Source organism: Delftia sp. NA_296.1 (assembly GCF_052692095.1).
In genome coordinates, this window is the sequence record NZ_JBQZGF010000003.1 from 1 (window position 1) to 112843 (window position 112843).

The window sequence follows — 112843 nt, forward strand, 5'->3', positions numbered from 1 at the left end:
CCAGAACCAGCAGTACCTGATCACGGGCCTGAGCTACCACCTCAAGGAGAACCCCCGCGTCAGCGCCATCAGTCCCATCAGTGCCGTGGCCCCGGGCGCCAAGGGCAGCGCCGCGGAAGACGGCTCCTTCCAGCGCTACGAGTTGCAGGCCCAGCCCACGAGTCTTGCCTACACGCCACAGCGCACCACGCCCAAGCCGCGCACCACGGGCCCGCAGACCGCCGTCGTCGTGGGCCCGGCCGGAGAAGAAATCTGGACCGACGAATACGGCCGCATCAAGGTGCAGTTCCACTGGGACCGGCTGGGCGGCATGAACGAGAACTCCAGCTGCTGGATCCGCGTGGCCACGAACTGGGCAGGCCCGGGGTTCGGGGCCATCTCCATTCCCCGCATAGGGCATGAAGTCGTCGTCGACTTCCTCAACGGCGACCCGGACTACCCGCTGGTCACGGGCTGCGTCTACAACGCAGCCAACATGCCGCCCTGGGCGCTGCCGGCCAACGCCACGCAATCGGGCATCAAGACAAGATCGAGCAAGGGCGGTGCCGCAGGCGCGGGCATGAAGAACAGACCGGGCGACGCCAACGCCATCCGCTTCGAGGACAAGGCAGGCGCCGAACAGCTGTGGCTGCACGCGCAAAAGGACCAGCTCACCGAAGTCGAGAACGATGAGGACAAATGGGTGGGCAATGACCGGCGCAAGACCGTGGACCGGGACGAGACCAACGTCATCCACCGGGACCGCACCGAGACCGTGGACCGCGACGAGACCATCACCGTGCACAACAACCGCACGGAGCGGGTGGACCACAACGAGAAGATCAGCATCGGCGACAACCGCAACGAGGATGTCGGCATCGACGAGAACATCTCCATCGGCAAGAACCGCAGCAAGACCGTTGGCAAGACCGAGACCGACAAGATAGGCCAGAACTGGCACGTCACGGTGGGCCTGCTCAAGACCCAGACCATAGGCATGGCCTACATGCAGAACGTGGGTGTGATGAAGATGATGAACATCGGCGTCAACTACATGGAGAACATCGGTGTGGCCATGCAGACCACGGTCGGCATGAGCCAGAACCTCACCGTGGGGCAGGAGCGCCAGGTCAAGGTCGGCAGCAAGCAAAGCACGGAAGTGGGCTCGCAGTACTCGCTGACCGTGGGCGGTGGTGGCGGTGGCGGTGGCGGTGGCGGTGGCGGTGGCGGTGGCGGTGGCGCGGGAGCCGGTGGCGGCATGGCCATGAACATCACGGCGCCCGGTAGTGGTGGCAGCGGCAGCGGCGGGGGCGGAGGTGGCAAGGCCTCCCAGCTCACCATGGATGGGCAAAGCATTGAGCTCAACGCCGCCAAGATCCGGCTCGAAGCCCAGCAGGAAATCCTGCTGACCTGCGGCAAAAGCACCATCCGCATCACGCCCGGCGACATCCAGATTCTCTCGCCCACGGACCGGCTCAACTGCTGAAGGCAGACAGCCCGTACCGCGTTCCCCGTATCCGCATTCCCGTTCTCCCCCATCTCTCCAGGAGCAGCCTCGCATGAGTGGCAAACCCGCAGCCCGCATCACCGACAGCGTCGTCAAGGGCAAGATCGTCACCGGCTCGCTCACCGTGCTCATCGGCAGCCAGGGCGGCCTGGCCTGCTCCGTCTGCCCGGACGGCATCACCGTCGGATCCCCTGTGAACCCCCAGCTCGGCGCCAAGGTCCTGCGGGGCGCACAAGACCTGGACTTCGCCCTGCCGTCGGCTGCGCTGCCTGTGGCCTGGCAGCGCCAGTACAGCAGCTACGTCAACCCCGAGCACGGCGCGGCCTGCGGCCTGCTGGGCCATGGCTGGCACCTGCTGCAGGAGCTCAGCATCCGCCTGCAGGAAGAGTCCACCTTGCTGCTGGACGCCAGCGGCCGCGTCATCACCTTCGACCAGCCTCTGGTGCCGGGCGGCCAGCTGCACAGTGCCAGCGAAGACATCTGGCTGCTGCGCGGCGGCAGCCCGGAGCCCGAAGGCGGCACAGCGCCTTGGGCGGCGAACCCACGCTGGAGCCATGTGGAACAGGCACTGGTGCGCAACCCGCAAGCCATCCTTGCGGTCAGCGGCGATGGCGACACGCTCTGGGGCTTTGGTCCTGCGCCCGGTGAACCTGCCCGGGATTGTGCACAGAGCCCCTGGCGCCTCATGGCCCAGATCGACCGCTTCGGGCGCCGCCAGCTCTACCACTACAGCGACGGCACCACGCCCGAGGCCGGCCACAGCGCGAGCAAGGACCCCATCCCCGCAGGCCGCCTGGTCTCGCTGAGCGACGGCACAGGCCGGCGCTACCGCCTGCTGCACCAGCGCATCCATGGCGGCAGGGATGCGCAGGGACTGAACGGACTGTGGGGCGCCGACGACGGCTGGCGGGTCACAGGCGTGGACCTCACACAGGACCCGTTGAACCCCCTGTCCACCCCCATCGCCCTCGTGCGCTACGGCTACAGCAGCGCAGGCGACCTCATCACCGTCCACGACCGCGCAGGCCAGCTCGTGCGCGAATTCGAATGGGACCACCACCGCATCAGCGCCCACCGCCATGCCAGCGGACCCTGGCACAGCTACCGCTACGAGAGCGCCCAGCCCGGCGCCCGCGTCATCGAGCACAGCAACCAGGAAGGGCTCAGCTACCGCTTCGACTACCTGGCCCAGCCCCCGGGCCCGGACGGCCAGCCGCGTGCCGCCACCCGCGTCAGCGACAGCCTGGATCGCATCGAGACCTACTACTTCGAAGGCGCAGCGGGCCTGTCGCGCCTCATCGCCCACCACAAGGCCGATGGCAGCCGCTGGCTGCAGGCCTACGACAGCTTCGGCCGCCTGGCCTCGCGCACCGACCCGCTGGGGCGCAGCGTCCACCTCAGGCGTGATGGCCAGGGCCGGCTCATCGGCGTGCAACTGCCCGACGGGCGCAGCACCCAGCAGGAACACGACAAAGCCACCGGCCGCCTGCTGCAAAGCACTGACACCGCAGGGGCCACCACCGGCTACGAATACGACGCCTGGGGCCGCCTCACCCAGATCACCCAGGCCGACGGCAGCACCGAGCGCTACCACTACCCCGATCCCCAGGAGGCGCCGCTCACCTGCGACAGCCCCCGGCGCATCGAAGACGCCCAGGGCGGCAGCAAACAGCTGGCCTGGAGCGACGCGGGCCAACTGCTCAGCTACACCGACTGCTCGGGCCACAGCACGCACTACCACTACGACCGCTGGGGAGCGCTCATCGAAGTGGACAACGCTCTGGGCCAGCGCCAACGCCACCAGCGCGACGGCCAGGGCCGCATCGTGGCCAGCGAACTGCCCAACGGCCAGATCGAGCGCTACCACTACGACAGCGCAGGCCACCTCACGCGCATCGATCCAGCCCAGCCTGCCGGCACCTCCAGCGAAACCCAGGCCGCCGACCCCAGCATCCACCTGCGCTACGACCTCTGGGGCAGGCTGGTCCAGCGAACACATGGCGGCCTCACCCTGGCCTTCGAATACGACAGCGCAGGCCGCCTCCTGCGCCTCGTCAACGAAAACGGAGCGCAAAGCCGCTTTGCCTGGGACGCGCTGGACCGGCTCGTGCAGGAAGAAGGGTTTGACCAACGGCTGCAGCGCTACCGCTGGGACGCGGCAGGCCAGCTCATGGAAGCCACGGATGGCAACGCCGCGCAGCAAAGCAGCAGCCACTACCGCTGGGACGAAGGCGGGCGATTGGTCGAACGGCAGTTGCCCGCCACACCCCATGCGCCCGCACAAACCCACCGCTACGAATGGGATGCCGCCGGGCGCCTCACGGCTGCCAGCGTCTGGCAGCACACCGGCGAGAACACCGCAGAGAACACCGCAGAGAACACCATCCAACTGCAAAGCCGCATAGCACTGGAGCGCGACGCCCTGGGTCGCATCACTGCAGAAGTGCAGCAGCTGTACCGCCCCGGCAAGGACGGGGGCGGCAACGGGGGCACAGAGCAGATCGAATACGAACACCGCATCGCCCACACCCTGGACCCCCTGGGCGCACGCCAGCACAGCCAGCTGCAAGGCCTGGGAGAGATCGCCTGGCTCACCTACGGCTCAGGCCATGTGCACGGACTGCAGCTCAACGGAGCCAGCCTCATCGACTTCGAACGCGACAACCTGCACCGCGAAGTCCGCCGCAGCCTGCACCCACCCACCTCTGCAGCAGACGCAGACAACCCCCTGCAGGTGCAACGCCAATGGGACAGCCTGGGCCGCCTCACGGCCCTGGGCACCACGGGCCTGCAAAGCAAGGAAGGCAGGGACCACCTGGTCCAGCCGCTCATCGGCCAGATCCTCGGCCGTCGCTACCACTACGACAGCCTGGGCCAGCTCGTCGCCATCGAACAGGCCGGCGCCCCGGGCCAGGCCGCGCAGCTGCTGCGCTACGGCTACGACAGCGCCGGGCGCCTGAGAGCGGCCACCGACAGCCAGGACCCCCAGATCACCACCCGCTGGCAGATCGACCCTGCAGGCAACCGCCTGCCAGCACCCGGTGCAGCCGGTGCATCGGGCCAGACAAACACCCAGGACAACTGGGCTGCCCAGGTCCACGCCCATTGGCGGCACACCGACTTCAACCTCATGGGCCTGGGCCACCTTGCAGGCCAGCGGCAAGGCCCCGTGCAGCGCTGGGAAGACAACAGCATCGGCTTCACCGAAGACCGCGTCTGGCGCTACGACCCCTGCGGCAACCGCATCGCGCAAATGCAGGCGGACCACAGCCAGCAGCAACTGCACTACGACGGAGCCCACCAGCTCATAGCGGTGCGCAGCAGCCAGCTCCAGGGCAACGCAGAGCAGTTGCGCCACCACAGCCGCTACACCTACGACGCCCTGGGCAGGCGCCTGAAGCAGCAAGTGGAAAGCACGGACTCCACAGGATCCAGCCGCACCCACTACTACGGCTGGGACGGCGACCGCCTCATCCACACCGAACGCCTGCTGCATGGCGATGACACGCGCCACATAGAGCACACCATCTACGAACCGGGCAGCTTCACGCCCCTGGTGCGCCTGAGCACCACGGCCAGCGGCGACCCCCAAGACCAACCCCACCTGCTGGTGCAGGCCATCACCGCAGGCCTGCCCGACCAGGACGACCCCAACCACAGGCCGGCCCTGGCCCTCATGCAAACCATGCTCAGCGCCATGCCGAGGGACATGCAGCAAGACGCCGCCCGCCACCTGCGCCACACCCTGGAGCACGGCCTGCCGCCCAGCGCCCAGGCCATGCTGGGCGAACAGGCAGACAGCACTACACGCCTGCTCAGCGGCATGCAGGCCAAGCTGCAGGCACAGGAAAAAGAACAGCACGCCCGCATCGCCATCCACCACTACCACTGCGACCACCTGGGCACGCCAATGGCGCTGACGGACCAGACAGGCCAGGTGGCCTGGGCCGCCAAGCTGGACCCTTGGGGCAATGTGCTGCGGGAGTACAACCCGCAGGGCCTGCACCAGGCGATCCGGCTGCCGGGGCAGCACCATGACAGGGAAACGGGGCTGTATTACAACCGGCATCGGTATTACGATCCGGTGGTGGGGAGTTATGTGAATCAGGATCCGATTGGGTTGAATGGAGGCGTTAATTATTACAATTACCCCAAAAATCCAAATATTGGCATAGATCCATGGGGGCTGGTCGATTTAAATCTCTTTCCGGAGTCTGAAAATATTCGAGGTTTTGCAAACAAGGTTCCACCTAAGTCAGGGGTTTATCAAGTAGGAGCACATGGCAACCCTAGCTTGATCGTTGATGACAAGGGGAAAATTCTGTCCCCCTCAGACTTGGCGAAGAAAATCAAGAGCGACCCAAACTATAAAAGTGGAACACCTGTGGAATTACTTTCTTGCAACACTGGAAAAGGAAATGATCCATATGCGAAAAAACTAGCAAACGAATTGGGCGCAAAAGTAAGTGCACCGGATCAATACATGTGGTATTCCAGTGATGGAAGCACTACGCCGATGGGAATGACATCGGCAGGAGCTCAAGATAAGACCGCCCCTGGAAAGATGATAGATTTCAACCCTTCGTCAAAGGGGAAATGATGCGGTACATTTTTATACTATTCATGCTCATAACAATGACCAACATAGCCAATTCAGATCAATCATCCGGGTCAATTTATCATTTAAATCCAAATGAAATCCTTAATCTTAAAAAGAAGGCCGAAATTGATTCCAAGGCTTCTTATAGGCTTTACGAGTACTATACACTTTCTGAATATAATGAAGAAGAGTCCATGACTTGGCTGGAAAAAGCTGCCTTGTTGGGGCATGAACTGGCGCAATTCAACTATGTAAAGCATTTTTATGACAACGGAAACAAAAAGAAAGCAAATTCGCTAGCTAAGAAATGGAAAGACAATGTTGAGATAAATAAATTATTTCTTGAAAAAAATCCCTCAAATAAAAAATAACAACTTCATTAGGTTTGATAGACTGTTTTTCTATAGACATTTCCCGCAAAATATATAAGCTGAAATATGACATAAACTCGGAAAATATGGGGCACCCAGCGCACCCGCCCCGAGCGAACAGACCGGAAGCACCGCGCGCATGCCGAGTGGTGTACAGGCACAATGGTAGTAATAGCGCAGCATTGCCATCCTCCACTGCAACTGCGTACTCTGGGCAGCGCACTGCAGGCCCTGACGGACTGGGTTAGATATGTGATACGGACTGCAAAACTTGGCCCTTGAGGCAATTCTTTCCAGAAATACAATCCGAAAGAGATCCACCAGGCCTTCTGGCTACGAGGGCAGCACCATGACAGGGAGACGGGCTGTATTAAGCGCGACTTTCATAGACATGGCCCATTCCCAAAATCAATAGAAAACGATCCTGGGCAAAGCTAGGTAGAATCTGCTGTAGATAAAATTATTGATTTCAAAAATGGAATAAGATTTGACTGCTGTTGTTTCGATTAGAGAATTTTATTTCCTGAAATTGATAGCAAATAAACATGAAAAAATTGGCATTAACTATAAGTCTATTTATTTTAACTTTTGCTCAAAATTCCATGGCTGCAGATGAAAAAGAATGGATGTTGCTGAGTAGATCCGATGGATGCATATCATTGGGGGAGTTGTATTTTGAGTATCAATATCTGAATAAAAAGAAAACTCCTAGTGAAATATTTAGTGAGGTGAAGAAAAAATATAAAACAACAACCATTAAACCATTTCTTGATTATATAAAAGAAGAAAAAATAGATGGAGAGAAGATTGGATTAAATGAGAGATCATTTTTTAAGAATTTCAATAGAAAAAATGCGATAATCATTGAAAGCAAAGAAGATAATATTGAAATAATTCTGGTCACGAAATTATTGTGCGAAAAGATTTTTAAAAAATAAAATACTTATTCACAGTAGCATGAAAAAGCCACCAAGGATGATTTTCTCTAGGACGCATGATGAATTTCTCGCCTAAGCTCAGCACCTGAGTGACTGTCGGCAGCATGCGTATCACGCATATAGTACTAAACATATCCATTACTACGACAGGGATGGCAGCTGCCTCACCCACGCCGAACGCATGCAGCACGGCAGGGACACCCGCCAAGTCACGGTGCTTTTGGTGGCGGACGTAGATTGGTTAGGCTGTAAGGGATAAAGGCTCCACAGGAATTTTTTGATTTTCATTTTTGGATTTTGCGAAATAAGCGCTTGTTTTATGAGTATTGAGTATATATGTCCATGAAGAAGATAATAAAAGTATCTTTCGGATCATTCGTTGTGGTTGCACTTTTGGGATTTATTTTTCTTATTTCTTCAGTCGAGAATGAAAAGGAGAGCTTCTTCTCTTCCTATGATCTATTGGATGAAGATGGGCAAAGATATATCTCTTGGGTTCCCGTTTTTTTACCAAAAACTGCCTTTAATATCAGAATATATGCTGATGTGGAAACTAATCATTTTTATATGTTCTTTCAGCTGGAAAAAATTCAATCTATTGATTTTCAGAAAAAGATGAATATGAAAGCATCAAAAAATGGAGTGGCGCTGCTTCAAAAGGGCGTTGAGAAAATAAAATCAGGGTGGTGCGCTTTTCAGGACATTTCGAATGGATTTGGTGAAAATCTATATCTGGTGGGAAAAGTAAGCTCTAGTGAAGAAATTTATTATGTGACGAAGGCGACAACGGCTAATAATTTGAATTCGACTGAATACACTTCGGAAATGGCGAAGAAATATTGTGAGCATGGCGATTTCAAGCCTGAAATGCAATATCTGGACATCAGGTAATTGACGCGGGTGAATCTCTAGGATGTGATTTTTGCCGTCAGAAGACCGCCTCAGCCTTGCATCGCTCCTATAAAAAAGCGCTTGAATACGCACCCAATCCTCGCTACCAAAGCACAGCACAGGCCTCATCGTGAATCAAATTCACAGATGGTGTTCCAGCAGACCGTCTAGTCCCGCACAGCCCTTGAATCCATGATCCCGCCATCGACAGACATCGGATTCCTTGCATGCGGCAACTTTTTCCATCGCTTTCCAAGGCCTCGGGCGCGGCCCTTCTGGCGCTTGTGATTTCCACGCCTGCCATGGCGGGTTCGACGGTGCCGGCGGGTTCGGCTGAAGCCTCCAACTGGGCTGCCACGTGGCAGGCCAGCCCGCAGCCGGTCTGGGGGGCGGACTTCCTCTTTCCCACCAACCTGCCCGCCGTTCTGCAGGACCAGACCGTGCGCCAGGTGGCGCGCATCAGCCTGGGCGGGCCGCGCCTGCGCATCGTGCTGTCCAACGCCTACAGCGGCCAGCCTGTGACCGTGGGCAGGGCCACCGTGGCAAAGTCGTTGCCGGAGGGCGCCATTGACGCTGGCAGCCTGCAGGCCGTGACCTTTGGTGGCAGCGCGCAAGCCACCATTGCCGCAGGCGCATCCCTGGTCAGCGACCCGGTGGCCTTGCCGCTGTCCTCGCTGTCGCAGGTGGCCGTGAGCCTGTACCTGCCCGGCGCCATGCCTGTGCAGAGTTTTCACTGGGATGGGCGCCAGACCGGCTGGATCGTGGCGGGCGATCAGTCCGCTGCTGCGGCGCTGCGGACTTCGGACCCTGGCGCAATCAGCAGCACGGCCCGCCCGCTGTTGGCGGGTATTCAGGTCGAGGCCAACCCCGCGTCGCCCGCGGCGCCCGTGGTAGCGGTGATGGGCGATTCCATCACCGACGGCGCCACGGCCAGCCTGGACCGGGACAGCCGCTGGCCGGATTTCCTGGCCGCGCGCCTTGCGCCGCACGGCGCGGCAGTGGTCAATGCCGGCATTTCGGGCGCGCGCCTGCTGTCGGATGGCATGGGCGAGCATGCGCTGGCGCGGCTGGAGCGTGATGTGTTGGCCCAGCCCGGTGTGCGCAGCCTCATCGTGCTGCTGGGCATCAACGATATTTCCTGGCCCGGCACGGCCTTTGCGCGGCAGGCGCCGCGTCCCACGCTGCAGGACATGGCAGAGGGCTATAGCCAGCTGGTTGCCAGGGCGCGCAGCCACGGCCTGCGCGTGATCGGCGCCACCTTGCCGCCCTTCGAGGGCGCCTTGCCAGGCACGCCGCTGGACGACTACTACCAGGCCGAAAAGGACGACCTGCGACGGCAGGTGAATGCATGGATACGCCTGGGAGGCGCCTTCGATGCGGTGATCGACTTCGATGCCGTGCTGCGCGATGGCACCCATCCTTCCCGCATGGCGGCGCGCTTCGACTCGGGCGATCGCCTGCATCCTGGCGACGAAGGCAATCGCGCCATGGCCGATGCGGTGGATCTGAACGCCATACTGCCGGGCCTGCTGCCGCGCTAGCCGCGCCTGCACGCGGTGGCGTTGATGGTGGCGTTGGCGGCGGCGGGGCTGTCTCCCTATAAAATGCAAATGGTTCTCATTTGTCATTCGTCCCTGGCCTGCCTGCGCCCTGGGATACAGGGAGGGGTATCGTGGCCGCCGCCGAGTTTGCGCTTCAGCAACAAGTCGAAATTCTCTACACCGATCACCACGGCTGGCTACGCGGCCTGCTGCGCCGCAAGCTGGGCAATGCCTTTGATGCGGCCGATCTGGCGCACGACGTTTACCTGCAACTGCTGCGCACCGGCCGTGTTCCGCCGGCCGACGAGCACCGCCGCCATCTCACCCAGATCGCCAACGGCCTGGTGATCGACCTGTACCGGCGCCGCCGCGTGGAGGCGGCCTATCTTGAAGCGCTGGCCCTGCTGCCCGAGCAGATGGCGCCCTCCGAAGAAACACGTGCCCTGGCGCTGGAGGCGCTGGTGGAGATCGATGCCGCGCTGAACGGCCTGCCGCCCAAGGCGCGCAAGGCCTTGCTGCTGTGCAAGCTCGACGGCATGGCCTACCGCGACATCGCGGCCGAGCTGGGCGTGTCCGTGTCTTCGGTGGAGAAATACATCGCCGCCGGCCTGCTGGCCTGCTACCAGGCGCTGCACGGCCCGGTGTGCTGAACGACCGGCCCGCCCGCATGTCCTCATCATCGACATCGCCCGACGCCTCCAGCGAGCTGCTGGAGCCGGCCATTGTCCAGCGCGCCGCCGAATGGATGGCCCGGCTGTGGGCCGATGACGCCAGCGACGAAGACCGCGCCGCCTGCGCCCGCTGGCGTGCCGAGCATCCGCGGCACGAACTGGCCTGGAGCCGCCTGCAGGCCTTTGACGACAAGCTGCGCAGCGTGCCCGGCGGCATTGCGCAGCATGCGCTGGCGGACACCTCCGCTGCGTCGCCGGCGCCACGCCGTGGCCGCCGCCGCGCCATGCAGTTGCTGGGCTTCATGGCCATGGCCGGTGGCATTGCCCATGTGGTGCGCGGCACCGATGCCTGGCAAATCGCCGCTGCCAGCCATGGCACGGCGCGCGGTGAAGTCCGAGAGATCACGCTGCCGGATGGCACGCAGGTGGTGCTGGCCTCGGCCTCGGCCATCGACCTGCGCTTTGACGGGGCCGAACGCCTGATCCTGCTGCGCGCAGGCGAAATCCTCGTGACCACTGCGCCTGATCCGCAACGCGTGCCGCGCCCGCTGCGCGTGCGCTCGCGCCACGGCACGGTGCAGGCCCTGGGCACGCGCTTCACGCTGCGCCAGGAAGATGAGCAGTCCCGCGTGGCCGTGTTCGAGGGCGCGGTGGAAGTGCGTCCCGCCCGGGCGCCGGGCCAGGTGGTGCGGGTGGAGGCAGGGCAGGGCGCCGTCTTCTCCGGCGATCTGGCCCAGCCCCCAGTGGCCGCGCAGGAAAGCGCCGCCGCCTGGGCGCGCGGCGTGCTGGTGGCCGACAACATGCCGCTGGGCGAGCTGGTGGCCGAACTGGCGCGCTACCGCACGGGCCTGCTGCGCTGCGACCCGCAGGTGGCCGGCCTGCGTGTCACGGGCGTGTTCTCGCTGAGCGACACCGACCGAGCCCTGCACAACCTGGCGCTGGGCCTGCCCGTGCAGGTGGTCGTGCGCACGCGCTACTGGGTTACGGTGCAGGCGGCGGGCTGAGGCGCCTTTCATCGCGGCGTCTTCCCCATCTCTCGAAACCCGTTACCGGCTGATTCAACTTCCTGCCCCTGCGGATTGAGGGTTTGGCGTTCTCGTTCGGAAGACAGGCAAGAGCCCTTGTTTTCTGTCCCGCCATGCCTTCCAGGAAATCCCATGCACTCCACCGATGCCGATGACCCCCAGGCCGGCCTCGGCCCCATTGCGCAGACGCTGCAGCCCATCCGCGCGCAGCTTGTTCTTGCCGCGCTGCTGTCGTTTGCGGGCGCCGTGCTGGCGCTGGCGCCGCTGGCGGGCATTGCCCACATCGCGCGGCTGGCGCTGGCCGATGGCGGCATGGTGGCGGCCGATGCCTGGCGCGTCATCGCGCTGTGCCTTGTCTGCCTGTTCGCGGGTATGGCCCTGGTGTCGGCGGGCGAGCTGGTTGCCCATCTGGCCGACAACCGCCTCACCCACGGGCTGCGCCTGTCGGCCATGCAGCGGCTGGCGCGCGTGCCGCTGGGCTGGTTTACCGAGCGGGCCTCGGGCCAGGTCAAGCAGGCCATGCAGGACGACGTGGCCACCCTGCACGAACTGACTGCGCACTTCTACACCACGGTGGGGCGCGGCGCGGGCACGGTGGCCGCTTCTACGGTCTACCTGGTGGCCATGGACTGGCGCATGGCCCTGGTCTCGGCCCTGCCGTTCGGCATCTTCTTTCTGGTGATGCGCCATGCCATGCAGGCCAGCGGCGCCCACATGCCGGCCTTTGGCGCGGGGCTGGCGCGCATCAACAACGCCGTGGTGGAGTTCGTAAACGGCATTCCCGTGGTCAAGGCCTTTGGTGCCAGCGGGCGCGCACATGGCAGCTACCGCGAGGCCGTCGATGGCTTTACCGACGCCTTCCTCGGCTTTGCGCGCCCGCTGGTGTCGGCGCGCGCCAATGCCAATGCGTTGATCGCGCCCGTGGCCGTGCTGGGCGTGGTGCTGGCCTTCGGCACGCTGTTCACGGCCCTGGACTGGATGGCGCCCGTGGACGTGCTGCCCTTTGCCCTGGTGGCGCCGGGCATCAGCGCGCCGCTGCAGCTGCTCAGCTTCAACCTGCATGCGCTCAACCACGCCACGGGCGCCGCCCAGCGCGTGCAGGCGCTGCTGCGCACGCCCGTGCTGGAGCAACCGGCCGCCGATCAATGCAGGCTGCCCCAAGGCTGCGAAGTCCGCTTCGAAGGCGTTGGCCATGCCTACGAGGCGGGGCATGACGTGCTCAAGGGCATGGATTTCACGCTCAGGCCCGGCACGGTGACCGCCGTGGTCGGAGCCTCGGGCGCGGGCAAGTCCACGCTCGCCCGGCTGTTGCTGCGTTTCTTCGACCCGAACGAAGGGCGCATCACGCTGGGCGGGGTGGACCTGCGGCAGATCGAGACCCGGCAGCTGTACCGCCACCTGGCCTTTGTGCTGCAGGACGTGCGCCTGGTGCACGCCAGCGTGCGCGAGAACATCGCGCTGGGCCGGCCCTCGGCCAGCGCGCAGGAGGTGGAAGAGGCGGCGCGCGCCGCCCACATCCATGAACGCATCGTGGCGCTGCCGCGCGGCTATGACTCCGTGATCGGCGAAGACGCCCAGTTGTCCGGCGGCGAGCAGCAGCGCGTGAGCATTGCGCGCGCCGTGCTGCTGGATGCGCCCGTGCTGGTGCTGGACGAGCCCACGGCCGCTGCCGATGCCGAGAGCGAGGCCGCCATCCAGGAAGCCCTGTCGCGCCTGGCCGCCGGACGCACCCTGCTGGTCATCGCCCACCGGCTGGACACCGTCATGCATGCGGACCAGATCCTGGTGGTGGAGGGCGGAGCCATCCGCGAGCGCGGCCGCCATGCCGAGCTGCTGGCGCTGGGCGGACGCTACGCGCGGCTGTGGGCGCTGGGCGGGTATGCACCACCGCCCACGCAAGCCCAGCCTTCCTCCCCCGCCCTGGCCCCGGAGCTGCCCCCATGCTGAAGGCCCTGATGCAACTGCTGGGCGACGATGCCCGGCTTTTCCGCCGCTATGCCTGGATGGCCGTGCTGCATGGCCTGCTCAGCGGCCTGGTCGTCACCGCTCTTGTGCCCGTGCTGTCGCGCCTGCTGGCAGGCGATGTGCGCGGCGCCGCGGCCTGGCTGGCCGTGCTGCTGGCGGGCGTGGTGCTGTGCTGGACCTGGCAGCGCCAGGTGGAAAAAGCCGGCCTGGGCCTGGGCGCCGCCGTGCTGCGCGTGGCGCGCCACCGGCTTGGCGACCATGTGGCCCGCCTGCCCGTGGGATGGTTCACCCCCGAGAACACGGCCCGGCTCAACCACGTGGTCTCGCAGGGAATGATGGAAGTGGCCCAGCTGCCGGCCCATGTGTTCACCCCCGTGTTCAGCGGCGCCGTGGCGCCCGTTGCCGTGGTGGCTGCGCTGTTTGCCATGGACTGGCGCATGGGCCTGATTGCACTGCTGGCGCTGCCGCTGCTGGCAGGCGTGCTGCTGGTCACCGCGCACCTGGGCCGCCGTGCCGACGAGCGCCTGCAGCGCAGCATGGCCGGCGCCAGCCAGCGCATGGTGGAGTTTGCGCAGGCGCAGTCGGTGTTGCGCGCCTTCAATGGCGAAGGCGGCGGCACGCGCTGGCTGGAGCAGGCCCTGGGCCGGCAGCGCGCATCGGGCGCGCAATCCATCCGCCTGGCGGCGCTGTCGGGCGTGCTCAATGGCTGGGCCGTGCAGGCCGTGTTTGCAGCCCTGCTGGTGGCCGGCGCGCTGTGGTTGGACGAGCGCCTGGGCGGCGTTGCAGCACAGGGCATGGGAATGGAAGCCACCATCCCGGTGATCGTGGCCCTGCTGCTGGCCTGCCGCCATGTCGATCCGCTGCTGGAGGTGGCCGGCTACGCCGACTCGCTGCGCGCTGCGCGCGTGCAGCTCGATGCCGTGAGCGACATCCTCGCGGTCCAGCCGCTGCCCGAGCCTGCCATACCCCACGCGCCGCGCGATGCCTCGGTGGAACTGCGCGATGTGGTGTTCCGCTACGCGCCGGGCCAGCCCGAGGTGCTGCGCGGCCTGAGCCTGCGTGTGGAGCCGGGCTCGATGACGGCGCTGGTGGGCGCCTCCGGCTCGGGCAAGTCGTCCGTGCTGCGGCTGATCGCGCGCTTTTTCGATGTGCAGCAGGGCAGCGTGCTGGTGGGCGGCATGGATGTGCGCCAGATCGCGGGCGAGCGGCTGGCCGGGCAGATCAGCCAGATCTTTCAGGACAGCTACCTTTTTCAGGGCTCCATTGCCGACAACATCCGCATGGGCCGCCCGCAGGCCAGCGATGCCGATGTGATGGAGGCCGCGCGCCAGGCCGGCGTGGCCGAGATCATCGAGCGCCTGCCGCAGGGCCTGGACACGCCGGTGGGCGAGGGCGGGGCGCGCCTGTCGGGCGGCGAGCGCCAGCGCATCGCCATTGCCCGCGCGCTCATCAAGGATGCGCCCATTTTGCTGATCGATGAGGCCACGGCCGCGCTGGATGCCGAGAACCAGGCGGCCATCGCCCAGGCGCTGGCGCGGCTGCGCGGCCGGCGCACGCTGATCGTGATTGCCCACCAACTGTCCACCGTGGCCATGGCCGACCAGATCATCGTGCTGGACCAGGGCTGCGTGAGCGAGCAGGGTACGCCGCAGCAGCTGGCGCAGGCGCAAGGCCTGTATGCGCGCTTTCTGGCGCGGCGGCGCGCCGCCAAGGGCTGGCGCATTGCGGGAACGCGCACGGGAACGGCCACAGGCACGGGCGAGGACCTCCGTTGAGCGAGCTTGCGAAGCCAAAGACAGGGACGCAGGCCCCGCGCCTGGCGCCGTGGCTGCTGCCCTTTGCCGCGCTGTGCTGCGCGTCCGTGCTCATCGGCGCGCGGCAGGTGGACTGGGGGCAGCTGCTGTCGCTGTCGGGCGATGCCTGGCTCACCCTTACGGCCAGCCGCCTGCCGCGCCTGGCAGCGCTGGTACTCACGGGCGTAGGTCTGTCGGTGTGCGGCGTGGTGCTGCAGCAGATCGTGCAGAACCGCTTTGTGGAGCCTGCTACCTGCGGCGGGCTGGATGCGGCCAAGCTGGGCATTCTGGTGTCGCTGACGGTGGCGCCCGCCTCGGCCTTCACCTCGGGCGCGTGGGGCGTGGCCTGGCGCATGGTGTTCGCGCTGGTGTTCTGCCTGGGCGCCAGCCTGCTGTACGTGGCCATCATCCGCCGCATGCGCCTGCGCAACCTGGTGCTGGTGCCCGTGGTGGGCCTGATGTACGGCAGCGTGCTCAGCGCCATCGCCGAGTTCTGGGCCTTTCGCCACAACCTGCTGCAAAGCATGCAGGGCTGGCTGCTGGGCGACTTCTCGCGCATCGTGCAGGGGCACTACGAAATCATCTACCTCATCGTGCCCATCGTGGTGCTGACCTATGCGTTTGCGCACCGTTTCACCGTGCTGGGCATGGGCGAGGGCATGGCCACCAGCCTGGGCCTGAGCTATCCGGCCCTGGCCACACTGGGCCTGGTGCTGGTGGCCGTCACCGTCTCGGCCACGGTCATCACCGTGGGCGCCATTCCCTTCGTGGGCCTGGTCATTCCCAACCTGGTGGCCATGCGCTGCGGCGAGAACCTGGGCCGCACCCTGCCCATCGTCGCGCTCAGCGGCGCCTCGCTGCTGCTGGCCTGCGACATCGTGGGCCGGCTGATCATGCACCCCTTCGAGGTGCCGATCGGCCTGACGGCGGGTAGCGTGGGCGGCGTGCTGTTCCTCGTGCTCATCCTGCGCAGGAGGCCGTGATGCGCAAGGCCTTGCCTCAGACAACTGCATGGATTGCGGCTGCCGTGGTTGCCGTCGCGCTGGCGGCCTGCTTCGTGCTGCTGGGCTCGGGGCTGGACTTCGGCTACGTCATTGCACGGCGGCTGACGCGGCTGTCGGCCATCGTCATCGGCGGCATCTGCATTGCGCTGTCGTCCATCGTCTTCCAGACACTTGCGGGCAACCGCATCCTCACCCCCGCCATCATGGGTTACGAGGCGGTCTACCTGCTGCTGCAGGCGCTGCTGGTGCTGGCCATGGGCGTGCAAAGCCTGGTGGTGCTGGGCCCCAGCGGCAACTTCTGGCTGTCGGTGGCCTGCATGCTGGGCTACTCCTGGGCGCTGCACCGCTGGCTGCTGGGTGGGGGCCGGGACAACGTGTACTTCCTGCTGCTGCTGGGCCTGGTGCTGGGCATGGTGATAGGCACCTTCACGCAGTTCGTGCAGCTGCGCATCAGCCCCGGAGAGTTCTCTGTGCTGCAGGGCTACAGCTACACCTCGTTCAACCGCGCCCGGCCCGCGCAGCTGCTGTGGTCGGCGCTGATCGTGGCCTTGGCCTGCGTGATCGTGCGGCGCAGCCTGCCCGTGCTGGATGTGCTGGCCCTGGGGCGCGAGCAGGCCATCTCGCTGGGCGTGCACTACCAGCGCCAGCTGCGCCTGCAGCTGGCGCTGATTGCCGCGCTGGTGGCGGTGTCCACCAGCCTGCTGGGGCCCACGGCCTTCATGGGCATCTTCGTGGCCCACATCAGCTATGCGCTGGCGGGCACGGCGCGCCACCGCGTCACGCTGCCGCTGGGCTGTGCCGTGGCCGTGTCCATCTTCCTCGCGGCGCAGCTGGCGGTGGAGCATGTCTTCAACTACCGCACCTCGGTGGGCATCCTCGTCAACCTGGTGTGCGGCAGCTACTTCCTCGCGCTCATGGTGCGCGGGCGCGGCCGGGCCTGAGCCGGCCCCCGGCCTCCCAAAAACACCCAACGCAATGCATCCCATTTTTCAGGAGAGAAAGCCCGTGACCCGTCTGTTCCGCGTTCCCCATCACGCTCCCATGTTGGCCCTGGCTGCTGCCCTGGCCCTGTCGGCCTGCGACCGGCCCGCCAACCCGTCGACCCAGGCCGCAGCGCCGCAGGCGGCGGGCGCCGGCGAGTTCAAGCCCGTCACGGTGCAGCACCAGCTGGGCACGACGGTGGTGGAGCGCCCGCCGCAGCGCGTGGCCGCGCTGGACATGAACGAGGCCGACTTCCTCGACCAGCTCGGCGTGCCCATTGCCGGCATGCCCAAGGACTTCGTGCCCCACTTCCTGGCCCGGTACAAGGACGATGCCAACGTGCAGGACCTGGGCTCCATCGTCCAGCCCAACCTGGAGCGCGTGCATGCGCTCAAGCCCGACCTGGTACTGATCTCGCCTATCCAGGCCAGCGCCTACCAGGAGCTTTCGGGCTTTGCGCCCACCGTGCATTTCGACGTGGACTTCAGGAACAGCGGCACCCGGCACCTGGACACCGTGCGCGATCACCTGCTGACCCTGGGCCGCATCTTCGGCAAGCAGGACCTGGCGCGCGCCAAGGCGGCCGAGATGGACGACAAGGTGGCCCAGGCCCGGCGCGCCACCGAAGGGCGCAAGGAGACGGCCCTCATCGTCATGCACAACAACGGCGCCTTCACCTCGTTCGGGCCGCAGTCGCGCTACGGCTTTGTCTTCAACGCGCTGGGCGTCAGGCCCGCCAGCACGGCGGCCGAGGCCGACCTGCACGGCCAGCCCATCTCCAGCGAATTCATCCAGCAGGCCAACCCGGACATCCTCTACGTGATCGACCGCACGGCCATCATGCAGCGCCGCCCCGGCATGGACGCCGCAGGCATGGACAACCCGCTGCTGCGCCAGACCAGCGCCTGGAAGAACAACCGCGTGGTCTTCGTCGATTCAGAGGCCTGGTACGTCACGGCGGCCAGCGTGACCTCGGTGAAGCTCATGGTCGATGACGTGCTCAAGGGCTACGGCGATGCGCCGGCAGCGGGCGCGGGCCCGGTGGCAACTGCGGTTGCAAATTGATCGCATTCTCGATTGAGGGTTTGGCTTTCTCATTCGGAAGACAAGGTGAAACACCCAACGCCTACCCGAACCGAAAGGAGTCCCGCATGGCACTACGCCATCCATCCCGCCCCGCACAGAACGGCGCATCGCGCGCCCTGCCGCACCCGGCCTTTGCCTCCAGGCACACGGCCATCGCCGTGCAAATGCTCTGCATGGCGGGCCTGGCACTGGGCGGCCTGGCCGTGGCCATGCCGTCCGCGCTGGCGCAGGCGGCTGCCCAGGGGGCCGCATCTGGAGCAGCCTCCGGGGCGGCACCCGGCGAGGTCCGCCGCGCCTTCAACATCCCCGCCGGTCCGCTGGGCCAGGCGCTCAACGCCTTTGCCGCAGCGGCCGGCGTGGAACTGACGGTGGATTCCAGCCTGCTGCAAGGCCGCAGCAGCTCAGGCCTGTCGGGCAGCTACAGCGTGGCCGAAGGCTTTGCCGAGCTGCTGCGCGGCCAGGGCCTGCGCGCGCTGCGCGAAGCCAACGGCAGCTACACCCTGGGCCGTGACCGCAACGCCGCAGCGCCCGTGGAGGGCGGCGTGCTCCTGCCCGCCGTCACCGTGCGCGCACAGGCTCAGCAGGCGCCCGAAGCCTATGCCGGCGGCCAGGTATCCACAGGCGGCCGCATGGGCCTGCTGGGCGACAAGGACTTCATGGAGACGCCCTTCAACACCATCAGCTACACCGAGAAATTCATCGCCGACCGCCAGGCCCGCGACATCACCGACGTGATCTCCGCCGCCGACCCCACCGTGTTCAGCACGGGCATGACCGGCATCATCAGCGAGAACTATTCCATTCGCGGCTTCAGCTCCAGCATCGGCGATGTCACCTTTGGCGGGTTGTTCGGCGTGGCGCCGTTCTACCGCGCATCGCCAGAAATGTTCGAGCGCGTGGACGTGCTCAAGGGCCCATCGGCCCTGCTCAACGGCATGCCGCCCGGCGGCTCGGTGGGCGGCACGGTCAACCTCGTGCCCAAGCGCGCGGGCGATGAGCCGCTCACGCGGCTGACCACCTCCTTCATGTCCGATGCGCAACTGGGCGCCCACGTCGACCTGGGCCGCCGCTTTGGCGAGCGCAAGCAGTTCGGCATCCGCTTCAACGGCGTGCTGCGCGACGGCGACGGCGCCGTGAACCACCAGGAAAAGGAAACCCGGCTGGCTTCGCTGGGCCTGGACTGGCGCGGCGACCGTGCCCGCCTGTCGGCCGACCTGTACAGCAGCGATGACCGTACCGACGGCCTGAACCGCGGCATCAACCTGGCCGCAGGCCTGCCCGTGCCCAGGCCGCCCAAGGCCGACACCCTGCTCAACCCGAGCTGGGCCTTCTACGACACCAAGGACAAGGGCGCCATGGTGCGCGGCGAGCTTGACCTGGGCGACCGCGTCACCGCCTATGCCGCCGTGGGCACCAGCAAGACCCGGTACCGCTCCACGGGCGCCTACCTGATCCAGGTCTTCAACACGGCCGGCGACTACCGCACCAACCTGGCCGACCTGGGATTCGAGATGGACAAGAAGTCGGCCGAGGCCGGCCTCAAGGGCAAGTTCCAGACGGCCGGCGTGGGCCACCAGTGGGCGCTCAACGCCACCTACTACACGCATACCGACAAGCAGTTCGGCCGCCGCAACGTGCTGGCCCAGGACTGGATCACCAACATCTACAACCCCATCTGGGGCCCGGCCACCAGCTTCAACGCGCCCCCGATCTCGCGCACCGAACTGCGGCTGACCAGCATCGGCGTGGCCGACACCCTGTCTTTTGCGCAGGACCGCGTGCAGCTCACCCTGGGCCTGCGCCGCCAGCAGGTGCTCAGCGACACCTTCAACGTGGCCACGGGCGCGCGCACCTCGCGCTATGACCAGGGCGCCACCACGCCGGCCGCCGCGCTGCTGGTGAAGGCCAGCGAGCGTGTCTCTGTCTACGCCAACTACATCGAAGGCCTGAGCCAGGGCGCCACCGCACCCATGACGGCGGCCAACGCGGGCGAAGTGTTCGCTCCCTACAAGTCCCGGCAAAAGGAGCTGGGCCTGAAGCTGGACCTGGGCGACTTCGCCCACACCTTCAGCCTCTACGAGATCCAGCGCCCCAACGGCTACACCGATCCTGTCTCCAACGTCTTCTCCTTCGGCGGCGAGCAACGCAACCGGGGCGTGGAATGGGGCTTCTTCGGCAACGTGGCCACGGGCGTGCGCCTGATGGGCGGCATTGCCTACGTACAGCCCAAGCTCACCCGCACGGCAGGCGGCGTGAACCAGGGCAAGCTGGCGGCGGGCGTGCCCAGGCTGCAGGGCAAGCTGGGCGTGGAGTGGGACGTGCCTGCCCTGCAGGGCCTGACGCTGACGGCCAATGCCACCACGGCATCCAGGCAGTACATCAATGCCGACAACTCGCTGTCCGTGCCGGGCCGCACCGTGTTCGACGTTGGCGCGCGCTATGTGACCACGGCGGCCGGCCACCCGCTCACGCTGCGCGGCAGCATCACCAACGTGGCCAACAAGGCCTACTGGGCCACGCCGCTGTGGACCAGCCTGGGTCTGGGCGCACCGCGCACTTTCATGCTGTCGGCCACGGTTGATTTCTGAGCGATGACACGGCGCCTTGCCGTAGATCAAGCCGAACCCGAGCCGGGCCGAGCCTGCGCTGCCGCCCTGCGGGCTATAAACTAGCCCGATGGGGCGGCGAGCATGCCGGCCCGCTCACCCGCCCACCCTCCATTACCAGGATGACAGACGCCTATGGACAGCCGCAATGACAGCATGGACCTGAGCGACGACAGCGTGTTCGAGAGCGCTGCGGAGCTGTTCCGTGCCATGGCGGCGCCCGTGCGCCTGAAGATCATCAGCGTGTTGTGCCATGGCGAGAAGAACGTGACCGAACTGCTCGCCGACATCACCACCACGCAGCCCAACATGTCCCAGCACCTGAACACGCTGTACCAGGCCGGCGTGCTGGGCCGGCGTCGCGAAGGCGTCAGCATCTACTACTTCATCGCCAACGCGCAGGCGGCGCAGATGTGCCGCGCCATCTGCGCCCAGGTCGCCATCGCGCAGGGCTGAGCGCGGCAGACCCGCAGGCGGCAAAAAGGGATCTCAAGGGGACCCAAGGCGACTCGGCTAGGATGCCATCCATGCCGCCCACACCCACCCTGGTCCAGCCCCTGCCGCTCGATGCCGACGGCATCCTCGCGCTGGCAGCGCGCTCCATGTTCCAGCTGTTCTCCACCATGAGCCAGGGCATGTTCCTGGCCGACAGGGCAGGGCGCATCGTCTGGGTCAACGAGGGCTACCAGCGCTTCCTGCCCGACCTGGGCGTGGCCTCGGTGGACGACTTCCTGGGCCACATGGTCGAGGACGTCATCCCCAACACCCGCATGCGCCGCGTGCTGGAAACCGGCGAGCCCGTACTCATCGACCTGCTCACCAACCGCGCCGGCACCTTCGTGGTCAGCCGCATCCCGCTCAAGGACGATGCGGGCGCGGTCATCGGTGCCATCGGCATCGTGCTCTTCGACCAGCCGGAGACCACGCTGCAGCCCCTCATCAGCAAGTTCGCCGTTCTGCAGCGCGACCTGGACGAGGCCCGGCGCGAGCTGGCCGCCCAGCGCAACCGCAGCCTGCGCGTGGCCGTGCAGGGCGAGCGCCGCGCCAAGTACAGCTTTGCCAGCTTTGTAGGCAGCAGCCCGGCGGCCGTGGAGGTCAAGCGCCAGGCGCGCCGCGCGGCCCAGTCGCTCAGCCCCGTGCTGCTGCTGGGCGAAACCGGCACCGGCAAGGAACTGCTGGCCCATGCCATCCACGCGGCATCGGCCCGCACCGGCGGCCCCTTCGTCACCGTCAACATCGCCGCCGTGCCGGATGCCTTGCTGGAGGCCGAATTCTTCGGCGTTGCCCCCGGCGCCTACACCGGCGCCGACCGCAAGCCGCGCGACGGCAAATTCAGGCTGGCCGACGGCGGCACGCTGTTCCTCGACGAAATCGGCGACATGCCCCTGAACCTGCAGGCCAAGCTGCTGCGCGCGCTGCAGGAGGGCGAGATCGAACCGCTGGGCTCCAACCAGCTCGTGCGCTTTGACGTGCGCGTGGTCGCCGCCACCTCGCGCGACCTGCCGCAGATGGTGCGCGACGGCCGCTTCAGGGAAGACCTTTTCTACCGCCTGCACGTGCTGCCCATCCGCGTGCCGCCGCTGCGCGAACGCAGGCGCGACATCCCGGCCCTGGTCGAAGTCCTCTCCGAAGAACTGGCCCTGCGCAACGACATGCCCCCGCCCGAACTGCTGCCCGACGCCCTGGCCCTGCTGGCCGGCCAGACCTGGCGCGGCAACATCCGCGAGCTGCGCAACGTGCTGGAGCAGGCCGCCATGCGCAGCGAAGACACCGCCATCAACGCAGAGCAACTGCGCGAAGTGCTGCGCTCATCCGGCGTGGAACCCGCCGCCCCCGCGCCGGGCCCCGAGACTGCACCCGCCCCGTCCCCTGCCCACAACAGCCCCGCCGACACCGACCTGCTGCGCCCCCTGGCCCAGCAGGTGGCCGAGCTGGAACGCAAGGCCATCACCGCCACCCTGGCCGCCAACAGCGGCAACAAACTGGCCACGGCGCGCCAGCTGGGCATCTCGCGGGCCACGCTGTATGACCGGATGGCGGTGCTGGAGCTGCAGGGCTGAGTCACCCGCCGCCTGCAGGCCGTACTGTGGCCAAGAGGCGGGGTGATTCCTCCCGCTCCCAATCCCGGAACCAAGCCCGTGAACATGAAAAACCTCCTCACCCGCCTCAAGACCGCATTCAGCAAGCCCGCCCCCGAGCCCGCTCGCCAACAGGAACGCCAGCAAACCCAGTACCAGCCGCACGAAACCCAGTCGGATGCCGCAGAAGACGAAGTACTCATCAACGCCTACTGCACCGTCTGGGACCTTCCCGCGCTTGACTTTGCGCACACGCTGGCCGGGCGCCGCGATCTTGCGGACCCTGAGCTGGCGCCCCATCTTTCCGGCTTTGTCGGCTATGTGCTGGGGCGCGGCGATGGGCAGATGACGCGCAACCGCTACCACGCCATGCGCCACATCCAGCGCGTGCAGCAGCACCTGAGCCTGGGCATTGCGCCGGCCCAGCTCGATGCCTTTGCCGGCTGGGCGCAGCGCGCCAACGCCATCGCCTTTCTGACGGACGGCAGCATTCGCGATCCGCAAGGCCGCATCCTGCTGGATGCCAACGGCGCCGAGCCTGATGACCAGGCTGCGCTGCCCTATCCGCAGCAGGCCTGGCAGCGCAAGCAGCGCAGCGAGCAGGCGCTGGCGCAGCGCGGCTTCACGCCAGCGGCCAGCCTGCCGCCGCTGATCTCCGAGCCCGAACTGCGCATGCGCGCACCTGATGAGATCGCCGCCCGTGCCTTTGCCCTGCTGGCCGTGGCCGTGCGCGCCGAATCACTGAACGAAGCACTGAACGAAACACTGAACAGTGGCGAACCGCTCACGCCCGAGCAGCTGTTCCAACGCCTGCCGGCCGCCCAGGCCGCGCTCACCCCCAACGAGCGCGAATTCATGGCCACTGCCCAGCCCTCCGAAGAGGCCATCGCCAAGTTCGGCTGGCGCTACGAAGCCGCGTACTTGCTGGAATGGGCGCTGGGCCTGGTCGATACGCTGCCGTTCCCCGACGCCATCTGCGACGTGCCGCTTACCTCGCGCACCCTGCTGCAGGCGGGCGACCTAAAGGGCGCCCTGCATGCCGCACGCATGCGGCCCGACAGCGAAATCCTCGACGCCCTGGACCAGCACTACCGCCTGCACTGGATCGTGCGCCAGGCCCAGGTGCAACAGCAGCCCGCGCCCGCCGGGCTGAGCGCCGACGTGCTCATGGAACGCCACCATGCGCTGAACTGGCTGGTGCGCTTCGAAGGCAATGACTGGGATGACGTGGATACGCCGACCTGAGGCGTGCTGCGCAGGGCGCCTGGCTGCCGCGGCCACAGCTCAACCCCCGCCCAACTGCTCCAGCGTGATGCACGCCAGCCACCTGCATCCATCCAATGGCCAGGCGGCGTCATCCGAGATGCAGCGCCCGGCGGCGTCCATCTGGATGCGGGTGACGTGGCGGTTGGCGCCGGGCCTTGAGCGGCGGGCGGGCATGGCCAGCAAGGTTTCGGGCAGCGGCTGCGCTGGTGGATGGGGTTCGAGGCGCGTGAGATTTTTTGCAGAGCGCAGGCGCAGCGGTGATCGCTCCATGCCGATCACCCAGGTCCAGAAGAGCGCGGGGTGGCGAAATCTGTGACCTGGCATTTCCAGCAGCAGCATGGCGCTGCCGCCCCGCTGCATGGCTTGGGCACAACGCAGCGGAGCGAGGGCGGGGAAATTCTCAAGCTGCGCTTTCCAGCCGGGCAGCAGCAAAGCCAGAACCTGCGCCAGCTCTTGCGGGCCGGGCTGTGGCGTCAACTGCAGCGGCAATTGCACCTGCAGCCATGCCCGTTGCCGCAGCACGGCAGCGCATCGCCGTGCACACCACCAGGCGCCCAGCGGATCGGGCAGGCACTGGGCATCGGGAACCGTGGGCAGTGTGGCCCAGCGCGTCTTGCGCGTCTGCGTACCCACCTCGTAGCGCCATTGCGTATCGAAGCGCAGGCCGGGCATGAAGGTACGAATGGGAGACCTGGGCATGTGCATTGCGGCTGCAGATCCACCACCGTCAGGCCGGTGCGGGCCTGGCTGCAAGCGTGACCGTGCCAAGCCACTGGCATGGGTGCCAGGGGCCGCCCGCATCATGCAGGAGGCAGGTCCCGTCGGCTTGCACCTGGATCCGGGTGGCGTACCCGCTGGACCAGGGCAGGGTCGAGCCAAAGGGCAGGGCAAGCAAAGCCTTGGGAGGCGCCATGGCCTGCGTACCTAGTGACGGCAACGTGTCGGACGCAACGCAATCGTCGGTGCACGACAACGGCAGCTCCGGCTCGTACCCCACCACCCAGGCCCAGAAAATGCCCGGCTTGGGCCCTTTGCATTCCGGTGACTCCAGCATCAGCAAGGCACTGCCTCCCTGCTCGATTGCCTGGGCGCACAGCAACGGCGTCCGGGCGCATTCCGCAGGTGCCTGCACGTCCCAATCGGGCAGCAGCACATCAAGGATCTGCGCCAGCTCCTCCACGCCGGGAAGCGGGGGCAGGTGAACGGGCAGCCGCAGGAACAACCAGTGGTGCTGCTCCAGAACCACGGCGCACCGGCGAACGCACCACCAGGTGCCATAAGGGTCGGCCGGGCCAGCAAGGTCGGAGGCCATCGGCAGTTGTGTCCAACTGGTCTTGCCGGCTTCCGCACGCCTTCTGTATTGCCAGTGACCATCAAAGAGCAGGCCGCTGATGAGGCGTTGACCGGGACTACTTGGCTCCAGCGGTATTTCCCGCTCGTACTGCTCTGGCGTGAGATTGGAGTTCTGCATTTCTTCGGGTCAGGAAAAGCCGGTCAGGAAAAGCCGGTCAGGAGAAGCCGCCGTTGATGGCAATGTCGTTGCTCAGTGGCTCCAGCGTGATGGCCGCCGTGCAGCGGTACCGGCTTGCGCGCGCATCCAGGCCATCCACATCACACAGCCCCTCGCCATCCACCGTCACCCTCAAGGCGTGGTTCCATGCCAGGGGCGAGCCGAAGGGCCAGATCAGCAGCGCGCCAGGGCGCCCGGGCATGTCAAAGGCTGAAATGCGCTTGGCACGCTGGAATCTCTCGTGCATTTCCACGCCGATCACCCAGGCCCAGAAAACGGCTTGCACGCCATCGCTCGAATCCTCGGTCTGCAGTTGCAGCAAAGAGCAGCCACCGGCAAGCAGCGCATCGGTGCTGCGCAGCAGCGGCGCCTGTGTCGAGGGGTCATCCAGCACCTTCACGTTCCAGTCCGCAAGCATTGCGCCCAGGGCCAGCGCCACATCGCCACATTCCGGCTGCGCAGGCAGGCCCGAGGGCAGATGCGCGGAACGCCAGGGCCTGCGATTGAGCACTGCAACGCATTGGCGCACGCACCACCAGGCCCGCTGTGGATCTGCTGCAGCCATGCCGCCTGCCCGGGTTGCCGGCAGCCGTGCCCAATAGGCTCGGCCTGAAGGCGTGAGCGCCGAGTAGGTCCACAGTCCGTCAAAGCGAAGCCCTCGGGTGAAGCGGTGGGTGAGGTGCGTGGTCTCAGCCATGTGGGACCTTGTCGTGGTGGACTTCAACACGGTGCGTGCCTCGTCAATGGCCCTGCATTGCCGCGTTGCGCGGGCGACAGCGTGATCGCGGCCAGGCAGCGGCACTCGCGCCACTGCCCGTCAATGCCATCCACATCGCAATGCCCGTCGCGGTTCACCTGCACCCGCGCCGCATAGCCGCAGGCCCAGGGCATGCTCCAGCCAAAGGGAATGGTCAGCAGCGCGGCAGGGCGGGGCGCACGGCATGAGGGCCATGGCTTCACCGGCGCGGGCAGCATTCTCTGATGCATCTCCACACCAATCACCCAGGCCCAGAAAGTGCTCTGCGGGCACCGGTGCAGCGCCTCTGACTGCAGTTGCAGCACGGCCCCGCCGCCCGCCAACAGCGCCCTGGTGCAGGACTGCAGCGGACTGTGCCCGGCCCCCGCGCTGAGCTGCACCTGCCAACGCGGCATCAGCGCGTGCAGAGCCAGCGCCACATCTTCCGGCCCCGGCCGCAAGGGCATGCCTGGCGGCAGATCCACCGACTGCCACATCTCCCGCCGCAGCACGGCAGCGCAGCGCCTCACGCACCACCAGGCGCCATGCGGATCGGCCCTTCCCGCATCCGGCTGCCCCAGCGGCAGCCGCGACCAACAGGCCCGGCCCGATGGCGCGCGGGCGGCGTACTTCCAGCGCGCAGCGAAGTGCAGGCCGGGGGTGAAGTGGTGGGTGATGTGCATCGCTTCACTCATCGGTTCTGCGACTTTGGCCTGGGTGAACCGAACCGAAGGGTGTCTCGATACCGCAGCGGGCACCGATGCGCATGAGCGCCATACCCAAAGATGTTCGTGGTTCCTTGGTCTTGCCCAGTGCGAGGTCAGAAATCGTTGCTTGACCGCAGCCCACTTCGCGGGCGATCTGGCTTTGACTGACACCCTTCGTTGCAAGCTTGGCGAGGTAGTCTTTCCATTGCATGCACGCAGTCTAACGTTTAATCGTTAAAAGACAAACGATATATCGTTATCGGTTTTCCGTAAGCTTCGGCGCTATGTCCACAGATTTCGCCAAGCGTCTTAAAGCAGCTCGTGCTCATGCAGGTCTTACTCAAGAGGAGCTCGCCGCAAAGGCGGGGTTGAAGCAGTCCTCCATTGGGGATCTTGAGTCGAAGGGACATGGTTCCAAGCGGACTGCCACGATGGCAGCAGCGTGCGGAGTGAGCGCTCTTTGGCTGGAAAGCGGCGAGGGGGTGATGACGCCTGACGAGGCGGCGATGCTTGCTCAGCTTCCCCGCGGAATTCGGCGATACCCGGTGCTTACTTCCAGCCAGGCCGTTGCCCGAAGTGAAGCCGTCGAGGGCTTGGAGAGTCTGGGCACGGAAGTCTCTGCCAACGATGCGTCAGTTCATGCGTTCTTCCTCCAGTTGGCTGGCAACTCCATGACTCCGGAGTTCCGTGAAGGAGACCGTGTGCTGATCGATCCAGGTGTCAAACCTCAGCCTGGAGACTACGTGGCCGCCCAGGCGGGAAAGACCGAAGCCCTGTTTCGGAAATACCGGCTACACGGAAACGATAGGCTTGGTAATGAGGTGTTTGAGCTGATCCCGCTCAATCCAGACCATCCCGTCATGCGCAGTGACGAACATGGGCTTTCTGTGATCGGAACCATGCTGGAGTTGCGGCGGAAGTTTCCGCGACCTTTAGCCTAGGATCTGCCAGTATCCGCAGCTCCGTGAACGCCACCTTGGAAAGCAATGCGACACGGAGCATCTCCTCCGGACTGGACAACCGGCTTGGCTGGTGGTCCAGCTTCTCGTCTGATATCTACCCATTTGGTGACGCTCATCTGCTGCCTGCAGGTGTCGGCTTTGCAGCGGTTGCAGCCGCTTATTGCAGCTGGGCGAACTACCGCTCACCTAGTCATAGCGCTCTTTCAGAGCGCTAAAACAGTCACTTCCCCAATGACTGTTTTCAGGTCCGCAGCAGCCCCTCGCTAACAGGCAGTCACTGGGGATTCAGGAAGTCCGCTATCTCGGCCCGCGAATGAGTGCTGTCGCCCCTTTCCTGACAAACGCTCTTGCCCAAAGCGGTCATTGGCGTCGCTCGTTAGCGGTCGTTCGACGTAAAGAGCGTTCAATCCTTCATCTTCTGAACACAATGTCTGCTGTTGGCCGAATTCTGCCTCACGCGTCGGGGGGGCTACGCGCCCGGACCGGCCATCGATGTCCGTTCTTTGAACGTCGGCAACCGCTGCAAAGCAGACATTGCTCATCGAGACTCGAACGTCAGCATAGGGGCGATCTGTGACAGTTGAAGATCAGCCATCCTGCAGACATTGAAGCTAGCTGTGGTCAATTTTGACGATCCGCCAAGCATCCTGTACGCTGTAAAGAGCCAAAACTAGAGGGCGCAACATGAGCGACTGGGACTTTCTACATGACATGCATAGCCAAGGCTACTCTGCAGATGAAATTGCAGAGGCTGCAGCAGTTGGATACGCGCCATGGCAGGTCAAGTACATCGATTTCGGGGATCAGCCAAGGAAGTCATCTTCAGAGAAAAAAGCTGTAGTACAACCTTCCCAAGCATCACCTGCCGCTCAGACAGCCAAAGCAATACAAGCCATGGAAATGCTTAGGCAGGCTGGAATCCTCACTCGGCCTCAGTTCCTAGCTTGCAAAGCTGCCATTCTCAAGTGACAAAAAGATGCCCTCAGAGCACCTTTATGCTTCATGTTAGTACCGAAGCAATCTGGGGGTGCGTGGAAATCAACAATCCGGCCGTATTGAATCGGCTAAGTCAGCTTACTCCTTGTCAGCTGCCCCTTTTCACCTCGGTCCTCGAGCGTTAGTTCCTCAAGCCCTTGCGCGCGCGAGATTTGCGGCTGGTAGCCCAGTTCGCGTCGAGCCTTGTCGATGTTCAACGTCACCTCAACGGCCGAGGGCGCCAGTGCCTGCCGGGTGACCGGCGGGCGCCACCGTCCGCCGGTCAGTGACGACAGACGTTCGCAGACGCTGGCCACGGCCCGTACCACCCAGCCCGGCACCTCCTTGGTCGGGACAGAGCGTCCTTGGCTTTGTAGCAATGCGCTGATGAACGCACGAAACTCCACGATGTCGTCATCTGTGATGAAGTAGCAGGCGCCCGTCTCGCCAGCGATCAGCGCGCGCTCGATACCGTGCACCAGATTACCGATGTGCGTCGTTGACGTGCGATAGCGGCCACCATCGATCCAGGCGAACTTCCCAGCATCCACAGCCTGCAGCAGTTGCGGAAGCGCGGTCGTGTCGTCGCGTCCCCAGATGAAGCGCGGGCGGACGATGACGACGTCTAGTCCGTGCCGCGCAGCGGCAATCGCCTCGCGTTCCGCCAGAGCTTTCGTGGCGGAGTAGCCGCCGACCGGTCTGGTGGGGATGGATCGGCTTTCTTCGGCGTCCACCAGTGGGCTTCCGTCTAGGAGCACTGACTCCGTGCTCAGGTGCACAGCCCGCCGCACGCCTGCTCGCGCAGCAGCTGCGAACACGTGGCGCGTACCTATGACGTTCGTCTGAAACTGTGCGTCCGTGGAGAGACCGTGGTCCGTATCCGCTGCGGCGTGAATCAGGGCATCGCAGCCAGCCATGCCGGTGGCTAGATTCTCCGACAGCAGATCTCCCTCGAACGGATTCGCCCCTGACGCGCGAATCGTGTCCTGTGCAGCGGGGCTGCGCGCCAGCGCGATGACTTCGACACCTTGCGAGACGAAGTGGCGGATCAGGTTGCGACCGACATAGCCGCTTCCCCCCGTCAGGAACAGGCGGGCTGGCAATCGTGCGGGATGCGATTCAGGCAATTTAGAGACAACAGCGTTCATGACTCGATACGTACTGACGTGGTTAGTCCGCGGGCCGTCTTGTCGGCCCGGGCGGGATGGGAATTGATATGGGGTAGAGCGCCTCAGCGGGGCCGCTGAGGTCTCACGAATGAATCAAGTGCGACAGGCCGGTCGACCAGCCCTTCGATCTCGCGCAGCAAGCGATCTCGCTCCGCCTTCGGGAATGTGTGGAAGTCCAAGCTCTCCAACAGCTTGAGCCCTTCCAGCGCCAAGTAGGCAAGCAGCGCGCCCCTTGGTTGCGCCGCGTCACTCTGTACTGCGTCGATGACGGCAGCCTGATTCGCCTGCATCGACTCGCGCAGACTTGCGTCCTGCACCAGCGCGGCGCTGAGGCTCAGGGCAACGGCACGTTGTGCTGTTGGCAGCGGAGCGGCGGCCGCGGCAATCCGCCCGCGGACAGTCCGGGAATCGATCTCGCCGAGACGCTCCGCCGCTTCGGAGTTGAAGGCGTTGTCCCGGACCAGTGCCCGCTGAACGAGCGCCTGGATCAGAGCCTGCTTGGACCGGTGGTCGTACAGCACGCTCGCCTTGCTAACGCCAGCTTCGGTGGCGACGGACTCCAGCGTCAGCTTCGCAGGCCCGTCCCGAGCCACAACGACTTCTGCCGCGTCCAGCAGCTTGTCCTGATCTATTACACGCGTGCGTCCCATAAGCAATCAATTTATTTCCGACTGGACGGATATTAATTGATTTTGGGGTGCAGCGTCAAAATGTGCGGCAGGCCGCCATGCTCAGAGCGAAACGCCCTGAACTGCCGCCGCCAGCGGCTCGATGGCCGACATCTCCTGCTCATCCAATGCTACGGAGGCAGCCGCCACGTTCTCGGTGAGGCGCGCTCTACGGCGCGTGCCGGGAATAGGCACGACTGTCACGTCGAACTGCCTGGCGCGAGTCTGCAGCCAGGCGAGCGCCAATTGCGCCGTCGAGATGCCACGGGCTTTGGCAAGCGCTTCCAACCTCGCCACCAGCCTCGAATTCGACGCCTGGTTGTCTGACTGGAAGCGCGGGAAGTGTCGGCGGAAATCGTCTGCTGCCAACTGCTTGCCGAACGTAGCGCCGGTCAGGATACCCCGCCCCAATGGGGCGAATGGCACGATCGCGACACCCAGCGATGCTGCCAGCGGTGCGATCTCTTGCTCGATCTGGCGGCTGAACACCGACCATTCAGACTGCATCGCGGCGATGGGGTGGACGGCATGTGCTGCACGCAACTCTTTAGCACTGACCTCGCACAAGCCGAGCGCCCGAACCTTACCGGCCTTCACCAGATCCGCCATCGCGCCCACCGAATCTTCCATGGGCACGTCAGGTGTGCGGCGGTGCATGTAGTAGAGGTCGATGGTGTCAATACCAAGACGCCGCAGCGATTGATCGACCGCATGCCGGATGTAGTCTGGGCGATTGCTGAGGCTCCAGTCATCGGGCCTCTCGACCGTACGCGTGTAGCCGAACTTGGTGGCGATCACCACGCGCTGCCGGTTGGCCTTCACAAACGGCGCGAGGAACGATTCGTTGGCGCCCAGACCGTACATGTCTGCGGTATCGAACAGCGTCACACCCAAGGCGAGCGCCCGTTCCAGTGTTGCTCGTGCCTCTTCGGTGTCAGTGGCGCCATAAAATTCGCTCATACCCATGCAGCCTAGACCCTGGATGCCCACGAGTGGGCCGTCTATGCCGAGATGAACGCAAGGGAGTTTTGTGGGAGGAGATTGCATGGCGTTGGATCCAGGTGGAAAAATCATTGTTATAAGCACGTAGTTAACTACGTGGTCAAGGAGACGGCATGCTGTTGTCGGAGTTTGCTAAGGAGGTGGGGTTGTCGCCCGAGACGGTCCGCTTCTATGTGGGGAAGGGCCTGCTGAAGCCGCGTCGCGGCGTGCTGGGTGGCAGCAACCCGTACCAAGTGTTCTCTGCCGATGACGTGACCGCGGTGCGGATGATTCAGCTGCAGAAATCGCTGGGCTATACGTTGAGCGAGATCTCGGCGCTCAACCGCGAGTACCGGCAGGGTGCAAAGTCCGCCGCACGCACGGGGCAGGTCCTGCGGCACCAGATAGACAAGTTGCAATCGCAGCGCGCAGCACTCGATGCAGCTCTCACCTTCTTGACCGAGAAGCTGGCATGGGTCGAAGCCGGCAAGCCTGGCGATGCGCCCCATTTCCCGTGCTGAGCCTCCTTGGTTTGGGGCCAGCACCATCTATTTCGGCATCAACGCGAGTTCAGCGGCGAAGCTGCTGCTTGGGAAGCACGACAGGGGTATCCGCTGTTCAAGACCCTCTCCGTGTCCATCCGGCTAAATGCCAACTGAAAGCAAGACTGTGGCTCCGCAGGCAGAAGGCACCAGTCTGGCAAATGCGCTCTTAACGAGCTCAGCCCACTTTTTGGCACTTACCAATGTCCGCTGTGGGTCGAGAACCGTCGTCTGATTGTTTCCGCTGAACGTCGGCAATCAGCCTGAAGCCATCGCTCGAAAGTCTTCGCGCGACAACTACAAAAAGGGCAGTTGATGAAAAACATACTGCGAAGGGGCGCGATCATGGCTTTGCTGGCAACTCTGGGATGCAGCCAGTCGCCGAGTGGGCGGTGGGAAGCGACGCAAAGCGTCGATGTTCTGCTGAAGAAAGGCGATCCACAGACGGTGGCATTTGTCCTCAACGCAGGGGACGTTTGCGCACTCGGCCAGCAGTGGAGCTTTGAAAAGGAGCTGCGCTACAAGGAAGTGATCTGCCCCCAAGGCAACGGCTGGATCACTTCCGACACGCCGTTCAAAAAGCTGGGCGGCTGAGTTGGCAATGGGGCGAGTGCTCGCAGCGCCCCTCAGAAGCTATGCATCAACCCCGCAGTCACCCCCGTAGCCACATCCTTGTTCTGCCCGCCCTGAAACCCTCCACTCCAATGCGTGCGGTCCAGCTCCGCATACAGCTTGCTGCGGCGTGACAGCTTGTATTCCGAAAACAGCAGGGCGCGGGTGTAGCCGTCTGCGGCGCGGCCGCTGCGTTCGCGTTCCACGCGGTACAGGGCGGCGGTCAGGTCCAGCGTGCTGCGGGCGGACCAGGTGGCGCCCAGCGAGTGCACGCGCTGCACGGTGCGGCTGGTGGTGGCGTTGGTCTGGCCGTCGCTGCGCGCGGTGTTCAGTGCAAGGCGCAGGTTGTCCCATTTGTAGCTGGCGCCCAGGGTGGCGGCTTTCAGCTCCCACTGGTCTGCGGTCTTGAAGCGTTGGTAGGCGCCGGAGACGGTCCATGTCTGCGTGCCATAGGCCAGGCCTGCGCCGGCCGATGAGCGGGCGGAGCCGCCTTGCGCCGTCTCGCCAAAGCTGTACATGGCGCGGGCGGTGAGGCCGCCGAAGCGGCCGGTGTACTTGACCGAGTTGTCCAGCCGGTAGGAGCCCGTGGTGGCGCCCGTGCTGCCGTATTCCACGCCCAGGCCGTGGCTGCTGAGCGCGGCGGTGGCGATGTTGGGGTTGAAGGCGGCGAAGCGCATGCCCACGGGGTCCACGGGGCTGATGGCATCTGCCAGCAGGTTGGTCTGGCGGCCGGCCGTGACCTGGCCCCAGCCGCCGCCCAGGCCCACGATGGCTGCGCGGTCGAAGAATTTGCTGGAGTTGGCGGTGGTGCCGGTGTCCAGGTTCAGGCCGGTTTCCAGGTTGAACAGGGCGTACATGCCGCCACCCAGGTCTTCGCGGCCCCGAAACCCGAAGCGGCTGGTGGTGTTGACGCCGCTGGACAGCGCGGCGCCCGAGGTGTTGCTGGCCGCATTGGCGGCGGTAAGGCCGCTGGTGTAGCGCACGCCGGTATCGGCAATGCCGTAGAGCGTGATGCTGGATTGCGCAAGGGCCGACAGCGGTGCAGCGGCGAGGGTGATCAGCGCCAGGGTTTTGGTGTTCATGGGTGTGGCGAGGGTGATAGGGCTGGGCAGCGGCATACCGCAGCAGTGCCGTTGCAGCGTCGCTGAATGGAGGTCGAACCGGGGAGGGGTGAAGGCCCCCTGTGTGTCGAGGGCCTTGAGTGCCTTGAGTGCCTAGTGGGCCTTGAGGGCTCGGGGGGGCCTGCCGTCAGGGCTTGGCCGCCGGCTCCATGCCCGTGCTGCGCACGATGGGTGCGGCGGCGGGGGCTGCCAGGAAGCGGATCAGGTGGCGCGCCGTGTCAGGGCTCTTGGCGCCGGTGGCCACGCCTGCGGAGAAGAAGACGCGCTGCTGCACTTCATCGGGCAGGGGGCCGACGAATTCCAGTTCCTTGAACGGCAGCAGTTCGCTGACCTGCTGGAAGCCGATGTCCGCATCGCCACGCAGCACCACGGCGCCCACGCGCTCGCTGAGGATGCGGGTGGCCTTGCCCTTCATCTGCTCGGCCACGCCCAGGCGGGGAAACAGTTCGTTGGCCAGATAGGTGCCGCTGGCGCTGGCCGAGTAGGCAATGGTCTTGGCATCCAGCAGGGTCTGCTTGAGCGCGTCCACGGTGCTGATGTCGGGCTTGGGCGTGCCCTTGCGCACGCTCATGCCGATCATGGAGCGCGCCAGATCCACGCGGCTGCCCGCTTCCACCTTGCCTTGGGCGGCCAGATTGTCCAAGGCTCCATCCGCGAGGATGACGATATCGAACTGCTCGCCCCGCGCCAGGCGGCTGGGAATGGAGTCCTGCGCATTGCCCATGGAGGCGCCGCGCGAGGTGACGACCTTGTGGCCCGTTGCCTGCTCGTACAGGGGAATCAACTGGTCATAGGCGGCAGAGAAGCCGCCCGAGGTGACCACGCGGATTTCATCTGCGCTGGCCGTGGAGGGCGTGGCAGCGCCCAGGGCCAGGCCCAGGCTGAGGGCGCCGCCCAGCAGCGCGCCCAGGGCGCGGCGGCGCAGGGTGGATGGCACGGAGGACTGCAGAGAGGACTGCTGGGGGGTGGAACGGATGGCGGTCATGGTTTGTCTCCTGGTTTTTTATGGTTGGGGAACGGCTAACGGCTGCCGAGGGAATCAATCGGCGGTGATTTTTCGCTCGCGGATGATGCGGCCCCACTTGGCGTGCTCGGCGGCGATGAACTGGCCGAGTTCCTCGCGGGTGCCCGGGGCGGCGGTCTGGCCGTGCTTGAGCAGGTTGTCGCGCACTTCGGGGGTGTTCAGCACCTTGACCAGCTCGGTGTTCCAGCGGTCCAGCAAGGGCTTGGGCGTCTTGGCGGATGCCACGAAGGCATACCAGTTGGTGGCGTTGAAGCCGGGGAAGCTCTCGGCCACGGTGGGTACGTTGGGCAGGTAGGCCGGGCGCGTGAGGCCCGTGGTGGCCAGCGGGATCAGCTTGCCCGATTCGATGTGGGGCAGGGCCGTGGGCGGGGCTGCGTAGAAAGAGGTCACGCGGTTGCCCAGCACGTCCTGCAGGGCGGGCGCGCCGCCCTTGTAGGGCACGTGCAGGGTATCGATCTTGGCGACATCGTTGAGCAATTCACCGGCCAGGTGCGATGCGGAGCCGGGGCCGGTGGAGGCGAAGTCCAGCTTGCCGGGTTCGCGCCTGGCCTTGGCCACGTATTCGCCCAGGGTCTTGATGCCGGTGGCGGCAGGCACGACGAGCACGTTGGGGAAGTTCACGCCCATGGTGATGGGGGCCAGGTCCTTGAGCGGGTCGTAGCCGATCTTCATGAAGTGCGGCGCAATGGCCAGCGGGCCGATGGAGCCGAAGAGCAGCACCGAGCCGTCGGACGGGCCATTGGCCACCTGCGTGTGGGCCAGGTTGCCGCCTGCGCCGGGCTTGTTTTCCACGACCACGCTCTGGCCGATGTTCTCGCCCAGCTTCTTGGCGATGATGCGCGCGGCAATGTCGGCCGAGCCGCCTGCGGCGAAGCCGACCACCATGACCACGGGTTTCTTGGGGGGGAAGTCCTGGGCCTGGGCGGTGCCCACGGCCAGGGAAAGAAGGGCGGCCAGGGCGCCGCCTGCGATCAGTCTGCGTTGGTGCATGTCGTCTCCGTTTGTTGGTCTTGCCTGCCCGCAGGGGGCAGCGTTATCAAGGGCGCCATCCTATGCAGCGGGTGTTATTCTGTGAATTGCAACTTTTGGAAGGACTGTTGCGTGCAGCGCATCAAATTCGACATGGGGGAATTGATCGCCTTCGTGACCACGGCCGAGAAAGCCAGCTTTCGCCTGGCCGCAGAAGCGCTTTTCCTGTCGCCGCCTGCCTTGAGCCGGCGGGTGGAGCGGCTGGAGTCCGTGCTGGGCGCGCGGCTGCTGGAGCGCACCACGCGGCGTGTGGAACTGACCGAGGTGGGCCATGAATTCCTGCAGGAGGCGCGCAGGGCCCTGGCCGGCCTGGACGAGGCCGTGCAGCGCGTGGATGACCAGCTGAAGCTGCGCCGTGGCCGGGTGACGGTTGCCTGCGTGCCTTCGGTGGCCACCAATCTGCTGCCGCCCGTGCTGAAGACCTTTGCCGTGGAGCAGCCCGATGTGCAGGTGCACGTCATCGACGAGAGCGCACAGCAGGTGGTGGAGGCCGTGCTGCGCGGGGATGCGGACTTTGGCCTGAGCTTCACGGGCAGCCAGGAGCCGTCGCTGCGATTTGAGGCGCTCACGCGCGAGCGCTATGTGCTGGCCATGCCGCGCAGCCACGCCTGGGCCGCGCGCAGCCAGGTGGAGTGGGCCGAGCTGGCGGGCAAGCGCCTGGTGTCCGTCTCCCACAAGAGCGGCAACCGGCTGTTGCTGGACCAGGTGATGGCCGGCCTGCCCGAGCAGCCCGTGGCCTGGCACGAGTGCAACCACGTCACAGGCGCCCTGGCCCTGGTGGAAGCCGGCCTGGGCCTGGCCGCCGTGCCCCAGCTGGCCCTGCGGCAGGACCACGCCCAGGTCTGCGGCGTGCCCCTGACCGCGCCCGATGTGTGGCGCACGCTGGGCCTGCTGCAAAGGCGTGACCGCGTGCTGGGGCCGGTGGCGCAGGCGTTGCGGGAGTGCCTGGTGCAGGCACACATCCTTCAAGGCTGAGCTGCACCACGCTTTGCATATGCGGCATATGCGGCATATCGGGCCTGCAATGCCGCCTCGTTCCTGGCTTCATTTGGCTGAATCAAGGGCGGCAAGCGCCTGTATGCCGGGATTTGCTGCGCCTATGGTGCTGGCCGTGGCAATTTTTTGCACTTTGGCGCATGAGATTTGACTGTGTGCGCAACGGCATCGCGTACGGCCCCTGCAAACGCCCACATAACCTGAAAAATCCACAGGCGAGGCGTACGCCGGTCTACCGCGCACAGTTGCCACTCCCATGGCAATTGCGCAAGCCCGGTGCGCCGCGTTTTCGCACGCAGGCCAGGGACTTTCTTTTCAGCAACAGCCCGTCATTGGAAATAGCCACCGAAGGCAAGCCAGGCAGCGCTTTTTTTCAGATTGCACCAATGACAACACTGCCATGAGCGAATTCACAGATAGCTCCCGTCCTTATATCGACTACACCAAGGCCTTCAACCGGCAAATGGCCAATGCCATGAACAGCCGACAGGCAGATGTACTGGTGCTCACGCCCCAGGAGTACGTGGGCATCCTGCAGGACAAGGCCCGCCGCGACCCGCGGCTGGCCGAGCGGTTGCATGGCATCCTGGCGCAAAGTGCACTGGGGCGGTACTGGCGCCAGACAGTCAGCCCCGGTGCCGAAAAGCCCGTAACCCTTCCTGCGGCATTGGCTGCAACCGACAGCTATCTGATCGCCAAGACACTGATCGCACTGGGTATTGCCGGGGCAGGTACCTACATCAAGACAACGGCCAAGGGCTCCTACATCATCATCAAAGGTCGAGCAGGCTTTCGGCATCAGTTGCTGCAGGGCACACGCTTTTTGGCCACGCACCCACGCATGATCCAGATGGGCCTGGGAATGCGTGGCCTGCAGAACGTGGCCAAGGGCGGCTTCATCCTGAGCATCGTTGTTTCCACTGCCGTCGAGACGCTGGACTTCATCTTCAATGACGAGAAGACCATGCATGATCTGGTGGGCGGGATTGGGGTGGAAGCGGTGAAGGCAGGGCTGGCGACCTCGATAGGACTTATAGCTGGATTCATGGTGCCGATAGTCACGGCTGTCGCAGTCGCTCCTTTGTTTACCATGGCTGTGGTTGTATTTGTTTCTGGAATTGCCTTGAATATGATGGACAGAAAATTCAAAATAAAGGAAAGAGTTATTGATTCCCTGAAAAGTATTCCTGGGGGAACTGATGTCGGGCTGTATTTGTTGAAATCCGATGAGTGCAAGCCGCTCGGAGCGCCTGACTTAAATTTGAACATGGTTTCTTATAGAATCAAATGAATGATAAAAAATGCATGATTTAAAAAGAATTCGTGGGATGATCATTTGGGTAATACCGTTTTGCATCGGTCTCTTGTTGATGGGGTTGTGGGTTTTGGATGTTGGTTTGATTTCTGCAATAGAGGAAATTTCGGAGAGATCGGCGATGGTAAGAATAACTCCCGGAGCACCTCTGTCAATTTACATCATCATCATTTCAATTATTGTGGCTATTGGTTCAGTGCTTAAAGCCATTCCATGCGGTGCTTCGGTGGCGAAAATTATTGACCGCATTTTTTGCATGAGCAATATATTTGGAGCCTCCTTGGTTGCTGTTTGTATTTTCGTGCTTACTCCGCTGCAATACTACGCTATGCCAAAAATGGGTTATGTGCGGTGCAATATTTTGGAAGATCACCCCAATATGTATTTCACTGATTGGGTCAAAAAACCAGAATGGTGCGTGCGTGGAAAAAGTAGGGAGTGGGTCAGGGAGCAGGCCGCGGTTGGCAGATAAGAAGAGGCTCTGAGCAAGCACTCAGTACTGGCCCAGCAAGACGGGTGCGCTGGAGGCCTATGGCAAGCAGACCCAGGCCGGGTTGCTGATGGGGCTGGAGTACGCCACGGGCGGCAGCATGGCGGTGAGTGGTCGGAAGCTGGTGGTGATCGAGAAGGACGACCAGAGCAAGCTCGACTTGGGCAAGAGCCTGCTGGCCACGGCGTATTCCGATGACAAGGCCGATGGGTAAGAGGGGCGGGATCAAGCCTGAGCATGAGTGTGGCTCATGCATATGTGAATTAAAACCATTTTACTTCATCGATTTGCATCCATACCATTCGCTCCCATTGTTCGTTTGCATTTGGGAAGCAGTCATGGTCATCACCACACCCTCGGATCGCATGGAGGCCAGAGCCGGCTCCCGCGTTGAACTTGGCCATCTCGCGTGAAAGCAGCCATGTCACGTCCGCTCCGTCTGGTCGCCGTTTCCGGTGGACTGCAACGCCCCTCCAAATCTGCCGCCCTGGCAGAGCATCTGTCTGATCTGATCGCCGACGAAGTTCCGTGCGAACAACGCCTGGTGGAACTGGGCCAGCTCGCGCCGCAGCTTGCCGGCGCGGTGTGGCGCTCGCAGTTGCCCGAGAGGGTGGAGCGTGAGCTTGCGGCGGTGGAGCAGGCGGATGTGCTGGTGGTGGCCACCCCGGTCTTTCGTGGCGCCTACACCGGGTTGTTCAAGCACTTCTTCGACTTCGTCCGCCAGGACGCCTTGATCGACAAGCCCGTGCTGCTGGCGGCCACCGGTGGCAGCGAGCGCCATGCCCTGGTGATCGACCACCAGCTGCGGCCGCTGTTCAGCTTCTTCCAGGCGCGCACGCTGCCGCTGGGCGTCTACGCGACCGACAAGGATTTCGTGGACTACCGCCTGCACGACGAGGCCCTGATACAGCGGGCCGCACTGGCGGTGCAACGGGCATTGCCGCTGGTCGAGCTGGTGCACCGCGCCAGGCCCTGCCTGGCCGAGGAAATGGCTGCGGCCTGAGTCAACCCACTTTTTTATTTCTAAATCAGGTCATTGGATCACCATGAACGCAGAACTGCACTTCAGCCTCAAGAGCATCCGTTTCGATGAGAACTATCACCCATCGGACAGCACGCGCATTACGACCAACTTTGCCAATCTGGCCCGGGGAGCAAGCCGGCAGCAGAACCTGCGCCATACGCTGAGGATGATTGACAACCGCTTCAATGACCTGGCGCATTGGGACAATCCGACGGGAGACCGCTATTCAGTCGAGCTGGACATCATCTCCGTAGAGATGGGCATGGGTGCGCAGATGGGAAGTGGCGTATTTCCGTTGATCGAGATATTGAAGACCAGCATTCTCGACAGAAAATCGAACAAGCGCATAGCCGGCATTGCAGGGAATAATTTTTCATCCTACGTGCGTGACTATGACTTCAGTGTTCTGCTGCCGGAATACAACATCAACCGCCAGGAGTTCAGCACGCCAGACGATTTTGGCGACCTGCATGGCAAGCTGTTCAAGCAATTCGCCCGTTCGAGCACGTACAGGGAGCACTTCAACAAGCCTCCGGTCATCTGCATCAGCGCCTCTACCAGCAAGACCTATCAGCGCACCGGAAACCAGCATCCCGTACTCGGTGCCGAGTATCAGCAAAATGAGTTGTCATCGACGGACCGGTATTTTGGGAAGATGGGAATGCAGGTTCGATTTTTCATGCCGCCCAATAGCGTTGCACCCCTGGCTTTCTATTTTCAGGGCGACCTGCTGGCCGACTACACGAATCTTGAGTTGATCGGCACCATCAGCACCATGGAAACCTTCCAGAAGATTTACCGCCCCGAGATCTACAACGCCAATTGCGCGGCAGGAAAAATCTATCAGCCGAGCCTGAAGAACCATGATTACTCGTTGACGCAGATTGTCTATGACCGCGAAGAGCGCAGCCAGCTGGCCGTCAAGCAGGGCAGGTTTGCGCAGGAGCATTTCATCAAGCCGTACAGGAATGTTCTTGAGCAATGGGCTGCCGATTGCGCGCTCTGACCGGCCAGACAGACAGACAGACAGACAGACAGACAGACAGACAGACAGACCATTTTTCATTGATTGCGCAGCGGCTTGGGACAACGGTCCTGAAGTACGCTGGCACCACCCATTTTTGCCTTGAAGGAATTCTCCGATGTTTGAAACCTCTATCGCCGGCAGCCTGCCCAAGCCAGCCTGGCTGGCCGAAACCAACAAGCTCTGGCCCCAGTGGCGGGCCGAGGGCGATGCGCTTCGCCAGGCCAAGGCCGATGCAACCCTGCTGTGGATCAAGGCCCAGGAAGATGCAGGCCTGGACATCGTGTGCGACGGCGAGCAGTCGCGCCAGCACTTCGTGCATGGCTTTCTGGAGCAGGTGGAGGGCATCGACTTCGACAACAAGGTGAAGATGGGCATCCGCGACAACCGCTACGACGCGATGGTGCCGCAGGTGGTTGCCGCCCTGCGCCTGAAGGGCCGCGTGCATGCCTTCGAGGCGCAGCTGGCGCGTGCGCACACCAGGAAGAAGCTGAAGTTCACGCTGCCCGGCCCGATGACCATCGTCGATACCGTGGCGGACCGCTTCTATGGAGACAAGGTCAAGATGGCCTTCGCCTTTGCCGAGCTGCTCAACCAGGAGGCCCTGGCGCTGCAGGCCGACGGCGTGGACATCATCCAGTTCGACGAGCCCGCCTTCAATGTCTACATGAAGGACGCCGCCGATTGGGGCGTGCAGGCGTTGGAGCGCGCAGCGCAGGGCCTGACCTGCACGACGGCCGTGCATATCTGCTACGGCTACGGGATCAAGGCCAATACGGATTGGAAGAGCACGCTGGGCGAGGAATGGCGTCAGTACGAGACGGTGTTTCCCGCGCTGGCCAGGAGCCGCATCGACCAGGTGAGCTTGGAATGCATCCACTCCCATGTGCCGCCCGACCTGATGAGGCTGCTGGCCGGCAAGGACGTGATGGTCGGCGTGATCGACGTGGCCAGCGACGTGGTGGAGACACCCGAAGAAGTGGCGGACACCATCGGCCGGGCGCTGGAGTTCGTGCCGAAGGAGCGGCTGTTCCCCTGCACGAACTGCGGCCTGGCGCCCATGGGGCGGGACGTGGCATGGCGCAAGCTGAAGGCGCTGGCAGAAGGCACGAAGCTGGCAAAGGAGCGGCTCGCCAAGGCCTGATGCCCTGCGTGGCCACGCGCAGGGGAAGATGCCAGGGGTGCCAGGGGTGCCAGGGGTGCCAGGGGTTCATGGTTTGCCCTGTATCGGATTCAGGCAACTGTCTGAAGTCAAGACACTGAATCTGTTCAATAGTCGGGCACTCGCTGCCCGTGCTCTGCCCGCGCCCGCCATTGCGCCTGCTTGGCCCGCCTGGGCCTGCCTGGCACAAAGCATGCATGGTCCCTCCCCACAAAAGCAGCGGGCGCCAGCCCAGCCGCCAACCCAAGGAGACAAACCATGCAACGCCGCCCCTTCCTGCATTCCGCCCTCGCACTCTCCGCCATGGCCACCGTGGCCGCTGCGGCTCCTGCCGCCATGGCCCAGCAGGGCGAGATCCGCATTGCCCACGTCTACAGCAAGACCGGCGCGCTGGAGGCCTATGGCAAGCAGACCCAGGCCGGGTTGCTGATGGGGCTGGAGTACGCCACGGGCGGCAGCATGGCGGTGAATGGCAAAAAGCTGGTGGTGATCGAGAAGGACGACCAGGGCAAGCCCGACCTGGGCAAGAGCCTGCTGGCCACGGCGTATTCCGATGACAAGGCCGATCTGGCCGTGGGGCCCACGTCGTCCGGCGTGGCGCTGGCTATGCTGCCGGTGGCCGAGGAGTACAAGAAGATTTTGCTGGTGGAGCCGGCCGTGGCCGATTCGATCACGGGCGACAAGTGGAACAAGTACATCTTCCGCACGGGCCGCAATTCCAGCCAGGACGCCATCAGCAATGCGGTGGCCATCGACAAGGCGGGCGTGACGATTGCCACGCTGGCCCAGGACAACGCCTTCGGCCGCGACGGGGTGAAGGCCTTCAAGGACGCCATCAAGAAGGGCAAGCTGGCGCATGAGGAGTACCTGCCTGCCGCCACCACGGATTTCACGGCAGGAGCGCAGCGGCTGATCGACAAGCTCAAGGACCAGCCGGGCAGGAAGATCATCTGGATCGTGTGGGCCGGGGCGGGCAATCCGTTCAAGATCGCGGACATGGATCTCAAGCGCTACGGGATCGAGATCGCCACGGGCGGCAACATCCTGCCCGCCATGGCGGCCTACAAGAATCTGCCGGGCATGGAGGGTGCCACGTACTACTACTACGGCATTCCCAAGAACCCGGTGAACGAGGCGCTGGTGTCCATGCACTACAAGCAGTACAAGACGCCGCCGGATTTCTTCACGGCGGGCGGTTTCTCAGCGGCCATGGCCATCGTGACGGCGCTCAAGAAGACAGGTGGAGACACCAAGACCAACGGTCTGATCAAGGCCATGGAGGGCATGAGCTTCGACACGCCCAAAGGCCAGATGACCTTCCGCAAGGAAGACCACCAGGCCCTGCAGAGCATGTACCACTTCAAGATCCGCGTGGACCCGGCGCGGGCCTGGGGCGTGCCCGAGCTGGTGCGCGAGATCAAGCCCGAGGAGATGCAGGTTCCCATCCGCAACGGCCGCTGAGCAATGTTGCGCACAGAGGATCTCACCATCCGCTTCGGGGGCCATGTGGCCGTCAACGGCGTGAGCTGCGCTTTCGAGCCGGGCACGCTGACGGCCATCGTGGGGCCTAACGGGGCGGGCAAGACCACGTATTTCAACCTGATCTCGGGGCAGCTCAAGGCCACTGCCGGGCGCGTGCTGCTGGGCGGGTGCGAGCTGACGGGGCTGGCCCCTTCGGCGCGCACGCGGGCCGGGCTGGGGCGGGCGTTCCAGCTCACCAATCTGTTCCCGCACCTGAGCGTGCTGGAGAACGTGCGCCTGGCCGTGCAGGCGCGCGACGAGGGGCCGCACCGGCGCGGCCTGAACCTGTGGAGCATCTGGAGCGACCACCGCGCGCTCACGCAGCGAGCGCTGCACATCCTCGACCAGGTGGCCCTGTCCGCCCGGCGCGACGAGGCCGTGGCCGCGCTGCCGCATGGCGACCAGCGCAAGCTGGAGGTGGCCTTGCTGATGGCGCTGGAACCCCAGGTCTATATGTTCGACGAGCCCACGGCGGGCATGAGCCATGACGAGGCGCCGGTGATCCTGGACCTGATACGCAAGCTCAAGCAGGACCGCAGCAAGATCATCCTGCTGGTGGAGCACAAGATGGATGTGGTGCGCGAGCTGGCCGACCGCATCATCGTGCTGACCAATGGCACGCTGGTGGCCGATGGGCCGCCGGCCGAGGTGATTGCCTCGCCTGTGGTGCAGCAGGCCTACCTGGGTGTGATGCCGGAGCAGGGCGCCGTGACGGAGGCCGCATGAGCGCTGCCGCCAACCTCAACCCAAACCCCAACCTGCTCGAACTGTCGGGCGTGCACACGCATATCGGGGCCTATCACATCCTGCATGGCGTGGACCTGGCCGTGCCGCGCGGTCAGCTGACCATGCTGCTGGGGCGCAATGGCGCGGGCAAGACGACCACGCTGCGCACCATCATGGGTCTGTGGCGGGCCAGCCAGGGGCGCATCGCCTTTGGCGGGGCCGACATCACGGCCCTGCCCACGCCGGCGATCGCGCGGCTGAACATTGCCTATGTGCCCGAGAACATGGGCATCTTCGCGGACCTGACGGTGCAGGAAAACCTGCTGCTGGCCGCGCGCGGCGCCTCGCGCGCCGACCGCATGGACGCGCAGCGGCTGCAGTGGATCTTCGGCATGTTCCCGGCCGTGGAGAAGTTCTGGAACCACCCGGCCGGCAAGCTGTCGGGCGGGCAAAAGCAGATGGTGGCGGTGGCGCGCGCCATCGTGGAGCCGCGTGATCTGCTGATCGTGGACGAGCCCAGCAAGGGCCTGGCACCGGCCATCATCGAGAACATGATCGCGGCCTTCGCCCAGCTCAAGGCGGGCGGCACGACGATTGTGCTGGTGGAGCAGAACCTGGGCTTTGCGCGCCGCCTGGGCGACCGCGTGGCGGTGATGGACAACGGCCGCGTGGTGCATGCGGGCGGCATGGCCGAGTTCTCGGCAGACGCGGCGTTGCAGCAGTCGCTGCTGGGGCTTTCGCTATGAACAAGCTGAACAGGCTGGATGTGGATTTCAAGCCGTTGCTGCTGGTGCCCGTGCTGGCCCTGGTGGCGCTGCCGCTGGTGGGCTCGGCCTCGACCTGGCTGACGCTGACGGTGGCGGGGCTGGCCATGGGGATGATCGTGTTCATCATCGCCTCGGGGCTGACGCTGGTGTTCGGGCTGATGGATGTGCTGAACTTCGGCCACGGCGTGTTCATCGCGCTGGGTGCCTTCGTGGCTACCAGCGTGCTGGGTGCCATGGGCGACTGGACGGGGTCCGAGCAGCTGTGGCGCAACCTGCTGGCCGTGCTGCCGGCCATGGTGGTGGCCATGCTGGTGGCGGGCGCCATCGGGCTGGCGTTCGAGCGCTTCATCGTGCGGCCCGTGTACGGCCAGCATCTCAAGCAGATCCTGATCACCATGGGCGGCATGATCATCGGCGAGGAGCTGATCAAGCTCATCTGGGGCCCGCAGCAGATTCCGCTGCCGCTGCCCCAAGGCATGAAGGGCGCCTGGCTGCTGGGCGATGCCGCCGTGGAGAAGTACCGCGTGGTGGCCGTGCTGGTGGGGCTGGCGGTGTTTGCCCTGCTGGCCTGGACGCTGTCGCGCACCAAGATCGGCCTGCTGATCCGCGCAGGCGTGCAGGACCGCGAGATGGTGGAGGCCCTGGGCTACCGCGTGCGCCGCCTGTTCGTGGGCGTGTTCGTGGCGGGCTCGGCCCTGGCCGGGCTGGGCGGGGTGATGTGGGGCATGTACCAGCAGAGCGTGGTGCCTCAGATGGGGGCGCAGGTGAATGTGCTGATCTTCATCGTGATCATCATCGGCGGGCTGGGCAGCACGGGCGGGGCGCTGATCGGCGCGCTGCTGGTGGGGCTGATGGCCAACTACACGGGGTTCCTGGTGCCCAAGGTGGCGCTGTTTTCCAACATTGCGTTGATGGTGGCCATCCTCTTGTGGCGGCCTCAGGGCGTCTATCCCGTAGCGAACCGCTGAAGGAGTGATCGACATGCTCAACCGATTGCTTTCCGGCGACCTGCCGCGCAGCCGCGTGCTGGCGGTGCTGCTGCTGTTGATCTTCCTGGGGCTGGCGGCGGCGCCCTTCGTGTTCCCTGGCGTGAAGGCGCTGAACGTGGCGGCCAAGGTGCTGATCTTCGTGGTGCTGGTGGCCAGCTTCGATCTGCTGCTGGGCTACACCGGCATCGTGAGCTTTGCGCACACCATGTTCTTCGGCATTGGCGCCTATGGCGTGGCGATTGCATCGTCGCGCATGGGCGCGGGCTGGGGTGCGCTGGCGCTGGGCCTGGGCGCGGCGCTGCTGGTGTCGCTGCTGCTGTCGCTGGCCATCGGCCTGTTCTCGCTGCGGGTGCGGGCCATCTTCTTTGCCATGATCACGCTGGCCGTGGCGGCGGCGTTCCAGACGCTGGCCTCCCAACTGTCGGAATGGACGGGCGGGGAGGACGGCTTGAGCTTCAAGTTGCCCGAGTGGCTGTCGCCCAGCTTCGAGCCCTTCGAGAACGAGGTGCTGGGCGTGCTGATCGACGGGCGCATCATCACCTACTACCTGCTGTTCGTGCTGGCTGTGGTGCTGGTGCTGGCGCTGCTGCGCATCGTCAATTCCCCGTTCGGCCGCGTGCTGCAGGCCATCCGCGAGAACGAGTTCCGTGCCGAGGCCATCGGCTACCGCGTGGTGGTGTACCGCACGCTGTCCAGCGTGCTGTCGGCCCTGTTCGCATGCGTGGCCGGGGCCATGCTGGCGCTGTGGCTGCGTTATAACGGGCCAGATACCTCGCTGTCGTTCGAGATCATGATGGACTGCCTGCTGATCGTGGTGATCGGCGGCATGGGCACCATCTATGGCGCGGCGATCGGCTCGGTGCTGTTCCTCATCGCCCAGAGCTATCTGCAGGACCTGCTGCGCGTGGCCAGCGAGGCCGCGCACAGCCTGCCCTGGCTGGCCGCGCTGCTGTCGCCCGACCGCTGGCTGCTGTGGCTGGGCGTGCTGTTCGTGTTGTCGGTCTACTATTTCCCCACGGGCGTCGTGGGGCGTCTGCGTTCTTCCCGCGCCGGAGCCTGACCAGGGCCCCTGGCGCATTCGTGCATCAGAGAACTACCACAAGGAGATGGGCATGTTGAAGCGTGAAGAGATGGTGTCGTCGATTCCTGCAACCCCCTGGCGCTGGGCCTTCACGGCGCTGGCGGCGGCCGCGCTTGCGGCCTGCGGCAGCGGCGAGCATGAACCCAGCAACGATCTGCCCAAGGGCTTTACCGAGCTGGGCGCCACGGTGTATCCGGCCACGGCCACCGGCACGGGCGCCACGGCGGCCACGCAGGACTTGCTGACGGGCGGCCTGGGCAAGACGGGCCTGGGCGCCGCAGCCGCGCCCCTGTATGCGGACCCTGCCAATCCCACGGCGGCGGAGCTGCGGCGCAATGCGCTGTACTCCAACTACCGTGGCATCCTGGACCCCACGGCGGGCGGCGGCTACGGCACGCTGTACGGCCCCAACATCACGGCCGATGGGCAAGTGACTGCGGGCGAAGGGCTGATCCCCGGGCGCGAGTACCTGGCCGTGCTGGACGACGGCACGGGCCGCAAGCAGACCATGGTGGCCGTGCAGGTGCCGGACAGTTTTGACCGCAACCGGCCCTGCATCGTGCTGGGCCCGTCCTCTGGCTCGCGCGGCGTGTATGGCGCCATCGGCACGGCGGGCGAGTGGGGCCTGAAGAAGGGCTGCGCCGTGGCGCTGACCGATGCGGGCAAGGGCGTGGGCCTGCACAACCTGAGCGACGACACCGTCAATAAGCTGGACGGCACGCGCGCCACGCGCACGGACGCGGGCAGCCTGTCCTTCTTTGCCGCACGGCTGACCGATGCGGCGCGCGCCGCCTACAACGCGGCGTTTCCCAACCGCATTGCCATCAAGCACGCGCATTCCCAGCAGAACCCTGAAAAGGACTGGGGCAACGACACGCTGGCCGCGGCCCGCTATGCGCTGTACGTGCTCAATGCCCGCTATGGCACCACGCAGGACCCCGTGCCCTTCGGCAAGGACAACACGCTGGTGCTGGCGGGCTCGGCTTCCAACGGCGGCGCGGCCGTGCTGCGTGCGGCCGAGCTGGATGCGGACGGCCTGATCGACGGCGTGGTGGCCTCCGAACCCGTGACCGAGATGCCCACGCGCCAGGGCTACACCATTGCCGTGGGCAATGCGACCATGCCCAACCCGGGCCGCACGCTGGCCGAGTACACCACCTACGGCAACATCTACCAGCCCTGCGCGGCGCTGGCGCCCGATGCGGCGCTGACCGAGACATCCATCTTCAACTACATAGGCCTCACCGCCATGACGGCGCGGGCCGAGGCACGCTGCACCAGCCTGGCCGCCAAGGGCCTGGTCATTGGCAGCACCACGGCCGACCGCGCCGCCAATGCGCTGAGCAAGCTGCGCCTGTACGGCTGGACGCGCGACCATGACGCCATGCACAACGCCCACTACGCGCTGGGCAACGGCCCCATCCTGTCGGCCATGTACACCATGGCCTATGGCCGGTTTGGCGTGGATGCCAACCTGTGCCGCACCAGCTTTGCGGCCGCCAATGCCACGGGCGACGTGGTGCCCGCCACGGGGGCTGCGCTGGCCCAGAGCTTTGCCACGGCCAATGGCACGGCCAACGGCACGCCCGCCACGGTGGTCTACAACGACTCGGTGGGCGGGGCCAAGGCCTGGCAGTTTGCCGTGTCGCCCTCCACGCGCGTGGCCGACCTGGGCCTGGACAACGCGCTGTGCCAGCACGCGCTGGTGACGGGCTTCGATCCGGTGACCGGCTTCAATCTCTCCGAAAGCAGCGTGCCCACGCGTGCCCAGAGCGACGCCGTGCGCGCCGGCATCAACGAGGTGCTGCACACCGCCAAGCTGCGCGGCAAGCCCACCATCATCGTGGCGGGCCGCAGCGATGCGCTGGTGCCGGTCAACCACAATGCGCGCGCCTACACGGTGCTCAACCGGGGGCTGGACGGCAGCAACACGCGGCTGCGCTATATCGAGGTGGTGAATGCCCAGCACTTCGATGCCTTCCTGCCGTTCTCCGGCTTCGACACGCGCTTCGTGCCGCTGCATCCGTACTTCAACCAGGCCATGGATGCCGTGTGGGCCAACCTGCGCAGCAGCACCGCGCTGCCCGCCAGCCAGGTGGTGCGCACCACGCCGCGCGGCGGCCAGCCGGGCGCGGCGCCCGCCATCACGGCGGCCCAGGTGCCGCCCTTCGTGGCGCGGCCCAGCACGGCCAACACCATCGAGGTCAGCGACGGGCTGATCCGCATTCCTGAGTGAGCCAGGCCCTGGAGCGGCCGGCTGCCCCACGGTGGCCGGCGGCTCCTGCACAGCAAAGATTTCTCCCATGGCTTCCAAAGCATCTTCCTCATCCGCGCCCGTACCCGCTTCCTGCTACACGCAATGCGCGGGCTACGAGATCCACTACATGGACTGGCAGCCCGCGCCCGATGTGTCGCCAGCGGGCACCGTCGTCGCCTGGCACGGGCTGGCACGTACGGGGCGTGACATGGATGCACTGGCCCAGTTCCTGGCAGGCCAGGGCTGGCGCGTGATCTGCCCCGACACGCCGGGCCGGGGCCTGAGCCAGTGGAGCCGCGCGCCGCGCGAGGAATACCGGCTGGGCTTCTACGCCCGCATTGCGCGCGGGCTGTTCGATGCGCTGGGGCTGGAGCGCGCGCATTGGGTGGGCACGTCCATGGGCGGGGCGATCGGCACGGTCTGCGCCTCGGGCCTGTTCGAGCCGTCGCTGCGCGCACGCATTGCGACGCTGGTGCTCAATGACAATGCGCCGCAGCTGGCCGAGTCGGCGCTGGCGCGCATCAAGGCCTATGCGGGCGAGCCGCCGGCCTTCGACACCGTGGGCGAGCTGGAGGCCTTCTTTCGCCAGGCCTACCGGCCCTACGGCTGGCTCAGCGACTCCGAGTGGCGCAAGCTCACCGAGACCAGCGTGCGCCGCCTGCCCGATGGGCGCGTCACGCCGCACTACGACCCGGCCATGATCGAGCAGTTCACGGCCCATGACGACGACTACGGCATCTGGCCGCACTACGACGCGCTGCAGATTCCCGTGCTGCTGCTGCGGGGCGTGGACTCGGACCTGGTGCTGCCCGAGGTGGCCCGGGAAATGACCACGCGCGGCCCCGGCGCGCGCGGCCTGCTGCACTGGCAGGAGGTGCCCGGCTGCGGCCATGCGCCGGCGCTGAACGTGCCCGCGCACTGGCAATGGGTGCTGGAGCATCTGCAGCGCGGCTGAGCATCAACCCGGGCCGGGCGCGGATGTTGCTGCCGCGCTAGCATTTGCGATGGGTGCAGCCTCGCCTTCTTTTCGGGCGCGGGCACCGTCTGGGCAAGAGAGGCCTGACATGGGTTTTCTGGTGGAGCTGATCCGCGAGTACGGCTTCGGCATCGTCTTTCTCAATGTGTTCGTCGAGCAGCTGGGTGCGCCGATTCCGGCCTACCCGGTGCTGGTCGTGACCGGCGCGCTGGAAGGCGCCGACTGGGTGCGCCTGCTGTGGCTGGTGGCCGTGGCCGTGAGCGCGGCGCTGATTGCCGACCTGTTCTGGTACCAGGCCGGCAAGGCCTACGGCCACCGGGTGCTGGGCCGCATCTGCCGCATCTCGCTGTCGCCCGATGCCTGCATCCGCCAGACCGAGACCGTCTACGGCCGCTGGGGCGCAAGGTCGCTGCTGGTGGCCAAGTTCGTGCCGGGCTTCGCCTCCATCGCCAGCGCGCTGGCTGGCGTGATGGGCACACCGCTGCGCAGCTTCGTGCTGTATGACGGGCTGGGCGCGCTGATCTGGGTGGGCTCGGCCGTGTACCTGGGCTCGCTGTTCAGCTCCACGGTGGAAGACCTGCTGGGCGTGCTCACGGCGCTGGGCCAGTGGGGCCTGTTGCTGCTGGGCGTGGCGCTGGGGCTGTTCATCGTGCGCAAGTGGTGGCAGCGCCATCGCATGGTGCGCTCATTGCGCATGCCGCGCATGTCGGTGCGCGAACTGGCGGGCCTGCATGCCCAGGGCATGGAGCCCACGGTGATCGATGTGCGCGCCCTGCCGCAGTACCGCCAGGGCCATATCCCCGGCGCCCAGTCCTGGGAACTGCGCCCGCGCGATGGCGGCGAGTCGCATGCGCACCTGCTGCCCCAGCACGACCATCCCCACGGGCTGGTGATCTACTGCGACTGCCCCAACGAGATATCCGCCGCCCGCCTGGCGCGCCAGCTGCAGCGCGCCGGCTTTGCCAACGTGCGCCCGCTGGTGGGCGGCCTCAAGGCCTGGCAGGCGGCTGGCTTCGACGTGGAAACCGCGCCGCTGCCCGTGACGGCCAGTGCGGACGAGGGGCCGGCGCCCAGCGTGCCCTGACCTTGACCTTGGCCTTGCCTTGACCTATTTGCCCGCCGGCATCGAGCAGTGCCCGCCTTGCGTTGCCTTGCCCGAGCCGGCCGCGATCAGCGGCGCCTCGAAGCGCAGGTCCACGGGCGGCGAGTGCAGGTAGTCCCAGGCCAGGAAGAGGACGAGCACGGCCCAGGAGACCGCGCGCAGGGTGTTTTGCTGTGTCATGGCGGGTCCTCTCAGAAATTGAAGTGGCGGCGGATGCGCAGGCCGAAGATGGTGCCGGCAAAGGCCAGCGGCACCCAGATCCAGCCGTGGATGCTGCCCGTGGAGATGCCCGAGAGCATGGCGCCCACGTTGCAGCCGAAGGCCAGGCGCGAGCTGTAGCCCAGCACCAGGCCGGCCACCAGGGCCACCATCCATTGCGTGCCCGTGAGCGGCTTGGCATTGACGGGCTTGGCGGCAGCCACCCACAGGGCGCCGCCCAGGATGCCGATGTTGGTGATGCTGGTCACGTCCAGCAGCACGGTCTCGTGCAGGCGCGCGGCGTTGCCGGGCTGGCTCCAGAACCAGTTGCCGGCCAGGTCCACGGCGCCTGTGGCGTTGGCGATCTTGGCGGCCCACAGGCCGAAGCCGTAGACCACGCCCCAGGGCTGGCCCGCAATGACGAGGTTGAGCGTGGCCAGCACGGCCAGCAGCACCGCGCCCACCACCCACTTGCGCACGAACAGCGGCTTGGCCGGGCGCTTGAGCGCCACATTGGCGCCACGCACATACCAGGCCACGCCCAGCGCAACCACGGCCAGCGCCGCCAGCGTGGCCAGCAGGGCAGGGGCCCAGCCCCAGGCCGTGACTAGGCCCACGGGCTGGGTGTTGCCCAGGTCCAGCCACCAGCCCAGGTGCAGGCTGCCCAGGAAGCTGCCGATGGCAAACACGGGCAGGATGGCCGCATTCATGGGAATGCCCATGCCGGCCTTGTACAGCGTGCCGCTGCCGCAGCCGTCTGCAATCTGCATGCACAGGCCGAAGACGAAGGCGCCCACCAGCAGGCTTATGCTGGGCGGGCCCAGGGCGGCCGTGAGTTCGGGATAGTGGCCCAGCAGCGGCATGGCCAGCGCGGCGGCCAGCGCCAGCAGCAGCAACTGGCCGAAGACGCCGCTGGCGTCCTTGTCCTCGATCAGCATGCGCCAGCCCGTGGTGAAGCCGAAGCGCTTGCCGGCCAGCACCCCGCCCAGGCCCAGGCCCACGGCGAACAGCGCGGCCTGGCGCACCGAGACGCTCCACAGCAGCCAGCCAAAGAAAACGGCCAGGATGGCCGCAAGAGGAAGTCGTTTCATATGATTTTTCTCCATGCAGTCGCCCTCCCCCGCGAAGCGGGTAGAGAGGCGCCGTGCCACGGCGGGAAGGCGCGCAAGCGCCTCAGGGGGTGTTTATTTGAACTTTTTTTCCCACCACTGCTTGGCGTCGTAGGCCAGGGATTCGGCGCGGCCGGGCTGGTTGGCCATGGGCGGCGCATCGGCCTGCTGCGTCCAGTCCACCATGGAGCCCGCATACAGCTTGACGCCCGGCAGGCCCGCGACTTCGGACAGGCCGAACCAGTCGGTGGCTGCCCAGTGGCCGGTGTTGCAGAAGGCCACCATGTCCTGGCCCTGCTCGCGCTTGACCTTGGCCGCGATCTGCTTGGCCGTGGCCGTATCGACAAAGGTGGAGGTGCCGGGCACGAACCACTGGTTGAAGTCCAGCTGCTGCGCGCCGGGCAGGGTGCCCGAGATTTTGGCGGCAGGCGCGCGCGTCTTGCCCTGGTAGAAGGCGTCGGGGCGCGAGTCCACCAGGGCCGCGTTGCTGAGCTTGACGTGCTGGCCCACGTCCTCGCGCGTGGCGATCAGGCTGGTGTCGAGCTGGGGCTGGTAGCTGCTGCGGGCCACTTTGACGGCCTCGTTGTCCTGCGGGAGCTTTTGCTCGTTCCAGGCCTTCATGCCGCCGTTGAGCACGGACAGCTCCTTGAGGCCCAGCAGCTTGAGCGTCCAGTACACGCGCGCTGCCGCGCCGAAGTCGGTGGCGTCCGCGCCCGACGAGACAACGATGGCGTGGGTGGCGGGCGTCAGCCCCAGGGACTGCACGAGTTCGGTGAGCTTGGGCAGCTCCGGCAGTTCGCCGGGATTGGTGGCGGGGCCGCGCCATTTGCCGTAGGGGGCGTTGAGCGCGCCTGGGATATGGCGCTCGCCATAGGCCTTGGGGTCGCGGATGTCGATGATGCGCACGGCGTCCTGGCCGGCGGCGGCCTGCACGCCGGCAGGGGTGAGCAGGGGTTCGGCGGCGTGGGCCGTGCCGAAGGCGGTGCAGGCGAGGCCCAGCGCCAGCAGCGGGGCCGCCAGGCGCAGAGCGGGGGAAAAGGTCTTGGTCATGATGGCTGGGGCCGGTCATGGAAGACCGGCGGAACAAGCAACTGGAGTGCAATTGTCCCGCTTGCAGCATCTATATACAAAGACGCTTATGCATTCTGCTCATGAGGCAGGGTTATATGGCGCAGTGCAGAAGATGCAGAACGGCCTCAGCGCTGTGCGCCCACGGCCTTGGCGCGCTCCAGGCTGGCGTCGAGTTCGGCCTGCGGCGCCTTCTGCGTGGGCCAGCCCTGCATATGCTGCTGGGCGATGCGGCTCAGCGCCGTGATCCAGGGCGCGCTGTCGTTGAGGCAGGCAATGAACTCGAACTGCTCGCCACCGGCATGCATGAAGGCCTCGCGCGCTTCCTGGCTGATTTCCTCCAGCGTTTCCAGGCAGTCGCTGGTGAATCCGGGGCAGACCACGTCCACGCGCTTGGTGCCGCTGCGTGCCAGCTCGATCAGCGAGGGCTCGGTATAGGGCTCCAGCCATTTGGCCTTGCCAAAGCGCGACTGGAAGGTCACCAGGTATTGCGAGGGCGACAGGCCCAGGCGCTCAGCCAGCAGGCGCGCGGTCTTGCGCGATTCGCAGTGGTAGGGGTCGCCCAGGTGCAGCGTGCGCTCGGGCACGCCATGAAAGCTCATGACCAGTTTCTCGCCACGGCCGTTGCTGCGCCAGTGGGCCTCGATGCGCTGGGCCAGCGCGTCGATGTAGGAAGCGTCGTCGTGGTAGCGGTTGACGAAGCGCAGCTCGGGAATATGGCGCTGGGTGCGGGCCCAGTCATAGACCGCGTCGAACACGCTGGCCGTGGTCGTGCCCGAGTACTGCGGGTACAGCGGCAGGATGAGGATGCGCGTGGCGCCTTCGGCCTTGAGGGCATCGAGCACGCTGGGGATGGACGGGTTGCCGTAGCGCATGGCATGGCGCACCAGCACGTTGTGCCCGGCCTCGCCCAGCCAGCCGCGCAGCAGCAGGGCCTGGCGCGCGCTCCAGTGCTGCAGGGGGGAGCCGTCCTTCTCATGCCAGACGGTGGCGTACTTGGCCGCCGACTTGGCCGGCCGCGTGCGCAGGATGATGCCGTGCAGGATGGGCAGCCAGGCAATCCTGGGGATCTCGACCACGCGGTCGTCGCCCAGGAACTGCGCCAGGTAGCGGCGCACGGCCGGAGCCGTGGGCGCATCGGGCGTTCCAAGGTTGCACAGCAGCACGGCGGTGCGCTGGGGTTGGTCGTGGCGGAATGGAGGTTCTGGCGCGAAGCGGGAAGGCATGGGCCGATTGTGGCAGGACGGAGCCGCCTGCCACGCGAGTCGGATGACCCGGCTGCTGCCGGCAACGGCTGCCTTCGCTATGCTCGAACCATGTCCCAAGCCACCATCGCCCCCCTCGCCGAATCCTCTCTTGACCCTGCATTGGCCGCCTTGCAGCAGCTGCGCCGCAGCGGCCGCATCCGCGCCATTTCCATCGACCTGGACGACACGCTGTGGCCCGTATGGCCAGCCATCTCGCGCGCCGAACAGGTACTGCTGGACTGGCTGCACGCCCATGCGCCCACCACGGCCGCAGCGCTGCGCGACGTGGCCACCCTGCGCGCCATCCGCGTGCAGATCGAGCGTGACCGCCCGGACCTTGCCCACGACCTGAGCGGCCTGCGCCGCGAGTCCATCCGCCTGGCGCTGCAGCGCAATGGCGACGATGGCGGCCTGGCGGAAACGGCCTTCGATATCTTCTTTGCCGAGCGCCAGCGCGTGGACCTGTACGAGGACGCGCTGCCCGCCCTGCAGTTCCTGGCCGCGCGCTGGCCCGTGGTGGCGCTGAGCAACGGCAACGCCAGCGTGCACGTGGTGGGCATTGGCGAGCATTTCCATGCCGCGCTGAGCGCGACCAAGGCCGGCATGGCCAAGCCGGATGTGCGCTTTTTCCACGCGGCAGCGGCGGCGGCAGGCGTGGCGCCTGACGAGGTGCTGCACATTGGCGACGACGCGCGGCTCGATGCGCTGGGCGCCATGGATGCGGGTATGCACGCAGTCTGGCTCAACCGCACGGGCGTAGCATGGCCTCACGAGGGGTCCACGCCCCACGTCACGGTGGCCAGCCTTGCGCAGTTGTGCCAGGGGCTGGCTGACAGCTGACCCTGCCTGCCCGCGAAGCCGCGCCATGCCATGCCCACCAGCCACAGCACCGCTTTCTTCCACCCCCCCGTCCTCCCCGCCGTGCGCAGCATCGGCTGGAAACACCCCCTGAGCTGGCTGGCGCGTGGCGCGCGCGACATGGCCAGGGCGCCCTGGCTGAGCTTGGCACATGGCCTGGTCTTGACCTTGATCGGGTTTTTGATCTTGACGCTGGGGCACAATCGCTTTTGGCTGATGGCCGGGGCCCTGTCGGGGTTCCTGATCGTCGGCCCTGTCGTGGCAACCAGCCTCTACGCCATCAGCCGTGCGCTGGAGCGTGGCGAGGTTGCCGATCTGTCCCTGGTGCGGCGCACCTGGACGCGCTGGCAAAACTGCCATGTCGCCAAGGCCGATGGGCAGGGCGGCTACTGGTGCCTGGTGCAGTTCGGGCTGCTGCTGTCGCTGGCGGCCACGGGCTGGGTGCTGGTGTCGGCCTCGCTGATCACCGTGCTCTCACCCGTGCGCATCGCCACCCCGGCGGATTTCGTGCAGCACGTGGTGCTGGCCCGCGACGGGCAGTTGTTTGCGATATGGCTGGCGCTGGGCAGTTTTCTGGCAGCGCCTATTTTTGCGTCCAGCGTGGTGGCCATGCCGCTGATGCTGGACAGGCGGGTGACGGTGCGCCAGGCCGTGCTGACCAGTTGGTTGGCCGTGCTGGCCAACCCTGTGCCTCTGGCACTGTGGGCCGCCCTCATTGTGTTGTTGACCCTGCTGGGCCTGGGCAGCTGGCTGCTGGGACTGGTGGCCGTGATGCCCCTGCTGGGGCACGCGAGCTGGCACGCGTACCGCGATCTGGTCGATTCGTCGGCCTTCCCGGCGCGTTGAGCCGGGCGGGCCCGGACCGGCCGGGCCTGCAGGGGAGGATGTAGGACGGTGTTGTCGTGATATTCGGGTATACAGAAGAACAGATCGCCCATTTCTTCCTCACCTATGGCGTGGGGGCCTTCATCCTCTTCATGGTGTTCATCATCCTGCAGCTGGCGCGCCAGTCCAAGGCAGGAAAGTTCGGCACCTTCGTGATCTTCCTGGGCCTGGGCGTGGGCTTTGTGGGCTACATCGCCAAGATCGTCATCCAGTGGTGGATGGAGAGATGACGCCGCAGGCGTCACACCCATGAGCTGGACGGACTACTACCGCTTTACCGAGGGACGCAAGATATCTCCCCTGCTGGTGCAGGCGCTTGACGCGTTGGCGGGTGATACGGCAGATAGAGCGGCCATCGATCTGGGCTGTGGCGCGGGCCATGAGTGCCGCGTGCTGCTCAATACCGGCTGGCGCATCCACGCCATCGACAGCGAACCTGCGGCCATCGAGGGCTTGCGCCCCCTGGCATCGCAGGCGTCCGGCGCTTTGACGCTGCAGGCTTGCCGTTTCGAGGATCTTTCCTCCTTGCCTGCAGCGCATCTGATCCACGCTGGACTGAGCCTGCCCTTTTGCCATCCTGAGTACTTCGATGCGTTTTGGTCGCTGGTGCGTTCTGCGCTGCGTCCGGACGGTGTGTTCGCCGGTCATTTTTTCGGACCGCGCGACGCCTGGGCCGATTCGCAGTCCATGAGCTTTCATTCGCGTGATCAGGTCTTGCGCCTTTTGGATGGCATGGAGCTGTTGGCCTTCAATGAGTTCGATGGCATGGCCCCCAGCATGCGAGGCCCCAAGCACTGGCATCGCTTTGATGTCGTGGCCCGCAAGCCGGTGTCGTCGTAGTGCGGCGTTACTCGGCCTTGGCCCCCGCAGCCTTGATCACCGGGTCCCAGCGCTTGATTTCTGCGGCGGTGTGCTGGCGCAGGGCGTCGGGGGTGAGGCGGTCTGCGGGCGGGATGATGACGCTCATGTCCGTGAAGCGCTTGACCAGGGCGGGCTCGGCCAGGGCGGTGCGCAGCGATTTGTTGAGGCGCTCGATGACGGCCTGGGGCGTGCCTCGCGGAGCGTACAGGCCGTGCCATACGGCAAGCTCGAAGCCGGGTTGGCCAGCTTGCGCGAAGGTGGGCACATCGGGCAGGGAGGGCAGGCGTTCGCGCGTGGCGACGGCGTAGCCCTTGAGCATGCCCGCCTGTATGTGCGGGCCGGTGGCCACGGGCTGGTCGCAGATGACATCGACATTGCCTGCCACCAGGTCCTGCAGGGCCGGGCCCGTGCCACGGTAGGGCACCAGGGTGGCTTCGGTGCCGGTAGTCTGCAGCAGCAGCATGGCGCACAGGTGGGAGGTGGCGCCTACGCCGGCATGCGAGAAGCGCACTTCGCCCGGTTTGGCCTTCATGTGGGCGATGAAATCCGCCAGCGTGGCGGGCGCAAAGCCTTTGCTGCGCACCAGGATCATGGGTACGTCGCCTGCCAGCGCGATGGGTTCCAGGTCGCGCCTCACATCGAAAGCGAGCTTGCTGTAGAGCGCGGGCGCCGTGGCAATGCCCATGTTGTGCAGCAGCAGGGTGTGGCCGTCGGCCTGGGCACGTGTGACGCGGCTGGTGCCGATGGTGCCACCGGCGCCGCCCAGGTTCTCGACGATGACCTGCTGGCCCAGGTCGCGCGTCATGGCCTCGGCCAGTACACGGGCCAGCACGTCGGTGGAGCCTCCGGCCGCGTAGGGAACGACGATGGTGACGGGCTTGTTGGGGAAGGCCAGGGCGGCAAGGCTGGCCGCTGACAGCGCGGCGGCGAGAAGGGTCTGGGCAAAGGGATTGCGGATGAGGGGGCGCATGGGTTTGTCTCCTGGAGGCGCGTGCAGGGGCCGCCGGCTCTGTGCGGCCGGTTGTCGGTGGCGTGTTTGGTGGCGTGAGGCAGGAAGGCAAGGGCCGCGTGCGGCCCTTGACGACGGCGAGACGGCGCAGGCTCAGGCCGGGGCCACGTACCTGTACAGCTCGGTGTGGTCGGCGGCGGGTCCCAGGGACCTGGAGGCGTCGGCCGCCATGGCGCTGACCTGTTCGGCCAGTGCCATGGGCGTGTGCATGGCCTGGCCCAGCGACAGGGCAATGCCCACGTCCTTGGCCTGCAGCGCCAGCGAGAAGCCCGAGTTGAAGGCGCCGTTCAACATGAACTGGTGCGCCTTGTTTTCGGTGGTGTTGTTCTTGCCGGTGGAGGCATTGATCACGTCCACGATGGTGGCCGGCGCAATGCCGAAGGCCGCGCCCGCATGGATGGCCTCGGCCGTGGCGATCAGGGCCGCTGCCGAGACATAGTTGTTCAGCGCCTTGAGCGCATGGCCCGCGCCCACGGGGCCGACATGGGTGATGGCCTGGCCCATGCGCTGCAGCAGCGGCAGGTGCTGGGCTAGCAGGTCCGCATCGCCCCCGACCATGATGGACAGCGTGCCCGCAATGGCGCGCTTGACGCCGCCGGAGACCGGCGCATCCAGCAGCCCGATGCCGCGCTCGCCCAGCAGGCCGGCCAGCGCACGCGTGCGGTTGGGGTCGGCAGAGCTCATGTCGATGATGCAGGCGCCGGGCGGCAGGTGCGGTGCCAGTTCGCCGACCACGGCATCGACGATGCGGGAGTCGGGCAGCATGGTGAAGACCACGCTGCAGCCGGCAAAGTCGGCCGCGCCGGATGCCACGGCCACGCCCGCATGCTCCTGCGCGAATCGTGCGGTGGCGGCGGGCACGGCGTCCCGGATGACCAGGGCGTGCCCTGCGGCGTGCAGCAGGTGGGCCATGGGCTGGCCCATCATTCCGAGGCCGATGAATCCTATGGTGGTCATGCTGCGTGCCTCAGATGTCCATCTCTTTGAAGACTTCCGAAGCCACGCGGAAGGAGTCGATGGCGGCCGGCACGCCGCAGTAGATGGCGGTCTGCAGGAAGACCTCCTTGACCTCTTCCTTGGTCAGGCCGTTGTTGATGGCGCCGCGCACATGCAGCTTGAGTTCATGCGGGCGGTTCAGCGCCGTGATCATGGCCAGGTTCAGGAAGGAGCGCGTCCTGCGGTCCAGGCCGGGGCGGTTCCAGACATCGCCCCAGCAGTACTGGGTGACCAGCTCCTGCATGTCGATGTTGAAGTCCGTGGCGTTCTGGATGGACGCATCGACATACTCGGCGCCCAGCACCTCACGGCGGGTGGACAGGCCCTGGTCGAAGAGGGCGGGGTTCTTGGGTGCATAGGCTCGGGTCATGAAAACTCCTGATGGAAGGCAGTGAGGGTGTCTTTCGGTGGAGTGGATTTAATCAGATTGTCAGACAATCCTACTTGATGAAAATCGGGATTGCCTGCCGCGCCAGGTGTGTGTATGACAATCCGTCAGTCCGTCCGGCCCCTGGATTGGCGGGTAGGATTCGTCCCATGAACCAGATGCTGCGTGTCCCCCGCGAAGAAACGTCGCTGCGCCTGCGCACGACGCAGACCCTGCGCACGGCCATCCTCGATGGCGTGTTTGCGCCGGGCCAGAAGCTGTCCGAGCGCGAACTGTGCGAGAGCCTTGATGTGAGCCGTTCGTGCCTGCGCGAGTCGCTGCAGCACCTGCAGGCCGAGGGGTTGATCACCATCGTTCCGCACCGTGGCCCCGAGGTCACGGACATCTCGGTGCAGGAGGTGCGCGATATCTACGAGGTGCGGGCCAGCCTGGAGGGCCTGGCCAGCCGGGGCTTTGCGCTGCATGCCTCGGCAGGCCAGCGCGCCGCGCTGCGCGCCAAGCTGGGCGAGCTGGCCGTGCCCGCCGTGGCCAGCGACAAGGTGGCCCTGCTGGCGATCAAGAACCAGTTCTACGACATCCTGATCGAGGGCTGCGGCAATCTGGTGGCCGGCCAGATGCTGCGGCAGCTGAACAACCGCGTGACAGTGCTGCGGCGCATCTCCATGTCCCAGCCCGGGCGCCTGCCGCAGACGCTGGCCGAGCTGGATGCCATCGTGGCGGCGATAGAGCAGGGCGACGCGGACCAGGCCGCGCGCCTGAGCGCCGAGCATGTGCAAAAGGCCGGCCAGGGCGTGTTGCGCGCCATGGCCGAGAAGGCTGGCCCGGCCAGCTGATGCCGGGGCCTGTGCCTGGGGGTGTCAGTCCGTGTGCGCTCAGTCCGGCTTGACCTGGGCGCGCTTGAGCACCTTTTGCCAGCGTGCCTGCTCGGTGGCAATGAACTGCGCGAACTGCTGGGGCGTGCTGCCGATGGGCTCGGCCGCATCGCCCTGCAGGCGCTTGAGCGCGTCGGGCGCCTTGACGGCCTTGGCGCATTCGGCAGCCAGCTTGTCCACGTGGGCTCGGGTCATGCTGGAGGGGGCGAGCATGCCGTACCACTGCGTCATCTCGAAGCCCGGGAAGCCCTGCTCGGCCACGGTGGGCACATCGGGCAACTGGGGCAGGCGCTGGGTCGATCCCGTGGCGATGCAGCGCACCTTGCCCGCCTTGATGAAGGGCAGCAGGGCGGCAGCGCCGACCGAGGCAGCGTCCAGCCGGCCTGACATCAGGTCCGTCATCATCGGCCCCGTTCCGCGATAGGGCACGTGCAGCATGAAGATCTCGGCCGTCATCTTCAGGTACTCGAAGGCCAGGTGCCCGGCACTGCCATTGCCGGCCGAGCCGTAGCTGAGCTGGCCGGGCTTCTTCTTGGCGTAGGCGATGAGTTCGCGCAGGTTCTTGACCGGCACATCGGGGTGGACCACGTACAGGCTGGGCACCTTGGCCAGCAGGCTGACGGGCTGGAAGTCCTTGTTCGCGTCGTAGGGCAGCTTGTCGAAGATGTAGGGATTGACGGCCAGCGTGCCGATGTGGCCCAGGATGACCGTGCTCTGGTCATCGGCGCGCGCCACTTCCTGCATGGCGATGTTGCCGGCCGCGCCGGGCTTGTTGTCCACGAAGACGTTCTGGCCCAGGGTCTTGGACAGCTCGGCCGCCGTGGAGCGCGCCACGATTTCCGAGCTGCCGCCCGGCGCAAAGGGCACGACAAAGCGGATGGGACGCGTGGGCCAGGCGTCCTGCGCCAGCGCGGCCGCAGGCAGCAGGCCCGACAGGGCCATGGCGCCCGTGCCGGCCAGCAGTTGGCGGCGGCCGAGCGGGGGCAGGTCTGCGTGGTGAAGAAAGTCGCGCGAAGGCATGTCTGGTCTCCTGGCTATCGTTGTAGTGAATGGGCAGCGGATGCGGCGCCAGCGATGGTGGCGCCGGCGGCTGTCAATCTGCTGTCAAACCAGGGTCTGCAGGCTACGGAGATACCCGGGGGATCAGGCTTTTCCCTCGGCACCCAGGGCCTGGCCGATGGCCTCGGCCGCCTGCAGGCCGCTGCGCACGGCGCCCTCGATGGTGGCCGGGTACGGTCCATCCACATGGTCGCCGCAGGCCCACAGGCCGTGGCCCAACTCCATGCCGGGGCGCTGCAGCTGCGGCAGGCAGGCGAAGGTGGCGCGCTTGTCGATCACGGTGCGCAGCGCAACCAGTCCATGCCAGCCCAACTGCGCCTGGGCCTGGGCCAGCACCTGGGCCTGCAGGGTTTCGCGGTCCGATGCGCTGTCGCTGATGACGAAGGCCATCAGGCCCTGAGGGCCGCCGAGTTGCCCACGGTCGAAAACGAATTGCGCAGGCGCATCGGGCGTGGAGCGCAGCGCCAGCCAGGGCGCGCCCGGGGGCAGTGTGTGTGAGGCGTCAAAGGCCTGCGCATAGACGGTGGCAATGGGGCGGTGCTGCAGGTCCTGGGCCAGTTGCGCCCAGCGCTGCAGGGCTATGCCGTCGCGCGCAGGCAGGCTGTCGTGCTCGGCGGCGGTGAGTGCCAGGCGCGCCGCCTCGGGCGCGGGGCAGGCCAGCAGCACGGCGTCGAAGGGCGCATCTTCGGCCTGGGCTGCGCCCAGCGTCCAGTGCGGTCCCTGGGGCTGCAGTTCGGCCACGCGGCTGCCAAGGCGCACGGCGTGGCCGCGCTCTTGCAGCCACTGCGCGGCCGGCGCCGGGAACAGGCTGCCCAGGTCACGGCGCGGCACCAGGAAGTGCGAGCCGCCACGGCCGCTGAACAGCGCATCGCGCAGCACGCGAAGGAACACCGTGCCGCTGGCCAGGTGAATGGGCGTGTTGAGCGCCGAGATGCACAGCGGGTCGATGAACTCGCTGACCAGGCGCTGCGGCAGCCCGGCGCACAGGTCGGCCACGGTGGCCTGCGGCGCGCAGCGAAAGCCCGCCAGCCGCCAGCGCACGGCACGCGCCAGCAGGGCTGCACGCTCGCCCAGGCTCCAGCCGCGTGCGGTGGCAATGCCGGCCAGCGCATCCAGCGGCGCAGGCCAGTCGGGAAAGCGCAGGCCGCTGCCATCGGCATAGGGCAAGGCCATGGGCTGGCGGTGCAGGGCCTGTTCAGGGTCCACGCCCACCTCGCGCATGAGGCGCAGGCTTTCGGTGTACGCACCGATGAGGATGTGCTGGCCGTTGTCCACGCGCAGCGGGCCCTGTGGCGTGTCAAGGTCCATGCCGCGCGCACGGCCGCCGGGCTCGCGTGCGGCCTCGTGCAATGTGATGTGCCATCCGCTGCGCGCCAGCGTGAGGGCGGCCGCGAAGCCGGCCCAGCCGCCGCCGAGGATGGCTGCGCGCGGCTGAGCGGCGCGCGGCACAGAGGTGCGCGGCTTGTCCTTGGCGCTGTCTCTGCTCACCGCGCCATGCGCCCCAGCGCCTGCATCTTCCAGGCCAGCCACAGCTTGCGCAGCGGCGGCAGGCTGATGCGCTGGTGCAGCACGCGGAAGTCGTCGGCCTCGATCTCGCGCAGCAGGGTGCGGTAGATGCTGGCCATCATCAGGCCGGGCTTTTGCGTGCGGCGGTCGGCGGCGGGCAGCAGGGCCAGGGCCTCGTCGTAGAGGCGGTGGGCGCGCTCGGCCTGAAAGCGCATCAGCGCGGTGAAGCGGTCCGAGTATTCGCGCTTGGTGATTTCATGCGCCTTGACGTCGAACTGCTGCAGCTCGCTGATGGGCAGGTAGATGCGTCCGCGCATGGCGTCCTCGCCCACGTCGCGGATGATGTTGGTCAGCTGGAAGGCCAGGCCCATCCTGTGGGCGTAGGCCGTGGTTTCTTCCTGTGTCTGGCCAAAGATGCGCGCGGCCACTTCGCCGACCACGCCTGCGACCAGGTGGCAGTAGCGCGCCAGGCCCTGGAAGTCCAGGTAGCGGGTCTGCTCCAGGTCCATGCGGCAGCCGTCGATGACCGCCTGCAGGTGGCGCTCCTCGATGGCGTAGACCGGGGCGTGCGGCATGAGCGCCCGCATCACGGGATGGGAGGGCTTGCCTGCAAAGGCCTGGTGCACTTCGTTTTGCCACCAGCCGAGCTTGGTGGCCGCCACGCCGGGGTCGGAGACTTCGTCCACCACGTCGTCCACTTCGCGGCAGAAGGCATAGAAGGCTGTGATGGCGGCACGGCGCTCGCGCGGCAGGAAGAGGAAGGCGTAATAAAAGCTGCTGCCCGAGGCGGCAGCCTTGTCTTGGACGTACTGATCCGGATTCATATGGGGCGGGATTGTCCCATGGACGGCTTGGGGCCAAAGCCTGGGTGTCGCAACGGCCTGCCCGCCATCACATGCGCAGGGCGCGCCACAGCAGCAGCGGGGCATCGGCCTTGCCGACGGTGGGGCGGCGGTAGAGGCTGGCGCCCTGCAGCGCATCGACCTTGTCGAGAATGCGCAGCCCGCCCTGCACGACCAGGCGCAGTTCCCAGCCGATGCGGCCCGGCAGGCGGTGCACCAGCGGTGCGCCGGACTGCATCAGGGCGCGCGCCCATGCCGACTGCTCGGCCAGCAGCGCGCGCACGGCAGGGGTCAATGCAGCGGGCTCGGCGCGCAGGTCATCACGCTGCACGCCGTGGGTGGCGCAGTCGGCATCGGTCAGATAGTGGCGCCCGCGTGGCAGGTCCACGCTGAAGTCCTGCCAGAAATTGATCAACTGCAGGGCGGTGCAGATGGCGTCGCTTCGGGTGAGCGATTCGGCATCGTCCACTCCGTACAGATGCAGCAGCAGCCGGCCCACGGGGTTGGCCGAGCGGCGGCAGTAGTCAAGCAGCTCGGCGCGGTCGGCGTAGGTGGTGCCGGATTCGGTCTTGCGCACGTCCTGCGCGAAGGCGCTGAGCAGGTCGTCCATCAGCGCCAGCGGCAGCTGGTGGGCGCGTACTTGCGGTGCCAGCCCTGCAAAGACAAGAGGCCAGGCCGTGCGGGCGAGCGTGGAGGCCTCGCCTTCGGTGCCCAGCGCCATCAGGTCGGCACGGTAGGCGGCCAGCGCGGCCAAGCGCTCTGGCGGCGTGGCATCGCCCTCGTCGGCCAGATCGTCTGCAGTGCGTGCGAAGTGGTAGAGCGCGGCAATCGGCGGGCGCAAGCGGGGCGGGCACAGCCAGGACGCCACGGGAAAGTTCTCGTAGTGCGTGACCGGGGCGGGGGAGGCGGGCAGGGTGGGAGCGGTGGACTTCACGGTGGCCGATTGTCGATGCTGCGCGCAAGGCCATGCATTTCACTTGACGGGCTCAAGGGCTTCTTCTAAATTACTAACCCGTCAGTCAGTAAACGGCGCCAGCCAGCTGCCGCGGCATGTTGCCCGGATCTTGCAGCCCGCAGCCGCTTTTCGCACCAGCCCTCCCGGATCCACATGCCCGACTTGCCATCGAACCCTGCCGCGCCCGCTTTGCCGCGCCATCTTCTTCTTGCCCCTCTGTGCCTGGCCGCCGCGCTGGCGCTGGGCGCCTGCTCCAAGGCCGAGCCGCCGCCCGAGCCGGTGCGCGCCGTCAAGCTGCTCACTGTAGGCGTGGGCGCGCTGGACACGCAACTGGAGTACGCGGGCGAGGTGCGCGCGCGCATAGAGTCGCGCCTGGGCTTTCGCGTGGCCGGCAAGCTCGTTCGCCGCGAGGTGGAGCTGGGCCAGCACGTGCAGGCAGGCCAGTTGCTGGCGCGGCTCGATGCCAGCGACTACCGGCTGGGAGCTGACGCCGCGCGCGCCCAGGTTGCGGCCGCGACCACGCAGCGCGATCTTGCCGCCGCCGATGTGAGGCGTTACTCGCAGCTGAAGGCACAGAACTTCATCAGCGGTGCGGAGCTGGAGCGGCGCGAGGCCACGCTCAAGTCTGCCCAGGCCACGCTGGACCAGGCCAAGTCGCAGCTGGCATCGCAGAGCAATCAGGAGTCCTATGCCCAACTGCTGGCCGATGTGCCCGGCGTGGTGACCGGCATAGATGCCGAACCCGGCCAGGTGGTGTCGGCCGGATCGCCCGTGGTGCGCATTGCCCAGGACGGCCCGCGCGACGTGGTGTTCGTGGTGCCCGAGGACAAGCGCGGCGCCATCCGCGTGGGCCAGAAGGTGAATGTGCGCCCCTGGTCGGCCGGCATGCAGCCGCTGCAGGGCCAGGTGCGCGAGGTGGCGGCCAGTGCCGATCCGGTCACGCGCACCTACCAGGTGAAGGTGGCACTGCCCACTTCGGACGCAGCCGCCGTGCCGCCGCTGGGCGCCACGGTCCACGCATTGCCCGAGGGCATGGGTCCCACGGGCCAGCCCGTGATCAAGCTGCCCACCACCGCGCTGCGCCAGGAAGGCGGCGGTGGCCAGGGCACGGCCGTGTGGGTGTTCGACGCCGCCAGCAGCACGGTAAAGCTGCAGCCCGTGCAACTGGCCACGGCCGATGGCAACGAGGCCGTGATTGCCGCTGGCCTGACGCCCGGCATGCAGGTGGTGGCCGCCGGTGTGCATGTGCTCACGCCAGGCCAGAAGGTCACGGTCTATCAGGACCGTTATGACAAGGCCCCGCAGCCGGCACAGCAGCGACCGCAACAGACACTGCCTGCACAGGCGCCTGCCGCCGCAGGCGCTGCGCCCAGCGGAGCGGCCCAATGAGCGGGCCCAAGCACAAGGCGCCGCAGGGCGGGCATTTCAATCTTTCGCGCTGGGCGCTGGACCATGTGGCGCTGACGCGCTATTTCATCGTCGTGCTGCTGCTGCTGGGCTTTGCCTCTTACTTCCAGCTGGGGCAGGACGAGGACCCGCCCTTCACCTTCCGCGCCATGGTGGTGCGCACCAACTGGCCCGGCGCCACGGCGCAGCAGATGGCCGAGCAGGTCACCGACAAGATCGAGCGCACGCTGCAGGAGGTGCCCTACGCCGACAAGATCAGCAGCTACTCCAAGCCCGGCGAGTCGATGATCATCTTCCAGCTCAAGGACAACTCGCGCCCCGGCGATGTCCAGCAGCTGTGGTACACGGTGCGCAAGAAGATTGGCGACATGCGCTACACCCTGCCGCAGGGCGTGCAGGGGCCGTTCTTCAATGACGAGTTCGGCGATGTCTATGGCGTGATCTACGCCCTGCAGGCCGACGGCTTCAGCTACGCCGAGCTCAAGACCATGGCCGACGATGTGCGCCAGCGCCTGCTGCGCGTGCCCGATGTGGCCAAGGTCGAGCTGTTCGGCGTGCAGGACGAGAAGGTCTACATCGAGCTGTCGCAGCGCCGCCTGTCGCAGCTGGGCCTGGACATGAACCAGGTGCTGGGCCAGCTGGGCCAGCAAAACGCCATCGAGGGCGCAGGCGTGCTGCAGACGCCGCGCGAGGATGTGCAGGTGCGCGTGGCCGGCCAGTTCCTGGCGGTGGACGAGCTGCGCGCCATGCCGATCCGCGGCGCATCGGGCGCGCAGCTGCGCCTGGGCGATATCGCCGAGATCCGCCGGGGCTATGCCGATCCGGCCAATGTGAAGGTGCGCCACCAGGGCCGCGAGACGATTGCGCTGGGCGTGTCCATGACCAAGGGCGGCGACATCATCCGCCTGGGCAAGTCCCTGCGCGGCGCCGTGGGCGACATCGCGCGCACGCTGCCGGCCGGCGTGGAGCTGGCCAACATGCAGGACCAGCCCAAGGCCGTGGCCGACTCGGTCAACGAATTCCTGCAGGTGCTGATCGAGGCCGTGGTGGTGGTGCTGGCCGTGAGCTTCATCAGCCTGGGCCTGCACAAGCGCGAGGGCCACCAGCCGCTGTGGAAGCGCTGGTACATCGATCCGCGCCCGGGACTGGTGGTGGCCATCACGATCCCGCTGGTGCTGGCCGCGACCTTCCTGGCCATGTGGTACTGGAACATCGGCCTGCACAAGGTGTCGCTGGGCTCGCTGATCATCGCGCTGGGCCTGCTGGTGGACGATGCCATCATTGCCGTGGAGATGATGGTGCGCAAGATGGAGGAGGGCTACGAGAAGTACCGCGCCGCCACCTTTGCCTACGAGATCACGGCCAAGCCCATGCTGACCGGCACGCTGATCACGGCGGCGGGCTTCCTGCCCATCGGCATGGCCAAGTCCATGACGGGCGAGTACACCTTCGCCATCTTCGCGGTGACGGTGATTGCGCTGGTGCTCAGCTGGTTCGCCTCGGTGTACTTCGTGCCCTACTTGGGCATGCTGCTGCTCAAGCGCCCGCCGCACGCGGCCACGCTGCCGCCCGAGGTGGCCTCGGGCGAGGTGCCCATCGAGGAGACCAACCTCAATGCCTCGTCGGCCGAGCATGAAGTCTTCGACAGCCCGTTCTACAACCGCTTCCGCCGTGCGGTGAACTGGTGCGTGACGCACCGCTGGCTGACCATCGCCATCACGGTGCTGGTCTTCGCGCTGGGCCTGGTGGGCATGTCGCGCGTGCAGCAGCAGTTCTTCCCGGATTCCAGCCGGCCCGAAGTGCTGGTGGACATCTGGTTCCCCGAGGGCACGTCGCTGGCCGCCAACGAGGCCGTCACGCGCCGCGTGGAAGAGCGCTTCATGCAACTGGACGGCGTGCGCACGGTCAGCGAGTGGGTGGGCTCGGGCGTGCCGCGTTTCTACCTGCCGCTGGACCAGGTGTTCCCGCAGAACAACGTCTCGCAGTTCATCTTGGTCGCCCAGGACCTGCCCACGCGCGAGCGTCTGCGCAAGGCGCTGCCGGCGCTGCTGGCCCAGGAGTTCCCCGAGGTGCGCGGCCGCGTCAAGCTGCTGCCCAACGGGCCTCCCGTGCCCTATCCGGTGCAGTTCCGCGTGTCCGGCACCGATCCGCAAAAGCTGCGTGCCTATGCCGACGAGGTCAAGCAGGTCATGATCGCCAACGCCGACATGCGCGGCGTCAACGACAACTGGAACGAGTCCGTCAAGGCCGTGCGCCTGGAGGTGGACCAGGACAAGGCGCGCGCCCTGGGCGTGAGCAGCCAGGCCATCGCACAGGCGGCCCGCGTCATGCTCAGCGGCTCCACCGTGGGCCAGTTCCGCGAGGGTGACAAGCTCATCGACATCGTGCTGCGCACGCCGTATTCGGAGCGCGACGCGATCACCGACATCGCCAACGCCTACCTGCCCACGGCGTCGGGCAAGTCGATCCCGCTCACGCAGATCGCCAAGCCCGTGATGGTCTGGGAGCCCGGCGTGATGTGGCGAGAAAAGCGCATGTTCGCCATCACCGTGCAGGGCGATGTGCGCGAGGGCCTGCAGGGCGCAACGCTGACCCATGCGCTGCTGCCGGGCCTGCGCGAGATCGAGGCGCGCTGGCACGCTGCGGGCGACACGGCCTACCGCATCGATGTGGCCGGCGCCGTGGAGGAAAGCTCCAAGGGCTCGGATGCCATCGTCGCTGGTGTGCCCGTGATGCTGTTCCTCACCTTCACGCTGCTCATGCTGCAGTTGCGCAGTGTCAGCCGTTCACTGCTCGTGTTCATCACCGGGCCGCTGGGCATTCCCGGCGTGGCGGCGGCGCTGCTGCTGCTGGGCCGGCCCTTCGGCTTCGTGGCGCTGCTGGGCGTGGTGGCGCTGATGGGAATGATCCAGCGCAATTCGGTGATCCTGATCGACCAGATCGAGACCGACCGTGCGCGCGGCGTGCCGGCCTGGGACGCCATCATCGAAGCCGCCGTGCGCCGCCTGCGCCCCATCGTGCTGACGGCTGCCGCCGCCGTGCTGGCCATGATCCCGCTGTCGCGCAGCGTGTTCTGGGGCCCCATGGCCGTGGCCATCATGGGCGGGCTGATCGTGGCCACGGTGCTGACACTGCTGGCGCTGCCGGCCATGTACGCCGCCGTGTTCCGCGTGCGCCGCGAGCCCACGCATTGAGGCGGCGAAAACGCAGAGGCCGCCGCTCAAATCCGGGGTATGGCAATCCACCCCGCAATTGCGGCTAGAATCTGCGCCCTGACCTAGGAGCCGCCGCGCAGGCGGCTCCCCCAAGAACCAGCGCGGGTGGCGAAATTGGTAGACGCACCAGGTTTAGGTCCTGACGCCAGCAATGGTGTGGGGGTTCGAGTCCCCCCCCGCGCACCACGCACCAACGCCGCTCAACTGCGGCGAACACTGCTCAAGCCCGCTTCCTGTAGAGGAGGCGGGCTTTTTTTCTGGGTTCTGGGGGCAAAACGGAGCGGGTTGAAACCGGCACAAAACAGCGCAAAATCACATCACAATCCCGCGCAGATCCCGCTTGTGATCCCGTGCGGGCTGCAGGAGGTGGGATGGCGTATTTCCGGAAGGTGAAGAACGGCTGGCGGGCCGAGGTGGAGCGTGCGGGTATTCGGCGCACCGCCACGCGGGCGACCAAGGCCGAGGCGCAGGGCTGGGCCGTGGCCGAGGAGGCGGCCATTCTGGCCGGGGCGCGCGGGGAGTTTCCGCGGCGCACGCTGGCCGAGGCGGTGGAGCGCTATCGGCGCGAGGTCACCGACAAAAAGACGGCCAGCACGGCGCGGGCCGACCATTTGCGCTTTGATGCCTGGCTGCGCGAGTTTCCCGAGCTGGCGGCCAAGGTGTTCCACGAGATCACGGGTGACGACCTGGCGCGCTGGCGCGATGCGCGGCTGCAGCAGGTCTCTGGCGCCAGCGTGCTGCGCGAGGCGCAGCAATTCCGTCCGATCTGGACTCTTGCGGTCAAGCAGTGGAAATGGGTGGGCAAGAGCCCCTGGCCGGAGATCAAGCTGCCGGCCAAGTCCCATGCGCGCCGGCGCACGGGGCAGTGGAGCGAGGTGCGGCGCATGCTGCGCTCGGCCAATGTCTCGCCACGCCTGGCGCCTGTCACCGCCATGGAGCAGACGGCCTGGACCATGCTGGTGGCCCTGCACACGGCCATGCGCAGCGGCGAGATCCTGCGCATGGGCCGCAGCAATGTGGATCTCAAGCGCCGGGTCTACCACCTGCCGCACCACAAGACCGAGGCCAAGGTGGGCGAGCGCCGTGTGCCGCTGACGCGTCGTGCCGTGCGCCTGCTGCGCGTGCTGGACGCCGCCGCCGAGGCTGCGGGGCGCGACGCCTACTGGACCATCAGCGACGCCAGCCGCGACACGCTCTACCGCAAGCTGCGCGACCGGGTGATGGTGGAGGGCCTGCGCTTCCATGACCTGCGCGCCACGGCGCTGACCTGGCTGAGCAAGCGCGTGGATGTGATGACGCTGGCCCGCATCAGCGGCCACGTGGATATCAACGAGCTGTTCAATACCTATTACCGGGAGACGGCCGAGGACATCGCGGCACGGTTGTAGGCAGGATGGCTGCCAGGAATATCACTCCAATATGATATGTTGACAATATTATTCTGGAGTGATAATTTCAATTCATCATCTTGAGATGATATTTTGAATGCCCTGGCCAGGAGAACACCATGGACCACCTGTTGCAACTACCCGATCAGCTTGCGCTGCACCTGAAGTCGCTGCGCAAGGCCGCTGGCGTGAGCCAGGCCCAACTGGCACAGCGGCTGGGCGTGTCCCAGTCACGTGTGGCAGCGATAGAGCGTGACCCGGCCGCCATCAGCGTGCGCCAGCTGATGGAGATCCTGCAGCTGCTGGATGCGGATCTGCTCATGCGGCCCAGGGCGGATGCGGTGGCTTCTCCTGCGTCTGCACCTGTGCCTGTGCCTGCTGCGTTGAAGGTGGCCGAGCCAGCTCCACAACCGTACGCGGGTGACAACGGGCTCCGCAAGCCCGCCGACCGCCCCGTGGCCTTCAAGCCGCAGGCGCTGCCGCCGCACTGGCAGGACCGCAAGCCGAAAGGGTCCTGGTGATGGCAGCGCTGGGCGTCTGGATGAATGGGGAGCGGGTGGGCACCTGGGAGGTCACGCGCACGGGCCGCCATGTGTTCGCCTATGACCCGGCCTGGCCGCAGAGCGCGCATGCGCGGCCGCTGTCACTGTCCATGCCCTTCACGCGCGACCTGACGGTGGCGGGCGAGGTGGTGGCCCATTATTTCGACAACCTGCTGCCGGACGGCGAGGGCACTCGCCGGCGCATTCACCAGCGCTTCGGGCTGCGCGGGATCGATGCGTTTTCGCTGCTGGAAGCCATTGGCCGCGATTGCGTGGGTGCCGTGCAGCTGCTGCCCGAGGGGGCCGTGCCCGAAGGGTTCGACCAGGTGCGCTTCGAGCCGCTGAGCGAGGCGCAGATTGCCGAGCACCTGGCCAGTCTGGGTGGCGGGTTTGGTGCGCTGGAGGTGGACCAGGAGTTCCGGCTGTCCATTGCCGGTGCGCAGGAGAAGACGGCGGTGCTGCGCCATGGCGGCCAGTGGTGCCGCCCGTTGGGTGCGACGCCGACCACGCATATCCTGAAGCCGGCCATCGGCGTGGTGCCGCACTGGCACTACGACCTGAGCGAGTCAGTGGCCAATGAGTGGCTGTGCGCCCGGCTGCTGGCCGAGCTGGGCTTTGCCGTGGCCGACAGCAGCATCGAGAGCTTTGGCGGGCAGCAGGTGCTGTGCGTGGAGCGCTTCGACCGCGCCTGGACGGCCCAGGGCTGGATTGCGCGTCTGCCCCAGGAAGATTTCTGCCAGGTGCGCGGCGTTGCCAGCGCCAACAAGTACGAGACCCATGGCGGGCCCGGCATGCTGCAGTGCCTGCAAGTGCTGCAGCATGGCAGCGAGCCTGCCCAGGATTGCGCCCGCTTCGTGATGGCCCAGCTGGCGTTCTGGCTGCTGGCGGCCACGGACGGGCATGCCAAGAATTTCTCGGTGTTCCTGCAGCCGGGCGGCGGCTATGAGATGACACCGCTGTACGACGTGCTGTCGGCCTGGCCCATCATCGGTCACGGCCACGGCAAGATCGCCCGCCAGCGCGCCAGGATGGCCATGGCCCTGCCGGGGCGCAGCCGCCACTACCGCCTGGCCGAGATCCAGCGCCGCCACTGGAAGGCCTTGGCCGAGACCACGCGCATCGCAGGCCTGTGGGAGAGCATGGTGGAGATGGTCGAGGCGCTGGACGGCGCCATCGACCGGCTGCAGCCGCGCCTGCCGGCCAGCGTGCCGCAGCCTATGGCCCGGCAGATCTTCGACGGGGCGCGCGACCAGGCGCGGCGCTTTCTGCTTAGGGGTGATCACTGAGCCGTATGGGTGGCTGGCTCAGTGCCGCGATGTTGCTGTGCATCGAATTCTGACAATGGCATGGCTGCCATCTGTCGTGCGACTTCCCGGCGCTTGATGTGTGTGCTTATCGGAAGTATCACAGACGGATTGGGGATGGCGCTGGGAGAGATAGTGCGGTTGATCTCCGTCACTGCTGAAAATACGTGGCCACATTCGAAGTTGCGGCACTGGAATATGGTTTCCCGGCTGGTGTTGGTCAATTGCAAGCTGGTGCGTGTGTACGCGTGTTCATTGCAGTGTGGGCACATCATTCGCATGGGTCATGTTCCTTTCGAGGCCAGTTGACGGTATGAGCGGCTGCTCAAAAGCAGGGCTTATGGGATGCCAGGCTTCCTGGTCTTGGGGCGAGCACTTGCGTTGCACGCATACGGGCGTAGCCGCCTATCCAGGCGTCCAGCGTGATGCCCATGCTTTCGAGGCCCTTTGGACATTGCTTTTCACCATCGATGGCAATCTGTTGGGCAACGCGGTAGGGCATGTCATGCAAGGCCTCCTGGATGAACTCGGCGACCCAAGGCGGTCCGTAGTTTTCCAGCACGTAGGCATCCAGGTACTCGGCGAGATACTGCTCGTGGCCTTCGCTGCTGGCATGGCTGGATGCTGCCGTGTGGGCCCAGCAGGCTGTAGACGCGTTTGCTTTCATGGCTGTCTGCAATCGATGTGACAAGGCGAGGTGGGTGTGCGTGGTTGCGAGAATCGATGCCTTTAATATACCTTAAGGTTCTGTTTTTGATGGTTCTTTGGGTATTGTCCTTTGGGTATTTGTGGGTATTGTTGACAAAAAAACCACCCCTGAGGGTGGCTTGGTAGTCTTTTGTGCGGGTTAGTAGACTTTGCTTTCCCAGGCGCGCAGCACCTTAGCCAGGATCTGAAGGTTCATGCCGGGTTTGATGTACCACTCCCGGTATTTCTTGTTCTCGCTGATCACCAGAATGCCCTCACCGGGAATTCGCTGAAGGCGCTTGATAAAGCCTTCTCCGTCGACCGAGAAGAAGTAGACGCCATCGAACTCGCACTCCCTGACGCCAGTGTCCACCAGGAGCGGATCGCCTGGATTGAACATCCCCAGCATGGAGTCTCCAAAGCCCGTCACGATGGCCAGGTTGTCATAGGACGTCACGTAGGGGAGGTTTTTCTGGGCCCACTCACTGTTCACGCTCCAGCTGTTGATGACGCCGGGCTGGTCTCGCAAGACCAGTCCGCCGCCCATGGCGCCACCTGTGGAGTACTGTCGAATCACTATTTCGTCTCGTGTGAGTTTCTTGTTGGTATTTTCCACCAGGTCGGGGGTGTGCTTTAGAGCTGCGGCTGCCTCATTGGGTGTCATTTCCCAAAAACCGCGCGGCAGATCGAATGCCGTCCGCGTGGCTTCCATCAACTCTTGCCCAATTCCTTTGGCGCCCTTCTTGTCTTGAGGGTAGAAAAGTCGGTTGACGTAGCTTGCGTCCTTTCCTATGGCGCGTGCCATCGCGGCCCGATTGCCTTGGGTGAATTCCGAGCAGACGATTGTAAGAAGTTGTTGCAGGCGTGTGTGCTGATCCATGGTCTGATTTTCGCGTTGAGTACCTGTAGGTACAAGATACCTTTGGGTATCTTTTTGTAGGTTCCTTGGGTATCATGTGCTGCATGAACCCATTCAAATTGTTTTTTTGTGAGCTGGATCGTCGCGAGCGTGCCGAGTTCGCCGAGCGGTGTGGCACCACGCCAGGGCTGCTGAGCAAGCTGGTCTATGGCGGCGGGAAAGTGGAGTTGGGGCTGGCTGACGTGATGGTGGCTTTGGGGGACGGCAGGTTTTCCCTGGATGCGCTGCCATTGACCGAAAGGGCTCGTTTCCAGAACGAAGCTCGCTCGATAGGCCATGGGAGGTGCGCATGACAAGCCAATGCAATGCCGTTCTGCCTGATCCCATGGTGCCCTGTGACTGTGATCTTTCCGACTTTCCGTTCATGCCACTGGATGTCGCCCGGCTGAGGGATTCGGACCTGGCGGCCAACGAGACCCCCGATGCATGCTGGGCCGCCGTGCTGCTGTGGTCTGCCGCCTGGCACCAAGTTCCCGCTGGCTCCATGCCGGACAACGATGCCTGGATCGCGAAACAGGCGGGCTATGCCCTGCGGGGACGTATTGACCCCAAGTGGAAACGCGTGCGTGAGGGAGCCATGCGAGGCTGGGTGCTATGCAGTGACGGACGCTACCACCACGCGGTGGTAGCGGAGAAGGTTCGCGATGCCTGGAGTGCCAAGTTGCTGCAGCGTTGGCGCACCGAATGCAGCCGCATCAAAAAGCACAACGACAGGCACGGGACAGATGTGCGCCGTCCATCGTATGAGGAATGGATAGATTGCGGCCGTCCCACCGGACAGGTGCTGTCCATGTCCGGGGACGGTTACGCATGTCCGGGGGAACAAGATGACAGTGTCCCTGGGGACAGTGCTCCGGTGTCCCGTGGAGGCTGTGTTGCGGTCTCTGCGGAAAGCGCCTCCAAGGGACAGGGAAAGGGAAAGAGACAGGGACACCCTGATGTTCGCTCCAATCCTGGCGGTTCGATCCGCCAGCCCGTTCCTGCCAGCGACTGCAGCGAGATCATTTTCGGCTATGGGCTGTCTCTGCTGGTCAACTCGGGTACGCCGGAAAGACAGGCACGGTCCTTCCTTGGCGGGTTGCGCAAGGTCCATGGGGACGATGCGTTGATCGACAGGCTGCGTGCCTGCGCCCAGGCCAGGCCGCTGCAACCGCTGGAATGGCTGGCTGCCGCACTACCGCCACCGACGAGGGCCGCTATTCGTCGCTCCGTCCCCGTGGGCAGGCACGGCGCAGCCTACGCGGCCATCATGGAGGCGTAGGCATGCAGAGCATTTCCGCCCTGTCGTCCGTTGCGATAACGGGAGAGCTCCGGCAGCAGGCCGCGAGTTCCGCCGTGAAAAACCTGTTCCTGGTCATGCAGGGGTCCTACGGTTCGCTGTTTCTGAGCAAATTCGCCACAGGCGTTCTGGATGATGGCGGGCGAGATCTCGGGGTCCGCGCGGCCATGCGTGTCTGGAGTGCAGCGCTGGCGAAATACGACTCCAGTGTGATTGAAACTGCCGTGGCCCGACTGCCTGCGGCCCATCCGGATTTCCCGCCGCATCTGCCTCAGTTTGAAGCGCTGTGCCGTGCCGCCACCCCGCGCAGCACACATGCCGAGTTGCAGGGGTGGACTCGTCTGCCAGCACCTGGTGCTTCGCCTGTCCGTGTGCAACTGGTGCCTGTAGGCGATGGCAAGGACTGGGCGCGCCGCATCCTGGCCCGAATCCGGGCCGGTGACCAGACCGTCACCCGCGCAGTGCTTCGCAATGCCATGCAGGCCATGGGCATGGATGGGTGGCCGCGATGAATGTCCAGACTTGTCCGAATGCCCCCCACAGCCTATCTCCATCGTCCTGACGTCCCTGCCTGCTGCGCCGTGGCACCAATCTTCCCCTTCCGTGCCCAGAGCCGCCCGTTTCCCAGCCTTCCATTGAAAGGGTAGAACCTTGAATTCCACGCTTTTTCGCAACAACGTATTCCAGTGGCCTGAACGGCGCGGCCCGGTGTGCGCCATCCATGCCGGATCGGCTCGTTGGTTGCCACATCTGAGCCTGGCTGAAGCCCGTGCAGGAAAGGTCTGAACGTATGGGAGACGAAGCGATCAACTGGCTGGCGGGGCAACTGCAAGGCCGAAAGGATGGCAGGCCCAGGAATCACAACCCTCGCCCAGCCGGAGTCGTGCGCCCAGGCAGTGGTACGGACGCATTGTTGCGCCATCTGCAGCAACTGCCGGACCGCTGGTTCTTCCATTGCGAACTGGTGCTGGCGCTAGGGCGTTCAAAAGGAGAGATCGATTGGGCGCTGCAGTACCTGACGGGGCGGGGCCTGGTCCAAGCCAGGCTCACCGAATTGCCCGGGCGCAAGCCTGTTCTGCGCTACCGACTGATCTGCGACCGTCGCGAGGTGCCTGCGAATTCTTCGGGCCTGCCTGATGGCGCGTCCCAAGCCTGACAGGTTCGCAGGCATGAAAACGCTAATCTCCAACACCGTCCTTTCCGGGGGGGAGCAAATCTCCTCCTCCCGTCAGCACAGCAGCACGCAGGAGCGGCATCGTTGCTTTGCACGGGAGTACGTTGCATCGGGTTTCAATGCCACGCGGGCGGCAGTCGCCGCAGGCTACAGTCCATCCTCTGCGGCATCTCAGGGCGCCAGGCTGCTGAAGGATCCACGGGTGCAGGACTATGTCAGGGAGTGCAGCCAACGCGTCGCGGAGCATGCCGAGATTCGGGCCGAGGAAGTGGTGCGCCGGCTCCATGAAATGCTGATGGCCGATCCGCGCGATCTGGTCGAGGTTCACGTATCGTGCTGCCGGCATTGCTACGGAGCCGCCCATGGCTACCAGTACACGCTGTCCGAGTACAACTCCAAGCGTGAAAAGTGGATTGATGCCGGCAAGCAATTTCAGGACTTTCCCGAGCTCGGCGGGGTGGGCTACGAGGCCCACCGTCCCCCCCTGGCGGAGTGCCCTGAGTGTTTTGGCGCCGGCCTGCCACGCACGGTCGTCAAGGACACGCGCGGCCTTGGGCGCGGTGCGCTGGCGCTGTTCGGTGGCGCAAAGGAAGGCAAGTACGGCACGGAGATCAGCCTCCGCAGCCAGTTGGATGTGATAGAGAAACTGATGCGCTATCACGGCCTGTACCAGCGGGACACCGCTCAGAAAAGCATGGGCATGGGGCACTTCGAAGTGCATTTCATTGAGCCACCCCGGCGCAGTGACGATCCTCGCGAGGAGCGTGCATGAGCACCATGTCTGATGAATTGCCGATGCTCGCGCTCGACAGCCTGCCTTCGGGCGAGCCTCCTGATTTTGCAGCCGATTATGAGGTCGAGCGCTCGCGCGTCACCGTCGAGTTCCCGCTCAAGCTCAGGCCGCTCTTCGAGCCGCGGCGGTTCAAGGTCATGTACGGTGGCCGCGGAGGGGCGAAGTCGTGGTCCGTTGCCATGGCCTTGCTGGTGCTTGGCAGCAACCGCCCCTTGCGCATCCTTTGTGCCCGCGAGGTGCAGAAGTCCATGCGCGAGTCTGTGCATCGCCTGTTGCAGGACCAGATCGAGGCCCTGGGGTTGGGGGCGTTCTACGAGGTGCTGGGTACGGAAATCCGCGGAGCCAACGGAACACTGATCCTGTTCGCAGGCCTGCAGGCCCATACGGTGAACTCCATCAAGTCGTTCGAGGCGATCGATATCGTCTGGGTGGAGGAGGCGCAGGGCGTCAGCGCGGGCAGTTGGGAGGTGCTGGTACCCACCATTCGGCGTCCAGGATCCGAGATCTGGCTGACGCTCAATCCTGGCCTGGCCAGTGACCCAACCTATGACCGCTTCATCACCCATGCGGATGGTGATACTTGGCTCTGCGAAATCAACTGGCGCGACAACCCATGGTTTCCCGATGTGCTGGACAAGGAACGGGGACGCCATTTCAAGCGTGATCCAGACAGCTATTGGAACATCTGGGAGGGCCGTCCCAGACGCAGCCTGGCTGGTGCCATCTACGCCAAGGAGGTGGAGCGCCTGCACAACGACGGCCGCGTTTGCCCCGTCCCCTGCAATCCCAGGTTGCCCGTGCATACTGTCTGGGACCTGGGATGGGCCGACGACATGGCGATCGCTTTCGTGCAGCGCACGGCCGTGGACTTTCGGATCATTCATTTCATGCAAGGCCACCAGAAGACCTTGGAGTGGTACGTGCAGGAGATGGAAAAACTCCCCTATCTATGGGGCACAGACTTCCTCCCGCACGATGGCGCGCATGGAGATTTCAAGACCGGGCAGACTTCGCAGCAGATCCTGCAGGATATGGGCCGAGAGGTCGAGGTGCTCGAGCGATTCGGGCTGGAGGCCGGCATACGGATGGCGCGTGGCATCTTTGCCCAGGCCTATGTCGATGCCGGCAGGTGCGCCCAATTGCTGGATTGCCTGAGCCGGTATCGGCGCCAGATAGACCCCCGAACCCAGGAGCCTGGCGCGCCGCTGCATGACGACGCCAGCCACGGCGCAGATGTGTGGCGCTATCTGGCCATGGCCCTGCCGCGCATGGATAACGCGACCCAGGGCGCGATGAGGAATCGGCGGCGCGGAGGCGGCATGGCGCGTTGAGACCGTGCCAAGCCTGCCATTGTCATGGCATGCCTGCATGCATCGATCTTCGCAAGTCCCACCTCCACCGCCGGCACGGCGACCTGCTGGCCATCTACACCTGGATCAATGGAGAGAGGGCCCTGGTCCTGATCCCCAGTCTGCGTCCCAAAGCGCCCTGGTATGTGGTGATGGAGAGCGCCGCCTATCTCTATGACCATCCGTCTTACCTTGCACGCATGTGCGTGAAGGCTTGCGAGGTTTTGGGTATTGAACCCAGCCGGGCCAACTGGGTGCGAGTGGCCACCATCATCAATGAAGGGTTGCCTGATCTGGTGGCCATGCCCAGCGAGCCGCCATGGGAGCGCCGGGGCCGCGAGTTCGGTCAGCTGGTGATCAAGAGGGAAGGCAAGGAAATTGCAGCGCAGGCTTTGACCGTTCCTGATGTGGGGGCCGAGTATGTCCCTGCTTGAACCCCGCTTCAACCGCCGAGCAGGCGTGGGCGAGCACGTCCTGAACGATGAGCCGCTGGCTTTCGATGTGGTGGACACAGCGCCCCAGCATCCGCTGGACCAGGCCGAGGCCCGCAATACGCTGCGAAAGCTCCTGAGCTGGTACTACCGCGAGCGCGAGATCCAGGCCGAGAACCGCCTGCAGATGTCCATCGACGCCGACTACTACGACGGCGACCAATGGGATCCTGCCGACGCAGCCACGCTGGAGGGGCGCGGCCAGGTGCCCCTGGTATTCAACGAGGTGGCCGTGATGTGCGACTGGCTGATTGGTACGGAGCGGCGCGCGCGCGTGGACTGGAGCGTGCTGCCACGGACCGAGGAAGGCGTGCAGATGGCTGACATCAAGACCAAGGTGCTCAAGTACGTGTCCGATGTGAATCGCACGGGCTTCAACCGCAGCCGGGCTTTTGAAGACACCATCAAGGTGGGCGTCGGCTGGCTGGACGACGGGGTACGGAACGACCCAACCAAGGACATCATCTACTCCAAGTACGAAGACTGGCGCAACGTGCTCTGGGACTCCATGGCCATGGAAAACGATCTGAGCGATGCGCGCTATATCTTCCGCACCCGTTGGGTGGACGAGGATGTGGCCATCACCATGTACCCAGCTCGCCGCGACGTGCTGCAGCGTGCAGTGGAGCAGGGACAGGAGCACAGCGCGCAGCAGTGGGCTGAGGACGCATTCCATTACCAGGGCCATTCCTCCAGTCAGCATTCGCGGGGTGGCCTGGCCAGTGGCTATGGCGATGCCGATGACGAGCAGCGCCGCCGCGTGCGGTTGATCGAGTGCCAGTTCCGCATGCCGGCCTCGGTTCGCGTCGTGACCGAAGGGCCGTTCAAGGGCGCGTTCGTCGAACCCTGGGACCAGGCCTTGATGCAAGCCATCGGTCAGGCTGGCGGGGCCATCGTGGACCGGGTGGTCATGCGCATGCACGTGGCCGTATTCACCGAAGGCCATCTGCTTGCGCTGGGGCCCATGCCCATGCGGCACAACAGCTTCAGCCTCACGCCCATCTGGTGCTATCGCCGCGGCCGCGATCGCATGCCCTATGGCGTGGTGCGGCGTGTACGCGATCTGCAAATGGACCTGAACAAGCGGGCCAGCAAAGCATTGTTCCTGTTGTCCACCAACCAGATATTCGCCGAGAAGGGCGCCTTCGACGATATCAACGAGGCGCGCGAGGAAATCAATCAGCCCGATGGGGTCGTGATCTATCGCGCCGGAAGGAAATTCGAGGTACACCGCGACAGCGAGATGGCCTCCGGCCAGATGCAGATGATGAACCTGGATACCCAGGCGATACAGAAGTCCGCCGGCATCGGCAGCGAGAACCTGGGCCGGCAGACGAATGCCAGCTCCGGCATTGCGATCAAGGCGCGCCAGATGCAAGGATCGGTCGTGACCACACAGCCATTCGACAATCACCGGCTGGCTGTGCAGATCCAGGGCGAGAAGCAACTGAGCCTGATCGAGCAGTGGTACACGGAGGAAAAGGTCATTCGGCTGTCAGGCCACAAAGGGCGTCTCGACTGGGTACGCATCAACTTGCCCGAGTTGCAGCCGGATGGCAGCGTGCGCTACCTCAACGACATCACAGCAAGCCTGGCTGATTTCATTGTGTCCGAGCAGGACTATGCGGGCACGTTGCGCCAGGTCATGTTCGAGTCGCTTTCACAGATGGCCGGCCGCATGCCGCCCGAGGCTGCGTTGCGCCTGTTGACCATCGCCATGGACTACTCCGACCTGCCCAATAGGGAGCAGATCGCAGATGAGATGCGCAAGCTGACCGGTGAGCGCGACCCCGCCAAACCTCTTACACCCGAAGAGCAGCAACAGATGCAGCAGCAGATGCAGGCCCAGGCCGAGGCCCTGCAAATGCAGCAGGAGGGCGCGCGCCAGGCGCTTGCCGAGCAGGTGGCCAAGGTCCGTGAAGTCAATGCCCGTGCCGAGAAGCTGGAGGCCGAGGCCGAGCACATGCGTGCCAGCGGCGGGGACCAGGCTCTGGCCTTGCGCATGGTGGGTGCGGCCGCCTCAGTGCGGCGCGATGCGGACGTTGAGCTGGACAACATGCGCCAGCAACTTGCCAAGGCCAATGCAGACCTCGCCAACAAGACGCTGCAGATCCGGGCAGACGAGGACGTGCGCCTGCAGGTGGCGTGCATCGAGGCCGATTCGCGCGAGCGCGTGGCGCAAATCCAGGCCTTGAGCCGCCAGCATCTCGATTCGATGTCGGGTCGCCTCGCCCAGTTTGAACAACAAGGAGTGATGAATGGGCAATGACGTCACGCAGGCCGCGCTCGAAGCTGCGGCCAACGCAACAAACGCTGGGGCGGCGGCGGCCATGAGCAGCAAGGTCGGCTGGAGCGGACTCGGACTGGGTGGCTTTGGCTGGCTCTTGACCTCCGAAGCCGGTGTCGCTATCGGCATAGTGGTGGGTGTCGCAGGCTTTTCGGTCAGCTGGTACTACCGCCGCAAGGAATTTCAACTGAAGTTGGCGGAAGAGGCTCGTGATCAGGCTGAGCACGAATTGCGCATGAGCCTCATGCGCCGCAGCGGTACGCGCAATGCCCCAGACGAGGAGGATGGGCAATGACGCAAGATCGATGGACCGCCGCCTTGCCTGGGCGAACTGCCGGGCCATGGGTGCATGCCCAGGGGAATGCATGATGGCTGAGCAGACTTCCAAGGTGCCGGCATGGCTGGCAGGCCGGCTGGCCGCGCTGGTGTTGCTGGCCGGGTTGGGCAGTGGAGGGGCAATCGTGGCCCGGCACATTGACGGCCCGGCACTCAACGATCCCTATGTGCAGGCCGTTGCGGCAGATACTGAAACCTCGCCCGGCGTGAAGGTTGCGATGGTACTGGGCTCGTTCTACGAGAGCGGCGGGCGCCATGTGGGAATGCCCTATGTCGACAAGCTGGGCAAGGGCCAGCCACTGACTGTCTGCAATGGCATCACTGGAGAGGGGGTCACGGCGGGCCGCTGGTACAGCTCCTCAGACTGCTATGCACTGGAACTTGGCCGCTACCTGATTGCAGAGCGCCATGCACGGCAAATGCTTGTGGACTGGGCGGCGTATGACCCATTCGTGCAAGGGCAATTCATCGACTTCGTGCACAACAAGGGGGCGGGTAGCCTGGCTTCCAGCACGCTGCGGCGCAAAGCCAACGCCGGTGATCTGGCAGGGGCCTGCAACGAGAACCCTCGCTGGAATAGGGGCACGGTCAAGGGCGTTTCCACCGTTCTGCCGGGGCTGCAACTGCGAGGCGATGCGAATGGCGAAATCTGCCGAGAGTGGAGGGTCATGCCTTGAGCTCCCGCTTCTTCGTCCAGTCCATGGCTGCAGGACTGGCCTTCATCCTCGGTGCAGGTTGCGCGTGGTGGACTCAGGATCAACGCTACGGAGTGCGCCTGGAGCAACTGAGGCAACAGGCTGTCAGCGACGAACTGTCCCGTGTGCGCCAGGCCGCGCAGGACATGGCTGCTTTTTCCAAGGGACTTGACGATGCACTTGCCACATTCCAACGTACCCAGCAGCGCAATGCGCTGGTCCAGCAGGATCTTGAGCGCAGCCTGCGCGACATGCACATTGCTGCTGCAGGCTTGCGCGGTGACTTCGCCGGTTTGCCAGAACGTATCAGCGCAGCTACCCGGCCCTCTCTTGCCCAGTACGCCCGCACCTGCACAGCCTTACTCGAAAGTCTGGCAGAGCGAGGTACAAGAATGGCACAGCGCGGTGCAGACATCGCGCGAGCGGCTGATGGCCATGCCGCTGACGTCCGATTGATGGGTGATGCCTGGCCCCGTGCCAAGCCTGCCAATCTCCCTTGAGCACGCACATCAGGAACTGCCAACCATGACCAATCAAGACGACCAACTGCGCCTTCTGTCCGAAGCCGAGCGCGCCACGTTGCAGGAAGACGACTATGACCCCAGCGAGGACAATGCGGCAGCACTTGCTGCGTTGGGCCGTGGCAGTCTCGATGGGAGCCCCGAAGATGAACCAATGGGGCAAGCCGATGGCCGTGACAGTGATGACGCGCCAGCATCCACGCTGAAAGCCGGGGAGGAAGCGTCAACGAGCCATTCGCCCGAAACAGACCACAATGCCGAACGCCACGGCGCCGGGGGATCCTCTAAGCCGTTGCCATCTGGCTACAGGGTGGATCTGCCCTTGGATTACCAGGACCAGGTCTGGGCCAACAAATCTGCCATGGCCGAAGTCCGCCGCAGGTTCAACGACGGTGATCTGGACCACTCGGAAATGGAGGCTGAACTGGACAGGCTGCAAGATGAGCGTGACCAGCTACGCGATGTGAAAACGCGTGCCACCGTCTCTGCGGAAATGCGCCAGCAGTCTGAAATGGATGCATGGACCCACTCCATCCACACGTTCCTGGATGACGCTGCAAAAATGCCTGAACTGGGTCGCGTGAACTACCACGCGGACTTGGAAAAACAGGCTGACCTGGACGCTTTCGTCAAGGCACTTGGGGCAGCTCCCGCCAACCAGCACAGGCCTTTTCGCTGGTTTCTGGAGGAAGCGCACAGGCGTGTTCTGGCCCTGCATGGAATCCCCACCACCAAAAAGTCCGTGGACATGCGGCGCCGGGCCGATCCGTCCGACATAGTCACCAACCTGGCCGACGTGCCCGGCGGCGCGGGCGATGCCGATCCCGCGGGCGACGAGTTCGCCGAGCTGGACAAGCTCACCGGCCTGGACTACGAGCGCGCGCTGGGCCGCCTGTCCGAAGAAAAGCGTGCGCAGTTCCTGCGCTCGGTGTGAAGGGCCCCATGGCACAGGCTGCAGCATCGACGCCCGGCGTGCGCCGCATCTTCATCGAGCTGCGCACGGGGGATGTGCTGGAGGTGGGCGGCGTCCGCATCCAGCTGGAATACAAGAAGGGGCAGGCCGCGCGCATGGTGATCGCGGCGGCGCCGGATACCTGCGTGCGAAAGATCGCAGCTGCCTCGCGGCCCGTACCAAGCCTGCCATCTTGAGGGCTGAACCATTTTTCAACCGGGGCGCTGGAGTGCTCGCTACCACACAGGAGCACTCCTATGGGCAAAACAGTGGTGGGCGTGAACAGCCCCCGCGCGGTCAAGCGCTTTTCCGGCGACCTGGCTCTCGATGTCTCTCAAGCCTCGTACTTCGGCAAGCGCTTCGCGGCCGTGGGCCAGGGCGCCAAGACGCCAATCCAACTGCTGACGGATCTGGAATCCGAAGCCGGTGACCTGGTCAGCTATGACCTGCTGGCCGAGCTGCGCATGGCACCCGTCGAGGGCGACGATGTGCTGGAGGGCAAGGAAGAAGGGCAGCGTTTCTATACTGATGAGCTGTACATCGACCAGGCGCGCGGGGGCGTCAACACGGGCGGCCGCATGTCGCGCAAGCGCACGCTGCACGATCTGCGCATGCGCGCCAAGCAGCAGCAGGCCAACTGGTGGGGCCGTTTCCAGGATGAGCTGACCTTCACCTACCTGTCGGGCTCGCGCGGCGTCAATGCCAACTTCATCCTGCCGCTGAGCTACCAGGGCCGTGCCAAGAACCCGCTGACGGCGCCTACGCCCAACCAGCACCTGTTCGGCGGCGATGCCACTGCGGTGGCCAACCTGGATGCCACCGACAAGATGTCGCTGGCTGTGGTGGACCGTGCCCGCGTGCGCGCAGACAGCCAAGGCGGCGGCGCCACCAACATCCCCGTCATGCAGCCCTGCGTGGTCGATGGCGAGGAAGTGTTCGTCATGGTCATGCACACCTTCCAGGAAGACGACCTGCGCAAGGAAACCGGCACGGGCGGCTGGCTGGAACTGCAAAAGGCTGCAGCCGCTGCGGTGGGCTTCAAGTCGCCGCTGTTCAAGAGCGCGCTGGGCATGTACCGCAACGTGGTGCTGCACTCGCACCGCAACGTGATTCGCCACAACACCCACGGCGCCACGGGCGACCTGGAAACGGCGCGCGCGCTGTTCATGGGTGCGCAGGCCGGCGTGATGGCGTTCGGCTCGCCGGGCACGGGCATGCGCTACGGCTGGCATGAGGAAACCCGCGACAACGGCAACCAGGTCGTGATCACCACGTCGTCCATCTTCGGCGTCAAGAAGTCGGTCTTCGAGATCGAGGGCGAGAAGCAGGATCACGGCGTCTACGGCATCGACACGGCCGCTGCTTCGCGCTGATCCCCACCGAACGAAAGGAGTCATTCATGGCTTTCAAGCAACTCAGTGCCGTGGCCGCAGGCCATCAGGCCCCCATCACCCCCGGCGGCTCCGAGCTGGTGCGCTCGCGCTTCGGCCAGCCCCTGGCAGTGGCAGACCAGGCAGTGGGTACCCGTGGCGTCATCGGCATCCTGCCCGCCGGCATGCTGCCCGTGTCGCTGTACATCCGCGTGCCTGCTGCCCTGGGCGCGGGCTTCAAGGCCTCCATTGGCCTGGCGGATGCGGCTGGCGACATCAGCACAGCGGCCGACGACGGCGGCGGCGCCTGGGTGACGGACAACGATGTGGGTGCAGCCGGTGGTTACGCGCACCTCGTGCCAGCGGCCTTCGCCAAACTCGCAACCAAGGATGAAGACCGACGCATCATCCTCAAGGTTTCGGGCGCAGGCACGGCTGCCGGCCTGTTCACGCTGGACCTGATCTACACGAACGCCTGACAGCGCGCTCATGTGTGCGCCCCCGCAAGGGGCTTTCCCCGGTGGCATCGGCCGCCGGGGCTTTTTGAACCCCGGAGAACCATCACCATGAAGCTGTTCACTTCGCTGCCCGCACGCAAGGACGGAACCCTGATCGTGCGCCTCAAGGGCGCCACCTATATTTTCGAGGGCAAGCCGCTGGCCTGCGAGGTCGAGAACGAGGCTCATGCCGAACACCTGCGCGCTGGCACCTTCCAGACCGAGGAGGAGTTCGACGCCGAGCAGAAATTCCAGCGCCTGGCCGCCGAGCGCGAAGCCCGCCGCGCGGCCCTGGACGGCAAGGCTCCATCCTCGCGCGGCACCTTCTCGCCCGGCGTGGGCCCGGACGATGAGGACAACCTGGACGGCGGCACAGGTATGCCCCAGGAGTCCGACTCCACTCCCACCGGCCGTGTGCGCAAGGCCTCGCGCGCTTCCAACGTGACCGGCTGATCGCACCATGGCCAGCTGGGAGAACTGGATGCCTGAGCTGGTACTGGCTGCCCCCAAGGCGCCGGTACCGCTCATTCACCTGGCGTTGAACCGCGCCGCGCGCACCTATCTCAAGGCAACGCGCGCCTGGCAGGAATGGCTGGAGCCCACGGACGTGACTGGCGAGGCCTTCGCCGAATACACCTTCGAGCTGCCCCAGGGCGCAGAGCTGCTGCGCTTGGAGCGCGCCACGCTGGCTGGGCGCCCGCTGGAGGTGGCGAAGGCGCGCGACCTTCCGGCCGATCCCTGGCAGCACGAGTTGCGCGGCCGGGCCTACCTGGTCACGACCAACCTGCGCGAGTTCACGATGCGCACCGGCAGTGCCGGCCGCCTGCAGGTCTACGCCTCGCTGATGCCATCCCTGCGCGGCAACAGCGTGCCCGACGAGGTGGCCTCGCTCTACCATGAGGCGATCCGCGAGGGCGCCAAGGCCGAGCTGCTGGCCACCGAGGGCACGGACTACTACAAGCCCGACCAGGCCGGCGTGGCCCTGGCGTTCTTCCAGCGCGCCATGGATGACGCCACGGCCGACGTGTGGCGCTCCAATACCAGCCGCGGCTCGCGGGGGAGGGCATCATGGCTTTAACCGTGGCCCAGCTGCTGGACGATGCAGCGCGCGACCTGCAGGACAAGGGGCACATCCGCTGGACCCGCGCGGATCTGCTGGACTGGTTCAACGCCGCGCAGCGCGCCTTCGCCGAGCAGCGGCCCGACCAGATGGCCCAGGCGCGCGACCTGGTGCTGGCCCCCGGCTGGCGGCAGGAGCTGCCGGCCGACGTGCTCACGCTGATCGACATCACCAACAACGCCAACGCCACGCAGCGGCGCATCACCAAGACCGACCTGTGGGTGCTGGACGCCGTGGCCGGCGCCTGGCGCTCGGGCTCCCCGGGTCGCGAGGTGCAGCACTACATGCACGACCTGGGCACGCCGCAGGAATTCCTGGTCTACCCGCCCGTGGCCGCCGGCACCAAGGTGCGCGCCATGGTGGGTGTCGCGGCTGTGGACCTGGCCGACGAGAACGGGACGCCCAGCGTGCCCGAGCGCTGGATGGACGCTCTGCGGCACTTCGTGCTGTTCCGGGCCTGGTCCATCGACGCCGAGTTCGGTGGCAACGCCACCATCGCGGCGGCGCACCGCGCCCTCTACAACGAGGGGCTGGGCATTCAGGCCCAGGCTGCGGCCACTACGGCCGTGGCCCAGAAGTGAACCAAGCCTGCCATCCTGGCGGGCATCTTCAATCGGGGCGCTGGAGTGCTCGAAGCCATAGGAGCCGTCATGGCTGGTTTCAGCACATCCCTCGCCAACGCGATCATCAGCGCCACGCTGCGCAAGCAGGCCTTCCCGGCCATCCGCAACGCCTACTTCGCCCTGTTCACGGCCGACCCTACCGACGCCTTCACCGCCGGCACCGAGGTGGCCGCACCGTGGTATCAGCGCGTGGCCACGGGCGCCTTTGCCGCGCCCAACAACGGCGCCACCTACAACGCCGTGCGCGCGGAGTTCCCGCCCGTCACAGGCGCCCAGGTCACGGTCACGCACATCGGGATCATGGAGGGTGACTCGGCCACCGATGGCACGGCCACGCTCATGTATTCCGAGCCGCTGCCGTCGCCGCGCACGCTGCAGATCAACGACGTGTTCGTGGTGGACAGCCAGGCGCTGACGGGCGACTTCACGCTGCAGCTGCTGTAAGCCATGAACCGGGGGACTCTCAACGGGTTCGCACTCAACGGCCGGTCAGCCGACCCCGTGGTGCGCATCCGCGTGGACGCCAAGGGCTATGCCCGCGTCCGAGTGGGCGGGCGCGTGCTCGCCTATGCCGTGGTGCACTCGGCCCCCGCTGCTGCACTGACAGGCCCGCTGGGCCGTGTGCACGCCAAGCTCTCGGCGGACTCCGTGGCGCGGGCGGCCGTGGAGGGCGTGCTGGGCCGGATTCACGTCCGCAGCCTGCTGGCCGCCACCGGCCGCGCGGTCCTCAAGGTCACGCTGCCGCCGGTCTACGGGCGCGTGGTGGCCAAGGCCACGGCCCGGGCCACCGTCAATGCCCATGTGCTGGCACGCAGTCCCGTGGCGACCGTCACACAGGCACAGTTCGCCCCCCAGACGCACCTGCTGCGTCGCGGCCCTGTCCAGTCGGCGCCGGCGGCGCGCGGCAAGGCGGATGGGCAGATCTACGTGCGCCGCTGGCTGCGCTCGCCTGTGGACGGCAAGGGCCAGGCCTTCATCGTGACCCAGGGCCGCGTCGAGGCGCGGCTGGCTGTGCTGACCCAGGGCCTGGCGCGCGGCGCCGTCGATCCGCACCGCCTGGTGCGCGCGCCGCTCGCGGCCCAGGGCGTGGCCTTTATCGACATCGACCCGGCTGTGCACAGGCGCCTGCCCTTCGATGAGGCAGCGCCCGAATCCCGAACCTTCCTCGTGCCCGCAGGAATGACCACCTTCTACGTTACCGACCAAGGGCAGAGCATGTTCCGTGCGTCCCCCATGCAGCCTGCTGACACGCAGGACTACGACATCGAGTTTGCTGACTGGTTTCCGCCAGGCGACGAGATTGTTTCCGTCGAGCTCAAGGTGCGGCCGGCCATGCCCATGCCGCCGTCCTATGCCTTCGTGGGCCAGCGCGTGAAGGTCTGGATCTACGCGGGCGGCGCCGATGGCCAGAAGTACCAGATCAGCGTGGCCGCCACGACCAACGACGGCCGCACCAAGGAGGTGGAGCTGATCGTGCCCATCAAGGAAAAATAGAAATGCCGCAGCTGTTCCTCAACAACTTCCAGACGCAGTTCATCGCCGACGTGCGCGCGGCGCCGCAGACCGGCGCCCCTGCCACCGAGCTGGACTATGGTGTGCTGCGCGTGTCCGATGGCGCGGCCGGCCTGCTGCGCAACCCGGAGCCGGGCTCCTGGTATGTGCTGACAGCCTACAAGCGCAGCGGTTCGCTGGAGTCGGACTACGAGGTCCTGCACATCACGGCCGTGGACAACTCGGTCATCGGTGAATGCCGGCTCACGGTCTTGCGCGGCCAGGAAGGCACGGCGCCGCGCGCCTATGTGGCCGGCGATCTGCTGGAGCTGCGCTTGACAGCCGGCGGCATGGGCGTGAAGGTGGACCGCGAAGACGGCAAAGGCCTGAGCGCCAATGACTTCACCAACGCCGAGAAGGCAAAGCTGGAGGGCATCGCCGCCCAGGCCACCAGGAACGCCACGGACGCGCAGCTGCGCGACCGGACCACGCATACCGGCGCCCAGGCGATCAGCACCATCACGGGTCTGCAGGCCGCCCTCGATGCGCGCGCGCCCAAGGAGAACCCCACGTTCACCGGCACGGTGTCGGGCATCAGCAAGTCCATGGTGGGCCTGCCCAACGTGGACAACACAGCCGACGCGGACAAGCCCGTGAGCACCGCGCAGCAGGCGGCCCTGGCCAACAAGGTGGACAAGGTGGCGGGCAAGGGCCTGTCCACCGAGGACTTCACCAGCGCAGAGAAAGCCAAGCTGGACGGCGTGGCCGCGCAGGCCACCAAGAACGCCACGGATGTCCAGCTGCGCGACCGAAGCACGCACACGGGCACGCAGGCCATCAGCACGGTGGCGGGCCTGCAGGGTGCGCTCGATGGCCGGCTCAAGCTGCGGACCTTCGCCAATGCGGAGCCAACCGGTGGCGCGCCGGGTGACACCTGGGTCAACACCTCGGACAGCCGCGCTTGGATCGAATACGCCTGGTTCGATGACGGCAGCGGGGGCAAGTGGCAGCGCCTGGGGCCGGCTGCCGATGGCGCGGGCCTGTCCTCGAATACCGCCGTGCTCACGCCAGCGAACAACGGCGCGGCCTTGCCCGTGGGCCAGATCACGCGCGTCAACACGGCGGCAGGCCCGGTGACGCTGCTTGCGCCTGCGGCCTCGGCCGTGGACCTGCGTTTCGGGGTGCGGGACCACAGCAAGAGTTTTGGGACCAACAAATTGACGATCAATCCGCAAGGCGCCGATTTGCTGATGGGCATGAATGTCGGCCTGGATGCCGATTTCAATTTGCCCGGTGAGTTGAGTTTTCGTTGTGTGCAGATTGGCCGATGGGAGATGGAATAATGAATCAGAGTCTGAGTGATTTGATGGGAGTGAACAGCCTTCCGCCGATTGGGAGTATCCATGCTCTCCCCGATGTGACAAACTCGTGGGGGGTACAGGAAACCATGGGGAAAACCTATTTGCGGTCTGGATCTTTGGCTTTGGCCAGCTCCTTTCCAAAAATGCCCAGTCATTTGAAGCCATTGGGCCATATTGGGCAAAGAACCACTCCGATCGGGTCAGTGGCTATTGGGGATATGGCTACAGATGGGGAGTCCACGATTGTAGCGGTGGCCTATGACAGCACCATTTATGTGTCTCTGGATCGTGGTGATAGCTGGATTATTCGCGGGAAATTGGCGGCCGCTTCCGGATATGCGTGGTCATTGGCTACGGATCGGAATGGAGTGTGGTTGGCGATGGCAAAGGATGGAACGGTTGTTCGGTCCACAGATGCATTTTTATCTTGGGCAGGAACCCTTACTCCTGCTCAAGCGGCGCTGGGAGGCTCAACGACCTATCATTGCCGGCTTGATTATGTGAACGGGGAATTTTGGATGACGCGGGCAGCTCTGGTGCTAAATCAGGCCGCCGCCAGCAACACGCACCTATATCGCTTGAGTTCCAGCGGAAGCGTGTTGACACCCATGAGCTTGCCCGCTACGGGGCTTGAAAATACGAGTTATTCGCTTTGTGGCGTTTTTGGCAATGGAAAAAACCTGTATGCGATATTTAACAGGTCCAGTTTTGCCAGTTCGGTTAGCTCAACTTGGACCGGAACCTACGCATTTATTTTCTCGCCTGCCACTTCCACATTTTCTGCTCCCGTGAAAATATGCAATTGGCCTGCCATGAATATGTTGTGGGACGAAGAACAGAAATTGTGGTTGGTCTATGCGAATAATTTTTATCAGGTAAGCAGTACGTATCAGTATTCCATAGATGTGAAGATCTATGATGCCGATCTGAATATGGTTGCATCTTATAGCCCTCCAATTGTTAGTTCTGCAGGTGATACATATATAAATACAAGCATGCCACTGGAGCCATTTGCCTGGGGTGATTGGGGTGTTTTATTAAAGTTACCTCGGAACTATTGTATTGAGTATTTAGGCCGGCAAGGAATACAGGTAGGCATACTTACCTATGCTATATCTCGTATATTGGGCGGTACTGTTAGTGCAACTGGCTATGGCACTGGGGGTATTTATACTGGGGCAGGGGTTACATTGGGGCGAGATTTGGCTGTCGTCTGTCAAAGCAACGGGGGAGATCGCGCGTTTTACAAAATTCCTTCGTATGTCGGGCTGCCATTGGTCAACAAGCCGAATGTTGATACTGCGATGTTCCTGCGAGTGAATTAATGAATAATCTGATTTTCTTCAATATGCCACAACCGCAGCCTGATTTGACCCCGGGCCAATTTCGCGCCTTGCTGACCTTGAGTGAACAGCGCATCCTGGACAACTTCGATGTGCAGGAATTTGCGACCTTCAATACCAAGATCAAGGATCTTTCCATCGACCAGCGTGCCGACGTGCGCACAGGGATTGCCACCTACCGCGACAGCACCAGCGTGGCCCTGAGCGATCCGCGCACCGTCACCTTCATCAACATGATGGGCGCCTACGGTCTGCTGGACAGCGAGGAGCGTGCGGCGCAGATCCTCGCGGGCCAGGTGCCAGCCCTGACGGCGTAGGACGTTGGTGCCAAGCCTGCCAGGGTAGCGGGCATGACCACCTACAAGCTGTCCGCATTCCCGGGCGAGGCGCCCAGCGTGTCCGATCGCGCGCTGGGCGCGAACTTCGCCCGGGAGCATTTCAATCTCTTCCTGCCCAGCTCCGAGTTCTGGCCGCTGGCCACCGACCGGCGCCACTCGGCTTGCCTGGCCGGCACGCGCACGCTGCACCGCTTCGCGCGAGATGCCAGCGGCGCCGTGCAGCAGAACCCGGCCGCGCCCATCCGCTCCTGGGTGCAGGAGCTGTCCCTGGTCAAGGGCCAGATCAACGATGAGGCCACCGAGCGCACCTACCAGACCACCAACGACGGCAGCGCGGCGCCGCGTGCGCTGGACGTGCGCGGCAACGACCGGCTGCTGGGCGTGGTGCGCCCGGTCAAGCCCACGGTCACGCTGCAGGTGGTGGACGAGTTCACGACCGAGGAGGCCAAGACCTGGCTGTATGGCGACTTCGCCGAGCTGGTGCGCGCGGACCTGCTGGCCACGGTGATCCAGCACGAGGGCCACCAGGAGGCGATCCGCTGGGATGCCAATGGCAAGGCTTATGCCGGCGCCACATCCAACTACGGGCTGTCCCTGTCTACCGCCGTAGGGGCCGGCGCCTGGGCTGGGAATCTCTATGCCGTGGTCTCGGCCGCCCGCGCCAAGGCCTGCGAGATGGACACCACGCGGCTCGGGGCCATCAGCACGGCCAGCGGCTGGGCCGTGCCGGTGGCCGCCATGCCGTACAGCTATCCCTTCCGCAGGCCCGCGCTGGTGGAGGCGCTGCAGCGGCACGAGTTTCCGGACACGGCCGGCGAGCGCTCTGGCGAAACCGTGCTCACGGCCGACCAGGCAGCCAAGCTGGCCGACCTGGTGGAGGCCTCGGTGGCGCCCGGCAGCAAATGCACCAACTGGCGCAGCGAGTTGGACAAGCTGCTCAAGGAATTCGCGGACCTGGCCCTGTCCAAGTCCTGGGCCGGCGCGGGCACGGCGCCCACCAAGCCGACCGAGCCCAGCGTGGCCCAGTACCACTTTGACGCGGACAACAACGCCATCGAGCACCCCGACTGGGTGCAGTACCGGCTCAAGCTGGAAAACTTCTTCAAGGCACAGGATGCCTACACCGACAGCAAGTCGGATGCCTCGGCCCAGGCCAGCAGCTTCAACGCGCGCCTGGTGGAGATCCAGCAGCGCTGCGCCACTCTGGTGTCCAGCATCCAGACCCAGCTGGCCAGCCAGTACATCGCGGCCACGGGCGACACGGCCGTGATCGGCACCTGGCTGAACCAGCTGGGCGGCGTGGCCGACCTGGCCGGCAAGACCGTGGAGCGCGTGGTGGACTCGCGCTTTTACGTCGTGGCCTTTGTGACCGACTGGGGCGAGGAGTCCGAGCCGTCGCCCATCTCCGACATGCTGGAGGTGGACCAGAATGACACCGTGACCATCCAGCGGCCCCAGGCCATGACGGGCGAGCAGCATGCCGCGCGCCACGTTGTGAAGTGGCGCATCTATCGCAGCAACGCCTCGGCCGCAGCGGCGGCCTGGCAGCTGGTGCAGGAACTGCAGATATCTGTGGCCAGCTTCCTCGATGACAAGAAGGGCGAGGAGCTGGACAGCCTGCAGCCCCAGTTCACCTGGGCCGCGCCGCCGTACCGCATGGACAGTCAGTACGAGGGCGACAACAAGCCCAGCGTGGGCGCCAATCCCTACCTGCGCGGGCTCACGGGCATGCCCAACGGCATCATGGCCGGCTTCATCGACAACACCGTGGCCTTCTGCGAGCCCTACGTGCCCTACGCCTGGCCCGTGGACTACCAGGTCACGACCGAATGGCCCATCGTGGGCATGGCCGTGTTCGACCAGACCCTGTTCGTGGGCACGGCCGGCAATCCGTACTTCGTGACGGGCGCGCACTCGGCGCAGATGTCGGCCATCAAGCTGGACAGCAACCAGTCGTGCAGCGCGCGCCGCTCCATCGTGCCCGTGCAGGGCGGCGTGCTCTATGCCTCGCCCGATGGCCTGTGCCTGGCCAGCCCGGGCGGCGTGCAGGTGGTGACTCGGCAGCTGATCGCGCGCCAGGACTGGCAGCGCATGCAGCCGTCCAGCATGTTCGCGGCCGAGCATGAGGGCGTCTACTACCTGTTCTATGCCGGCGCGGGCGGCGGCTGCCTGGCGTTCAGCGCGCAGGACGGGGCCAAGCTGGGCCATACCGACCTGGGCGGCGCGGGCGTGACGGCTGTCTGGGTGGACCGTTTCAACGACCTCATGTACGTGGCGCGCGGCCAGGACATCCTGGAATGTTTCACGGGCGATGCCCTGCGCACGGCGCGCTGGCGCACAGGCCTGGCCACCCAGGGCCAGCAGCTGCCGCTGGCCTGGGCCAAGGTCTACGGCCTGCAGGACGCCCAACACCCGATCACCCTGCGCCTGTGGGGCGACGGCCAGCTGCAGCACACGGCCCAGTTCACCGACCTGCAGCCGCAGCGCCTGCCGCCCGGGCGCTGGCTGGAGCACCAGGTGGAGATCGAGGGCGCAGCCCGCGTCACCAGCGTGGTGCTGTGCTCGACCACCGAGGAGCTGCGCAGCGTATGACCAACCGCAAGAAAATCGACACGGGCGCGGCCCGCCTGCCGGCCCTGGCCCGGGTCAACGTCCAGGACAAGGCCCTGTCCAACTGGATGCAGGCCGTGACCGAGCACCTGGAGGTGCGGGCCGGCGGCCGGGGCAACGAATTTGAGCGCGGCGTCACCTTGCGCGAGCTGCTGGACCTGCAGGGCTCCGTGCAGGGCGTCACCCAGCTGCTGGCCACGGACAAGACACCGGGTGAGGGCGAGATCGTCATCGACCTGGGCGGCGGGCTGTCGGCCACGGTGGCCGTGGAGCGCTTCGCCCAATCCATCATCGAATCGCGCCTGTTCAAGAGCCTGGCCAAGACCCTGGACGACCCCAGCCGCTTCGACCACCTGGCGCAGGAGATACGCGACGAGCTGCTGCGCTCCATCGCCGACGAGGCCGCCAAGCGCGGCGCCGAGGTGCGCGAGCTGCAGACCGTGGTGCAGAGCAACGAGCGCAGCCTGGCCATGGCCGTGCGCGAGGTCACTGCCAGCCTGCGCAACGCCAGCGCAGGCCTGCGCGCCACACAGGCGGCTTTCGCGGACGGCCAGCGGGCCATGGCCACCAACGTGCTGCAGCTGCAGGCCTCCCTGGGTAACTACTACCAGGACGGCAAACCGGGCCGCGCCATGCTCGAGCAGGAGATGACGGTGCTGGCGGGCTACAGCGAGGGCCTGCGCGCGCAGTACACGCTCAAGGTGCAGGCCGGCGGGGCCCTTGCCGGCTACGGCATCGCGGCCGAGGAGGTCAACGGCAAGACTTCCAGCGCCTTCATCATCATGGCCGACAAGTTCGCCATCGTCTCCCCCAGCTACAACGCCGGCCAGATGAGCACGCCGCGGCCCGAAGACGTGGTGTTCGGCGTGGATGGCGATGGCATCTACCTGCAGCGCAACGTCTACCTCAAGGGAAACATGCGCATCGATGGGCTGGGCAAGAAGCTCGTGGATGGGCTGCGCGGCTCGGTGCAGCTGGCGGCCAGCGGCAGCTTCTGGAGCGATGCCACCGCGCGCCAGGCCGTCTGGCAGGCCCTGGGCAACAGCGGCAGCGCGCCCAACACCAACCACCTGATCGTGGGCGATGCCGTGACCATCAGCAACGGGGCCGGCTTCACGCAGACGCGCCACTGGATGGGCACGGCCTGGCTGATCCCGGCCGCCGTGCTCAACGGCGATCTGCTGGTGGACGGCACGGTGGCGGCGCGCAAGGTGGATACGCGCGGCCTCACCGTGCGCGACAACGCGGGCAACGTCATCCTGGACGCGAACGGCCTGGATGCGCAATGGCTGCGCAATCTCAAGGCCGCCCAGGTCAACGGCCTGGGGCCACTGGCCACCAAGGACAAGGCCCGCATCGGCGACACCGTGGCGTTTCCGGACGGCACGACGATGAACACCAGCGACTTCATCAACCGGCTGCAGCGCATCACGTCCAACAACATCGGTGTGTTCATGGACACGGCGGCCATCGGCACGGCCTACATCGGCCAGGCGGCCATTGGCACGCTGCAGATCGCGGGCGGCTCGGTCACGTCCATGGCCAGCGGCGCAGGCGGCATGACCACGATCTACGGCGATAGAGAGGTTGAGCTGTGTTCGGCCTGGGTGAACAACGCCGCTGGCGGCTCCGGCGTGGTGGTCATCGCCCTGGTCAATGCCATGCCCGTGAACAGCAACGGCAGCCTGAGCCTCACCATTTACCGGGGCGAGATCGGCCTGCAGTACACCGGCACGTCGATGCCCAACGGCTACCGGACTTCGGCGCACAACAGCTGCTTCGACAGCAGCCCGCCGTCCGGCTGGACCTCATACCGGCTCATGGCGCGGGCCGGCCCCGGGGAGACAGTCACGGTCTTTCTGTCCAACATCATCGCCACAGGAGGGCGCCGATGATCCACTTCATCCAGATCGACGGCGCCGGCCGCATCCTGCGCTCGGGCAGCGCGCCGTGCCGTCACCTCAAGGATCTGCCCGGGGCGAATGGAAGCTTTCGCCGCGTGCCGCATCCCGTGCCGGACCCGAATGCCTTCTATTGGGACGGTGGCCTGGTGGCCGTGCCGGCGGCGCCCAGCGCGTTCCACCGCTTCGACCTGGCCAGCCGGGGCTGGGTCATCGACCTGGGGCAGGCTTGGTCCGCCGTGCGTGCGGAGCGGGACAGGCGCCTGGCCGCGTGCGACTGGGTGACGCTGCGCGCTCAGGAGACGGGCGAGCCCGTGCCGGCGCCTTGGCTGGCCTACCGGCAGGCCCTGCGTGACATCAGTGACCAGCCGGACCCGCTCACCATCGTGTGGCCCACGCCGCCGGCCTGATGCGTGCCAAGCCTGCCACTCTGGCCGGCATGCTGGACTACGACACCCCCGCCATCTACGCCTTCCTGCGCATGCGTATCCCTGGCCTGTTGAGCACCGAGGGCGCAGTGGGCATCGGCTGGAAGCGCGGCGGGGTGCTGGTGGCCGGGGCCGTCTTCGAGCAGCACAACGGCCGCACCGTGTGGGCGCATGTGGCCATCGACGCCCCGCTATCGCGCCGCTTCCTGCGCGCGTTTCTTGACTACCCGTTCGCTGTGTGCGCGGTCGATGCGCTGCGCGGCTACGTGCTCGCTTCCAACACCAGGCTGCGTGCACTGGCCCGCCGGCTGGGCGCCGTGGAGGAAGCGGTGCTGGCAGGCGCTGCGCGCGACGGCGGCGATGTGGTGGTCTGCACCCTTTGGAGAGGAAACCTGAAACATGACACGCTGGCACAGCACTGAATTTGATTTCCTGCCCGAGCAGGCATTCCGACCTCGGCCCGGGGGCGGCATGACGTTGGAGGGTGGCGGCGCCTCGACCCCAGCACCCGATCCGCGGCTGGTGGAAGCGCAGGTGAAGAACCTGGGCATCCAGGACGACATGATCCAGCAGATCATCGGCAACGCGAACGACATGGCGCCGCTGCAGAAGGAGCAAACGCAGTTCGCGCTCGACACCTCGCGCACGGCCTGGGAGCAGTCGCAGGCCGACCGTGACTATGCGCTGGGGCGCCGGGACAAGCTGACGGGCCTGCAGGACACCATGGTGGAGGAAGCGCGCACCTTCGACACGGAGGGCAAGCGCGAGGAGCTGGCGGGCCAGGCGGCTGCCGATGTCTCCAACGCCTACGAAAGCGCCAAGCGCACGCAGGGCGCGGAAATGGCCCGCATGGGTGTCAACCCTGCCGATGGCAAGTATGGCGCCGGGTCCAATGCCTTGGTTGCCAGCGAGGCACTCGCCACTGCCGCCGGAAAGAACTCGGCCCGAACCGCTGCACGCGCGGAAGGGCGGGCGCTGACGGATCGGGCCTCGAATGCGCTGGCCGGCTATCCCGCCATGGGCATGCAGACGACGGCTGCCACGGCCGGCTACGGCACCTCGGGTCAGAACATCGCCAACACCGGCCTGGCTGGCCTGAACTCAGGGTACGGCCAGGCGGCGGGCATGGCAGGCAATGCCGGCAACAGCGCGGCCAACATGTGGGGGCAGCAGTCCCAGGCCTATCAGCAGTCCCAGGCCACCAGCGGCGCCGGAACGGGGGCCATCGTGGGCGCGGGCCTGTCTGCTGCGGCCATGTTCTTCTGATGCGGGCCGCAGACATTGCCGACAGCGTGGGCCAGGCGATTGCCGGCCGGCGCGCTGCGCTGCAGTTCAGTGGGGGCAAGGACTCGCTGGCATGCCTGTACCTGCTGCATCCACTGGTGGAGCAGGGCCTGCCGGTCTACTGGCTGTCCACGGGTGACACCATCCCGGAAACACGCGCGGTTTTGGACCAGGTGCGCACGTGGGTTCCAGATCTGCGTACCGTGCAGACGGACGTGCTCGCCTGGAAAGCAGCCCATGGCATCCCGAGCGACGTGACCACGGCGCAATCGAGCTGGATCGGCCAGGCCTACGGCATGAGCGACACGCCGCTGGTGGGCCGCATGGACTGCTGCGTGGCCAACCTGATGCAGCCCATGCACCAGCGCATGCTGGCCGACGGCATCGAGGTGGTGATTCGCGGCACCAAGCTGGCCGATACGGGCCAGGTGCCGGCGCGCGGCCCAGGCGATGCCTACGAGGTCTTGCTGCCGCTGCTGCACTGGAGCCATGACCAGGTGTTCCAGTTCCTGCAGGCGGTGGGTGCCCCGCGCAATGCCGTCTACGACACCTTCCGCGCCATCAGCGCGCCCGAGTGCCTGCACTGCAGCGCATGGTGGGACGACGGCAAGGCCGCCTATCTCAAGCAACTGCACCCCGACAAGGTGGGGCAGTACCGAGCGAGTCTGCAGACCATCCGCGCCGAACTGGCGCGCCGGGTGCAGGAGTTGGACAGCGAATTGAAGGAGTGCGAACAATGAATTTGGGAAGTGGTTTCGCTGCGGGCCTGGCACAGGGCCAACAATTTACGCGGGGCATTGCTGACGCCTATCGCGCCGGTCAGCAAATGAACGATGCGCGCGACCAGGCCGCGCAGAAAGAGGCGTTGAAAGGCATTGCCAGTGCCACAGCCGTTGAGTCCACGGGCTACACCGCCGACCAGGGCAAGGAGCTGGAAGGCCTGGCCGCCAACGGCTACAAGATCGACTTTGACGGCTCGCAGAAGGCCTATGTCGCGCGCAACGATGCGGGCGACACCAAGACCATCGCCATGCAGGGCGTGACCGACTTCATGGGCGAGCGCTCGGCCGGCTCCATGAGCCGCGAGCAGCAGGACAGCACGCGCATGCTGGCCATGGCCGACGTGATCGGCCGCACGGACCCTGAGCGCAGCCTGCAGATGCGCCAACAGCTCACGCTGGGGGCGCACGATGTCAAACGCCAGGCTAGAGAGATGAAGCAATGGCAGCAGGATGACGAAGTGGGGCGCATCGAGGGCGAGCAACGAAAGCAGTTCCAGGCATCGTTGATTGACCAGAGCGGCAAGTCACGCGAAGCGACGATGGACGACCGCCTTGCCCATAGTCAGCGCCGTATAGCGGCGCTGACACAGGCTGGGCATCTCAAGGCTGCGGACCAGGCTACCCAGGATTTGATGGCGCAGTCGCACATCAAAATCCAGATGGATACAAAAAGGCGTCAGGAGGCATCTGACAAAGCCGCTGCTGGCCTGGCGGTGGGCGACTATGCCCCGCTGATGGAGCTCTACAACCGCTATGTTCCCAGTGGCTACAAAATTTCCGGCATCGAGGCGGGACAGGGAGGGGCTTTGCAGATCAAGCGCACAGACCTGAATGGCCGGGAGGCGGCGCCAGTCACTCTTAAGGACAGTGGCGAGGCTCTTGGACTTCTCAAGTCCATGGCCAGCCCGGCGGCGCTGTACCAGTATTCCCAGGGCGAGTTCCAACGCAGCTTGCGTCCGAGCCGAGAAACCGTCCCGAGCGGCTTGCCGTATGGCGCCTCCAGGTAGCGCAGCACTGATCCTGGGATCCAGCCACCAAGGCCCGCTTCAGCGGGCCTTGCCGTTTCAGGAGCCCGGGCGCAGCTGCCTGTCGTGCCAAGCCTGCCAGTCTGTGCTTCTTGCCAAAAGGGGATCAGATGAGCAGCAAGAAGTACAAGCGCGAAAGACTGGACCAGCCGGGCGGCCGGGCCTACGAGCCAGAGGCATTCGAATTGCTGGACGGGATGGATGTGACCGGCATCGGTGCCGGCGCACGCTACCGGCCCGTGCCTGCCCAGCCGCCTGCACAGCCCCAGGAGCGCAGCTGGGGTGAGGCGATCGCAGATGCCGGCGTGCAAAGCGCTGAAGGGGTGAATACAACCTTGGGCAGCGTTGTCAACCTTTTTTCGCCCTCATCCGGTGTCGCAGATTTTTTCCGCAGCAATGGCGAGCATTGGCGAAAGGCACAAAGCCCCGTGATGCAGCGCAAGCTGGCCGAAGCCGAAAAGGTGATCAGCGCGGCGGACCAGGATTCGATCATCGAACAATCCATCGCGGCAGCGCGGGCCTACAGCTCGGACCCCGTACTGATCTCGCGCTTCATCTTCACAATTCTGCCCAGTGTGCTCCCGGGCCTTGGCGCGTCGAGGGTGGGGCAGATCGCCACGCTGGCCGCAGGAGGAAGCACTGCCCTGGCGGCTGCGGCCGGCACCACCATGGCAGGTGCCACGGAGGCACTGATGAATGCGGGAGGCGCCCGTGGAAAGGCCTTCGAAGAGATCCGCGACACGCTGCGCAAGCAAAGCGTCCCGGAAGACGAGGCGGTACGGATCGCCCTCGGCAAGTCGGTGTTGCCAGCTGCCATAGGCAGCTTGACCGGCTTGCTGCCTGGCAAGCGCCGCATCGAGCGGGCCCTGGCGGGCAGGGGATATGCCGCGACGGGAGCATTGGCATCAGCGATGCTGGGCAAGCAGCTCGATGACGTACTGCCCCAGGTGGCGACAAACCACCAGGCTGGGGAGGTCGATGGGCGGCCGTTGTCGCGCAATGTCGGACGCACGGCGGTGGAGGCCGCTGTCAGCGGCCTGCCGCCTGCGGGCGTAGCCGCTATCGCCGCCAGGCGCCATCAGGCGCAAAGGAGTAAGGCGGGCAGTGACGGCGATGCAGCGCTCCCCGTCAGCCGCCCGGAATCTGCAACCCCGTCGCATCCCGGATCGCCGGCACCTGCGGACGCAGGACCGGCTTCCATGGAGATCTCCGCCGGTCCTGCCAGAACGGACAAGGCCGTCAGCACGGTGCCTGCAGAATCCGGCCGTGGAGCCGACGGCGAGGCGAAGCCGCAAGGCGCCAGGCAGCGCGGGCAAGTGCCGGCCGATGCCTTCGCTGACGGCGATGCGCCAGCCTTCGACCCAGCCACGGTGCAGGCTCGCAATTGGCTGCAGTTCTTGTCCGAGCGCGGCGAGAACATCGGCAGGCTGCGCAGGGGTACGCCTGCCTGGGAATTGCTGCAGGATGACTGGAAAGCCGTGCAGGCTGCACGCAAGGACGCCTCGGCTGACCGCACAGCGTCCGTGGAGGATGCCACGGTCCGTGCACCGGGCGACGAGAATGCGCCCGCCGCCCCTGTCGCTGAAGACAGCGCACCGGTGCCGGGCAGCGAGAAGGCATCCATACAACCTGCCCCGGGTGTGCGGCGGAGTGGGGCGCCTACTGCGGATGAGGCTTCTGGTGCACAGGACTCTTCCGTGCCGCCTGCCGCTGCCGCGCAACGGCCCCATCCGGATGGAGAACTGCCCGCCGCGTTGCCAGCTGCAGTGAAGGTCCGTGCGGGCGATGGCGCCTCGGCACCCGATACAGCGCCTGCTGCGGTACAGCCAGCTTCGCGCCAGGATGCAGACAAGAGTGCAAGCCCGGCGCCTGATGCCTCCATGGGCAAGGTGAAAGAGATGGCTGATGCCATTAGTGCCTCATGGGCCAAGGGACCTCCGGTGCGCGTCATGTTCGACCTGAAGGAGCCCCGCCTGGCGCAGGCAATGCGTGATGCCGGCCGGGAACCGGGGGCCGATGGCGGCACGCAGGGGCCGCGCGGTTTCTATGCTGATGGTCAGGTCCACCTGCTTGCCAATGCAAGCCATACGCCGGCCCAGGTTGCACGGGTCGTATACCGGCAGGCGCTAGGCCAGCATGGTCTTCAGGGTGCCTTTGGCGCAGGGATGGATGCCGTGCTCGACCAGATCGTCGCAGCGCGCCCGCGCGATGTGCGTGAGAAGGTCCAGGAGCACGGACTGGCCGAGGGCCGGGAGGGTCGGCGTGCCGCCGCCCAGGATGTGCTGGCGGCCATGGCCGAGCAGTCGCCGCAGGCGGGGTTCGTTCGAAAGGCTGTCGAGGCGGTCCGCTCGCGGCTGCGGGCTCAACTGCCGTCCATCAGGCCCATGGCGATGTCCGATGCCAGGATCATCGAGGACTTCATCCTGCCGGCCCGCGACTGGGTGCGGCGGGGCGGGCAGCCTGCTGGCAACGGCCTGCCCGCCGCCGTCGCTGCGCCACGCGCCGAAGCCGATGCGCAGCGGCAGAGGGTGGACGCGCAGGCCCGCACCGGCATGGACAAGGGCGAGTCCGGCGATGTGGGCTCCAGGCAGTGACGCGGGGCCCGTGGCAGGAATCGCCGACCCGGGGCGTTGCACACCATGACGACATCCATTGAATCCGTCAGCCCGCCCGAGGACTCGGCGGCGCAGCTGCTGGAGTGCGAGCTGCTGGAGATTGCCGAGCAGGAGCTTGGGCTGAGCGGCCCGCAGGCCTTGTCCGTTGCCCAGGCCATGTTGCGCGGGTTGCGAAAGCGCTATGGCGGCATGCGCATGGGCGCACGCGGCGCCGCCATCTACGTGCCCGCGCCCAGCAAGAAGGAGCGCAACGAAGCCATCCGCCAGGAATTCAACGGGGTCAACCGCAAGCAGTTGCAGACCAAATATGGACTCCAGCGGGCTCAGCTGTACCGCATCCTGGGCAAGCGGTCAGACTCGGTTCGCAACGGTGTTTCCCCTCCGGAGACATCGCTTTCCGTAGAGGGCTGAGCCGTGCAGCGCAGCGGCGGACGGCGACCGCTGCTGCGCCTGGCATGTGCTTGAAAACAGTCTCATTTGTCGGCAGGAAATGAGACGCGAGGACAGAGAAACTGTCTGAACACGCCCAGCAGGGCGCAATGGAACCCAAGGATACAGGCGGTCTTTTTCCTATGTTCACCCACTCGAGAAACAACACCTTCAACACTGCGGCCCCGGTCGCAGGCTTGCCGGATGCAGCGGACGGTTGTATCCGCAGCCAGACGGCCGCCACCAGAGCGCGCGCCTGATGCTTCAGCTCGAATCCATCCTGGCCTCCCGCCTCAAGTCGTTGCCGGCCTTCGGGGGCTGGCACGTGAGCGGAGCCAGCGAGTCCGTCGACCGCTCGGCGGTGCCTGCTGCGCAGGTGCGCATGGCATCTGCCACAGGGGTGGCCGCCATGAGGACCGCGGCGCAGTTGCAGCCGACCTGGGTTGCCGCGCTGATGGTGCCGCGTGGCGCACAGGCTGCCGCCGCGCTGGGCGAGGCACTCGGGGCCTTGGTCGAAGCACTGCACAACTGGTCGCCGGGAGCGGTCGATGACCGCTTCTGGACCCCCTTCCAGTTCGTCTCCATCCAGGAGGCGGCTTTTCCCGACCCAGGCCTCGTGGGGTACGAGGCCGCATTCACCACCACGGCCCTGTTTGACGGCCAGCCGTGATTTCTTACCTTTGATTGGAGCAGCGACATGCCGATTGCACACCCGAAAAATGACTACCAGATTCCGCGAGGCCGCGTCTACATCGACCTCTATGACGCCAACGAGCAACTGACGGGCGAGATTCCCATGGGCAACTGCCCGGGCTTCACCCTCACCGTCGCGGCAGAAAAGGCTGAGCACTTCAGCAGCGAAGAGGGCATGTCCGAGAAGGACGGCAGCTGGCCCATCAAGGTCACCCGCACCGGCGCCCTGACCTGCGACAACATCAGCGCGCGCAATGTGGCCTCCTGGCTGTCCGGCACCCATGCGCTGAAGACACAGGACGCCACCCCCGTGGACAACGAGAGCCGCGCCGTGGTACCCGGCCGCCAGTACCAGCTGGGCGCCACCGCTGCCAATCCTCTGGGCGTTCGCAACGTCTCCACCGTGTCCATCAAGAGCGAGGACGGGCAGACCAGCTACGTCGCGGGCCGCGACTACAACCTGAGCCTGGAGACCGGCCGTGTCCAGATCATCGAAGGCGGCCAGATCGCCGCCGGCAAGGTGGTCTTCGGCTACACGCCCGTGGCCGGCCAGTTCGAGTCGGTGATGACGGGCGCCAAGACCGACATGACCTGTGCGATCCGCATCGTGTCCGACAGCGCTGCCGGCCTGGACAGCGACTGGTACATGCCGCTGGTGGCGCTCACGCCCACGGGCGAGATGCCTCTGATCACCGAGGACACCAAGCCCGTGAGCATGCAGTTCTCGCTGGAAGTTCTCAAGGGTCCCAACGCGCAGGCCATCTACCGCGACGGCCGTCCCGTGTCCATCCCCTGATGTGAACCATCCCACCTGGCCGTGTGCCGGGTGGTTCGCCCTGCCGCCTGGACAGGCGGCAGCGCCAACCAGACATGCCTACAAAAGAACCCTGAATCATGGACGAGAAACCCATTTCCATGCTCACCCGCGCCAAGGACGCCGCAGAGAAGGCGTTCGATAGCCTCAAGGCCAAGGCAGCCGAGGTGGGCACATCAATGCTCCAGAGTTTTGGTGCTGCGGCCAGGTCTGCTTTCGACAGCGCGGCAAAAGCGCTCAGCAATTTCCAGACGGTGATGGACGGTGTGCAGGCCGTGTTGCAAAGTTTGGCGGACAAGGGCGCCCAGGGAGCCCAGTCCTTCATGGCGCTCGGCACGGCGGCCGGCTCTGCGGTGAGCGGGATGGTGAGCCGGGGCGCGGCCTCGTTGGACAGTCTTGCCACCAAACTGTCCGAGGTGGGGGCATCCATGCTCAAGGGCTTTGGTGCTTCGGCTGGAGAGACCTTCAAGAATGCCGTCACGGCTGCGGCGGATTTCGAGTCGGCAATGGACCGTGTCCAGGTCGCCACCGGCAGTTCGGCCGAGGAGATGGCCGCGCTGACCAAGGCGGCCACGGATGCCGGACTCACCACGCAGTACTCGGGAGTGCAAGCTGCCGGTGCGCTGGAAAGTCTGGCGCAGGCGGGGTTGACGGCCCAGGAGAGCATTGCCACGTTGCCGGCGGTCCTGAACCTTGCGCAGGCCGGCGGCATGGAACTGTCCGCCGCCAGCGAAGCCGTGACCAAGGCGGTCTCGGGCATGGGCCTGCAATTCGAGGATGCAGGGCGCGTGGCGGATGTGCTGGCCAAAGGGTCGGTGCTCACCGGCACCAGTATCGGCAGCCTGGCCGAGACCCTGGGCACGGTGGGCCCTGCTGCCGGACGCGTGGGACTGAGCCTGGAGAGCACGGTGGCCATGATCGGCCAGTTTTCGCAGGCTGGGACCGATGCGGGGAAGGCCGGTTCGGCGTTCAACACCATCCTGGGCCAGTTCGCGGATCCGGCCAGCGCGTTCCGCAAGGAGCTGGGCGAGGCCGGCATTGTCACCGACGATTTCGAGCAGGCATTGCAGCAACTGGCCGGCAAGGGCCCGGAAGGTGCGCAGGCCATCAAGGCACTGGGGACGGAGGCCGGTCCCGTGCTGTCCGGGCTGCTCAGCCAGGGCATGGGCTCACTGAATGCTCTCTCCACCACGCTGGGCAACGCTTCCGGCAGTGCCGCCGACATGGCAGCAACCATGTCGGACAACCTCAATGGCTCGGTCAAGGGGTTCGAAAATGTCTGGGAGGGTGTCAAGACCACGCTAGGCACGCCCGTGCTGCCTGTTCTCAAGGAGGCGGTGGATGCGGTGGCAGAGGGCTTCCGCACCGCAGTTGCTGACGGCGCCATCGGGCGCTTCGGCGAATCGATTGCCGCAGCCTTCCGCTCCGGCCTGGAATTCGCCAAGGGCTTCATTTCCACGATCGATTTCAAGGCCGTGGGCGAAAAGCTGCAGGCCTTCGCGGACCAGGCCAAGGACGCCCTGACGCGGGTGCAGGAGTACGGCACGAACACCGGCAACGTGCTGAAGATTGCCTGGGGCACGATGAGCGCTGGCGTCAATGGCGTAATGACCGTCATCTATGGCCTGGGCGCGGGGTTCGCCGAGATCGCCAGCGCTGTCATGACCGGAGTGGCGAAGTTGCGCGAAGGTCTGGCCGCCGTGACGTTCGGCCAACTGTCCCAATCCTTCAAGCTGGCCGCGCAGGACGCCGAGGTGATGGCGGGCGGCTTCGGGGCTTCGGCCCAGGCCATGCGCGACAAGGCCGCCGAGTCCCTGCAGGCCGTGGCCGATGCCGCGCAGACGGCGCGCAATGGATTCACCGGCCTGGTGCAAGGCTCCCAGGAGGCCAGTACGGCGAGCGGCGAATCGGAGCGCGCCTTCCGGCAGATGGCTGCTTCCATCGAGGAGACCGGCCGAAAGAGCATGGAAACCAAGGTGGCGCTGGAGAGTACGGCTACGGCGACGGCCACCGCGTCACAAAGCGTCAGCCAGTTGCGCGCCGAATATCGGCAACTGATGGAGGCGGGCAACCTGCAGGCCGCTGCAGAGAAGCTGGAGGAAATCAACAAGATCCAGAAGGCGCTTCCCGAGTCCGCTCAGAGCGCGCAGCAGGCGGCCAAGGCGGTGGATGAAGCCTATACGGGCCTGGACAAGGGCAAAGCCTCCTTGCAAGGTCTCAAGTCCGAGGTGGACAAGACAGGGAAAAGCACCAGGGACCTGAAAGACGCTGCCGACAAGACGAAAGGCTCGAACGATCAGGTAACCCGTGCCGTGAACGACCAGCGTACTGCACTGGAGCGCTTGAATGCCGAGCGTGAGCGAGAGATCGCCGCGCAGGAAAAGGCCAACGAGCTCAAGGAACGAGAGCTGGAGCTGTACCGAAAGAAATGGAATATCGACAAGGAAGGCCACAGCCTGAACACCGCAGGCGAGCGAGTGGCACTCACCATTCTTTCGCGCACGGCCGTGCTCGAAATGGCCAAGGGCCAGGGGCTGGATGACGCGGCCGCATTGCGCGTCGTGGACCAGTTCGAGCAGCAGTACGACAAACCCGCCGGCATTTTCGGCGGGATCCAGGGCGGCGTGAATCCGAACGAGGTGAACAAGGCTATCGCCGATGCTGTTTTGCAGCAGGCGAGGGACAAGGTTGCCCAAGCGCAGAGGGCACCGCTGGAGTCTCCCCCCAACACGTCCACGGTTGGGGCCGCAGCTCGGGTCATCGACCTGCGGATCAACGGCAGCTCGCTGGGCAATGTAAGGACCGACGCCGATGGCGAACGGGCGATCGAACGCCTGCTGTCGGAGCTTGAGCGAAGCAAGAACCTTTCCGGAATATGACGATGACAGCCAAGAACCACCTATTGGGAACGCTTGAGATTCCCCGCGGGATGACCTGGACGGATGAATTCACATGGTCCGCCGTGGCGCGCAGTACGGCGCGCAGCATCACGGGGGCGCTGATCGTGGACGAAGCCGGCAAGTCTGCGGGACGTCCGATCACTCTGGAGGGGGATGAGTCCCATGGCTGGATCCGCCGCGCCACCTTGCTCGTGCTGCTGCAGATGGCTGGCGCCGCAGGCCAGGTCTACCGCCTGCGGCTGGCGGATGGCCGCAGCTTCGACGTGCAGTTTTCCGGCGACGAGCCCATCACGGCCCGGCCCGTCGGCAGGCCCGAGCTTCCCGCGCTCGCCAATCCCTATGTCGCAACGTTGCGGCTCATCACAGTTTGAGGAGTTGAAAATATGACAGTCAGAGACGGCGATATCCGCCTGCTCGAATCCAAGGTCATGACAGATGACGCCAACGGCGGCGGCGGCCCTACGGGCAACGTCATCGCCTGGGGCAAGAGCAATGGCGTCTTCGAGGACATCACCGAAGTGGACCGCGCCGGCGGCGACGTGAGCATCCGCCAGGTGCACGCGGCTGTGCAAACGCCCACCACTGAGCCGCTGATGGACACCAACATCATTGTCTCGGCCGTGCCCAACGATCCGAATGTGTCCATCACCATCGCGCCCTGCGGCGTATTCGCGCGTCGCTCGGAGATCGCCGCGGCCATCGCGGCCTACCTCATCCCGGGCACGGAGTGGGGCGGCTATCTGCTGGAGAACCACGTCCAGGGCCAGGCCTCAATCAAGATCTTTCACCGGCCCGGCACACCGGCGCCGACCATCGGCCGCACGCTGATCCTCGTCTACAACGAGGGGCTGGCCAGCCAGGTGCTGCAGTACGTGCGCGTGCTGCGCGCCGAGACCGAGACCCTGCAGTTTTCCTATTCCAGCAGCGGCGGCTACACGGACTACACGGCCAGCGTCACTACGTGCGAGATCACCCCCCGGCTGCGCAGCGCCTTCCCAGGGTCGCCTCCCAACCGGGGCTGGTCAATGGACCCCAGCAAGACGCGCATCCGGGACACCACCGTGGCGGACGCGGCCAGCTTCTATGGCGCCCAGCCCCTGACGGCAGCTGTGCAGCTGGGCGAGAGCATGCTGCGGGTGGCCAGCATCTACACCCAGCTGGTGCCCAACTCACGCACCGAGACTGCGGCGCTGGACCAGCGCCCGGCCGGCGTGCGGCAGCTGGTGCTCGCCACCTCGCCGCGCGAGATCCGCGTGCCCAATGCGCCGCACACGCGCCGCATCAAGGTCGGCCAGGAAAACCGCAGTTTCAGCTGGGTGGCCATCCTCAAGCCTTTCCCGGCGCCAAACACGCTGGCGGTCTCGTTCCAGGTCATGGGCGTCTGGTACACCGCCTCCGACAACGGCCAGGGCGAGCTGACCGGCTCGGCCGTGGGGACGGTCAACTATGCGAACGGCTCGGTGTCCGTGACGCTGCCTGCGCTGCCTGATGTGGGCAGCTCCATCATTTTCCAGTGGGGCGAGGCCTCGGCCTTCGTCAACCGCTCCAGCGCCACGGGCTGGCGACTGCCCGAGCACGCCATGCGCCTGCCGCACCAGGGCATCAAGCCGGGCTCGCTGGTCATCAAGTGGACCTCGGGCGGCGTGCTGCGCACGGCCACGGACAACGGCCAGGGTGACCTGCAGGGCGCCGCCACGGGCGAGATCAACTACGCATCAGCCGCGCTGCTACTGCGCCCGCAATTCATGATCGACGCAGGCGGGCAGTTCGCCATCGAGTACGACTATGCCGTGACGGTGAGCAAGAACGTCTCGGTCGTCCTCGACGCAGGCGGCTACGGCGCGATCACCCTGGACACCATCCCTGCGCCCGGCACCGTGTCCCTGGCGTGGATCACCGTGCGCAATCTCTCGGCCAGCTCCGGCGCCTCATCCGGTGGTACCTCGGCCTCCAAAAACGGCGGCAGCGGCAAATTCAGCTACCTGCCCCAGGTGCCCCCGGCGCCTGCGCCCGTCATCACTTCGCGTGTGCCTCTATCCGATGGATCGACCACAGGCAAGTACATGGCCCAGGGCGGTGCGCGCGCCAGCGGCGGGGCCGTCTATATCGAGGTCGGCGCCACCAGCTCTCCCGAGGGCAACCACTACGTGCCGCCCGACGTCGATGGCGTGGTCTGGACCGACGCCGAGTACACGGCGGGCGTCAAGTCCATCGGCGGCGTGGATTACCGGCGCTGGGGCGCCTGATCAATTAAGGGAGAAAAACCATGGCAGAAGTATCAGTGGGCCGCGTATCGGGCGGCGTTGTCATGCAGACAACAAGGACATCGGCAAGCTCGTCTTCGACACACAGCCGGTCCAGCTACCAGACAAGCAAGACCCAGGACACGGTGCGCCACCTGTTGACCGATGACGGCCAGGGCACGTTCGGCCCGGACGGCACCATCAACTACGCAGGCAAGTTCCTCAACATCAAGTTCGTCCAGCTGGACAGCAAGACCGAGGGCTACAACAGTGACTACGAAAACGCCCTGAGTTTTGAAGAAACCACGATGGGCGGCAATGGCAGCGACCCCAGCTTCTCCACCGTGTCCAAGGGCGGTGACCGCCGCGATACCTCGGTGAGCGAAGAACTGCTGGCGGCCAGCACGGTGGCGGTGACTTACGCCGAGGACTTCACCAGCGCGCAGCACCATGTGATGAATTTCACACCGGAGCCGGTGGTGCTGGACCTGTGCCCCTACACCACCGACTACATCGTGCCGGGCAGCGTGCGGTTTCGGTGGATGGGCCACGTCTATGAGGACTACGACGGCGTGGTTGTGCGCGACCGCACCTCCACCTCACCCGGCATCGTCGCCGGCGCGCTGGACTACTCCAGCGGCGTGGCGCGGATCTTTGACTACCTCGTCGACGGCCCGGCCACGGACCTGGTGGTCGAAAGCCTTTGGACTGTGCGTCAGAACTGGACCACGGCCAGCATCTTCATGCGCACGGCCGCCGCGCCCATCAAGCCCAGCGGCTTTGTCATGAACCTGTCCGATGCCACAGGCGAGCAGATCACGGCCTCGGCCGGCATCGACGGCCTCATCTCGGGCGCGCACCTGCGCGGCAAGATCGACTACCAGAGCGGCGTGGTGGAGCTGCAGTTCGGCGACTATGTGCTGGACACCTCGCTGACCGCTGCCCAGAGGACCGAATGGTGGTACTCGGCAGACGACATCGGTGCAGTGCAGCCGAACCGCATCTGGCGCCCCTGGCCCGTGGACCCGACCACGCTGCGCTACAACAGCGTCAGCTACTTCTACTTGCCGCTGGACGCTGATGTCATCGGCCTGGACCCGGTGCGCCTGCCGCCCGATGGCCGGGTGCCCATCTACCGGGTGGGCAGCTACATCGTGATCGGCCACACAGGCACGGTCGGCCCCGTCACAGTGGCCAACGGCCAGGTCATCAACTGCGGCCGCGTGCGGCTCTCGCGTGCCTATGTCATCGGCGCCGATGGCCAGCGTATCCAGCAGGGCTGGAGCGTGGATCTGGAGGCCGGCAAGATCACGGTTAGCGACATCACGGGCTGGGCCCAGCCGGTCACGTTCCAGCACCGCATCGAGGAGATGGCGCGCGTCAGCGATGTGCAGATCAACGGCATGCTGGCGATCACCAAGCAGCTGAGCCACGAGTTCCCCGTGGGCAGCGTGGTGTCCAGCGCGCTTATGGCCGGAACGTTGCGCGCCCGCGTCAGCCTGATGTTTGACCAGACCACCTGGACCAACAAATGGCAGGACACGGTGGACGGCACCGAGGCCCTCGCCAGCTACAACGATACCATCGCGCCCCTGCTCGTCACCAATGCCGGCGCGCTGCCCGAGCGCTGGATGTGCCGTTTCTTGAGCGCCACGACCTTTGAATTCATCGGCGAGCACGTGGGCAACCTGGGCACGGGCTCCACCAACGTGGATTTCGCGCCCATCAACCCGATCAGCGGCGTGCCCTACATCACCATCCGCGCCCTGGGCTGGGGCCAGGGGTGGAGCGCGGGCAACGTGCTGCGCATCAACACCGAGGGCGGGATTGCCCCCCATGCCCTCATCCGCACCGTGCAGCCTAGCGAGGCTGTGGCCGACGACTACCAGTTTGAGCACTTGGTGCGCGGCAGCGTCGACCGTCCCTGATTTTTTGGAGAGTACCCATGGCATCCCTTGTCGATACCAACGTCAAGCACTTTCTCTACAGCATGTACGGCGCCCCCGTGCAAAACGG

At 65.5% G+C, this 112843-nt stretch carries 109 protein-coding genes, 1 tRNA gene and 1 pseudogene (1 of these 111 cut by a window edge); 86 read left to right on the top strand and 25 right to left on the bottom strand.

The annotated features are described in order from the left end of the window. The 17 genes from tssI to ACUTR7_RS07870 all read left to right on the top strand — a co-directional run. A partial coding sequence (gene tssI, locus ACUTR7_RS07790; RefSeq protein WP_445608518.1) for a type VI secretion system tip protein TssI/VgrG occupies positions 1–1465 on the top strand: 1465 nt, incomplete at its 5' end. A gap of 73 nt (positions 1466–1538) precedes the next feature. Further along, positions 1539–6086 carry an RHS repeat-associated core domain-containing protein gene (locus tag ACUTR7_RS07795; protein ID WP_445608519.1) on the top strand — a complete coding sequence of 1516 codons (4548 nt, stop codon included), beginning with the start codon at positions 1539–1541 and terminating at the stop codon, positions 6084–6086. A gap of 35 nt (positions 6087–6121) precedes the next feature. Then, on the top strand, positions 6122–6457 hold the full coding sequence (locus ACUTR7_RS07800) for a hypothetical protein (RefSeq protein ID WP_139093459.1): 336 nt from the start codon (positions 6122–6124) through the stop codon (positions 6455–6457). A 545-nt stretch (positions 6458–7002) separates the two neighbouring features. Beyond that, entirely contained in the window at positions 7003–7395 is a 393-nt protein-coding gene (locus tag ACUTR7_RS07805) for a hypothetical protein (RefSeq protein WP_445608520.1), read from the top strand. 336 nt (positions 7396–7731) lie between these two features. Continuing rightward, positions 7732–8286: a hypothetical protein gene (locus ACUTR7_RS07810; protein WP_152547329.1), complete on the top strand. Its 555-nt coding sequence runs from the start codon at positions 7732–7734 to the stop codon at positions 8284–8286. A gap of 227 nt (positions 8287–8513) precedes the next feature. Further along, positions 8514–9827 carry an SGNH/GDSL hydrolase family protein gene (locus tag ACUTR7_RS07815; protein ID WP_445608521.1) on the top strand — a complete coding sequence of 438 codons (1314 nt, stop codon included), beginning with the start codon at positions 8514–8516 and terminating at the stop codon, positions 9825–9827. 131 nt (positions 9828–9958) lie between these two features. Further along, positions 9959–10477, top strand: a complete 519-nt coding sequence (locus ACUTR7_RS07820; protein WP_013803359.1) for a sigma-70 family RNA polymerase sigma factor — start codon at positions 9959–9961, stop codon at positions 10475–10477. A 17-nt stretch (positions 10478–10494) separates the two neighbouring features. After that, a complete protein-coding gene (locus ACUTR7_RS07825; RefSeq protein ID WP_445608522.1) occupies positions 10495–11502 on the top strand; it encodes a FecR domain-containing protein in 1008 nt (335 codons plus the stop codon). 153 nt (positions 11503–11655) lie between these two features. Further along, entirely contained in the window at positions 11656–13470 is a 1815-nt protein-coding gene (locus ACUTR7_RS07830) for an ABC transporter ATP-binding protein (RefSeq protein WP_445608523.1), read from the top strand. Continuing rightward, complete coding sequence (locus ACUTR7_RS07835) at positions 13464–15263, top strand: ABC transporter ATP-binding protein (RefSeq protein WP_445608524.1); 1800 nt, start codon at positions 13464–13466, stop codon at positions 15261–15263. Before ACUTR7_RS07830 ends, ACUTR7_RS07835 begins: the two co-directional genes overlap by 7 nt. Next, positions 15260–16264 (top strand): ABC transporter permease, encoded by a 1005-nt coding sequence (locus ACUTR7_RS07840; RefSeq protein WP_318246471.1) that lies wholly within the window; start codon positions 15260–15262, stop codon positions 16262–16264. The genes ACUTR7_RS07835 and ACUTR7_RS07840 overlap by 4 nt, the downstream gene beginning before the upstream one ends. Next, the gene (locus ACUTR7_RS07845; RefSeq protein WP_445608525.1) at positions 16264–17226 is read left to right on the top strand and encodes an iron chelate uptake ABC transporter family permease subunit; all 963 of its coding nucleotides are present in this window, start codon (positions 16264–16266) and stop codon (positions 17224–17226) included. Before ACUTR7_RS07840 ends, ACUTR7_RS07845 begins: the two co-directional genes overlap by 1 nt. Before the next feature lie 100 nt (positions 17227–17326). Then, positions 17327–18331 carry a siderophore ABC transporter substrate-binding protein gene (locus tag ACUTR7_RS07850; RefSeq protein ID WP_198041298.1) on the top strand — a complete coding sequence of 335 codons (1005 nt, stop codon included), beginning with the start codon at positions 17327–17329 and terminating at the stop codon, positions 18329–18331. Between the two features lie 86 nt (positions 18332–18417). Continuing rightward, positions 18418–20940, top strand: coding sequence for a TonB-dependent receptor (locus ACUTR7_RS07855; protein WP_445608526.1), 2523 nt, complete (start codon positions 18418–18420; stop codon positions 20938–20940). A gap of 153 nt (positions 20941–21093) precedes the next feature. Next, on the top strand, positions 21094–21414 hold the full coding sequence (locus ACUTR7_RS07860) for an ArsR/SmtB family transcription factor (RefSeq protein WP_013803351.1): 321 nt from the start codon (positions 21094–21096) through the stop codon (positions 21412–21414). A 71-nt stretch (positions 21415–21485) separates the two neighbouring features. Next, the gene (locus ACUTR7_RS07865; protein ID WP_071954838.1) at positions 21486–23018 is read left to right on the top strand and encodes a sigma-54 interaction domain-containing protein; all 1533 of its coding nucleotides are present in this window, start codon (positions 21486–21488) and stop codon (positions 23016–23018) included. An 84-nt stretch (positions 23019–23102) separates the two neighbouring features. Further along, positions 23103–24281: a DUF4272 domain-containing protein gene (locus tag ACUTR7_RS07870; protein WP_445608527.1), complete on the top strand. Its 1179-nt coding sequence runs from the start codon at positions 23103–23105 to the stop codon at positions 24279–24281. Positions 24282–24320: 39 nt separating this feature from the next. Here the strand turns inward: ACUTR7_RS07870 and ACUTR7_RS07875 are convergent, their stop codons facing one another. Genes ACUTR7_RS07875 through ACUTR7_RS07895 form a run of 5 tightly spaced genes read right to left on the bottom strand, consistent with a single transcriptional unit; the run spans position 24321 to position 27466 of the window. Then, positions 24321–25001 carry a hypothetical protein gene (locus tag ACUTR7_RS07875; protein WP_445608528.1) on the bottom strand — a complete coding sequence of 227 codons (681 nt, stop codon included), beginning with the start codon at positions 24999–25001 and terminating at the stop codon, positions 24321–24323. 28 nt (positions 25002–25029) lie between these two features. Continuing rightward, entirely contained in the window at positions 25030–25773 is a 744-nt protein-coding gene (locus ACUTR7_RS07880) for a hypothetical protein (RefSeq protein WP_445608529.1), read from the bottom strand. Between the two features lie 37 nt (positions 25774–25810). Next, positions 25811–26509, bottom strand: coding sequence for a hypothetical protein (locus tag ACUTR7_RS07885; protein WP_445608530.1), 699 nt, complete (start codon positions 26507–26509; stop codon positions 25811–25813). A 23-nt stretch (positions 26510–26532) separates the two neighbouring features. Continuing rightward, positions 26533–27231: a hypothetical protein gene (locus tag ACUTR7_RS07890; RefSeq protein WP_216295704.1), complete on the bottom strand. Its 699-nt coding sequence runs from the start codon at positions 27229–27231 to the stop codon at positions 26533–26535. A gap of 4 nt (positions 27232–27235) precedes the next feature. After that, a complete protein-coding gene (locus ACUTR7_RS07895) occupies positions 27236–27466 on the bottom strand; it encodes a hypothetical protein (RefSeq protein WP_216295705.1) in 231 nt (76 codons plus the stop codon). A 73-nt stretch (positions 27467–27539) separates the two neighbouring features. On the opposite strand from ACUTR7_RS07895, the gene ACUTR7_RS07900 reads away from it, so the two are divergent. Together ACUTR7_RS07900 and ACUTR7_RS07905 are read left to right on the top strand one after the other, a co-directional pair. Then, positions 27540–28196 (top strand): LexA family protein, encoded by a 657-nt coding sequence (locus ACUTR7_RS07900; protein ID WP_216295706.1) that lies wholly within the window; start codon positions 27540–27542, stop codon positions 28194–28196. A gap of 705 nt (positions 28197–28901) precedes the next feature. Further along, on the top strand, positions 28902–29186 hold the full coding sequence (locus tag ACUTR7_RS07905; protein ID WP_080736823.1) for a hypothetical protein: 285 nt from the start codon (positions 28902–28904) through the stop codon (positions 29184–29186). Positions 29187–29281: 95 nt separating this feature from the next. Here ACUTR7_RS07905 and ACUTR7_RS07910 read toward each other — a convergent pair whose 3' ends face one another. From ACUTR7_RS07910 to ACUTR7_RS07920, 3 genes are all read right to left on the bottom strand, one after another. After that, on the bottom strand, positions 29282–30340 hold the full coding sequence (locus ACUTR7_RS07910) for an NAD-dependent epimerase/dehydratase family protein (protein WP_445608531.1): 1059 nt from the start codon (positions 30338–30340) through the stop codon (positions 29282–29284). 83 nt (positions 30341–30423) lie between these two features. Beyond that, the gene (locus tag ACUTR7_RS07915; RefSeq protein WP_034391616.1) at positions 30424–31011 is read right to left on the bottom strand and encodes a TetR/AcrR family transcriptional regulator; all 588 of its coding nucleotides are present in this window, start codon (positions 31009–31011) and stop codon (positions 30424–30426) included. A gap of 81 nt (positions 31012–31092) precedes the next feature. Then, entirely contained in the window at positions 31093–32103 is a 1011-nt protein-coding gene (locus ACUTR7_RS07920) for an aldo/keto reductase (RefSeq protein WP_445608532.1), read from the bottom strand. Positions 32104–32144: 41 nt separating this feature from the next. On the opposite strand from ACUTR7_RS07920, the gene ACUTR7_RS07925 reads away from it, so the two are divergent. Together ACUTR7_RS07925 and ACUTR7_RS07930 are read left to right on the top strand one after the other, a co-directional pair. Further along, positions 32145–32531: a MerR family transcriptional regulator gene (locus ACUTR7_RS07925; protein ID WP_034391618.1), complete on the top strand. Its 387-nt coding sequence runs from the start codon at positions 32145–32147 to the stop codon at positions 32529–32531. A 366-nt stretch (positions 32532–32897) separates the two neighbouring features. Then, the gene (locus ACUTR7_RS07930; protein ID WP_445608533.1) at positions 32898–33146 is read left to right on the top strand and encodes a hypothetical protein; all 249 of its coding nucleotides are present in this window, start codon (positions 32898–32900) and stop codon (positions 33144–33146) included. 32 nt (positions 33147–33178) lie between these two features. Here the strand turns inward: ACUTR7_RS07930 and ACUTR7_RS07935 are convergent, their stop codons facing one another. From ACUTR7_RS07935 to ACUTR7_RS07945, 3 genes are all read right to left on the bottom strand, one after another. Then, positions 33179–34282: a porin gene (locus ACUTR7_RS07935; protein WP_445608534.1), complete on the bottom strand. Its 1104-nt coding sequence runs from the start codon at positions 34280–34282 to the stop codon at positions 33179–33181. A gap of 130 nt (positions 34283–34412) precedes the next feature. After that, positions 34413–35270, bottom strand: a complete 858-nt coding sequence (locus ACUTR7_RS07940; RefSeq protein ID WP_445608535.1) for a substrate-binding domain-containing protein — start codon at positions 35268–35270, stop codon at positions 34413–34415. A gap of 54 nt (positions 35271–35324) precedes the next feature. Continuing rightward, positions 35325–36299, bottom strand: coding sequence for a Bug family tripartite tricarboxylate transporter substrate binding protein (locus ACUTR7_RS07945; protein WP_013803335.1), 975 nt, complete (start codon positions 36297–36299; stop codon positions 35325–35327). A 111-nt stretch (positions 36300–36410) separates the two neighbouring features. Between ACUTR7_RS07945 and ACUTR7_RS07950 the strand changes: the two genes are divergently transcribed. The 15 genes and pseudogenes from ACUTR7_RS07950 (at position 36411) to ACUTR7_RS08020 (ending at position 51750) form a co-directional block, all read left to right on the top strand. Next, positions 36411–37313, top strand: a complete 903-nt coding sequence (locus ACUTR7_RS07950) for a LysR substrate-binding domain-containing protein (protein ID WP_445608536.1) — start codon at positions 36411–36413, stop codon at positions 37311–37313. 421 nt (positions 37314–37734) lie between these two features. Beyond that, on the top strand, positions 37735–38625 hold the full coding sequence (locus tag ACUTR7_RS07955; protein WP_445608537.1) for a hypothetical protein: 891 nt from the start codon (positions 37735–37737) through the stop codon (positions 38623–38625). A gap of 10 nt (positions 38626–38635) precedes the next feature. Beyond that, positions 38636–39121 (top strand): hypothetical protein, encoded by a 486-nt coding sequence (locus ACUTR7_RS07960; RefSeq protein ID WP_445608538.1) that lies wholly within the window; start codon positions 38636–38638, stop codon positions 39119–39121. Positions 39122–39155: 34 nt separating this feature from the next. Further along, a pseudogene (locus ACUTR7_RS07965) lies at positions 39156–39347 on the top strand (ABC transporter permease); the annotation flags it as partial. Positions 39348–39560: 213 nt separating this feature from the next. Then, on the top strand, positions 39561–40142 hold the full coding sequence (gene msuE / locus ACUTR7_RS07970; RefSeq protein WP_445608539.1) for an FMN reductase: 582 nt from the start codon (positions 39561–39563) through the stop codon (positions 40140–40142). Positions 40143–40185: 43 nt separating this feature from the next. Beyond that, the gene (locus tag ACUTR7_RS07975; RefSeq protein ID WP_445608540.1) at positions 40186–41169 is read left to right on the top strand and encodes a DUF1852 domain-containing protein; all 984 of its coding nucleotides are present in this window, start codon (positions 40186–40188) and stop codon (positions 41167–41169) included. Positions 41170–41305: 136 nt separating this feature from the next. Then, positions 41306–42331: a methionine synthase gene (locus ACUTR7_RS07980; protein WP_013803331.1), complete on the top strand. Its 1026-nt coding sequence runs from the start codon at positions 41306–41308 to the stop codon at positions 42329–42331. Between the two features lie 276 nt (positions 42332–42607). Next, a complete protein-coding gene (locus ACUTR7_RS07985; RefSeq protein WP_445608541.1) occupies positions 42608–43810 on the top strand; it encodes a substrate-binding domain-containing protein in 1203 nt (400 codons plus the stop codon). A gap of 3 nt (positions 43811–43813) precedes the next feature. Beyond that, complete coding sequence (locus tag ACUTR7_RS07990; RefSeq protein WP_445608542.1) at positions 43814–44596, top strand: ABC transporter ATP-binding protein; 783 nt, start codon at positions 43814–43816, stop codon at positions 44594–44596. Continuing rightward, positions 44593–45342: a branched-chain amino acid ABC transporter ATP-binding protein gene (locus ACUTR7_RS07995; RefSeq protein ID WP_016454051.1), complete on the top strand. Its 750-nt coding sequence runs from the start codon at positions 44593–44595 to the stop codon at positions 45340–45342. The genes ACUTR7_RS07990 and ACUTR7_RS07995 overlap by 4 nt, the downstream gene beginning before the upstream one ends. Continuing rightward, a complete protein-coding gene (locus tag ACUTR7_RS08000; protein ID WP_034391650.1) occupies positions 45339–46331 on the top strand; it encodes a branched-chain amino acid ABC transporter permease in 993 nt (330 codons plus the stop codon). Before ACUTR7_RS07995 ends, ACUTR7_RS08000 begins: the two co-directional genes overlap by 4 nt. Before the next feature lie 13 nt (positions 46332–46344). Further along, positions 46345–47412 carry a branched-chain amino acid ABC transporter permease gene (locus ACUTR7_RS08005; RefSeq protein ID WP_013803326.1) on the top strand — a complete coding sequence of 356 codons (1068 nt, stop codon included), beginning with the start codon at positions 46345–46347 and terminating at the stop codon, positions 47410–47412. Positions 47413–47464: 52 nt separating this feature from the next. Next, positions 47465–49669, top strand: a complete 2205-nt coding sequence (locus ACUTR7_RS08010; protein WP_043823846.1) for a 3-hydroxybutyrate oligomer hydrolase family protein — start codon at positions 47465–47467, stop codon at positions 49667–49669. Between the two features lie 67 nt (positions 49670–49736). Beyond that, the gene (locus ACUTR7_RS08015; protein ID WP_445608543.1) at positions 49737–50645 is read left to right on the top strand and encodes an alpha/beta fold hydrolase; all 909 of its coding nucleotides are present in this window, start codon (positions 49737–49739) and stop codon (positions 50643–50645) included. Between the two features lie 109 nt (positions 50646–50754). Next, entirely contained in the window at positions 50755–51750 is a 996-nt protein-coding gene (locus tag ACUTR7_RS08020; RefSeq protein WP_012204475.1) for a rhodanese-like domain-containing protein, read from the top strand. Between the two features lie 24 nt (positions 51751–51774). Here the strand turns inward: ACUTR7_RS08020 and ACUTR7_RS08025 are convergent, their stop codons facing one another. The 4 genes from ACUTR7_RS08025 to hemH form a co-directional block, all read right to left on the bottom strand. Further along, positions 51775–51948: a hypothetical protein gene (locus tag ACUTR7_RS08025; protein WP_445608544.1), complete on the bottom strand. Its 174-nt coding sequence runs from the start codon at positions 51946–51948 to the stop codon at positions 51775–51777. Between the two features lie 11 nt (positions 51949–51959). After that, positions 51960–53057 carry a YeeE/YedE thiosulfate transporter family protein gene (locus ACUTR7_RS08030; RefSeq protein ID WP_043796407.1) on the bottom strand — a complete coding sequence of 366 codons (1098 nt, stop codon included), beginning with the start codon at positions 53055–53057 and terminating at the stop codon, positions 51960–51962. Positions 53058–53150: 93 nt separating this feature from the next. Further along, the gene (locus ACUTR7_RS08035) at positions 53151–54125 is read right to left on the bottom strand and encodes a sulfurtransferase (protein WP_445608545.1); all 975 of its coding nucleotides are present in this window, start codon (positions 54123–54125) and stop codon (positions 53151–53153) included. A gap of 146 nt (positions 54126–54271) precedes the next feature. Continuing rightward, positions 54272–55369, bottom strand: a complete 1098-nt coding sequence (hemH, locus tag ACUTR7_RS08040) for a ferrochelatase (RefSeq protein ID WP_071954862.1) — start codon at positions 55367–55369, stop codon at positions 54272–54274. Positions 55370–55459: 90 nt separating this feature from the next. Between hemH and ACUTR7_RS08045 the strand changes: the two genes are divergently transcribed. From ACUTR7_RS08045 to ACUTR7_RS08060, 4 genes are read left to right on the top strand one after another with little or no spacing between them, the layout of a single operon-like run. Continuing rightward, entirely contained in the window at positions 55460–56230 is a 771-nt protein-coding gene (locus tag ACUTR7_RS08045) for an HAD family hydrolase (protein WP_013803318.1), read from the top strand. Between the two features lie 30 nt (positions 56231–56260). Continuing rightward, positions 56261–57094, top strand: a complete 834-nt coding sequence (locus ACUTR7_RS08050; protein WP_445608546.1) for a DUF2189 domain-containing protein — start codon at positions 56261–56263, stop codon at positions 57092–57094. Positions 57095–57150: 56 nt separating this feature from the next. Further along, a complete protein-coding gene (locus ACUTR7_RS08055) occupies positions 57151–57363 on the top strand; it encodes a DUF2788 domain-containing protein (RefSeq protein ID WP_046240878.1) in 213 nt (70 codons plus the stop codon). A 19-nt stretch (positions 57364–57382) separates the two neighbouring features. Then, a complete protein-coding gene (locus ACUTR7_RS08060) occupies positions 57383–57973 on the top strand; it encodes a class I SAM-dependent methyltransferase (RefSeq protein ID WP_445608547.1) in 591 nt (196 codons plus the stop codon). Positions 57974–57980: 7 nt separating this feature from the next. Here ACUTR7_RS08060 and ACUTR7_RS08065 read toward each other — a convergent pair whose 3' ends face one another. The 3 genes from ACUTR7_RS08065 to ACUTR7_RS08075 all read right to left on the bottom strand — a co-directional run bounded on the left by ACUTR7_RS08065 (position 57981) and on the right by ACUTR7_RS08075 (position 60369). Beyond that, positions 57981–58964, bottom strand: a complete 984-nt coding sequence (locus tag ACUTR7_RS08065; RefSeq protein ID WP_445608548.1) for a tripartite tricarboxylate transporter substrate binding protein BugD — start codon at positions 58962–58964, stop codon at positions 57981–57983. A gap of 132 nt (positions 58965–59096) precedes the next feature. Continuing rightward, positions 59097–59960 (bottom strand): NAD(P)-dependent oxidoreductase, encoded by an 864-nt coding sequence (locus tag ACUTR7_RS08070; RefSeq protein WP_047218330.1) that lies wholly within the window; start codon positions 59958–59960, stop codon positions 59097–59099. A 10-nt stretch (positions 59961–59970) separates the two neighbouring features. Then, on the bottom strand, positions 59971–60369 hold the full coding sequence (locus ACUTR7_RS08075; protein WP_012204485.1) for a carboxymuconolactone decarboxylase family protein: 399 nt from the start codon (positions 60367–60369) through the stop codon (positions 59971–59973). Positions 60370–60536: 167 nt separating this feature from the next. Between ACUTR7_RS08075 and ACUTR7_RS08080 the strand changes: the two genes are divergently transcribed. Next, positions 60537–61220: a GntR family transcriptional regulator gene (locus ACUTR7_RS08080; RefSeq protein WP_034391668.1), complete on the top strand. Its 684-nt coding sequence runs from the start codon at positions 60537–60539 to the stop codon at positions 61218–61220. A gap of 39 nt (positions 61221–61259) precedes the next feature. Here the strand turns inward: ACUTR7_RS08080 and ACUTR7_RS08085 are convergent, their stop codons facing one another. From ACUTR7_RS08085 to hpnC, 4 genes are all read right to left on the bottom strand, one after another. After that, positions 61260–62279: a Bug family tripartite tricarboxylate transporter substrate binding protein gene (locus ACUTR7_RS08085; protein WP_099751390.1), complete on the bottom strand. Its 1020-nt coding sequence runs from the start codon at positions 62277–62279 to the stop codon at positions 61260–61262. A 123-nt stretch (positions 62280–62402) separates the two neighbouring features. Then, entirely contained in the window at positions 62403–63806 is a 1404-nt protein-coding gene (hpnE, locus tag ACUTR7_RS08090; RefSeq protein ID WP_445608549.1) for a hydroxysqualene dehydroxylase HpnE, read from the bottom strand. Then, entirely contained in the window at positions 63803–64648 is an 846-nt protein-coding gene (gene hpnD, locus ACUTR7_RS08095) for a presqualene diphosphate synthase HpnD (protein ID WP_445608550.1), read from the bottom strand. Before hpnD ends, hpnE begins: the two co-directional genes overlap by 4 nt. Positions 64649–64715: 67 nt before the next feature. Next, a complete protein-coding gene (gene hpnC, locus ACUTR7_RS08100) occupies positions 64716–65600 on the bottom strand; it encodes a squalene synthase HpnC (RefSeq protein ID WP_445608551.1) in 885 nt (294 codons plus the stop codon). 174 nt (positions 65601–65774) lie between these two features. Between hpnC and ACUTR7_RS08105 the strand changes: the two genes are divergently transcribed. The 6 genes from ACUTR7_RS08105 (at position 65775) to ACUTR7_RS08130 (ending at position 73459) form a co-directional block, all read left to right on the top strand. Beyond that, positions 65775–67010, top strand: coding sequence for an efflux RND transporter periplasmic adaptor subunit (locus ACUTR7_RS08105; RefSeq protein ID WP_445608552.1), 1236 nt, complete (start codon positions 65775–65777; stop codon positions 67008–67010). Further along, positions 67007–70222 (top strand): efflux RND transporter permease subunit, encoded by a 3216-nt coding sequence (locus ACUTR7_RS08110; protein ID WP_096915775.1) that lies wholly within the window; start codon positions 67007–67009, stop codon positions 70220–70222. The genes ACUTR7_RS08105 and ACUTR7_RS08110 overlap by 4 nt, the downstream gene beginning before the upstream one ends. A gap of 120 nt (positions 70223–70342) precedes the next feature. After that, positions 70343–70429: transfer RNA gene (locus ACUTR7_RS08115), tRNA-Leu, on the top strand. A 185-nt stretch (positions 70430–70614) separates the two neighbouring features. Then, complete coding sequence (locus tag ACUTR7_RS08120) at positions 70615–71631, top strand: tyrosine-type recombinase/integrase (protein WP_445608553.1); 1017 nt, start codon at positions 70615–70617, stop codon at positions 71629–71631. A gap of 119 nt (positions 71632–71750) precedes the next feature. Then, positions 71751–72152: a helix-turn-helix domain-containing protein gene (locus tag ACUTR7_RS08125; protein ID WP_445608554.1), complete on the top strand. Its 402-nt coding sequence runs from the start codon at positions 71751–71753 to the stop codon at positions 72150–72152. Next, positions 72152–73459 carry a type II toxin-antitoxin system HipA family toxin gene (locus tag ACUTR7_RS08130; RefSeq protein ID WP_445608555.1) on the top strand — a complete coding sequence of 436 codons (1308 nt, stop codon included), beginning with the start codon at positions 72152–72154 and terminating at the stop codon, positions 73457–73459. The genes ACUTR7_RS08125 and ACUTR7_RS08130 overlap by 1 nt, the downstream gene beginning before the upstream one ends. Here the strand turns inward: ACUTR7_RS08130 and ACUTR7_RS08135 are convergent. The 3 genes from ACUTR7_RS08135 to ACUTR7_RS08145 all read right to left on the bottom strand — a co-directional run bounded on the left by ACUTR7_RS08135 (position 73453) and on the right by ACUTR7_RS08145 (position 75044). Continuing rightward, positions 73453–73758: an ogr/Delta-like zinc finger family protein gene (locus ACUTR7_RS08135; protein ID WP_082848190.1), complete on the bottom strand. Its 306-nt coding sequence runs from the start codon at positions 73756–73758 to the stop codon at positions 73453–73455. The genes ACUTR7_RS08130 and ACUTR7_RS08135 overlap by 7 nt on opposite strands. Before the next feature lie 44 nt (positions 73759–73802). Continuing rightward, positions 73803–74144: a hypothetical protein gene (locus ACUTR7_RS08140; RefSeq protein ID WP_207443826.1), complete on the bottom strand. Its 342-nt coding sequence runs from the start codon at positions 74142–74144 to the stop codon at positions 73803–73805. Between the two features lie 180 nt (positions 74145–74324). Then, positions 74325–75044: a S24 family peptidase gene (locus ACUTR7_RS08145; RefSeq protein ID WP_013803304.1), complete on the bottom strand. Its 720-nt coding sequence runs from the start codon at positions 75042–75044 to the stop codon at positions 74325–74327. A gap of 83 nt (positions 75045–75127) precedes the next feature. Between ACUTR7_RS08145 and ACUTR7_RS08150 the strand changes: the two genes are divergently transcribed. The 39 genes from ACUTR7_RS08150 to ACUTR7_RS08340 all read left to right on the top strand — a co-directional run. Beyond that, positions 75128–75376, top strand: a complete 249-nt coding sequence (locus ACUTR7_RS08150; protein WP_445608556.1) for a hypothetical protein — start codon at positions 75128–75130, stop codon at positions 75374–75376. Then, positions 75373–76344, top strand: a complete 972-nt coding sequence (locus tag ACUTR7_RS08155; protein ID WP_034391688.1) for a DUF1376 domain-containing protein — start codon at positions 75373–75375, stop codon at positions 76342–76344. Before ACUTR7_RS08150 ends, ACUTR7_RS08155 begins: the two co-directional genes overlap by 4 nt. A gap of 2 nt (positions 76345–76346) precedes the next feature. Next, on the top strand, positions 76347–76874 hold the full coding sequence (locus ACUTR7_RS08160) for a hypothetical protein (RefSeq protein WP_445608557.1): 528 nt from the start codon (positions 76347–76349) through the stop codon (positions 76872–76874). Positions 76875–77275: 401 nt separating this feature from the next. After that, positions 77276–77518 (top strand): hypothetical protein, encoded by a 243-nt coding sequence (locus tag ACUTR7_RS08165; RefSeq protein ID WP_231890530.1) that lies wholly within the window; start codon positions 77276–77278, stop codon positions 77516–77518. A gap of 13 nt (positions 77519–77531) precedes the next feature. After that, positions 77532–78308, top strand: coding sequence for a terminase small subunit (locus ACUTR7_RS08170; RefSeq protein WP_445608558.1), 777 nt, complete (start codon positions 77532–77534; stop codon positions 78306–78308). Then, positions 78305–79660 carry a PBSX family phage terminase large subunit gene (locus tag ACUTR7_RS08175; RefSeq protein WP_013803299.1) on the top strand — a complete coding sequence of 452 codons (1356 nt, stop codon included), beginning with the start codon at positions 78305–78307 and terminating at the stop codon, positions 79658–79660. Before ACUTR7_RS08170 ends, ACUTR7_RS08175 begins: the two co-directional genes overlap by 4 nt. A gap of 29 nt (positions 79661–79689) precedes the next feature. Further along, the gene (locus ACUTR7_RS08180; RefSeq protein ID WP_445608559.1) at positions 79690–80112 is read left to right on the top strand and encodes a hypothetical protein; all 423 of its coding nucleotides are present in this window, start codon (positions 79690–79692) and stop codon (positions 80110–80112) included. Further along, positions 80099–82438 carry a portal protein gene (locus ACUTR7_RS08185; protein ID WP_445608560.1) on the top strand — a complete coding sequence of 780 codons (2340 nt, stop codon included), beginning with the start codon at positions 80099–80101 and terminating at the stop codon, positions 82436–82438. Before ACUTR7_RS08180 ends, ACUTR7_RS08185 begins: the two co-directional genes overlap by 14 nt. Next, positions 82428–82751: a holin gene (locus ACUTR7_RS08190; protein WP_445608561.1), complete on the top strand. Its 324-nt coding sequence runs from the start codon at positions 82428–82430 to the stop codon at positions 82749–82751. Before ACUTR7_RS08185 ends, ACUTR7_RS08190 begins: the two co-directional genes overlap by 11 nt. A 73-nt stretch (positions 82752–82824) precedes the next feature. Further along, positions 82825–83469 (top strand): lysozyme, encoded by a 645-nt coding sequence (locus ACUTR7_RS08195; RefSeq protein WP_445608562.1) that lies wholly within the window; start codon positions 82825–82827, stop codon positions 83467–83469. Further along, the gene (locus ACUTR7_RS08200; RefSeq protein WP_445608563.1) at positions 83466–83987 is read left to right on the top strand and encodes a hypothetical protein; all 522 of its coding nucleotides are present in this window, start codon (positions 83466–83468) and stop codon (positions 83985–83987) included. Before ACUTR7_RS08195 ends, ACUTR7_RS08200 begins: the two co-directional genes overlap by 4 nt. A 25-nt stretch (positions 83988–84012) precedes the next feature. Continuing rightward, positions 84013–84942 carry a hypothetical protein gene (locus tag ACUTR7_RS08205; protein ID WP_013803294.1) on the top strand — a complete coding sequence of 310 codons (930 nt, stop codon included), beginning with the start codon at positions 84013–84015 and terminating at the stop codon, positions 84940–84942. Between the two features lie 8 nt (positions 84943–84950). After that, entirely contained in the window at positions 84951–85157 is a 207-nt protein-coding gene (locus tag ACUTR7_RS08210) for a hypothetical protein (RefSeq protein ID WP_192368138.1), read from the top strand. Positions 85158–85217: 60 nt separating this feature from the next. After that, a complete protein-coding gene (locus tag ACUTR7_RS08215; protein WP_445608564.1) occupies positions 85218–86333 on the top strand; it encodes a N4-gp56 family major capsid protein in 1116 nt (371 codons plus the stop codon). A 26-nt stretch (positions 86334–86359) separates the two neighbouring features. Further along, positions 86360–86809, top strand: coding sequence for a hypothetical protein (locus ACUTR7_RS08220; protein ID WP_445608565.1), 450 nt, complete (start codon positions 86360–86362; stop codon positions 86807–86809). A gap of 87 nt (positions 86810–86896) precedes the next feature. Next, positions 86897–87280 (top strand): hypothetical protein, encoded by a 384-nt coding sequence (locus tag ACUTR7_RS08225; protein ID WP_445608566.1) that lies wholly within the window; start codon positions 86897–86899, stop codon positions 87278–87280. A gap of 28 nt (positions 87281–87308) precedes the next feature. Next, positions 87309–87905, top strand: coding sequence for a hypothetical protein (locus ACUTR7_RS08230; protein ID WP_445608567.1), 597 nt, complete (start codon positions 87309–87311; stop codon positions 87903–87905). Further along, a complete protein-coding gene (locus ACUTR7_RS08235) occupies positions 87896–88528 on the top strand; it encodes a phage adaptor protein (RefSeq protein WP_445608568.1) in 633 nt (210 codons plus the stop codon). Before ACUTR7_RS08230 ends, ACUTR7_RS08235 begins: the two co-directional genes overlap by 10 nt. A 69-nt stretch (positions 88529–88597) precedes the next feature. After that, complete coding sequence (locus ACUTR7_RS08240; RefSeq protein WP_034398312.1) at positions 88598–89014, top strand: phage tail fiber protein; 417 nt, start codon at positions 88598–88600, stop codon at positions 89012–89014. 3 nt (positions 89015–89017) lie between these two features. Continuing rightward, on the top strand, positions 89018–90064 hold the full coding sequence (locus tag ACUTR7_RS08245; RefSeq protein ID WP_445608569.1) for a phage fiber-tail adaptor protein: 1047 nt from the start codon (positions 89018–89020) through the stop codon (positions 90062–90064). A 2-nt stretch (positions 90065–90066) separates the two neighbouring features. Then, entirely contained in the window at positions 90067–91404 is a 1338-nt protein-coding gene (locus ACUTR7_RS08250) for a hypothetical protein (RefSeq protein ID WP_445608570.1), read from the top strand. Between the two features lie 104 nt (positions 91405–91508). After that, positions 91509–92747: a hypothetical protein gene (locus ACUTR7_RS08255; RefSeq protein WP_445608571.1), complete on the top strand. Its 1239-nt coding sequence runs from the start codon at positions 91509–91511 to the stop codon at positions 92745–92747. A 44-nt stretch (positions 92748–92791) separates the two neighbouring features. Continuing rightward, complete coding sequence (locus ACUTR7_RS08260; RefSeq protein ID WP_445608572.1) at positions 92792–93082, top strand: hypothetical protein; 291 nt, start codon at positions 92792–92794, stop codon at positions 93080–93082. Between the two features lie 33 nt (positions 93083–93115). Continuing rightward, on the top strand, positions 93116–95695 hold the full coding sequence (locus ACUTR7_RS08265) for a hypothetical protein (protein ID WP_445608573.1): 2580 nt from the start codon (positions 93116–93118) through the stop codon (positions 95693–95695). Further along, a complete protein-coding gene (locus ACUTR7_RS08270) occupies positions 95692–97608 on the top strand; it encodes a phage tail tip fiber protein (RefSeq protein WP_445608574.1) in 1917 nt (638 codons plus the stop codon). Before ACUTR7_RS08265 ends, ACUTR7_RS08270 begins: the two co-directional genes overlap by 4 nt. Continuing rightward, positions 97605–98024: a tail fiber assembly protein gene (locus ACUTR7_RS08275; RefSeq protein WP_445608575.1), complete on the top strand. Its 420-nt coding sequence runs from the start codon at positions 97605–97607 to the stop codon at positions 98022–98024. The genes ACUTR7_RS08270 and ACUTR7_RS08275 overlap by 4 nt, the downstream gene beginning before the upstream one ends. Then, positions 98024–98464: a GNAT family N-acetyltransferase gene (locus ACUTR7_RS08280; RefSeq protein ID WP_196248523.1), complete on the top strand. Its 441-nt coding sequence runs from the start codon at positions 98024–98026 to the stop codon at positions 98462–98464. Before ACUTR7_RS08275 ends, ACUTR7_RS08280 begins: the two co-directional genes overlap by 1 nt. Beyond that, a complete protein-coding gene (locus ACUTR7_RS08285; protein ID WP_445608576.1) occupies positions 98442–99308 on the top strand; it encodes a hypothetical protein in 867 nt (288 codons plus the stop codon). Before ACUTR7_RS08280 ends, ACUTR7_RS08285 begins: the two co-directional genes overlap by 23 nt. Beyond that, positions 99308–100066: a phosphoadenosine phosphosulfate reductase family protein gene (locus ACUTR7_RS08290; RefSeq protein ID WP_445608577.1), complete on the top strand. Its 759-nt coding sequence runs from the start codon at positions 99308–99310 to the stop codon at positions 100064–100066. Before ACUTR7_RS08285 ends, ACUTR7_RS08290 begins: the two co-directional genes overlap by 1 nt. Beyond that, the gene (locus tag ACUTR7_RS08295) at positions 100063–101115 is read left to right on the top strand and encodes a hypothetical protein (RefSeq protein ID WP_445608578.1); all 1053 of its coding nucleotides are present in this window, start codon (positions 100063–100065) and stop codon (positions 101113–101115) included. The genes ACUTR7_RS08290 and ACUTR7_RS08295 overlap by 4 nt, the downstream gene beginning before the upstream one ends. Before the next feature lie 128 nt (positions 101116–101243). Then, positions 101244–103727 carry a hypothetical protein gene (locus ACUTR7_RS08300; RefSeq protein WP_445608579.1) on the top strand — a complete coding sequence of 828 codons (2484 nt, stop codon included), beginning with the start codon at positions 101244–101246 and terminating at the stop codon, positions 103725–103727. A gap of 45 nt (positions 103728–103772) precedes the next feature. Further along, the gene (locus tag ACUTR7_RS08305; protein ID WP_353180005.1) at positions 103773–104159 is read left to right on the top strand and encodes a Mor transcription activator family protein; all 387 of its coding nucleotides are present in this window, start codon (positions 103773–103775) and stop codon (positions 104157–104159) included. 277 nt (positions 104160–104436) lie between these two features. Then, complete coding sequence (locus ACUTR7_RS08310) at positions 104437–104847, top strand: hypothetical protein (protein WP_207443856.1); 411 nt, start codon at positions 104437–104439, stop codon at positions 104845–104847. A gap of 27 nt (positions 104848–104874) precedes the next feature. After that, on the top strand, positions 104875–105666 hold the full coding sequence (locus ACUTR7_RS08315) for a phage tail tube protein (RefSeq protein WP_445608580.1): 792 nt from the start codon (positions 104875–104877) through the stop codon (positions 105664–105666). 98 nt (positions 105667–105764) lie between these two features. Next, entirely contained in the window at positions 105765–108563 is a 2799-nt protein-coding gene (locus tag ACUTR7_RS08320; RefSeq protein ID WP_445608581.1) for a phage tail tape measure protein, read from the top strand. A gap of 2 nt (positions 108564–108565) precedes the next feature. Continuing rightward, positions 108566–108955 (top strand): hypothetical protein, encoded by a 390-nt coding sequence (locus ACUTR7_RS08325; RefSeq protein ID WP_445608582.1) that lies wholly within the window; start codon positions 108566–108568, stop codon positions 108953–108955. Positions 108956–108967: 12 nt separating this feature from the next. Further along, positions 108968–110830, top strand: coding sequence for a hypothetical protein (locus ACUTR7_RS08330; protein ID WP_445608583.1), 1863 nt, complete (start codon positions 108968–108970; stop codon positions 110828–110830). A gap of 20 nt (positions 110831–110850) precedes the next feature. Continuing rightward, positions 110851–112755, top strand: coding sequence for a hypothetical protein (locus ACUTR7_RS08335; protein WP_445608584.1), 1905 nt, complete (start codon positions 110851–110853; stop codon positions 112753–112755). Between the two features lie 17 nt (positions 112756–112772). Then, positions 112773–112843, top strand: partial view of a hypothetical protein gene (locus ACUTR7_RS08340; RefSeq protein ID WP_445608585.1) — the start only. 1117 nt of this gene lie beyond the right edge of the window; the window shows 71 of its 1188 coding nt (coding positions 1–71); it begins with the start codon at positions 112773–112775; its stop codon lies off the right edge, out of view.

Bases quoted from the DNA above. Each gene is read 5' to 3' on its own strand.
- ACUTR7_RS07795 (WP_445608519.1), top strand. From the start codon at position 1,539: ATGAGTGGCAAACCCGCAGCCCGCATCACCGACAGCGTCGTCAAGGGC.
- ACUTR7_RS07800 (WP_139093459.1), top strand. From the start codon at position 6,122: ATGACCAACATAGCCAATTCAGATCAATCATCCGGGTCAATTTATCAT.
- ACUTR7_RS07805 (WP_445608520.1), top strand. From the start codon at position 7,003: ATGAAAAAATTGGCATTAACTATAAGTCTATTTATTTTAACTTTTGCT.
- ACUTR7_RS07810 (WP_152547329.1), top strand. From the start codon at position 7,732: ATGTCCATGAAGAAGATAATAAAAGTATCTTTCGGATCATTCGTTGTG.
- ACUTR7_RS07815 (WP_445608521.1), top strand. From the start codon at position 8,514: ATGCGGCAACTTTTTCCATCGCTTTCCAAGGCCTCGGGCGCGGCCCTT.
- ACUTR7_RS07825 (WP_445608522.1), top strand. From the start codon at position 10,495: ATGTCCTCATCATCGACATCGCCCGACGCCTCCAGCGAGCTGCTGGAG.
- ACUTR7_RS07830 (WP_445608523.1), top strand. From the start codon at position 11,656: ATGCACTCCACCGATGCCGATGACCCCCAGGCCGGCCTCGGCCCCATT.
- ACUTR7_RS07835 (WP_445608524.1), top strand. From the start codon at position 13,464: ATGCTGAAGGCCCTGATGCAACTGCTGGGCGACGATGCCCGGCTTTTC.
- ACUTR7_RS07845 (WP_445608525.1), top strand. From the start codon at position 16,264: ATGCGCAAGGCCTTGCCTCAGACAACTGCATGGATTGCGGCTGCCGTG.
- ACUTR7_RS07850 (WP_198041298.1), top strand. From the start codon at position 17,327: ATGTTGGCCCTGGCTGCTGCCCTGGCCCTGTCGGCCTGCGACCGGCCC.
- ACUTR7_RS07855 (WP_445608526.1), top strand. From the start codon at position 18,418: ATGGCACTACGCCATCCATCCCGCCCCGCACAGAACGGCGCATCGCGC.
- ACUTR7_RS07860 (WP_013803351.1), top strand. From the start codon at position 21,094: ATGGACAGCCGCAATGACAGCATGGACCTGAGCGACGACAGCGTGTTC.
- ACUTR7_RS07865 (WP_071954838.1), top strand. From the start codon at position 21,486: ATGCCGCCCACACCCACCCTGGTCCAGCCCCTGCCGCTCGATGCCGAC.
- ACUTR7_RS07870 (WP_445608527.1), top strand. From the start codon at position 23,103: ATGAAAAACCTCCTCACCCGCCTCAAGACCGCATTCAGCAAGCCCGCC.
- ACUTR7_RS07875 (WP_445608528.1), bottom strand. From the start codon at position 25,001: ATGCCCAGGTCTCCCATTCGTACCTTCATGCCCGGCCTGCGCTTCGAT.
- ACUTR7_RS07880 (WP_445608529.1), bottom strand. From the start codon at position 25,773: ATGCAGAACTCCAATCTCACGCCAGAGCAGTACGAGCGGGAAATACCG.
- ACUTR7_RS07885 (WP_445608530.1), bottom strand. From the start codon at position 26,509: ATGGCTGAGACCACGCACCTCACCCACCGCTTCACCCGAGGGCTTCGC.
- ACUTR7_RS07890 (WP_216295704.1), bottom strand. From the start codon at position 27,231: ATGCACATCACCCACCACTTCACCCCCGGCCTGCACTTCGCTGCGCGC.
- ACUTR7_RS07895 (WP_216295705.1), bottom strand. From the start codon at position 27,466: ATGCAATGGAAAGACTACCTCGCCAAGCTTGCAACGAAGGGTGTCAGT.
- ACUTR7_RS07900 (WP_216295706.1), top strand. From the start codon at position 27,540: ATGTCCACAGATTTCGCCAAGCGTCTTAAAGCAGCTCGTGCTCATGCA.
- ACUTR7_RS07905 (WP_080736823.1), top strand. From the start codon at position 28,902: ATGAGCGACTGGGACTTTCTACATGACATGCATAGCCAAGGCTACTCT.
- ACUTR7_RS07910 (WP_445608531.1), bottom strand. From the start codon at position 30,340: ATGAACGCTGTTGTCTCTAAATTGCCTGAATCGCATCCCGCACGATTG.
- ACUTR7_RS07915 (WP_034391616.1), bottom strand. From the start codon at position 31,011: ATGGGACGCACGCGTGTAATAGATCAGGACAAGCTGCTGGACGCGGCA.
- ACUTR7_RS07920 (WP_445608532.1), bottom strand. From the start codon at position 32,103: ATGATTTTTCCACCTGGATCCAACGCCATGCAATCTCCTCCCACAAAA.
- ACUTR7_RS07925 (WP_034391618.1), top strand. From the start codon at position 32,145: ATGCTGTTGTCGGAGTTTGCTAAGGAGGTGGGGTTGTCGCCCGAGACG.
- ACUTR7_RS07930 (WP_445608533.1), top strand. From the start codon at position 32,898: ATGGCTTTGCTGGCAACTCTGGGATGCAGCCAGTCGCCGAGTGGGCGG.
- ACUTR7_RS07935 (WP_445608534.1), bottom strand. From the start codon at position 34,282: ATGCCGCTGCCCAGCCCTATCACCCTCGCCACACCCATGAACACCAAA.
- ACUTR7_RS07940 (WP_445608535.1), bottom strand. From the start codon at position 35,270: ATGACCGCCATCCGTTCCACCCCCCAGCAGTCCTCTCTGCAGTCCTCC.
- ACUTR7_RS07945 (WP_013803335.1), bottom strand. From the start codon at position 36,299: ATGCACCAACGCAGACTGATCGCAGGCGGCGCCCTGGCCGCCCTTCTT.
- ACUTR7_RS07955 (WP_445608537.1), top strand. From the start codon at position 37,735: ATGAGCGAATTCACAGATAGCTCCCGTCCTTATATCGACTACACCAAG.
- ACUTR7_RS07960 (WP_445608538.1), top strand. From the start codon at position 38,636: ATGCATGATTTAAAAAGAATTCGTGGGATGATCATTTGGGTAATACCG.
- msuE (WP_445608539.1), top strand. From the start codon at position 39,561: ATGTCACGTCCGCTCCGTCTGGTCGCCGTTTCCGGTGGACTGCAACGC.
- ACUTR7_RS07975 (WP_445608540.1), top strand. From the start codon at position 40,186: ATGAACGCAGAACTGCACTTCAGCCTCAAGAGCATCCGTTTCGATGAG.
- ACUTR7_RS07980 (WP_013803331.1), top strand. From the start codon at position 41,306: ATGTTTGAAACCTCTATCGCCGGCAGCCTGCCCAAGCCAGCCTGGCTG.
- ACUTR7_RS07985 (WP_445608541.1), top strand. From the start codon at position 42,608: ATGCAACGCCGCCCCTTCCTGCATTCCGCCCTCGCACTCTCCGCCATG.
- ACUTR7_RS07990 (WP_445608542.1), top strand. From the start codon at position 43,814: ATGTTGCGCACAGAGGATCTCACCATCCGCTTCGGGGGCCATGTGGCC.
- ACUTR7_RS07995 (WP_016454051.1), top strand. From the start codon at position 44,593: ATGAGCGCTGCCGCCAACCTCAACCCAAACCCCAACCTGCTCGAACTG.
- ACUTR7_RS08000 (WP_034391650.1), top strand. From the start codon at position 45,339: ATGAACAAGCTGAACAGGCTGGATGTGGATTTCAAGCCGTTGCTGCTG.
- ACUTR7_RS08005 (WP_013803326.1), top strand. From the start codon at position 46,345: ATGCTCAACCGATTGCTTTCCGGCGACCTGCCGCGCAGCCGCGTGCTG.
- ACUTR7_RS08010 (WP_043823846.1), top strand. From the start codon at position 47,465: ATGTTGAAGCGTGAAGAGATGGTGTCGTCGATTCCTGCAACCCCCTGG.
- ACUTR7_RS08015 (WP_445608543.1), top strand. From the start codon at position 49,737: ATGGCTTCCAAAGCATCTTCCTCATCCGCGCCCGTACCCGCTTCCTGC.
- ACUTR7_RS08020 (WP_012204475.1), top strand. From the start codon at position 50,755: ATGGGTTTTCTGGTGGAGCTGATCCGCGAGTACGGCTTCGGCATCGTC.
- ACUTR7_RS08025 (WP_445608544.1), bottom strand. From the start codon at position 51,948: ATGACACAGCAAAACACCCTGCGCGCGGTCTCCTGGGCCGTGCTCGTC.
- ACUTR7_RS08030 (WP_043796407.1), bottom strand. From the start codon at position 53,057: ATGAAACGACTTCCTCTTGCGGCCATCCTGGCCGTTTTCTTTGGCTGG.
- ACUTR7_RS08035 (WP_445608545.1), bottom strand. From the start codon at position 54,125: ATGACCAAGACCTTTTCCCCCGCTCTGCGCCTGGCGGCCCCGCTGCTG.
- hemH (WP_071954862.1), bottom strand. From the start codon at position 55,369: ATGCCTTCCCGCTTCGCGCCAGAACCTCCATTCCGCCACGACCAACCC.
- ACUTR7_RS08045 (WP_013803318.1), top strand. From the start codon at position 55,460: ATGTCCCAAGCCACCATCGCCCCCCTCGCCGAATCCTCTCTTGACCCT.
- ACUTR7_RS08050 (WP_445608546.1), top strand. From the start codon at position 56,261: ATGCCCACCAGCCACAGCACCGCTTTCTTCCACCCCCCCGTCCTCCCC.
- ACUTR7_RS08060 (WP_445608547.1), top strand. From the start codon at position 57,383: ATGAGCTGGACGGACTACTACCGCTTTACCGAGGGACGCAAGATATCT.
- ACUTR7_RS08065 (WP_445608548.1), bottom strand. From the start codon at position 58,964: ATGCGCCCCCTCATCCGCAATCCCTTTGCCCAGACCCTTCTCGCCGCC.
- ACUTR7_RS08070 (WP_047218330.1), bottom strand. From the start codon at position 59,960: ATGACCACCATAGGATTCATCGGCCTCGGAATGATGGGCCAGCCCATG.
- ACUTR7_RS08075 (WP_012204485.1), bottom strand. From the start codon at position 60,369: ATGACCCGAGCCTATGCACCCAAGAACCCCGCCCTCTTCGACCAGGGC.
- ACUTR7_RS08080 (WP_034391668.1), top strand. From the start codon at position 60,537: ATGAACCAGATGCTGCGTGTCCCCCGCGAAGAAACGTCGCTGCGCCTG.
- ACUTR7_RS08085 (WP_099751390.1), bottom strand. From the start codon at position 62,279: ATGCCTTCGCGCGACTTTCTTCACCACGCAGACCTGCCCCCGCTCGGC.
- hpnD (WP_445608550.1), bottom strand. From the start codon at position 64,648: ATGAATCCGGATCAGTACGTCCAAGACAAGGCTGCCGCCTCGGGCAGC.
- ACUTR7_RS08105 (WP_445608552.1), top strand. From the start codon at position 65,775: ATGCCCGACTTGCCATCGAACCCTGCCGCGCCCGCTTTGCCGCGCCAT.
- ACUTR7_RS08110 (WP_096915775.1), top strand. From the start codon at position 67,007: ATGAGCGGGCCCAAGCACAAGGCGCCGCAGGGCGGGCATTTCAATCTT.
- ACUTR7_RS08120 (WP_445608553.1), top strand. From the start codon at position 70,615: ATGGCGTATTTCCGGAAGGTGAAGAACGGCTGGCGGGCCGAGGTGGAG.
- ACUTR7_RS08125 (WP_445608554.1), top strand. From the start codon at position 71,751: ATGGACCACCTGTTGCAACTACCCGATCAGCTTGCGCTGCACCTGAAG.
- ACUTR7_RS08130 (WP_445608555.1), top strand. From the start codon at position 72,152: ATGGCAGCGCTGGGCGTCTGGATGAATGGGGAGCGGGTGGGCACCTGG.
- ACUTR7_RS08135 (WP_082848190.1), bottom strand. From the start codon at position 73,758: ATGCGAATGATGTGCCCACACTGCAATGAACACGCGTACACACGCACC.
- ACUTR7_RS08140 (WP_207443826.1), bottom strand. From the start codon at position 74,144: ATGAAAGCAAACGCGTCTACAGCCTGCTGGGCCCACACGGCAGCATCC.
- ACUTR7_RS08145 (WP_013803304.1), bottom strand. From the start codon at position 75,044: ATGGATCAGCACACACGCCTGCAACAACTTCTTACAATCGTCTGCTCG.
- ACUTR7_RS08150 (WP_445608556.1), top strand. From the start codon at position 75,128: ATGAACCCATTCAAATTGTTTTTTTGTGAGCTGGATCGTCGCGAGCGT.
- ACUTR7_RS08155 (WP_034391688.1), top strand. From the start codon at position 75,373: ATGACAAGCCAATGCAATGCCGTTCTGCCTGATCCCATGGTGCCCTGT.
- ACUTR7_RS08160 (WP_445608557.1), top strand. From the start codon at position 76,347: ATGCAGAGCATTTCCGCCCTGTCGTCCGTTGCGATAACGGGAGAGCTC.
- ACUTR7_RS08170 (WP_445608558.1), top strand. From the start codon at position 77,532: ATGAAAACGCTAATCTCCAACACCGTCCTTTCCGGGGGGGAGCAAATC.
- ACUTR7_RS08175 (WP_013803299.1), top strand. From the start codon at position 78,305: ATGAGCACCATGTCTGATGAATTGCCGATGCTCGCGCTCGACAGCCTG.
- ACUTR7_RS08180 (WP_445608559.1), top strand. From the start codon at position 79,690: ATGCCTGCATGCATCGATCTTCGCAAGTCCCACCTCCACCGCCGGCAC.
- ACUTR7_RS08185 (WP_445608560.1), top strand. From the start codon at position 80,099: ATGTCCCTGCTTGAACCCCGCTTCAACCGCCGAGCAGGCGTGGGCGAG.
- ACUTR7_RS08190 (WP_445608561.1), top strand. From the start codon at position 82,428: ATGGGCAATGACGTCACGCAGGCCGCGCTCGAAGCTGCGGCCAACGCA.
- ACUTR7_RS08195 (WP_445608562.1), top strand. From the start codon at position 82,825: ATGGCTGAGCAGACTTCCAAGGTGCCGGCATGGCTGGCAGGCCGGCTG.
- ACUTR7_RS08205 (WP_013803294.1), top strand. From the start codon at position 84,013: ATGACCAATCAAGACGACCAACTGCGCCTTCTGTCCGAAGCCGAGCGC.
- ACUTR7_RS08210 (WP_192368138.1), top strand. From the start codon at position 84,951: ATGGCACAGGCTGCAGCATCGACGCCCGGCGTGCGCCGCATCTTCATC.
- ACUTR7_RS08215 (WP_445608564.1), top strand. From the start codon at position 85,218: ATGGGCAAAACAGTGGTGGGCGTGAACAGCCCCCGCGCGGTCAAGCGC.
- ACUTR7_RS08220 (WP_445608565.1), top strand. From the start codon at position 86,360: ATGGCTTTCAAGCAACTCAGTGCCGTGGCCGCAGGCCATCAGGCCCCC.
- ACUTR7_RS08225 (WP_445608566.1), top strand. From the start codon at position 86,897: ATGAAGCTGTTCACTTCGCTGCCCGCACGCAAGGACGGAACCCTGATC.
- ACUTR7_RS08230 (WP_445608567.1), top strand. From the start codon at position 87,309: ATGCCTGAGCTGGTACTGGCTGCCCCCAAGGCGCCGGTACCGCTCATT.
- ACUTR7_RS08235 (WP_445608568.1), top strand. From the start codon at position 87,896: ATGGCTTTAACCGTGGCCCAGCTGCTGGACGATGCAGCGCGCGACCTG.
- ACUTR7_RS08240 (WP_034398312.1), top strand. From the start codon at position 88,598: ATGGCTGGTTTCAGCACATCCCTCGCCAACGCGATCATCAGCGCCACG.
- ACUTR7_RS08245 (WP_445608569.1), top strand. From the start codon at position 89,018: ATGAACCGGGGGACTCTCAACGGGTTCGCACTCAACGGCCGGTCAGCC.
- ACUTR7_RS08250 (WP_445608570.1), top strand. From the start codon at position 90,067: ATGCCGCAGCTGTTCCTCAACAACTTCCAGACGCAGTTCATCGCCGAC.
- ACUTR7_RS08255 (WP_445608571.1), top strand. From the start codon at position 91,509: ATGGGGAAAACCTATTTGCGGTCTGGATCTTTGGCTTTGGCCAGCTCC.
- ACUTR7_RS08265 (WP_445608573.1), top strand. From the start codon at position 93,116: ATGACCACCTACAAGCTGTCCGCATTCCCGGGCGAGGCGCCCAGCGTG.
- ACUTR7_RS08270 (WP_445608574.1), top strand. From the start codon at position 95,692: ATGACCAACCGCAAGAAAATCGACACGGGCGCGGCCCGCCTGCCGGCC.
- ACUTR7_RS08275 (WP_445608575.1), top strand. From the start codon at position 97,605: ATGATCCACTTCATCCAGATCGACGGCGCCGGCCGCATCCTGCGCTCG.
- ACUTR7_RS08280 (WP_196248523.1), top strand. From the start codon at position 98,024: ATGCGTGCCAAGCCTGCCACTCTGGCCGGCATGCTGGACTACGACACC.
- ACUTR7_RS08285 (WP_445608576.1), top strand. From the start codon at position 98,442: ATGACACGCTGGCACAGCACTGAATTTGATTTCCTGCCCGAGCAGGCA.
- ACUTR7_RS08290 (WP_445608577.1), top strand. From the start codon at position 99,308: ATGCGGGCCGCAGACATTGCCGACAGCGTGGGCCAGGCGATTGCCGGC.
- ACUTR7_RS08295 (WP_445608578.1), top strand. From the start codon at position 100,063: ATGAATTTGGGAAGTGGTTTCGCTGCGGGCCTGGCACAGGGCCAACAA.
- ACUTR7_RS08300 (WP_445608579.1), top strand. From the start codon at position 101,244: ATGAGCAGCAAGAAGTACAAGCGCGAAAGACTGGACCAGCCGGGCGGC.
- ACUTR7_RS08305 (WP_353180005.1), top strand. From the start codon at position 103,773: ATGACGACATCCATTGAATCCGTCAGCCCGCCCGAGGACTCGGCGGCG.
- ACUTR7_RS08310 (WP_207443856.1), top strand. From the start codon at position 104,437: ATGCTTCAGCTCGAATCCATCCTGGCCTCCCGCCTCAAGTCGTTGCCG.
- ACUTR7_RS08315 (WP_445608580.1), top strand. From the start codon at position 104,875: ATGCCGATTGCACACCCGAAAAATGACTACCAGATTCCGCGAGGCCGC.
- ACUTR7_RS08320 (WP_445608581.1), top strand. From the start codon at position 105,765: ATGGACGAGAAACCCATTTCCATGCTCACCCGCGCCAAGGACGCCGCA.
- ACUTR7_RS08325 (WP_445608582.1), top strand. From the start codon at position 108,566: ATGACAGCCAAGAACCACCTATTGGGAACGCTTGAGATTCCCCGCGGG.
- ACUTR7_RS08330 (WP_445608583.1), top strand. From the start codon at position 108,968: ATGACAGTCAGAGACGGCGATATCCGCCTGCTCGAATCCAAGGTCATG.
- ACUTR7_RS08335 (WP_445608584.1), top strand. From the start codon at position 110,851: ATGGCAGAAGTATCAGTGGGCCGCGTATCGGGCGGCGTTGTCATGCAG.